We start from the raw sequence: 90501 nt of genomic DNA on the forward strand, positions 1-90501 counted from the left end.
CCGGCACTACCGGGTGGCCGTTACCCCGGTACCGGGCAGTTGCCGGCCTCCAGCACGCCCTGCAGCCGTTCGCGTTCACCGCGCGCGGTATCGCGGTTCTCCGGCGCGGCGAAGCGCTCACGGCCGCGGGCATCGCGGAAGCGCTGCTGCCAACCACCGCAGCGCTGCGCTTCGGGAAGCGCTTCGCAGTGGTCGCGCACCACTTCACAGCTGGCGGCATTCACCGGCGTCACTCCGCCAAGGCCCTGTACCGTCATCAGCTCGCAGCGGCCGGGCGCGGCTTCGTACTCGTACAGGTAGCCGCCGCCCTGGCTGTCGGTGCACTGGAAGATCGGAGGAAGCGGCGGCTTCGGTGGACCGTCACCTGCGGCGGCGCGGGCCTCGGCATCGCGGCGCAGCGTCGCGCTGTCGAGGATCTGGTCGTCTCCTGCGTGTTCGACCATGCCTGCTTCCATGATCGTGCGTCCTTCGTCCGCGCGTCGTGGTTTTGCTGGGGCCGCAGGGGCAACGGCCGGTCCGGACGGCACCGGCGCGGGTGTTTCAACGGGCGCGGATGCAGGTTCGGCGGCTACAGGCGCAGCGGCGGCCGCCTGCGAGTTGGCGGGGGCGGGGATGCGCAGCACCTGCTGCTTGCTGCCGGTGGCGCACGGCGTGCGCTGCAGGGTAGGGACGTCACTGCTGCTGGAGGTACAGCGGTAGATCACGCCCTCTTCGGCCAACGCGCTTCCGGGCAGCAGGACCAGGAGCAGCCAGATCACTCGGTTCATGCGCACAGCGTACAGGCTGCGACGGCGTGCTGCGCTCAGCGTCCGCAATCGCGCGACAGGCGCGCATCGATACCGCGCTGTTCGTTGCTGATGGCGGTGCGTTCACTCTGCAGCGCGCTGTTGTAACGGCGATCCAGCTCCCAGCGGCGGTCACTCAGCCGTGCGCAGACTTCCTGTGGTGGCAACGCATGGCAGCTGTCGCGGACCAGCACGCTGCCGGCCGGCACCTGCACGTCCATGCCGATCGAGGGGCGGCGATAACCCGTGCCTTCGCCGATCGGCGTGCCGATGGCCGGGCGTGGTCCGGGATAGGCTGGACCACGATGGCCGTGCGGCAGCCAGACACTGGTCCACAGCGGCACCCAGCGCGGATTGCCTTCGTTGTTGTCGCTGGTATAGCGCCGTCCGTCCTCGCTCACGCACTCGTACATCGGCTGCGGCGGCTGGATGTAGACGTGGCGGACTTCGCGCTCGCGGATGACCGGGGTTTCGCTGGGCGGCGGAGGCGTGGCATCACTGCGCACCACCCGTGGAGCGGGATCGCGCGGGCGCTGCAGGTCGCGCACCTGCTGGCGGCCGCTGTTGCACGGCCTGTCCTGCAGGGCGACGGCACCGTTGCTGGCAACGCAGCGGTAGACACGCACGTCCTCGGCCGCGGGTGCCGTCCACGGCAGCAGCAGACACAGGCTCAAGGTGGCGCGCAGCAGGGTCATGGCGGCAGGGTGCGTGATTGTCCGCAGCAGCGCAATCGCCGGCTCAGGAGCGCAGCACGTTGCCGCTGAGCGCGTCGCGGATCGGGGTGGGCTGGGCCAGGCCGCCGGTCTGTCCATCGAGGATGCCATCGAGCAGGCGCAGCAGGCGCGGATCCAGCTCTTCGCGGCTGCGGGCTGGTGGCTCGCCGGCCAGGTTGGCGCTGGTGGAGACCAGCGGGCCGCCCCAGGCGCGGCAGAGTTCGGCCACCAGCGGGTGCGCGCTGATGCGCACCGCGATACCGCTGTGTTCGCCGGTGACCCATGGCTGCGCGCGCGGGCCGGCAGGCAGGATCCAGGTGTTGGCACCGGGCCAGCTGGCCAGCACCGCGCGCTGGCGGGCGTCGGGCAGCGCCTGCAGGCGCACCCAGCCTTCCAGCTGCGCCAACTCGGCGGCGACCAGGATCATGCCCTTCTCGATCGGGCGCTGCTTCAGCCGCAGCACCATGTGCACGGCGGCTTCGTGCGAAGGATCGCAGCCCAGGCCCCAGACCGCTTCGGTGGGGTAGGCGATCACGCCGCCCGCGCGGAGCGTGGCGACAGCAGAGTCGAGGGTGAGTTCTTTCATGGCGGCGACCGGCCCGGCGTGGGCCTTCATTATCCCCCCGCTGCGTGCAGATGGGGTGGACCCTGGCACCCGGTAGTGCCGGCCGCTGGCCGGCATCAGCGGTAGGTAATGACTGCTTATGGTGGGTGCGGACCGTTGGTCCGCACACCTTGACCCTCATCCACGCATGGCGTGGATCTACTTCTTTGCAGCGGCCTTCTTCGCCGGGGCTTTCTTCGCGGCAGCCTTCTTCACCGCTTTCTTTGCCGCGGCCTTCTTGGCAGGCGCTTTCTTTGCAGCGGCCTTCTTCGGCGCCGCTTCCTTCTTCACCGCGGCCTTCTTTGCCGGGGCCTTCTTCGCGGCAGCCTTCTTGGCGCCGAAGCCCTTGCGCACCGGCTTGCCGGTTTCTTCCATCAGCTGCTGCACTTCGGCCAGGGTCAGCGATGCCGGCTCGCGATCCTTGGGGATCTTGCCGTTCATCTTGCCGTCGCTGATGTAAGGGCCGAAACGGCCGTTCAGCACCTGGATGTCGCTGCCCTCGAACTCCTTGATGATCCGGTTGCGCGCGATCTCTTCCTTCTCTTCGACCAGGAACACGGCGCGGGCCAGGTCGATGGTGTACGGGTCGTCTTCCTTCTTCAGCGAGGCATAGGTGCTGCCGCGCTTGGCGAACGGACCGAAGCGGCCGATGCCGACGCTGACCGGCTCGCCCTTGTCCTCACCCAGCGCGCGCGGCATCAGGAAGAGTTCCAGCGCGTCTTCCAGGGAGATGGTGTGCATCGACTGGCCGGGGCGCAGCGAGGCGAACTTCGGCTTCTCCTCGGCGTCCTCGGCGGTGCTGCCGATGGCCGCATAGGGCCCGAAGCGGCCCAGGCGCACGCTGACCGGCTTGCCGGTCTTGGGGTCGGTGCCGAGCTCGCGCGCGCCACTGGCCTCGGCACGGTCGACCGATTCCTTCTTGTCTTCCACCAGCTCCTTGAACGGCTCCCAGAAGCGGGCCATCAGCGGGATCCACTCTTCTTCGCCACGCGAGACGGCGTCGAGCTCGTCTTCCAGCTTGGCGGTGAAGTCGTAGTCCACGTACCGGGTGAAGTGGCTGGACAGGAACTTGGACACCGCGCGGCCGACGTCGGACGGGCGGAAGCTGCGGCCTTCCATTTCCACGTACTTGCGGAACAGCAGGGTCTGGATGATCGAGGCGTAGGTCGAGGGACGGCCGATGCCGTACTCTTCCAGCGCCTTCACCAGCGCCGCTTCGGTGTAGCGCGGCGGCGGCTGGGTGAAATGCTGTTCGGCCTGGATGCGTTCCAGCGGCACGCGGTCGCCGGGCTTCATCGCCGGCAGCTTGCGGCCTTCGTCCTCGTCTTCGGCGCTCTTGTTGTCCTTGCCTTCTTCGTACACGGCCAGGAAGCCGGGCACCACCACGGTGGTGCCGCTGGCGCGGAACACGTGTTCGCTGCCGGCGGACAGATCGACGCTGACGGTGTTGAGGGTGGCCGGAATCATCTGGCAGGCCACCGCACGCTTCCAGATCAGCTCGTACAGCTTGCGCTCGTCATCGGTCAGGTAGCGCGCCACCTGCGCAGGCGTGCGCAGCGCCGAGGTCGGGCGCACCGCTTCGTGCGCTTCCTGGGCGTTCTTCGACTTGGTCTGGTAGGTGTTCGGCTGGTCCGGCAGCGAGGCGATGCCGTAGTCGCGGGCGATCACGTCGCGGATCTCGGCCAGCGCGTCCTGCGACAGGTTCACCGAGTCGGTACGCATGTACGAGATCAGGCCGACGGTGCCTTCGTCACCGATCGCCACGCCTTCATACAGCTTCTGCGCCACCTGCATGGTCTTGCGGGTGGTGAAGCCGAGCTTGCGCGAGGCTTCCTGCTGCAGGGTGGAGGTGGTGAACGGCGGCGCCGGGCGGCGCTTGCGCTCCTTGCTGGCCACATCGGTGACATGCAGCGAGCCCTGCGCGGCCTGCTGGATGCGCAGGCGGGCGGCCTCGGCGGTGTCGCCGTCGGTGATGGTGAACTGTTCGAACTTCTGCCCGTCCAGCTTGATCAGCTTGGCGTTGAAGTGCTGCGACGGGTGCGCGCACTCGGCGGCGATCGACCAGTATTCGCGGGCGATGAAGGCTTCGATCTCTTCCTCGCGCTCGACGATCATGCGCAGCGCCGGGCTCTGCACGCGGCCGGCGGACAGGCCGCGCTGGACCTTGCGCCACAGCACCGGCGACAGGTTGAAACCGACCAGGTAATCCAGCGCGCGGCGCGCCTGCTGGGCGTCGACCAGGTCGCTGGCGATCGCGCGCGGCTGGCTGATCGCTTCCTTGATGGCGCGCGGGGTGATCTCGGTGAACACCACGCGCTGCATCGGCTTGTCCTTGACCAGCCCGCGTTCCTTCAGGATCTCGGCGATGTGCCAGCTGATCGCTTCACCCTCGCGATCCGGGTCGGTCGCCAGCAGGATGTCGTCGGCGCCCTTGGCGGCCTTGGCGATCGCATCGACATGCTTTTCGTTCTTGTCGATCACGTCGTAGTGCATGGCGAACCCGTTGTCCGGGTCGACTGCGCCTTCCTTCGGGATCAGGTCGCGCACGTGCCCATACGAGGCCAGGACCGTGTAGTCCTTGCCGAGGTATTTGTTGATCGTCTTGGCCTTGGCCGGCGATTCGACGATGAGCAGGTGCTTGGGCATGTCAGGAGAGGTCTGTGGGCGGACCGGGGGAGAGGGGCCGCTAGGGTGGAGCAAACGGCCGCATTAGTGAAGCGGCCACGGGCAAATCCATAAACTGAACGCCCGGTAATGTGCCGGGCGTTCAGGTTTCACCTTATTAGAGGAATCACGCCCGGCCAGCCCATGTCAAGCAGCCAGGCGTGAGGATGGCCGTTCATGAGGCCATCTTGGCGATGAAGCCAACCGCGAACACCATGAGCGCCAGGCCCACCAGCGACAGCAGGCCGGTCAGTACGAGCACCAGCACGGTCACCGTGCCCAGCTCCCGGCGCTGCAGCTGCGGCTGGTCGGTGTAGGCCCAGCGGTCGACCACCAGGGTGTCGCAGATCATGTCGTGCAGGCCCTGCTTGCGCTCGGTGAAGGCGGCCATCAGGAAACCGATGCCGAGGGTGAAGGTGCTGAGCACCGCGGCCCAGTAGCGACCAAATGCGCGGGCCTTGGTCAGGCGCTCGCCATTGCTGCGCACGACCTTGATGCCGACCGCCATCTTGCCCAGCGTGGCACCGCCCTGCGAGGCATGGAACCAGGTGTAGTACGCCATGCCGATGGCCAGGTTGATCAGGGCACTGGCCAGCTGGGCCACGATTTCGATGGCCGATTCGCCGCTGCCCACCGCACCCATGCTGGCACCAAGCGCCACACCGAGGATGGCGCCGATGATGCCGCCGGGGATGGCCAGCACGAAGTAGTCGATCATGTAGGCCGCCACGCGCTTCCAGAAGCCCGCGTAGACCACTTCGCCGCCCATCACCGGCTGGGCATGGCCGCCGCCGCCGAGCGCCGCAGGGGCGCTGTAGGGCGAACTGCTGAGCGCGCCGGTGCCAGGCAGTGGCGCCGTACCGTTGTCGATCGCGGCATAGTCGCCACGCAGGTCGAAGCCGCCACTGCCGGTGGCCGTGCTGGCGTCGGCCAGTGTCTGCAGTCCCAGTTCGTCGACCACCTGGCGCAGCGCAGCCCACTGCGCCATGCCTTCGCGCCAGACCAGGGTGTCCAGGTTCAGCTGGCCGCGCTGGAAGCGCTGGCGGATCTCCTGGACCGGCAGCGGGCCCTGGCGTTGCTGTCCTTCGGCGTAGTACCACTCAGTCATTGCATGTTCCCTGTTGAATCATCCTTGGAGGTGCTGGCGTGCGCGTGGTTCAGCCGCGGCACGTCGGCGGCAGGTACTTGTCGTTGCTTTCGCCACTGCATTCCCAGCGGCCGCTGTCGCGATCGTATTCCAGCCACAGCAGGTCGCCATCAAGGCTCTTGCCGGGCAACGCCAGGGTGGCTTCGATGCCGCAGTGGCCATTGTTGAAGCGACCGATGTTCACCGCCGACAGCCCTGCATGGGCGAAGTCACCCGGGGCCGGGAAGCCGGCGTCGTTGGCACCGGGGCAACGGCCTTCGTCATCGGCGAAATGCTGCACCTGGTCCTTCAACGGCTGCAGCGCGGTCACTGCGCCGGCGACCTTGGCGCGCACGGTGTAGTCGTTGTAGGCGGGCAGCGCGATGGCAGCCAGGATGGCCACGATCGGGACCAGCACCAGCAGCAGGCCGCCGCCGATGATGGCGGTCAGGGCGCAGCCGGACAGCTTCTTCTTCGGCGCCGGCAGGGCGGTGGCCGATGCACTGGTGGTGTAGGGCGTGGACGGCGGCAGTACCGGCGGCTGCGGCGGAGGCGGTGCCACCGGTTCCGGATCGGGCTCGGGTTCCACCGGCGGTGCGGCAGCGTCCAGCGCCGGCACGATCAGGCCGAGTTCGTCGACCACGGTGCGCAACGGCTGCCATTGCGGCAGGCCGTCGCGCCAGACCAGGGTGTCCAGGGAGATCTGGTTGTTGCGGAACAACTCGACCAACTGTTCCGCCGGCAGCGGACCCTGCTGCCGGTTGCCTTCTGCATGGAACCACTCGCTCACGGGGACGCTCCTGAATGCGCTATGCCCCCAAGTGTACGGTCAGTGCAGGGGTTCTGGCTCGTCCATGAACATCTGCGTCTCCATCCAGGCGTACGCCGCCTCGGAGCCGGGCTGGTTGAACAGCACCATCAGCACGACCCACTTCAGGTCGTCCAGGTCCAGTTCGTCCTGGTCCAGGGCCATGGCCCGGTCCAGCACCAGCTCGCGCTGGTCGGCGTCGAGGATGCCGTGCTGTTCCAGGTACAGCAGGAAACCACGGCATTCCACGTCCAGCTTGTCCAGTTCGGGGCCGTGGTAGACGCGCACGGGGCCATCGACCCGTGCCTGGGCCACGCTCGGCCGCTGCGCGGCCAGGGCATCGAGCCAGTCGAATGCCTTGTTGATCTCGGTTGGGCTGAAACCGGCCTGGATCAGGCCGTTCTGGAGCGAATCGCGGTCACGGATCAGGTCCGCATCTTCGCTGAAATAGTGTTCAAACAGGTACAGCAGTACGTCCAGGATGCTCTCTTTCATTGCCCCTCGGCCTGCGTCGCGCGACGCTGTGGAGGTGAAGAAACTAGGGAGTTCGACAGTAGCGGCCGTGTACGCACACCACGATTCCCGCCAGTTCCATGGCCAGCAGCATGGAGGACACCTGGGGCGCCGTCAATCCACAGCGCGTGATCAGTGAATCCATACCGCTTGGGTTGTGGTCCAGGGCCCGCCACAAGCACTGGTAGTCAGGGTCGTCGGCCCAGCGCGCCGGCAGGAGTACCGGCGGTGCCTGTTCAGTGGGGGTGGCGAGCCGTGATTGCAAGCCCGGCAGCTGCTGGCGAAGGGCGGGCGCCAGCAGTTCAAGGACCTCCTCCGGGCGCTCGACCAGTGCGGCACCCTCGCGGATCAACCGGTGGCAGCCCGCGGCGCGTGGGTTGAGTACCGAACCGGGCAGGGCACAGACCTCGCGGCCGGCCTCGGCGGCCAGGCGTGCGGTGATCAATGCGCCGGAGCGCTGGGCGGCCTCGACCACCACCGTCGCCAGCGCCAGCCCGGCCACCAGGCGGTTGCGGGCTGGAAAGTGACCGGGGCGTGCCGGTGTGCCCGGCAGGTACTCGCTGAGCACCGCGCCTTCGGTGGCGATCCGGGCCTGCAGCCTGGCGTGGCTGTCCGGGTAAGCCCGGTCCGGGCCGGTGCCGATCACCGCCACGGTGCAGCCCCCGGCGTCCAGCGTGGCCTGGTGGGCGGCCGCGTCGATGCCTGCCGCCAGGCCGCTGGTCACCGCCAGCCCGGCTTCGACGAAGCAGCCGGCAAACCGGGCGGCCAGGGCGCGTCCGCCCGGCGTCGGCGAGCGGCTGCCGACCAGCGCCACCGACGGGCGCCAGGCCAGGCTGGGGTCGCCGGCGATGAACAGCGCCAGGGGTGGGTTCGGGACATCCAGCAGGGGCGGGGGGAATGCCGGATCGGTGAAGGCCAGCAGGTGCTGGTTGTCGTCTTCCAGCCAGCGCCGTGCCGCGGCCCAGGCCCGGGTGTCCGGGCGTTCCAGCGCGGCGCACTGCTCGGGCGTGCAGCCGTGCGCGCGCCAGTTCGCGGCGCCCTGCGCGATCGCAATCTCCGCGCTGCCTGCGGCCTGCAGCAGTGCCCGCCGTGGCGCCAGCGCGCCGCCTGCCATCAACAGGCGCAGCAGCGCCTCGTCAGCTTGGTTGGTCATCCCCCACTATCGAGCGCATACAACAAAGGCGCCCTAGGGCGCCTTCGCATGTGGCTGTCAGGTTTTGCCGGAGGTGCCTGCCGGCCAGCGGCCGGCACTACCTGCAGTGGCCGGGCAACCCGGGACTGGTTACTTCGCGTCCGGGTGCAGTGCGTTGAACCCCACGCGTACCGGCTTCACGCCCTGCATCACCAGCGCGTAGCTGACGTTGTCGAAGGTACGGAACACCATGGCGTGCGCGGCGTATTCGTCCGGCAGCGAAACCCGGCCGGCGCCGGTGCTGAGCGAATCGTCCATGCGCGACGAGGTGGGGTACTTCATGCGGTGCGCCACGTGGCGGCCCGGGCGCCACAGCGAGAACACGGTGCCGTTGTCCACGCCCTGTGCGCGACCTGCGGAAATCGCGATCACATCGCGCGGGCCAGCGGCGGTGAACATGTCGGTAACGGCCAGCACGCGCACATCGACGCCCTCGACACCGGCGGCCGGGACATGGGGGACGAACTGCAGGTCGTACGGCTTGGCCTCGACCGGGACCAGGCGGTCGCCGGCACGCACCTCGCGGCCGCCTTCGTTCTTGTCCAGCACCAGGGTGGACGCCTCGACCTTGCCGCCGGCGACATGGGTGATGGTGCCGGTGGCGACCTGGGCCAGCTCATAGCCGAGTATGCCGCGGCGGTGGTTGGGGGCGTTGTAGGCCCGCCACAGGTTGCCGCTGCCGGGGGTGACGTCGCCGTTGGCGGTCAGGTCCTCGGTCGGCTTGGGCTGGGCGTAGCGCACGGTCGGGCGGACCACGGCCCAGCGCTGGCCCAGCTGGGCGTCGGCCAGGCGCACGTAGACCGCACTGCCGCTGGTGACGCGCAGGCGTTCTTCTTCCAGGCCGGCCACGTAGGGTAGCTGCTCGATGCTGTCGACCACGCTCAGCTGCTTCAGGAACGGCTCGACCTGGGCCAGCGGAATGGCATCGATCGGGGCTTCCTGGCGCGGGCCGGGCTTGGCAGCGACGGTCACCCGGTCCAGATAGGCCAGGCTGAGCACGTCACCGGGATAGATCAGGTGCGGATTGGCGATCTGCGGATTGGCCTGCCAGATCTCCGGCCACAGCCACGGCTTCTGCAGGAAACGTGCGGCGATATCCCACAACGTATCCCCTTTTCGGACCACATAGGTGTCCGGGTGCCCGCCATTCACTTCCACGGCGGTAGCATAGGCAGCCACGGTCAGCATCGCCGCGGCGACGACCGTACGAAAACGAAGCAACATAGGTGTGAAGCCCTGATTCCCCAACAGGTCCGCGCACTATAGTCCAGAAACCGGGGCGCAAGGCAAGCGTTGGAGCTAGAATCTGCGACGTATGCCGGCGTGCCGGCCCCCTATCCGGAAACAGCCATGGCCCTTCTCCCCATTCTCGAGTTCCCCGATCCGCGCCTGCGTACCAAGGCTGCGTTGATCGAAGCCGCCGAAGTCACCACGCCGGCCTTCCAGGAACTGATCGACAACATGTTCCTGACCATGTACGACGCCCCGGGCATTGGCCTGGCCGCCACCCAGGTGGACGTGCACAAGCGCTTCATGGTCATCGACGTCAGCGAAGAAAAGAATGAACCGCATGTGTTCATCAACCCGGAAATCGTCGCCAAGGACGGAGGCCGGGTGTACCAGGAGGGCTGCCTGTCGGTTCCGGGCATCTTCGCCGACGTGACCCGCGCCGATACCATCACCGTGAAGTACCTGGACCGCAACGGCCAGGAACAGCAGCTGGAAGCCGGCGAAGTGCTGGCCACCTGCATCCAGCACGAGATGGATCACCTGGACGGCAAGCTGTTCATCGACTATCTGTCGCCGCTCAAGCGCGAGATGGTGCGCAAGAAGCTGGCCAAGCAGCGCAAGCACGTGGCGTGATCGCCAATCCGGGCCGCCCTTCGGGTGGCCCGTGCCTGCGCGACGCGCGCGGGCTGTACGGCGCCGGCCGACGGCGCCGTTTTCTTTCCTGCACGAATCCATCCTGCAAGTGGGGTAGCCATGAGGATTGTCTTTGCCGGTACGCCGGAATTCGCGGTGTCGTCGCTGCGCGCGGCTGCGCGCCACCATGAGGTCGTGGCCGTCTACACCCAGCCTGATCGTCCGGCCGGCCGTGGCCGTGGCCTGGCGCCGTCGCCGGTCAAGCTTGAAGCCGTGGCCCGTGGCATTCCGGTCTACCAGCCCGAATCGCTGAAGGATGAAGCCGCCCAGCAGCAGCTGCGCGACCTGCAGCCGGACCTGATGGTGGTGGTGGCCTATGGCCTGATCCTGCCCAAGGCGGTGCTGGCCATTCCGACCCACGGCTGCTGGAACGTGCATGCCTCGCTGCTGCCGCGCTGGCGCGGTGCCGCGCCGATCCAGCGCGCGATCCAGGCCGGCGATGCGAAGACCGGCGTCTGCCTGATGCAGATGGAGGCCGGCCTGGATACCGGCCCGGTGCTGCTGCACCAGGAGCTGCCGATCGCGGCCACCGATACCGGTGGCCAGCTGCATGACAAGCTGGCGGAACTGGGCGCGCAGGTGCTGTCCGACGGCCTGGGCCTGCTGCGGGCCGGCATCAAGCCGATCGCGCGGCCGCAGCCGGAGCAGGGCGTGACCTACGCGCACAAGCTGGACAAGGCCGAGGCCCGTCTGGACTGGGCGCTGGATGCAGAGGCGCTGGCACGCACCGTGCGCGCCTTCAATCCGTGGCCGATCGCCGAGGCGACGCTGGCTGGCGAGCGGGTGCGCATCCATGGCGCGGTGGCGCTGGATGAGGCCCACGGCCAGGCGCCGGGCACGGTGCTGGCGGCCAGCCGCGATGGCATCGACATCGCCTGTGGCCAGGGCGCACTGCGCCTGCGTGTACTGCAGCGGGAAGGTGGCAAGGCGATTACTGCGGCCGACTACCTCAACGCCCGCCGCGATCTGCGCGTGGGGGCATAAGCGGTGTCGAAGCAGAACGATTTCTCCGTCGCCAAGGCGGCGCCGGGCGCGGCCACGCGCATGCTGGCCGCACGTGTGCTGGCACAGGTGTTCACCCGTGGCCGTTCGCTGAAGGCCGAACTGGCCTGGGCGCTGCCGAAGCTGGCCGACAGCCGCGACCGTGCGCTGCTGGAAGCCCTGTGTTTCGCCGTCCTGCGCCGCCGCAGCACCTATGACGCGGCGCTGCAGTCGTGGATGCAGAAGCCGCTGTCGGCGCGTGATGCCGATCTGCGCACGCTGCTGATGGTCGGGTTCGCCCAGCTGGACGTGCTGGAGCTGCCGGCGCACGCGGCGCTGTCGGCCACCGTCGATGCCGCGCGTGCACTGGGCCGTGAGCGCCAGGCGGGCCTGGTCAATGCGATCCTGCGCCGCGCGCAGCGCGAAGGTTTCCCGGAGCAGCCAGCGCGCGATGCCTTCCCGGAATGGCTGGCCGATGCGGTGCAACGCGATTGGCCGGCACAGGCCGACGCGATCTTCAGCGCCAGCCTGCAACCGGCGCCCCTGTGGCTGCGCGCCAACCGCCAGCAGGGCGGTCGTGACAAGGCACTGGCCGCGCTGGCCGAAGCCGGCATTGCCGCAGAAGCCAGTCCGCTCAGTGCCGACGCGTTGCGCCTGGCCTCTCCGGTTGCCGTGAATCAACTGCCCGGCTTCGCCGAGGGCGCGATCTCGGTGCAGGACCTGTCGGCGCAGTGTGCCGCCGATGCGCTGGCCCCGGTGGCCGGTGCCCGCGTGCTGGACGCTTGTGCGGCACCCGGCGGCAAGTCGGCGCATCTGCTCGAGCGCGACCCCAGCCTGCGCCTGCTGGCGCTGGATATCGACGCGCGCCGCCTGGCCCGTGCACGCGATACCTACACCCGTACCGGCGTGGGCGAGCATGCGCAGACCCTGGCGGCAGATGCCAGTGATCCGGGCGCCTGGTGGGATGGCGTGCCGTTCGACGCGATCCTGCTTGATGCGCCGTGCTCGGCGACCGGCGTGATCCGCCGCCAGCCGGATGTGATGTTCCACCGTCGCGCCGAAGACATCGATGCACTGGTCGGCGTGCAGGCGCGCCTGCTGGAAGCCTGCTGGTCGATGCTGCGCCCGGGCGGCGTTCTGTTGTATGCCACCTGTTCGATCCTGCGCGCCGAGAACATCGATCAGGTGCGCGCGTTCCTGAAGTGGCATCCGGATGCCGTGGCGCAGCCGCTGGGCGATGCATTCGGCGTGGATTGCGAAGGGGTGGCGCGCCAGCGGCTGCCGGGTGAAAACGATGCTGACGGTTTCTTCTACGCGCGTCTGTTAAAAGCAGCCTGACCCCCGCTGCCGTTTCGAGTCCCATGCTGAAAGCCCACGCGTCGCGCCAGACGTGGTTGTTGGTGGTGATGGCCCTGCTGGTGCTGGGGGCCGGCCTGGGCCTCCGTGATCCATGGCCCTCGGATGAGCCACGTTTCGCGCTGGTGGCCAAGCAGATGGTCGACAGTGGCTACTGGTTGTTCCCGCATCGCGGCCCCGAGCTGTATTCGGACAAGCCGCCGATGCTGATGTGGTTGCAGGCGGCGATGTACAGCCTGGTCGGCCACTGGCGGGTGGCGTTCCTGCTGCCCTCGCTGCTGGCCGCGCTGGGCACGCTGTGGTGCGTGGTCGATCTCGGCCGCCGCCTGTGGACGCGGCAGGTGGGGCTGTACGCGGGCTGGGCACTGCTGTTCGCGCTGCACTTCACCTTCCAGGCGAAGAAGGCGCAGATCGATCCGCTGGTGGTGCTGTTCATCACCCTGGCCAACTACGGCCTGCTGCGCCATCTGCTGCTGGGTCCGGCCTGGCGCTGGTGGTGGCTGGGCTGGTTCTTTGCCGGCGTCGGTGTGATCACCAAGGGCGTAGGCGTGCTGGCGCTGATGATGATCGCGCCGGCGGCAGTCGCATCCGTGCTGCACTGGCCACGGGTACGCCTGCACGTGCGCGACCTGCGTTTCTGGCTGGCACCGTTGGCCTTCCTGCTGGCGGTGTCGTTGTGGCTGGCGCCGATGCTGCTGGCAGGCTTCGCCACCGGTTCGGAGCCGTACCGCGCCTACATGGACGACATCCTGTTCCGGCAGACCGCGCGGCGCTATACGCAGTCCTGGGACCATCACCAGCCGTGGTGGTACTTCCTGGCGATCATGCCGTCGATGTGGATTCCCGCGTTCCTGCTGCTGCCCTGGGCGCTTCCGGCCTGGTTCCGGCGGCTGCGCCGGCGCGATGCGCGCTACCTGCTGCCGTTGGCCTGGTGGCTGCTGGTCGTGCTGTTCTTCTCCCTTCCGCACGGCAAGCGCGACGTCTACATCCTGCCGGCATTGCCGATGTTCTGCCTGGCGTTGGCGCCGTTGCTGCCCGGGTTGCTGAGGCGGCGCGATGTGCAGCGCGTGCTGGGCGCATTCACCGCGTTGCTGGCACTGGCGCTGGGGCTGGTGGGTGCGCTGGCGCTGCTGGGTGATCCGGATTTCGAAGTGCGCCTTACCCATGGCCGCGGGTTGCTTCCCGGTGCCACCGATGCGCTGGCCTGGGCGGCGCTGGCGATGGCGGTCTGGTCGGCCTTGAGCCTGTGGGTGTGCGGGCGCCAGCGTCGGCACGTTGCCCTGGTCTCTACCCTGGCAGGAGTCTGGGTGCTGTACAGCCTGGTCGGTTATCCGGTATTGAACGACTCCAGCTCGGCCCGTGGCCTGATGCGTGAAGTGAGTGTACGCATCGGCCCGCAGGCCGAGCTGGGACTGGTGGCATGGAAAGAGCAGAACCTGCTGATGGCCGATCGCCCGGCGGCCACCTTTGGATTCGAAGCACGTTGGCATCAACAGCTGCAGGCGGCCGTGCGCTGGCAGCGGCTGGTTCCGCAGCAACGCTGGCTGCTGGTGAACGAGGATGCGATGCAGGCCTGCATCGATCGTGCGCGGGCCGAGATGGCGGGCATTTCCAATCGTCGCCGCTGGTGGCTGGTGCCTGCCGATGCGGTCGCCGGCGACTGCCGGCCGTCAGTGGCGGAACTCGAGCACGAGCGCCGCCTGCAGGGGCCCGGCATCACCGATTGAGCGTTCGGGGAGCGTGGCTCAGGTGCTGGCCAGGGCGGCGTGGTAGCTGGCCAGCGTGGCGTCGGCGAATGTCTGCAGGCCGAACTCCCGCTGTGCATGGCGGCGTGCTGCGCGGCCCTGTTCCGGCAGCGCATCGCGCTGTGCGTACAGCGCCTGTACCTGGGCGGCGATGGCGTCGATGTCGCGTGTGGCAACCACCCAGCCATCGACGCCTTGTTCGATGTTCTCCGGCAGGCCTGCGTAGTCGCTGACCAGCATCGGCTTGGCGCTGGCCATCATCTCGCGGCAGGCGAAGGAGATCGTCTCGACGTCATGGGACAGTACGAAACCAGCATCGCCGGCCGCGATCAGGACGCGGGTATCGGCCAGCAGGCCGGTGAAGTGCACCTGCGCGGCCACCTCGCCCAGCGCCTGCACCTGTTCGCGCTGCTGCGCGCTGGGCAGGTGGCCGGCCACGGCCATGTGCACATGCGGACGCACCGCATCGGGCAGCCGTGCGATGGCCCGGGCCAGGTCGATCCAGCCCTTGTAATCGTCGGTGCCGGCGTTGCTGACCAGCACCAGCGCCTGTGGATCCTGCGTCCACTGCTGGCGCAGCGCGCTGCCGGTGCCGGCCGGCTGCGGTGAGTAGCGCTCCAGGTCAACGCCATTGCGGACCACGTCGATCGGGCAGCGACGGTACGGGCCCTGTTCCAGCAGGCGCTTGGTGTCGGCCGAGACCGCGATCAGTCGATCGGTGGCCCAGCGTGCGCGCAGCGCATTGCCAAAGGTATTGGTGGGTTTGCTGTTGTGCTTGGTCAGCACGATCGGCGGGCGGCGCATGCCCAGCAGCCCCTGCATCACGAAGCGGTGGTCGCGTGCACCGTTGACATGGATCAGGTCGATGCCTTCATCGTGGACCAGCCTGCGCAGCGCGCGCTGTTCGGCCAGCTGTCGGGGCAGCGTTGGCAGGCCGCTGCCGAACGCAATCGGCAGTGTGCGGGCAATGCCTTCATCGGCCATGGTCCGCAGCAGGCGGCTGTCGGCCGGCGCGGCGACGTGGAGCGTGTGCTGGCCGTGCAGCGCACGCGCCAGCGAGACGATGTACGTGGTGTGGCCGCCACCGTCGCCGTAGTGGAAGTTGGTGTACAGGATTTTCATGGGGGGTCTTCAGGCAACGCCCACGCAGTGTGACACAGCGTGGTCAAGGCCGGTCCGCGGAAGGTGCCGGGTCGGCCACCGCCTGTCCATTTCCCAGCATCCACAGCATGATGGTCTTCTGCCGCACGTAGTTGGCGCGGACGTAGGCGTAGACCAGGCCGTGCCAGCCGTCGCGGAAGCCGCCACGGAACAGGAAGCCGCGCCAGAACCGCCAGGCCGGCGCCAGCACCAGCTTGCCCAGCGTGGCCCGCTTGCCGCGTGCGAACTCGTGCTCGGCCATCATCCGCGCGTACTTCTCGGTCTTGGCCAGCTGCTGCTGCAATGACCGGTACGGATAGTGGATCAGGTCGCCGCGCAGGGTGCCCACACTGCCGTCGACACTGGCCGCCTCGTGGATCTCGCGCTTGCCGCGCCAGCCGCCGCGGCGGCGGTCGAACAGGCGCATCACCCGGTCCGGGTAGGCATTGCCATGGCGCAGGAACTTCCCGAAGTACTCCGAGAGGCGGGCGAAGCGGTAGCCGGCCTGGCCGGCGAAGCCACCGTCGCGGGCCTGCTCGATGGCGGTGCGCAGCTCGGGGCTGATGCGCTCGTCGGCGTCCAGGCACAGCACCCAGTCGTGGCTGGCCTGCTCGACGCAGAACGCCTTCTGGCTGCGGAAGCCCTCGAACCGGCGCTGCAGCACGCGGGCACCGGCGGACTCGGCGATGGCTACGGTGGCATCGGTGGACTGCGAGTCCACCACCACGATCTCATCGCAGAAGGCCAGCGAGGCCAGGCAGTCGCCGATGCGCCCGGCCTCGTTGAACGCGATAATGCACGCCGAGATGCGAGGCCGTTCGATGGGAGCGGTCGTGGAGGACATGATGGCCGGGTACCTGTTGTTTGCGACGGAGCGCTATGCGCTGCCTATTCTCGCCCCGTTGGCGCAGGCCTTGCACGCGTCCGGGCAGGAGGTGGCGGCCTGGTTCGAGGACGGCGCGGCCGGCAGCAGCCTGCCGGGGGTGCCCAACGTGGGCCTGAAGCAGGCCCTGGCAATGCGTCCGCGGGCGGTGTTCAGCGCGGCCAACTGGGTGCCGACCTTCCTTTCGGGGGCCAAGGTGCAGCTGTTCCATGGCTTCAACGTGGAGAAGCGGGACAGTGCGCGCGGCCACTTCCGGGTGCGCGGCATGTTCGACCTGTACTGCACGCAGGGGCCGGCCACGACCGCACCGTTCCGCGAGATCGCCAGCCTGCAGGGCCACTTCGCCGTGGCCGAGACTGGCTGGCCGAAGCTGGACCCGCTGTTCCGCGATGACGGAGGCGAGAGTTCCGCGCTGCGCGCACCGGCCGGTGACCGCCCGGTGATCCTGTTCGGTTCAACCTTCACCGAGCGGCTCAGCGCGGCTCCGCACCTGCATGCGCAGATCGCCGCTGATATCGCCGCCGGTGACCACTACTGGCTGCTGACCCTGCACCCGAAGTGCCCACCGGAACTGTTCGAACGCTACCGCGCGCTGGCCGGTGCCAATGCCCGCTTCATCGAGCCGGAGCAGGTGATGGCCGCGCAGCGCGCCGCCGATGTGCTGGTGTCGGACACCTCATCGATCGTTTCGGAGTTCATCGTGCAGCACAAGCCGGTGGTGACCTTCCGCAACCGCGTGCCGAAGCCGCACATGATCGACTTCGATGATCCTGCGCAGCTGCAGGCGATGCTGCAGCGCGCGCTGCACCCGGACGCCGCGCTGCAGGCGGAAATCGTGCGCTACGCCGATGCCATCCACCCTTACCGCGATGGCCGCTCCAGTGAACGGGTGATCGCGGCCACCGAGGATTTCCTGTCCGGTGAAATGGGTGCGTTGCGGCGCAAGCCATTCGGCAGCTGGGTGCGCGATCTGCAGATCCGCAAGGACCTGGGGTATTGGGGCCCGTCGCAGCGCTGATGCCTCGCTGACCCCGCTCGCGGTAGTGCCGGCCGCTGGCCGGCAACCTCGGGAATGGCGGCAGTTGCCGGCCAGCGACCGGCACGACCTGTAGTGCTTACCAGCGCAGCTTGCGCCGCGCCAGCGCCGCCGCCAGTTGCTCCATCACGTGTTGCGCCTGCGCCTGCGGCAGATGATGCAGCGTCAGCGCCACATCACCATGTGCACCGGCGGTGTCCAGCTGCAGGCTGCTGGTGCCCAGCAGTTTGTCCAGCGGCGAGCGTTGCAGGCGCAGGCCCTGCACCTTGTCCAGCTCGGCCCAGCGCCACCAGCGCTTCCACCAGCCGCCGCGCACCGCCACATAGTGTTCGTCCAGGTACCAGCCCATGCGTGCCATCTGCCGGTGCGCGACCAGCAGCGCCACCGGTAGCCACGCCAGCACCAGCAGGCCCCATGGGCCCCAGCGCCAGTACGCGGCCGCAGCCAGCAGCGGCACCAGCACCAGTGCGCCCAGGCACAGCCGCCACCAGCCGCGCTGCGGAATGGACTGCCATTGCAGCGGAGGCCACTGCAGCTGCGGCAGCAGGTGCTGCACCAGCTGCTCACAACGTGTACTGGACGCCAGCGGCGCGAGTTCGCGCAGGGCGCGGTCCTCATCGCGCGCGGGGCCACCGGCGGCACTGTCGATGCGCAGCTGACGCAGCCCGAACCAGCGCTGCAAAGTACCTTCGCGCAGCGTCCAGGCCTGGATGCGCCGGCGCGCCACGCTGCTGCGGGTGCGGCTGAGCAGACCGGCCGATACGGTCAGGCGTCGGTCCTGCTCGCTGAGGGTGAAGCCGTGGTAGCGCAGCAGCGTCAGCACCACCGACAGCACGCGCAGCGCAAGCCAGCCCAGCAGCAGCGCGGCAGCCAGCAGCAGAAACGCACCGGTCACGCCGGGGTGCAGATGGCTGGCGTAGCCAAAGGCTTCGCGTCCACCGCGCTGGAGGGCATCGTCCATCACCGGCCGTGGCACGGTCTGGAACAGCACGCCGAACGCGGCGATCGCCAGCGCCCAGCCGCGGTTGGAGAGCAGGCCCATGCGTACCACGTCCCAGCTCGACAGGCGCAGCAGTACCTGCTCGTTCTCAGTCGCGGTGCTGGCAACCGGGTCGGGCTCGGTGATGCCGGCGGCCTGCGGCGCCTGCCCGCGCTGGCGGACCAGCCGTTCCAGCGCCAGCGCCTGGTCCAGCTTCAGCACCCGCATCTCCGCTTCCGGGCGCACGCCACCGGCCGATTCCAGGCGCAGCTCGGCCACACCAAACAGACGGTGCAGCGGGTTCTGTCGCACCTCCACGTTGTGGATGCGCGCGAACGGAATCTCACGCCGGTTGCGCGCGAGCAGACCGCTGCGCACGGTGATCGCATCACTGCCGATACGGTAGCGGTAGCTGAGGTACTGCAGCACCGACACCAGTACCAGTGCGGCAATTGCCGTCAGCGGAATCAGCTGCGCCCACATCGGGTCGCGGTCGCCGCGCTGGCCGAACACCAGCAGTGCGACCAGCGGCAGGAAGTAATGGCGCAACTGCATCAACAGTACGAACAACCACGACCACGGATGCAGGCGATGGTCCTCGCCACCGGCAGGCAGCGATGCGGGCAGGGGCGGCGGCAGGCTCACAGGGCGTCGGCGTCCTGGTCGAGCTGATGGGACAGGGTGTCACGCAGGCGCTCGGCGTCGGCCTCGTCCAGGCCGCTCACGGTCACTGCGCTCATGCGGGTCCCGGCGGTGTGCACGATCAGCGTGGCCAGGCCGGCACGGCGTTCCAGCGGGCCGCGGCGCAGGTCCAGGTGCTGCACGCGCGAAATGGGGATGCGCGTTTCCAGCTGCCACATCAGGTCGCGGCGCAGGCCCAGCCCTTGGGCATCCAGCCGCCAGCGGGTGCGGGTCAAGCGCCGGCGGCCGAGCCAGGCGCCGAAGACGATGCCGATCAGCAGCCCAAGGGCGGCCGTCCACAGGCCGCCGGGCAGGTCGAAGAACCACGCGGCTGCGGCCAGCGGCAGGCCCGGCACAAACAGGCCGCCGAAGGCACCTTCCAGTGCGGCCAGCCGCGCGGCGCGGCGCGGCAGCGACTGCCAGGCATCGGTGGTCGGAGCAGTAAGGGGAACGTCGGTCACGCGGGCTCCGTCAGGTGGCAGGGCGGGCGGTGGCGGCCGTGGCCGCACCGCGCAGACGGTAGCAGGTCGGCTGCGTTACTGGGCAGCCTGGATCAGCGCGTCCACATCCAGCATGTGGCCGGCACGATCAGCCTTGGTGCGCAGGTAGTGCTCGTTCTCGGCGGTGATCTCGCCGGTGACCGGAATGCAGTCCAGCACCTCGATGCCAGCGTTGCGCAGGCGCTGCGCCTTGGTCGGGTTGTTGCTGAGTAGGGCCACGCGCGAAATGCCCAGGCCGCGCAGCATCGCCACCGCGCTGCCGTAGCGCCGTTCGTCGGCGCCGAAGCCGAGCTGTGCATCGGCATCGATGGTGTCCAGGCCGTCATGCTGGTAGCCATAGGCGCGCATCTTGGCGGCGATGCCGGTGCCGCGGCCTTCCTGGTCCAGGTACAGCAGCACGCCGCCGCCCAGTTCCTTCAGCTTGCGCAGGCCGCGCCGCAGCTGGTCGCCGCAGTCGCACTTGAGCGAACCGAACAGGTCGCCGGTCAGGCACGAGGAGTGCACGCGTACCGGTACCACCGCCGACAGATCCGGTTCGCCGACGATGATCGCGACCTGGTCACGCTGGGCGACGCCACCACGGAACACCGCGAACGTGGTCATGCCGACATCGCGCAGCGGTACCGGCGAACGCGCCACCAGTTCGTAGTCATGCGCGGCATGTGCTGCGCCCTCGGCCAGGTCGCACAGCGCAACCTCGGCCGCGCCATCGAAGGTGTGGTCTTTGGCGTCCAGGCGCACCGCCACCATCGCCGGCAGCAACAGGCCGAGGCGGGCCAGTTCCACCGCGCCTGCATCGAAGGCGTCACCGGCGCTCCAGCCGTCCGGCATCGGGCCCGGTTCACGCAGGTAGCCCAGCGAGGGCAGGGCATCGAAGGCAACACCGGCCAGCGGCAGGCGCGCACCCTGCGGGGCCTCCACGCCAAGCACGCGGGCGCGGGTGGCGGTCAGGAACAGGTAGTGCCGCTCGCGGGCGGCATTGGCGAAGGCAGCGAAGCTGCTGGCCGTGGCGCTGTCCAGCGCGATCACCGCCAGGCGCTGGCCCTGGCCATCGTGGAGAAGCACCGGGCGACCGGCACGCAGTTCGGCCACCGCGCGCTCGCAGCGGATCGCGGCCGGATCGCCGAACAGGGAAGAAGCAGCAGACATGGCAGGACCGGGGGAGTCGGACATCGCAGTCTCTATGGGGGCGCCGGCGTCGTATTCAACGTGGTGCGGCCGCCGGTCGCAGGGGCCGGATGGGCCTGGGTGCGGCGGCCGTCAGTGCGGATGCTCTTCGGTCGCGTACGGGTCTTCTTCGCCGCTGCCCGGTGGCCGCAGCGTATAGCGCTTGTAGGTCCACTGGTACTGCGCCGGATCGCGGCGGGCAATGCGCTCGATGCCGGCATTGAGCGCGGTGGCGGCCACCTGCGGGTCGGGGTCGGCCACGGCGGCGTCGGTCGGTTCGATGTGCAGGGCGAATTCCATGTCCGGGCCGATGCGCTCGCACCAGCCATACAGCACGGTGGCGCCGGTGCGCTCGGCCAGCCGGTTGACCAGGGTCATGGTCAGCGCCTGCACGCCGAAGAACGGCACGAACACGCCATCGCCGGCCTTGGGCTGCTGGTCGGGCAGGATGCCGGTGGCACCGCCGTCCTTGAGCACCTTGAACAGCTGGCGCACGGCCGGGCCTTCGGCGCGCACCTGCTGTACGTTCTGGCCGCCCCGCACCAGCTGCAGGAAGGCATCGCTGGCCTCGTCCTCCGGTGGCTTGTAGACGATGGCGATCTGCCCGCGCGAGGCCAGCCACTGGTTCAGCAGCTCCCAGTTGCCGAAGTGCGGTGCGGCCACGATCACGCCCTTGCCGCTGGCCAGGGCCGCGTCGTACAGGGCCTCGCCGTGGCGCTGCTTCAGGTGCAGGCGCAGGTTGTCGGCCGGCGCCTGGCTCCACAGGCGCAGGGTCTCGATGGCCTGCAGGGCGGTGGAGCGCAGCAGCTCCCGGTGCAGGCGGTCGCGCGTGGCGCGGTCCAGGTCCGGGTAGGCCAGCTCCAGGTTGCGTCGGGTGACGCGGCTCTCACGGGCATTGAGACTGATCCAGGTCCAGGACAGGGCACGGGCGATTCCCCGCAGCAGCGGCCAGGGCAGGCGGGCGAACAGGGTGGTGGCGCGGTAGACCAGCCGGGCTTTGCGTTGCGGATTCATCTGCGCCAGTTTAGCCAAGGGCGCTGCTATCGTGGCCGGCCCCGTTCATTGGAGCCCACGATGCTCGTCCTTATCCAGCGTGTCAGCCAGGCTGCCGTCCACGTCGATGACGAAGCGGTCGGCCAGATTGGTCCGGGCCTGCTGGCGCTGGTGGGCATGGAACCGGGCGATACCGAGGCCCAGCTGCGGCGCATGGCCGAGCGCCTGCTGGGCTACCGGGTGTTCGCCGACGAGGCCGGGAAGATGAACCGGTCGCTGCGCGATACCGGCGGCGGCCTGCTGCTGGTCAGCCAGTTCACCCTGGCGGCCGATACCCGTTCGGGCATGCGGCCCAGCTTCACCAGCGCCGCACCGCCGGACGAGGCTGAACGCGGGTTCAATCGATTTGTCGAGATCTGTCGTGAAAATCACGCACCAGGGGTGGAAACGGGCCGATTTGGTGCCCATATGGTCGTCAGCCTGGTCAATGACGGTCCCGTGACCTTCCTTCTCAGGCCCTGAGCCTGCGGGACCACCGCCCGGCAGGCGGGGCCCCGGGCTGGTATAATGCTACGTTCCCTATTTCTCCCTAGCCGGTGGCGCGAGCACTACATGGCCAACGAACGTCCTGCCCAATCCGAAATCAAGCAACTGATCAGCAAGGGCCTGGAACAGGGCTACCTGACCTACGCCGAAGTCAATGACCATCTGCCGGACGACATGGTCGACCCGGAACAGATCGAAGACATCATCGGCATGATCAACGGCATGGGCATCGATGTCCATGAAGTTGCGCCGGATGTGGAAACCCTGCTTCTCAACGATGGCAACACCGGTAACCGCGAAGTCGATGACACCGCGGCCGAAGAAGCCGCCGCCGCGCTGAGCGCGCTCGATACCGAAGGTGGCCGTACCACCGACCCGGTGCGCATGTACATGCGCGAAATGGGCACCGTCGAGCTGCTGACCCGCGAAGGCGAAATCGCCATTGCCAAGCGCATCGAGGAAGGCCTTTCGCAGGTCCAGGCCGCCCTGGGCCAGTTCCCGGTCTCGGTCGAGTCGCTGCTGACCGACTACGAAGCCCACAAGGAAGGCAAGAAGCGCCTGGCCGAAGTGATCGTTGGTTTCAACGACCTGGCCGACGAAGAGCCGGCGCCGCCGGCGGCTGCTGCCGATGACAGCAGCGATGCCGACGCCGAAGGCGACGAGGACGAGGACGATGATGTCGAGGGTGGCGAGGAAGAAGCCGCACCGACCGGTCCGGATCCGGAGGAAGTCGCTGCGCGCATGCAGGCGCTGAGCGATGCCTTCAACGCCTTCAAGAAGGCCGCCACCAAGGGCGACAAGAAGAACCTGCCGCGCCTGCGCGAAGAGATGTCGGCGGTGTTCGTCACCCTGAAGCTGCCGCTGCCGCTGACCGACGTGCTGACCAAGCAGCTGCGCGACACCATGGCGTCGATCAAGGCCCATGAGCGCCGTGTGCTGAATCTGGCGACCGTCACCGCCCGCATGCCGCGCAAGGACTTCATCCGTTCCTGGGAAGGCAACCAGACCAATCTGGAGTGGGTGGAAGACGCGCTGAAGCGCAAGCAGAAGTGGTCTTCGGCCCTGCGCGAAGTAAAGGACCAGATCATCGCCGAACAGCAGGCGACGATCGACATCGAGAAGCTGACCCAGCTGGACCTGGAAGAGCTGAAGGAAATCAGCCGTGCCATGGCCTACGGTGAAGCCAAGGCGCGCAAGGCCAAGAAGGAAATGGTCGAGGCCAACCTGCGCCTGGTGATCTCGATCGCCAAGAAGTACACCAATCGCGGCCTGCAGTTCCTCGACCTGATCCAGGAAGGCAACATCGGCCTGATGAAGGCCGTGGACAAGTTCGAGTACCGCCGCGGTTACAAGTTCTCGACCTACGCCACCTGGTGGATCCGCCAGGCGATCACCCGCTCGATCGCCGACCAGGCGCGCACCATCCGTATTCCGGTGCACATGATCGAGACGATCAACAAGTTGAACCGCATTTCCCGCCAGATGCTCCAGCAGTACGGCCGCGAGGCTACGCCGGAGGAGCTGGCCAAGGAAATGGACATGCCGGAAGACAAGATCCGCAAGGTGATGAAGATCGCCAAGGAGCCGATCTCGATGGAAACCCCGATCGGCGACGACGAGGATTCCCATCTGGGCGACTTCATCGAGGACACCAACGTGGAGTCCCCGATCGAGAACACCACCAACATCAATCTGTCTGAAACCGTGCGCGACGTGCTGGCCGGCCTCACCCCGAGGGAAGCCAAGGTGCTGCGCATGCGCTTCGGTATCGACATGAACACCGACCACACCCTTGAGGAAGTCGGCAAGCAGTTCGACGTGACCCGCGAGCGCATCCGCCAGATCGAAGCGAAGGCCCTGCGCAAGCTGCGTCACCCGAGCCGCTCGGAGCAGCTGCGCAGCTTCCTGGATATCGATTGATTTCCAGCGGCTGTTGAAGCGTTGAGAGAAACCCCGCTTCGGCGGGGTTTTTCTTTGCCCACCATATCCCTGTAAAGCCGAGCCTTTGCTCGACTGAGGCTTATGATTACGTAACAAATAATGTAACGGAAGACCCGCGTCGAAGCTGGCTCTTCGTGAAGATGCCCATTATTTTCAAGCTCATAGGTGCACGGCCGCGCTTGCAGTCCCGCTTTTTTGATGCTAATTACGTAACAAATTTCGTATTACGTAATGCACATGCCACGCGCTCAACGCCCACAGGTACTGGATCTGATCGCTCAGCTGGCCCCCGGCCAGCCGCTACCTGCCGCGGCGCTGGCCGAGCGTCTGGGGGTGGACCGGATGGCGCTCAGCCGGCTGGTGGCCGCCAGTGGCCCGCAGGTGGTGCGCATGGGCAGCACCCGGGCAACCGCCTATGCACTGCGGCGGCCCACCCGGGCCGGCAGCGAATGGCCGCTGTACCGGCTGCGCGAAGATGCGACGCTGGAGGAGCTGGGGCGGGTAATTGCGCTGGTAGGAGGCGGCTTCCACGTCGATGCCGGGCCTGACTGCCCGAACCTGCGACGCGCGCCCGAAGGTGACGTTGCCGCCTTCTTTCCTGACTTGCCGTGGTACCTGGATGACCTGCGACCGCAGGGATTTCTTGGTCGCAGCTTCGCCCATGGCCGTGCGCAGGCGCTCGGCCTGCCGAAGGACCTCAAGAGCTGGCAACCGGACGATGTGTTGATGGCCCTGGTAACCGCTGGCGGGACTGAAGCGGGCGATCTGCTGCTCGGTACCGCCGCCGTGGAGGCGGCGATGGAGACGTTGCAGGTGCCGATCGATCGGGTTGCGGCCGACGATCGTCTTGCACAGTATCGCGAGCGTGCGCGTGCTGCGCTGGACGGAGAGGACGTGGGCTCCTCGCCGGGTGGCGAGCAACCCAAGTTCACCGCCACCGTAGAGGCCTACGGCAGGCGCCGCTCGGTCCTGGTCAAGTTCGCGCAGCCCGATGAAGGCGCCGCCGCCCAGCGCTGGAGCGATCTGCTGGTCTGCGAACATCTGGCGCTTGAGGCCCTGCGCGAGTCCGGACAAGCCGCGGCGTCCAGCGAACTGCTGCAGTCGCCCACGCACACCTTCCTGGAAATCGAGCGCTTCGACCGCACGCCCGATCTGCTGGGGCGGCGAGGCCAGGTCTCGCTGCTGTCGCTATCGTCTGCGTTCACCGGCGAGGTCACCCCAGCGTGGCCGGTTGCAGGCGCCGAACTGCGTGATCAAGGCTGGCTGACGGCCGACACCGTGCAGGCGATGGGCCGACGCCATGCGTTCGGGCGGCTGATCGGCAACAGCGACATGCACCACGGCAACATCGCCTTCCACTTCATTGATCGCGGCCCGCTGCCGCTGGCGCCGGTCTACGACATGCTGCCGATGTCGCTGGCGCCGTCAAAGCTGGGCGTGTTGCGCGCGGACGAGCCGCTGTCGCCGGTCGCGCCGCTGGGCAGTGGTGATCTGCAGCATCTGCGCTGGGCGGCACCGGTGGCTGAAGCATTCTGGCAGTGCGTGGCTGTTGACGGGCGGATCCAGTCGCCGGCAATGCGGTCGTTGGCGGGGGCGAACGCCGAGCGGGTGCGGGAGATGGGCGCGCGGTTTGGGTGAGCCAGCTGTTGCGCAAGCCTGGGCGCGTGGCGTTGCGCAGCGATGGCTGAGGGTTTTTCAGTGTGTCTTGGCGCCGGCGGGTAGCCGGTTGAGCGCAGGCTCCACTACACTGTAAAGCTGCGCAGGGCCTATAGCTCAACGGTTAGAGCAGGGGACTCATAATCCCTTGGTTCCAGGTTCGAATCCTGGTGGGCCCACCACATTGACGTCCAGCGAAGTCCAGAGACGTCCGCAAAACCCTTGAGTTGCTTGATTTAAGCCCTGCGAGGCATCCAGCGCCGTCCAGCGGCATCCACTTGCATCCACAAAAAAAGTGAGTCAGGCTGTGTGTCAGCGGGCTAGACGCCCCTAAACGACTCACAGGCGCTCGACTCACATGCTGACCGACACCAAGTTGCGCTCGCTCAAGCCGAAGGCCAGTCCCTTCCGTGTGGCTGATGCCAACGGCTTGTGCATTGAAGTGCGCCCCTCGGGAGCCAAAGTGTGGCGCTACCGCTACCGCTATCTGGGAAAGGCCAGCATCGTTACGCTCGACGAGTACCCGTCGATGTCGCTGCAGGCTGCCCGCGTCGAACGCGACCGTCTGCGCTCGCTCCTGCGCGGCGGGGCTAATCCCGCTCAAGTGGCCAGGGTTGAAAAGGCAGTCCAAGGAGAACGGGCTGCGAACACCTTCGGAGCCATCGGCTTGGAGTTGCTCGCCAAGCGAACGAAGGAGGGCCTTTCCCCTGGATCGGTTGTGCGTGAGCGTCGGCTGATCGAGAAGGATCTGGCTGGACTGGCGGATTTGCCCATTGGGGACATCACCGCCCCCGTACTGCTGGCTGCGCTGCGGAAGTTGGAACAGCGCGGTGTTGTAGAAACCGCGCATCGCGCCCGGGCACATGCTGGGCGGGTCTTCCGCTACGCCATCGCGACGGGGCGTGCTGACAAAAATCCCGCTCAGGACCTCACAGGGGCGCTTGAACAGCCTCAGACCAAGCACTTTGCCAGCGTGACTGATCCTGCCGTTATAGGAGGCCTCCTGCGCGCGCTGTGGGGCTACCAGGGGGCACTGGTCACGCAAGCCGCTCTAAAGCTGGCCCCAATGGTGTTTGTTCGCCCTGGGGAGCTTAGGCAGGCGAAGTGGGCTGACATCGACCTTGATGCTGCAGAGTGGCGCTACGTCACCAGCAAGACCAAAACGCCGCACATCGTCCCTCTGTCCGACCAGGCTGTCGAGGTTCTCCGGGAGCTGTACCCGTACACGAAGCGGAGCGAATTTGTCTTCCCTGGCGTCCGCAGCTCGCTGAAGCCAATGAGCGAGAACACGATGAACGCGGCGCTCCGAAACCTTGGCTTCGACTCAGATACGATGGTTGGCCATGGCTTCCGAGCGATGGCAAGAACCGTGCTGGACGAAGTGCTTGGCTATCGCCCGGACTACATCGAGCACCAGCTGGCGCATGCTGTAAAGGATCCGCTTGGGCGGGCCTACAACCGGGCAACCCACCTGCCGGAACGCCGGAAGATGATGCAGGCCTGGTCTGACTATCTCGACCAGCTGCGCGTTACAGAACCGAACGTGCTGGTGTTCAAAGCCAAGCGCGCCTAATCACCGGAGATAGGCCTTTGAGGAGGGCCGAACAAAGAAGCACAGCCGCATAAACAAAGCGGCCGAGAAAGGGGCGGGAACCCCTAGCTCGGCCTACCACAACCGACTATTGGAGAGTCGATCATGGATTGCAGCATTGTACCTGTTGCGCCTGAACGGGCGCGCTCGGCCGAAATCCGGCCCGCACTTTCGGACGTACTGGCCAGCAGCAGGATCGTCCGCGCTTGCCACAGTTGGCTTAGCGCCAACGATGACCTCAATACCTACCGGGTCTGCCTCGCACTTTTTGCCACCGCGTTGGCCCTCGAATTTTGGGAGCGCGCCAATGGCTAAGCGCAATCAAGGCGAGTCGACGGCCCTGAGCAGGGAAGATGCCCTTTTCCAGGCACTGAACTCAGCAAGCCTTGCCATGGGTGACATTGAGGGAATCTGCCAACTGCTCTTCAACGAGCAATCGATGTTCGAGGCAGATTTCCCGGCTCCGATAGCTGCTGCCATCAGTATGATCCGCGAGCGGGCTTCCACTGCAGGAAACGCGATGCAGGAGGTGCTGTAATGCTCAGCTCGACTGTAGCGAAGGCAAGGCAGGAAAAGGATGTACTCGAAGTCCGTATTGAGGCGCTGCTCGAAGCTGGCGTGCCGATCCGAACTTTGATCGGACATCAGCTCTGCAGCATAGACTGGCTTGCTGCTCGAATCGACCACAAGTTCCGGCTTTGCTATCACGGCGAGCGCGGTGAAGTGATTGTTGAGTCCGTTTCTGCAGCCAGGCTCCTCACGCGTGGCAGGGAGCTAGGTTGGCATCCGCTGGATGAAGAACCGTTTGAGCTCGGATGGCCAGACCTCTTCAAGGAACCGCTTTATCACTACCGACACGGCGTGCATTGGTACGCGACCGCTATCTCGGATACGGACCGGATGCTCCCACTCGCGTTTCCTAAGTCTGTCCTGGAGAGAGACAGACTAGCCACGGAAGCAGCGGCTAAGAGGGCTGAAAGTCGATTGCGCCACCAGCAGAAGGCGAGGGACATAGCCTTGGCTGCCAAAGACCGCCAAGCTGATCTGGACAACTTGACGCGTATCTCAGGACGGATGCTGCAGGAGGCTGCACAGGCCGGACGCCCTATTTCAGTTTCGACCGCGCGGCGAAGGGCAAAGGCATGGATGCACCAATGGGAGAAGGACGTTGCCACCGTCATGAAGCGCTTCACAGATAGCCAGGAGGGCAACCATGGCCAGTAATGCAAGTAGGTTCAGGCGGCCGGTCCGATTCAATCGGACCCGTGCAAACCCCATCCACCGCTTGCCCTTCTACCGCCAGAGCCATGCCAAGGTTGGGGACTACTGGCGGATGCCGGAAGCCCGTGGGCATCTGATGGGCCGGGAGGTGGGGCGGGTCTGTTGCATCGCGTTCCTCCAAGCTCTCCAGGAGGCTGCAGCAGACCCACGCACTAGCAAGAGTGCCCACCTGGCCGATATTGTCTGCTCGGCAGTTGAGGCCTACGGGGGGAGTCTGGACAGCGCTCAGCGAGGCGTTGTCGATGGATTCTTTGGGTCTGGATCACCGCTGAGGGAGGTTCTGATGCGAGGCCTTGAATCCAAGAGGGGGGCTGACTACACCATGGAGCAATTGGAGGGTGCTCTCAGCGACTTGGCATCGGTCACCGTTGAGGAGTACGCCGGTAGACGCATGGTTCCAGTGCAATGTCTGATCCCTGATAGGTCCGACCATCCTGCTTTCGAATTGTCATCCCTGGACGCAAGGCCTCAGTAAGAGGCAGCTTGAATTGAGGAACAACTACATGGCCCGTCCCAAACCCGCCAGTCGAATTCCCGACTGGTTCAATCTTGATGCATACGACCGCTTGTCTGGTTTGGACGCCAATGGCTGGCTCACGGTAGTCAGTGGACTTCGCCAGCTGCTTGATGAAACTCCAGAGTTCTATCGAATTGACGATGAAGACGCCGGGGTTAGTCTGGGGGAGCTTGAGGCGACCTTCATAAGCTTCCAAGAGGACGAGGGCATGGGATGGGCCGATTGGAAGAAGCAGGACTATGCCGTCGACAAGGATGCCTTTAACTTTGGCAGCGTACAGTCATTGAGCAACTGGACAGTTGCGCATATGGGTGCAACGCTCGAACACATCAGGAATGGCCCTGAATTGTTGGCCGGCATTAGGACGGCGGTTGAGCTTGAATCAAAGAGGGAATTCAAAGAAGCGAGGAAAGCACTTAAGGCAATGGAATCTCTAGATGAATTTGCCAACACGCCTTTCTTCGTTTCGTTGCGAGATTCAAGGGAAGCTTCAGGTTCTGGGGTCGGGCTGCCCAGGCGTAGAACGCTCTCTGTCAACATGCGAGCTCCTGACGAAATACTCCGAAAGGACTTCGACCGGTGGCTTCAGGCGATGCGCGCTCTTCAGGGGCATCAGGCTGCGAAGAAGTCATTTACGGACACTGATTTCAAAAGGTGGGTGCGCAACGCGTACGTCCCGCTGCTCGTGCTGAACAAGTGGAAGGAACTCACCGGTGCGAGGATCACCTACGGGGACCTTTGTGAAGCGGCGTTCCCACCGATGAGACGAGTGGAAGTAGATGACGTCCGCAAGACTTTCCTGCCAAACGCCAAGGCTTGGGCGTCGCTGGAGACAATTGATGCTCTTGCTGCGCAGGCGGCCCGGGAAGACGAAAAGGCGGAAGATTTTAGCTACTGAGTTTTTCCGGAAATTTCGGTAATCATCGATGACCCGGACAAGAATGAGGGCCTTATTTGGCCCTTCTAGTGCAAGCGCTATGTGCATAGTTTTACATCCGCCCGGACACAGCCGGGCGGGTGCGGACGCCGGTTCGTACCCATCTAACAGGTACGGACAATGGTCATTTCCACGAACGCGCTCGACCCCCTGCTTCACCGAATCCCCGACGCGTGCCGCCGGCTCAGCGTCAGCCGGACGACCCTCTACGAGTTGATCAAAGCGGGCGAGATCCGCTCGGTCAAAATTGGAACTCGATCCCTGATCCCTGAGGTCGATCTCCAGCGAGTGCTGTCCTCCAGACTGGAGGCCGTGCGATGAGCGGATTCGATTTCTCCGATCTGAGCCCAGATCAGCGACGTCTGCTGGACCTCGGTGGCTGGACCGCAGATCACCCCCATGCCGAGACCAAGCCCGGCCGTAAGGATGCCTGGGGCTTGATCGAGCGCGGGCTCCTTCTCGCTGTCAGCGTTCGGAGGCGTGACAGCTACGGCGCTTACTCCCTCACCGAGTACCGGGTGCCGGACACGGCTCGCCGGGCGTGGGCTCAGCACAAGGAGACCTCGGTATGACCTCCGATGCTATCCGGCTTGGGCGCGTGGCCGCTCAGGGCCGAACCCTAATGCGCCTGCCAGAGGTGATCGCCGCTTGCGGCATGTCCCGCTCTCTCATCTACAAGATGGTGAAGGAAGGCCGGTTTCCCCGCCCGATTCGAGTGGCTGCCCGCTTGTCTGCCTGGGACTCGGAGGCGGTGCGGTGCTGGATCGACTCCCGTTGTGAAGAGGGGAGGGCAGCCTAATGGCCACTGGAATCGTGCACGTCGATTTCCACGGTGCCGAACTCATCGGCCGTCTCCATCAGGGACAACCCTTTGTGGCCATGCGGCCCATCGTGGAAGGCATGGGGCTGGATTGGTCCAAGCAGCTCGAGAAGCTGAAATCTCACCCCGTGTTGGCCCGGCAACTGTCTGCCTTAAGGGGGATGGTTGCCGGTGATGGCAAAGGTCGCCAGATGTAGGCGTTGCCCTTGTCTAGGCTCCCGTTCTGGCTGGCCACAGTGAACCCTAACAAGGTGAAGGCTGCCATCAGGGAGCGAGTGATTCTGTTCCAGGAGCAGGCGGCCGACGTTCTCGCGGCGGCATTCCTCTCGAATGGCACTAGGCAGGATGCGGCAATGGCAAAGCGCGTTGCAGGCACCGTGATGTGCCGGATCCTGCACGACACGCTAGTTGGGCTGGGCCGGGACCCGAAGGGTTACGACTACGCCACCGAGCATCGACTCGTGAATCACTGCATCACTGGGGTCTTTGGCGGCGTCTGTGAGGACTCGCTTTCCACAGACCAGCTCAAGCTGCAGCAAGAGCTCAGGATGCAGAACGCGGTGTGGATCGGGCAGGGCAGGCCATATCGTGAGCGCAAGCCTCTCCTTGAGCAGCATGCAGCCATTTGGTGCAGCTCTCAGCAGATCGTTTGGGAGGCCTCAAATGCTTCCTAGCGCGACTGACAGGCTATTGCATTGCGCCAGCGGTCTCCTCGTCTCGCCGAGTACTGGGGAGCTATGGAGCGCCTGCGGGCGGACAGTAGGCCGGAGATACCGTGACGGGTACATCAGGGTCATTCACCGCCGGGCAGGTGGTTCCTGCACAACCTGGTATGCCCACAGGCTCGTGTGGGAGGCCGTCCACGGTCCTGTACCCAAGAGGATGGAGGTGGACCACCTCGACGGTGATGCGTCGAACAACAGGCTGGACAACCTGCAATTGGTGACTGGTTCGGAGAATCGCCGACTTCAACGCGCACGGAACATAGCCAAGTTCGGCAGCCCCTCCTCCCAGTGCAAGCTCAGCGTTGCAGAGGTGGAAGCTGTCCTGCGCACGGTGGGAATCGTTCCAACCAAGGTTTGGGCGCGCCGCTACGGCGTGAATAGTTCAACTATCAGGTGCATCCGCAAGAAGAAGACTTGGCGTCACGTGGTGGCAGGGACGACCTGTAGAGCCAAACGTCCTAAGCGCGGCTGAGGCCGTGTTCCTTGCCCTTGGGGGGCACATGCACAGTACAAGCCAAGACCGCGCCCAGCGGTCTCCAGAGGGCGGCGCAAGCTATGGCCAGGCGCAACCCAAGAAGAACACTGACAGGCGGCGCCAGAAGCTCGTAGGGCGGTCGAAGGGCGCGCCGTTCCTGATGCTTGAGCACAGGATTTCCGACTCGCCGGAGTTCGGCCAGCTATCTGGTAACGCCGTAAAGCTGCTGCTGGAACTGGCCCGGCAGTACAGGCCTGGCAAAAACGGCGATTTGAGCATCCCCTGGTCGATGCTCTCGACCCGTGGTTGGAGGAGCAAGGCGACCGTGCACGGCGCCAAGCTTGAGCTCCTCGCCGCAGGCTGGATCATCGAGACGCGCAAAGGTGGCAAGAACATGTGCAGCCTGTATGCGCTGACCTATTACGCCGTCGATGAGTCCGAAAAGCACCTTGAGCCACCGACCGTAACTCCACTGAACCTGTGGAGGAATCGAAATGGGTAGTCGCTATGTAGGCCAACTAGGTCGCTATGCAGGCCAATCCCGCTATGAGTTGGCCCGCATAGAGACCTACGAGGTCGCAATGCAGGCCAGTCAGGCGGTTATCCACACCCATTCGAGGTCGCTATGTGTACACCCTTCTAGATATATACCAAGCGGAGCGTGCTCTTCCTGCTTCAAAGCATTGGCTTTAGGGCTTCAAGCCACGGCGGTCGTTTCTGGACGCCTCCAAGGAGAAGCGCGAACCGGTTCGCGAGGCGGAGTAGTCCGTCTGGCGGACGGGTCGCGCTGGGAGGCCGACCATGGCATCTCAAGAACATGAGCGGTACTTGGAGATGGTGCTGCTGGAGAACGAGGCAGTCGATTTGGTTGTGAGGAGCGTCGCTCGTGCGTTTGGCTTCGGGGCGCCAACACGGCCCGCAATCCGGCATGCGACGAGGCGGAGCCCCAGCGAGGAGTGCTGCCCGGATGACGGTGCGTACCTGCCTATCCATCGGGTGCACTCGATTGAGCAGGCCGCATCCAAGTACCTACCAACGCAGGCCGCGGCCCGTAAGCAGGCGCTGGATAGGTTTAGCCCGAAGGATCGCCAAGCAGTGCTGGATTTTGACCAGATGGCGGTGATGCGCGCGCCGACCGCGACTGATCGTACTCGCCAGCTACGGAGCTGGAAGACACAGGGATCGCTTACGGCCGCGCCTGTCGGGGGGCCGAGCAGGCTGGTGCTGCACGCTCTGGCGGATGCCCAGCTGGACGGTCCACTTGGCGCATGGCTGATGCTGTACGCCATCGGTGACGAGAGAAGCTGGCCGTTGGTCTGTCGGCACATGACTGCGTGCGGACACCCAGACTGGGCTTCGCTGGAAGCGGTCCGGAGATTGCTGGCCGGCCGCCAGCAGCAGTCTTATCGGGAGTCGGCCAAGGGCCAAGCCCGCCAAGAGCAGCGGTTTCGTGTCGAGGTGCAGTCGGCTGAGAGGCGCCTGCTTGAATGGCTGGGCCGCGCCAGCCGGAGAGTTGCCGCCGCAATGGGTGCTTCCTGCGAGTAGTAGACCCATGTGGACGCCAGTGGACGCGGGAGCCAGAAACACCCAAATCCCGACCTATCTAGTAGGACCCCATGTCCCCCCAAGGGCGGGTCCAGGCGGCAGCCCCCGAGAGCTGCCGCCTTCTTTTTTTGCCGATGAAGGCGCGCCAGGCGCCCCTTCCCACTCGCAGCCAAGCGACTACAGACGGAGCTCCCGAATCTAATGGCCACCTTCTATGAATCTTTTGCTCAAGGCATGCAGAACGGTCTTGAGCGCCAAAAGGCAGTCACGCAGCGCAACATGCTGGCAGAGTTGCAGCAGCTGGCACCCAAGGTCATCGCGGGAGATTTGCCCGCTACCGATCGGGCGTTTGCCCTTGATCCGAAGACCGCGCAGTCCTATCAGGCCGAAGGAGATCGACAGCAAAACAAGCTCGTTGGCTTGGCGAAGTCGCTCACCAAGTTCGCTGGCAATCCGCAGATGCAAGCTGGTATCTACCGCAGCGCCGTTCCGTACTTGAAGCGAAATTTTGGCGCTGAGATCCCGGACGAATTCGACGCCGCCTCGGTCATGCCGATTGTCGATCAGGTACTGGCTGTCGCTGCTGGTCAACCAACAGCCCAGGGCGAGCAGTTCACCCTTTCGCCGGGATCCAAGCGCTTCGATGCAACGGGCAAGGTGTTGGCTGAAGTGCCGTTTGCGCCGGCCAACGCCAACATGGTCGATATGCCTGATGGAATGGGCGGGAGCGTGAAGATGATTTGGGACCCTCGCGAGCGAAAGCTGAGCGATCTCCCTGGCTCGGGGCAGCAGCCGGTGATGTCGCCCACTGGAGTAGGCCCAGCAGGCAACCGCTACAGTCTCGGGTCGGATTTGAATCCGGACGAGCTCGCCGCTGCACAGGCGGATATCGCCGCTGGCGGAACGTTGGACAACGTAACTCTGCCTGACAGGCAAGTGGCCACCGCCGGGAGGATGGGGTACACCCCGCCCAAGCAGCGTGAGGCGCCTCAAGGGTACGTCTATCAGGGGAATGCGTTGGCGCCCATCCCCGGAGGTCCGGCCGACAACTCATCCCCGCAGGCCATTGCTACGGGCGAGCAGAGCCTCCGCAAAGAGGTGACCCAGAACCTCAAGGAGGATCAGGGCGTCCTGTCAATGTATCGAAACGTCCAGGCGGCTGCCGGCCAGCCAAGTGCAGCAGGCGACCTGAGCCTGATCTTTGCGTTCATGAAGATGCTGGATCCAGGCTCAGTAGTCCGCGAGCAGGAATTTGCCAACGCGCAGAACGCTGCAGGCGTCCCAGATCAGGTGCGCAATGCCTACAACAAGGCCATCAGTGGCCAGCGGTTGAATCCCACGCAGCGCCAGGACTTCCTCAACCAAGCCGCTCAGCTCGCGACCAATGCGGAAGGGCGGATCACCGGGACAACCCGAAAGTACCAGGAGATCGCACGCCAGTATGGGTACGACCCGGTACGCGGCACGGGCATGGCTGATTTCTCCGGGGTCACTGGCAGCGTCAGTAGCGGTCCCGAGCAGCCTGTTGGCCCTGCGCGCCCTCAGACGGATGCGGACTTCAAGGCTCTTCCCAGCGGCTCTCTCTACATCGACCCGGACGATGGTCGAACCTACCGAAAGAGGTAAGCAATGGCTCGTTTCGATGGAATCCCGGTAGATTCGCCGGTTAAGAGCAAACCACGATTCTCTGGTGAGCTGGTGGAACCTGCGGGCTCCACTGCAGGTGCGACGTCCACCGGTCAGCGCGGCCAAGTTGCGCCGGACGGATGGCGATACGGCCCTAGTCGCGACCTTGCCTATGGCGCCAGGTCGGTTCTGCAGGGTGCTGGCGGCTTGCTCGGCGCTGTCGGTGGCGATGCTTTCAACAACTACGTGGCCAATCCCCTCGCGCGCGCTGTGGGAATGCAGGAGGCTCGTCCCTACCGTGAGGAAGCCTCAGCTTTGGCTGACCGTCTCGGCCTTCCGAGGGCTCAGACTTCTGGCGACCGCGTGTTGGGCGACGTGGGCGAGGCGCTGACCGGAACCGGATTGACCCTTGGTATCGGCGGCGGAATCAACGCGCTGGCAAACCTAGGCCGTAGCGCAGCGGCCCCGGTCACGAACCAGCTTGCCAGCTTCCTATCTGCTCAGCCGGCCCTGCAGGCCGTGTCTGCTGCTACTGGCTCAGGAGCCTCTTCTGTTGCGCGAGAGGCGGGCGGCACTCAAGGCAATCAGCTGTTGGCCGGTCTGGCCGGTGGATTTGCACCTGGCACCTTGAGCGGACTTGCCAGTCTCGCCACAGCTGGTCGTGTCAGCGCCACTGGCACAGTGCCAACGGCGGCGGCTGGTGTCGCGCGCCGGGCGGCGAGGGGGAATGACGCCTCGGGCGTGCAGAGCATGATTGACGACTTCGCTGCTTCTGGCACCTCGCCGAGTGTCGGGCAAGCCACTGGTAATCGTAGTGCTAGCGCCCTTGAAACCTACCTCGGCAATACTCCGGGTGGCTCGGGCCAGATTGCCCAGCGCGCGGCCGATCAGGCGGCCGCTGCACGTAACGCCACAGATGACCTGTCCAACAGGATATCGGCCGGTGGCGCGGACCTGACTCCAACTCAGGTCGGAACGAACGTGCAACAGGGAATCTACGGGCCTGGTGGCTTTGTTGATCGAACCCAGTCGGTTTCGGATCGGTTGTATAGCGAACTGGATCGCCATCTCCCTGCCGGTGAAATGGTTCCCGTCTCCAATGCCCGAGGCGCGCTCCAGGAAATCAACGCTGCGATCAATGGAGCACCCGAGCTTTCCCACCTGTTCGATCAGGCGGCTCTCAAGCAGATTGAGCGCGCGCTGGTCAGCGATACCACCGGTGGTGCATCAGTCCTCAGCCGCCCAGGGATGCGTGAGAATGCGGCCGCCTACAGACAGTACTTAGAGCGACAAGCTCAGGAGGCTGCGGAGAGGAATGCGCGCAGGCAGTCGTTGGGAATGACTGTGATGGAGCCGGTGCCGAGCCGAGCTGACATTGAGCAGAACCTGAGCACCACCTTGGGCAACATGGCAGACGGGACGCTGCCTTATCAGGCCCTTAAGGAACTGCGCTCGAAGGTTGGCAAGCAAGTCGGGGCGACGTACCTGACCCGTGACGCGGCCCATGCTGAGTGGAAAAAGCTGTATGGGGCTCTCTCCCGAGATATGGAGGCTGCCGCCACGACGCCGGAGGCCAAGAAGGCGTTTGCCAGAGCCAACAACTATTACCGGCTCAGGGAGCAGCGTTTGGACGCTATCGGCAAGATCGTCCAGAAGGAAGGGGGCCCGGAGGCTGCCTACCAAGCCATGTTCACTGGTGCGCGGAATGGCGCCACTCCCCTGAAGCGTGTGATGGACTCGCTCCCTGCACAGGTGCGCGCTGACGTCAGTGCATCCTTCTTGCAGCGGATGGGACGTGCTAGCAAGGCCAACCAGAACGCTGCCGGCGATGCCTTCTCGATGGAGACGTTCTTGAGCAACTGGGCGGACATCAGTCCCGAAGCTAAGAAACAGCTATTCAGCAATGCGCGGTTCGGGACGGACTACGTCCAGAACGTAAATAAGCTGGCTAGGATGGCCGACTCCATTCGCAGCGGCAGCAAGGTGTTCGCTAACCCGCCGGGCACAGCCAAACAGACCGCCCTCGGCGTGACACTTGGCGGCACAGGACTTATCGCTGGACAGAATGCGTTGCAGGGAAATCTGGGCCAGGCCGCAATCACCGTCGCGTCGACTCTAGCCCTGGCAGGTGCCAACAACCTTCTCGCCAGAATGATGACCAACCCCAAGGCGGTCCGCTGGCTTGCTCGGAACACCGAGCGGGACAGCGGCGACATTGCCGGTCAGATCAATGCGCTGCTGCAGATTGGCAGGGAAGAGGACGACGACGAGGTGGTGGAGCTGGCACAGCGTCTGAAGGCTGAGACGGCCGGAGGCCGTTAGCCGCCGAAGAAGGTCAGAACCGAGTACACCAGCCCAGCGACTGCAGCGAGACCCAGGGGGACGGCAACGATGGCCAAGGCGATGGATCTGCCGCCAGCCTTCCCCTCTGGGTAGCGCTGGTTGAAAGCCTCGCTCTTCATGGCGTCCCAGCTCTTCTGGGGATCGTAGTTGTTGGTCTTCCAGTCCATAGCGATGCCTCAGTTGGTCTTGGCGCCGTTGCGCTTGGTCTCGGATGTCACATAGGCCATGCAACCTTCCACGAACGACTTGGAGCTCCCTCGACAGTTCTGCACCGAGGATGTGCCTTGCTCTGAGGCCCAAGCATAGCCCGCCCTGTGCCCGCTGCAGTCTGAGGAGCACTTGTAGCCCATAAAGGTGCCAGGCGGATCAGGCTGTACAGAGCGCTTGTCTACCCAGCGGTACTTGATGGTCCGGCATGCACTATCAGTGGGCAGGGGCGTAGCAGTGTACGTCCGTAACCCATCTCGAACGCAGGCATACAGGACTCCCTCCTTTCCCTCATACGTCTGGGCGAAGGTGACACAGGACATCGTTAAGAGGGCCATAAAGGCGAGCGCGGTCGGGAACAGTCTGTCCATGAGTCCTCCCCCTGTTTGGGCGGATCGTACACCAGGGGGCTGGTGCGGGCCGTAGGCCGACTACCACCGATTTTGAGACCAGTACGCGCGCGTTGGACCGTCCAGCGGCGTCCACATAGTTCCAGCAGTCTGGACCAGACAACTGAGGGGGAAGTATCCGATGGACCCAAGCATCGCCGAGCTGAAGATCACCCGCCGCCCTGGCCAATCGGACGAGGAGCTCCATGCAGAGCAACTGGCTGAAGGGGTCAACAGCAACGCGTTCTTGGCCCTCCTGTTTGCTCAGCATTCCGGATTCGCCAAGGGCTCGGAGATAGGCGAACTGGTTGGGGCTACCCAACAGGCCGTGGAGCGAGCTAAGCGGGGAGGAACCGAGCAGGCCGACTCCCTCCTTACCAGTCAGGCTATAGCCCTCAACGCGGTGTTTCTGGAGATGAGTCGGCGAGCGGCTCTCAACATGGGTAGCCATCTCAGGGCCACCGAGACGTACATGCGGCTTGCCTTGAAGGCTCAGTCCCAGTGCCGCTCGACCCTTGAGTCCCTTGCGGAGATCCGGAACCCCAGAACGGTGGCCTTCGTGAAGCAGGCCAATATCGCCAATGGGCACCAGCAGGTAAACAACGGCCCGGAAAGTCCGGGGCAAGTCTCGGAAAGGTCGGGTCAGGCCCGGCCGCGCGGGAGAGAAAACGTGCAGAACGTACTATTGGAGGAGAAAGCGAATGGCTAATGGTTGGACCCTCGAACGTCGACAGCGCCAAGCGCAGGCAATCCGGACTTGGCGTCCGTGGGAGTACTCGACAGGACCAAGGACCGAGGCCGGGAAGGCGGTGACGAGTAGGAACGCCTGGAAAGGAGGGGAGCGTCCGGCTTTGCGTCTGCTGACAGCGATCCTGAGAGGGGTCGAATCGTGAGCAGTCCATTTCTGGAGCCCTTAAAGGAGCGGTCCCATGTTGCTATGTGACGTCGCCCAAGTCCTTCCAGCAGAGGGCGAGCTGGACTACGTTGACCTGATTACGCGCGCTGGGCTGGCCAAGGACCTCATCCGTAGGATTGATCGGCACTACCTCCTCCATGAGGATGGGTGTCCCGGGGAGGTCGGCGAGGCGTGTTCCTGCGGCCTGGTAGTCGCCTTTGTAGGCCCCACGGCGGTGCTCATGGTGGACAGTCACTATGCCTACCGAACTGACCCCATCAACTGAGTTTTGTCAGGTCATAAAAGGGTGCTTGGCGTTGAATGCGCCAGATGGTATGGCGACGGTTCGGGTGAGGTGATTGGGTACATGGCTGGCACAGACAGGACTAGATGTCGTGGTAGAGCTGATCCCCCCCTGTTCTAAGGAGAGGGGCAGTTCGAATTGCATGGATGCTAATAAATTCAATCCCTTACGGAATTCTTACTTCTGTGAACTGCTGTGTGTTGGTTAGATTACGGCTTGGCGATTGACACATGTGGTACAGATCAAGACTGCCACGCGGCAGCGTGACGACCACGAAGCGGGGGCTTGTCTGTCTCTCTCTTCGTCCCTTTACCAGCTATCATCATGTTCTGACAAGGATGCGCAGGGGGCGCTATGACGGCAAAGATTCCGCTTCTCAAGGTTCGGCAGTGGGTGAATACGTGGGACCAGGCCGATTGGACCGACCACCTTCCTAAGCCTGAAGATCATTTCTTCATGGGTTCTGTGTCGCTGTCCGAACTTCGCAAGCTGGCGGGCGTGAGCCGTCGTCGAGTGGAGGAACGCGCCATGAAGGATGCGCCTGCAGGCTATCAGCGCGGGCATGACCGAGATAGATCTGACAAGATCGCTCGATATATCCAGTACGGCTATCCAGCGTCATCCACACGGGGCGATGTGCCCTTGACCACGCCGGATCTCATCCACCCTGGCTGGCTGCCCACGGCAATCTTGGTCAACATCTTGAAGCCTGGCGATGTCCGCTATCGAGGTGGCGTGGCAGTGGAGCTCGCTAGGAACGCGGCGATCAACGTCGTTGAAACGGATGGCCTATACCATCTCGAATTACCGAGCGTTGCTTCAACGGACATCGAGCCTCTTGAGATCATCGACGGCCAGCATCGAGTCTTTTCTGCCGATGGCCTTGATAGTCTTCTTTCTGACTACGATGTGCCCGTCGTCTTCTTCTCTGGTTTGACCACATCTTGGCAAGCCTACCTCTTCTGGGTAATCAACGTCGAACCCAAGAAGATCAATCCGAGTCTCGCGTTCGACTTGTATCCGGAGCTTCGGAATCAGCTTTGGCTGGACCGAGGGGAGGGGCTAAAGATCTATCAAGAACACCGCGCCCAGGAGCTTACAGAAGCACTTTGGAGGCATGCGAAGAGTCCGTGGAAGGGCAGAATTGAGCTGCTCGGAAATCGCGTGGAAGGGCACGTTTCAAACGCTGCGTTCATTCGATCACTGATCGCGACATTTATCAGAAGATGGGGTAACGATCACAAGGTCGGGGGACTTTTTGGTGCTGTCGACAAGGCGGGCGACGAGCGCATATTGCGATGGAATAGGTCCCAGCAAGCTGCCTTTTTGATTCATATCTGGTCAGATGTCGCTGCAGCAGCTAAAGGCAGTCAGAATGAATGGGCTGTTGCGTGCCGAGAAGCTTATGCATTACTACCTGATGCAGCTCGACAACGGACCAATCCGGAAGGATTGGATGCAGCCTTTGCCGGTCCACACTCATTGCTAGGTACAGACCAAGGCGTTCGCGCGATCCTGCACGTGTTCAATGCCATGTTCCAAGTGCGTTACGACGAAATTGGGCTGGACTCTTGGGTGCTGGACGACGTTGAGTCGCTGATGACCGATGATGGTGTGTCCCATGCGCTGGATTCATTGAAGAAGCACACCCGAATCACTCAGTACAGCGCAACGCTCGCCCGTGAATTGACTTGGACTGGGTTTGATTGGCGTACCTCCACTGGACCGGGTCTGACGAGTGATCAAAAGCCGCTGCAGGCATCTTATCGTGGTAGTAGCGGCTACACTGCACTGTTCGGCAACGTCATTGAGCATCTGACTAAGGCAGATAACCGCGAGATTAGCGAGACGGCCGCATCAGTCCAGCAGATGACAGGGAGGTCGAAATGAGTTCCGGTCGGCGGAGCCGTGGAGCCCCTGGTGGACGCAATCGGGGAGCTGGCGCGCCGCGCAGGTCCTCGCCGCCCAATCCTCATTCGGCCAGTCCGAGTATCGCCTCTATAGTCTGTGCATCGGCCTCCCCCTCCTCGCTGGCGCTTGCATATCCTGCGCTTGCGCCTGGGGCGGACGCGCACCAGCCGCTTGTTGCGGGTGGTGGGGATGCCGTACAGCTCGCCGGTGCCCACGTGTCGCACATGCTAGAGGCTTGGCGGTACTTCGGCGCGTCCGTTAATGCTCTGCTCGTCAATTCACCATACAACGCAATTCATTTCGCCTATTACGCCCAGCTACGCGCGGCAATGGCAGTGTTCTCGGGTGAAGGCGTGTTCGTACAGCAGGGGGCATATTTCTACCTCGACTCATCTGGCACGAGGCATAATTTCTCAGCGGCTGGCACGCACACCTTCGTATGGGAGCTTTGGCGGGAGTGGATTAAGGGCAGCCGGGCTGAGGATCTGATCGGTGACCAGATCAAGCTTATGCCCTTGGTCAGCCTTTCTGACATTGTTCCCTCGCCGCGTCCAGGTGGGGTGCTGGAACGCTGGGGCTTTGACCTCGCGGTTGGCGCGACGGAGAAAACTGCGAGAAATGCCGCTAGCTATGATTCAAAAGCGCCGTTCCCAATTCCTGTTCTGACTTCTGACCACGTATCAATTGTGCGCTCAATCTGGCGGCTGCTGCTCAGTGATGACTCCGCAATCGCGTTCGATGCTGCCTTCGTTAGATACTTGGTTGACCTTGCCGTCACTGACGCTATTGCATCTGGCGGAGCGGATGACGAGATCATTTCTCGCGAGCAGCAGCTTGAGGAAATTGCTACTAAGGTGGCGGGTGCGACTGGTCAGGACGCGACGGCTCTGTTAAGACGCTTGTCAGACCCTGGTGCTGACGACCGTCTCTTTGCCGCTGCCTCAGAGCCGCAGCAGGATGTTGTAAATGTGCTTGCACGAGCGCTTTTTTTGGTCCGAATTGCGTCTCTTAGCGTGGCGCGCGCTCTTGGTAATGATGAAAGCTCGGCGCGCAGCTGCAAGAGTTGGATCAAGTGTTGGTTGTCCGCAATTGGCGTGATTCCCGCTGGAGAATTTGAAGTCCAAGATCTGGTGGTGGACTTTGAGGATGCTATTGCCGAGCTCGACTTCTCCGCAGGTGCGGAGCTGCCAAGCACCTTGTGGCTGGGTGAGGCGGCTGAATACTCTGCGCGTCTTTCCAAAGTCGAAAGCGTTTGTGCGTGGGGTCTTCCGCTCTAGCTGACAAAAAACTAGTCCTTGATCACTATTTCTTCGTACTGTTTTCGAGATGCGCCGTTTCCCGAGATAGAACTAAATCGGGAGAGCGGCGTAGTCTTGAAGCCGTGATCGTTGAAAAGCTTCACAACTGATGAGTGGTTCGCATTTGTGGCAACGACGTGAGCGCCTCTCTCGCGAGCTTGGCGCAGGCTGAGGGCAAGTCGCTCTTGATCACTCCAAGAGAAGAGTTTTTCGTTGTATTTGACAAAGCCGTTATTGTTATGTTGAACCGTATAAGGTGGATCGGCGAAGATCAAATCGCCCTCCGCTGCTTCAGCAATGATTTTTTCGAAATCAGCACGCACGACTTTCGCTGCACGCAAAGCTTGGGCAATTGCGGAGAAATCGTCTGTTTCGAGAAGCACGCTCTCCTTTGAGCCTTTGGGTACATTGAACTCACCCTGCATGTTCACACGGTAGATACCGTTGAAGCATGACCTGTTAAGGTAAAGAGTTCGGGCAGCTCTGCTTAGGGCATCGGTGGGGACAGTACTTCGAACCAAGTAATAGTGCAGTTCAGAGTGGGCCTTGGCATGATCGCTAAGCGCCTTGTACAGTTGCTTGTGCCTCGTTTTCATTTGGTTGAAGAGGTTAACGAGCTCTGCATTCTGATCGCTGAGAATTGCTTCTTGAGGCTGAAGTGCGAAGAAAACCGACGCCGAACCCATGAATGGTTCGAAATAGCGGTTAAAACTTGTGGGAAGCTCAGATAAGTGGTTACGTATAAACCAGCGTTTGCCCCCGGGCCATTTCAGAAACGGCACGAGGGGCTTGCGGTCGCTGTTGGCGCTGGAGGTGTGGAGTGCTGACATCTTGGACGCCGATTCTTCTTGTGCAGCAATGATAACCTAGCGCCTCCTTGGGAGAGGCGATCTCTAGCGTCCCCGCGATAGCTCAACCGGCTTTTAATAGCGGAGTTGGTTAAAGGCTCCAACGCCTGCTGCAGTCGCATCATCCCTGAACCAGTCGCTCACGGTGTCCTTGTGGACGCTCGCCAGTGAGTCGGGCAGGGCTAGAGCTGCGGTGGCATGGGTGTCCAATGGCACCTCACGCCATTTCCCCAACTTTGGTCGCCCATCATCCCCCTCGTCGGGGGGCTCTCGACCAGCAGGCGCCATGGCCCCGTCAGAAGTCATCAGGATCGTAGGGCTCAAGATGTGGCGTTGCTCCGGCTAGGCCGAGCGCTTCATTGAGCGCGTCCATAGTCGTCCAGATCCCCCCCGCTTCCGTCATACCGGAAGCGGATACCACACCCGTTAGCCCATCGAGCCACAGTGGCAAGCCTAGGCTTCTTGCCTGGCTGGCAGAGTTCCTGCAGGTCGCGGAACTGAAGGATCGGCTTGTTCAAGGGGATAGCTCACCTGGCGGGGAACGTGCGCCCTTCCTTCAGGCATTGGGACAGTCTCCTCTCAAGCGCGTAGGAGTCGTTCTGAAGTGCCTCGAGCCCTGTGCAAGCGCGTTGATCGTGAAGCTCAAGCTGTGCATGGAGGTACATCCCTCCGACGAGAACGGAGGAGAGCAGCGACAGGGAAATGGGCAGCCATACAGGCGCTTCTAAGTCAAATAAGTCAAAGATGTTCAGGATGTTCAGTACGGCTCCGAACGCATCGTTGTCCGAGTGTGCCTAACCCTCTCAGAGCCCGTGTGTGGCTGCCAGTCAGGGCAATCCTGACACTCTCGCGGACTGATGGCCGATGCCGAGCTGAGGCTGGAAGCAGATGAAGAAGGAGTTGATCTGAATCTGGCCTTACAAAACAATGGCTTGCGCCTATATGTAGCCCTGACTGGTGGATTTTTCTGATGCGGTGAATTGTCTGAAGATTCGCCAAGTCCTGTTGCTCCCACTTCTTGCCGAAGGGATGGGATTAGCGCCTAATCCGCTAACCAAATGAGCTAGGAGATATCGATGAACGCAGTATCTGAGGATGCACAAATGGTTGGGGAGGAAGAGAATCCAAAAGGGCTTGGGATTGAGCAAGATGTCACGCCATTGAATACGTGTTCGCAGAACACTGGCGACACGGACACGGACACGGACACGGACACGGACACGGACACGGACACCGACACCGATACCGATACGGATGCCGATACTAGCTCTGATACTGGTAGCCCAGGAAACGCCAACACAACCGAGGTCGATTCGTCTGTTGAAGAGTCGGAGATTAAGGCCATCGATGGGACGGAAGGCGTCACTGACCAGGCTGTCGGACAGAATCCTAAGGCGGAGCCCGAGGAGAGCGAAGTTCAGAAGACTGTTAATCAGAACACCGGGGCGGGTGTTCAGAGGAGCGGGGTGACCGTTCAGTACGCCATTGAGGAAGTGATTGGCGATGCTTATGAGAATGCTCCTGATGCTCCTAACGGCGGAAGGCGGTTGCTCTAGAGCAAGTAGAAGCGAAGTTGCTTTTCTGCACAGGTGGTCTAGGTCGATTCCCATCGCTGAGGAGTGATGGGCGGTGTCTCTCCGAGACTTGGAAGCCATGCGGCGTTCGCCTAGACAGCCTTTTATTGACATCCGGAGGCCATGATTAAGGTCGAACCCGGCTCGCTGTTGCGGCGGAGCCTGCTTTTTGTAGAGGCTTTCTCTGTGTGGTAAAAAAGTGCTCGCAGGCGGTGCAACGCCGTCTGTTTCCACAGGGGGATCATATGAAGCTACCAGGCTTGATAGTGGTTGCCGTGGCTCTATGCGCGGGTTGCGCGACCACTGAAGGTGTTCAGTTCCGTTCTTTGGGTGTGCCGAGGGACAAGTCCATCACGCAGGAAGATCGTGCGAAGCTCTTGGATGAAGCCACCGCAGATGTGCTCAAGCACTGCAAGGCGCAGTTGGAGACAATGGAAGCTCGGGCGGTCCGGCAGCGCAGAACGTCGCTCTGGGTCTACGGTGCTGGTCTAATCGCTGGTTCTGTCATAGCGCCCGCACTCACCGCCGCAAACGCGGCTAAGCATGCAGGTGCAATCGCGGGCCTAAGTGGGATGGCTGGGGCGGCTGGATTGGCGGGAAAGGCCTTGGAGGACACGGGATTCAGCGGTAGCTCTACAGTCTCGGAGAGGGCCAAGATCGCTGAGACCATCCGCATACAGCTTCCTACAGCGTCCAACATCACTGAGCCTGACGAAAAGAGGTACGCAGCGTTGGGAATCATGCAAGCCGCGTGCATTGCTTACGACCTTACGGTGCCTAAGGGGCCTGGTACTAAGACGGAGTAGGATCACTAGCGATTAGGAACTAGATCAGCTGCGGTCAAGATTCCTCGATGCTTCATCGATTTGCTCGGTCAACAACATCAATGCCTGTGCGATGGCGGCTGCGAATACCGGGCCGCCATCATCGGTGTGCTTCTCCGCAATTCCTGGAAGCAACGCGCCCCAGGTGCGAGACAACTCGCTTGGATCGGGATGGGAGATCACAGTTGCTCGAAGGCCATATTCCAGCGCTTTCAAATAGCCACGCTGTGCCTCAAGTTGTGCCTCGCACGCCAGCAGGCGCTCAAGGATGTTCTCTGTTGTTGTCGTCATAGTGGATGATGGACAGGTGCGAAGGAGCAATCCATAGTCTGCGCAGGCCAACGGACTTGTCCAATGAGCATCCTCAACGTCCTCCTTACTCGTGACCATCTCGTCGTTGCGGTGGATACCTTGGCCGAGGATGCCCGCACGGGTGCTCATTCGGCAGGCGCAAAATTGCTGCTGATCCCTCAGCACAACCTGGTGCTGGCCACGCGTGGCTCCGCCCAGTTCTTCCTCCGCATCTACGAGTTGGCCCTGCAGGCCAGCTTCCGCTCGGACTTCACGATGGAGCAACTCACCGCCGAGCTGGGTCTAGTCGTTGACCAGTTGTGGCCGAACTACGAGAAGGCGGCAGTCGAGGCGGGTCTTCCGCTCGAACAGCTCGGGACCGAGTTGGTGCTTGGGGGCTGGTCGCCGAAGGACGGCAGGATGGTGGCCACGGCGTATGCCAAGAACGACAGTCAGAGCCCGACCCGGGTGCAGCCGATCGGGGGGCAGCTCGCGTCGCCAGGCGAACCGCTCAAGGCTGTGACTCCGAGCATGGTCCAAGCCGACCTGGTATCCCATGCACGGCTGCAAGCCAGCTACCTCAACGAACAGATGGGCCGGCAGGTGGCGGGCGGCCGACTGCTGGCTGGCTTCCTGCAGAAGGGGCAGGCCGTAGTCAAAGACCTAGGGGCGATCTGATCTGGGGCGGAGTGCTGGAAGAATCGGCCGCACATGGCCGGAGGGTAGCCCTGCCGGCCGTGGCCGGAGCGTGATCCCGAACGGTTCAGCCGGTGAGCGATCCCTTGTCGCAGCCTTTGCGACCGCCGGCCGTATCCTTCCGGCCATGCAGTACTCCCACGGCTTCCGCACCACTCCGATCCCTTCTGGCTGGGTCCAGACCGGTGAGCGCTGGGCGCTTTGGTACAACGGCCGCGAGACGGCTAGCGTCACGCCCGACGGGGGTCCCGGGGTCCGGCTATGGATGGAAGGCCAGAAGATGTGGGAGGTGAAGGAAGTGCGCGCGGCCAACGTTCGGCAGGCGAAGCGGTACGCCGAGCGCTGGTGTGCGGCCAGGCTCTACCCCGATCTGCCCCTGCGCCAAGCGGTTGCCCGGCTGACCGACAGCACCCCGATCCAGCCGGAGCCCCCGCTGCCCGGCCTGCCGCCGACCCGTGAGCAGCAGCAACAGGCTCGGCGCCTGGCCGAGGCAGGAGCGAAGGAGGTCGAGCGGATCAAGGAAGCGCTGGAACCACGTCGACCGCCGAAGGAGACCAAGCCAAGGGCGAGGGATCCCATGAAGGCCTGGGTCAGGGCAGGTAAAGAGCAGCTGTCCCGAGCTCGAATCTGATCCCCCGTTCACGCGGGGGGCGATTGCCGGACCTCCCTGGCGTTGCAGCCCCTCTTTGCTTAGCGTCGGCGGGGGGCCATCTTGCCGTTAGCACCGATTCCCAGCCTCTTCTCGAGTCTCGCCTCCGCCGTATCGAGTGGTGGCGGGGGAATATCACGCATAGATATTCTTGGAGCTGCTACAGGTCGCAGGCGGCATTGGTTCCACCAAGCCTCCAAGTCTTCTCTATGGATGCGATCCGACTTGGCGCTTTGCCCGAGTCTCACAGCGGCGAGCTGCCCGCCATCAATGGCTCTGCGTATCGTCTTGGCAGAGCACGCGCTTTGCTCAGCCGCTTCTGCAACGGTCATCAGCTTGCCGGGAGGTTGCACTAGCGTTTCCCCTTGCGATCGTCATAGCGCCGTAGCCGGGCAAGCGCCTCCTTCATCTCAGGGGAGGTCGCAGCTAGGGTTGGTGCGGAGGTTGTGGATGGACGCGTCCAAGCCTTCGCGCCGTAGATTGCCTGATAGAGGGCAGACTTCTCGTAGAGCTTCTTGCCCATGAATTTGCGTGGATGGAGGTCGTATTCATGCGCCCTCGCATTGAACTGGCTAACTGATACGCCGCAGTAGTGCGCCGCCTCTTCCGCCGTCAGCCAGTCCTTGCCAGAAAGGTCGATCCGGAGGGTGGTCAGCTGCTGCCTCAGTAGGGCGATCTCCTGCTCAAGCGGCAGTGCGGCTGGTAACTCGTCCATGGCTTCTCCTTGGTCTGTAGCCGAGAGTAGCGCCCTGGGGCATGATCGGCACTGGCCATTTGGGGGCATTCGATGACTGGGGATGTGCTGTCGCGCGCTGAAGTCGAAGAGATCACTCGGACCCCGCTCAGGGCTAGGCAATTGGCCTTTTTCTGCCAGAACCGAATTCCCCATCAGGTCGACCAATACAACCGGGTGATAGTGCTTCGTAAGGCAGTGGGGGCGCCAGAACGACTCGACGCGCCTAGGCCTGCTTGGCATTCCAGCAAGGATGTCTGAAATGTCTGAAAAGCTCTGCCTCACCAAGGATGAGATCAAGGCGCTGACGCGGACGCCCCAGAAAGCTCGTCAGCTGCAGTTCCTGCGCCAGAACGGTATCCGGCACTACATCGATGGGCACGGATGGCCGGTGGTACTGCGGGCCGCAGTGGGCATTGTCGAGCCGACGCCGGCCGTCAAAGCCGTCCCCTGGTGGCCGAACAAGGCCGGACCACGTCCTGGCTGATCGGCCAAGCAAACGAATTTCAAACCCATAACACGATAGGGAGGGGCATCAGCCTCTCCTCTATGCCGGCGCAATGCCGGCACCCTACTGACTAGGAGCCTATCGTGTTCATCGAACGATCCAATTCCCCCCTTGAGTACCTGGCCGCCTTCGCCGTCGTCTTCATGGCAGGCGTGCTTAGCGCCCATTTGCCGCGCTGACCACTGTTCCCAGGACGCCTGCACCGCCTCGGGAGCAGGCGTCCCACCGAAGCCCAATCGTTCCAACGGAACCAACTTCCCCTGCAGGCAGAACCAACTCGGACGCAGGCCGCACGAGTTGGGGTACGTAGTCATTGGATAGTTAACGTACCTAGGTAGCTTAAGTAATCGACACTTGCTGAAACCGTTCATACCTTGGGTGTCCCTTCCGCAACGAGGTGACAACCACATGGACTCTGCTCAGAACATCCGCTTCATTCGCCGGCAGGAGGTGGAGCGCCGGACCGGTAAAGGTCGTTCCACGATCTATGCGTCGCTGCAGCACTCCAACAAGCGCTTCGACCCGAGCTTCCCGCGACCCGTTCGCATCGGCCCGGGCTCGGTGGCCTGGGTCGAAAGTGAGATCGAAGACTGGATCAAGCTCCGCATTGCTGAGCGCGGCGCGAGCCCCGTCTAGTCACCAACTCGACAGGACTCAATCGCCGTCCTACCCCAGGAAACCTTGGGGGTAGGAGGCGCACCGACCCATCAATTAAAGGGTGGGAAGGGCAGGGGCAGTTCCGGAACTTATATCTTTGCCATTGGACGCGAGTCTCCAATGCATGAGTGGAGTCGGTCCGCTCCTACCTCTCTCCCTATCTGGGCGGCCATTCGGCCGCGACGGAGAGATATGTACAAGAAGGAAGAGAACATCGTCGGCCAATGGGCTGACCGGATGATTGAGCACGAGGGTAGTGCCTGGATCGTCCGTCCCTCGAAAGACTACCCAGCACAGATCGTGCAGGTTGATCGAGTGATGCGCGCTCTTGTGAAGTCAAAGGCTGAAATGTTCTGGAGCCGCCGTGTTGTTGGACTGACACGGACGGCTGTACACCCGGTCGCGCGGGCTCTCCGCCAGTGCGTCAACATGGACTATGGAGGCATAAAGAGTCATTTCTCCAAGCAGAAGCTGAGCCCCTACTTTGAGCTGCTGGCGGAAGAATTCCTTAGCCACCGAGCGGATGCTATCGAAGGCGTGAGCCCGGACGTGGCAGAGGCAAACGCATGGGTCGAACGCATCCGAGCGATCGCGCGGAGCAGCGAATTCACTCAATTGGTGGCCACACAGGAGCGCAGTGCCCGGAAGAATGCCAAGGCAGCCTTGGACTACCTGCAGGCCCTGTATCGGCAGCACTCTCGTCTCTGCGTCGTTCGTTTGGACGTAGGTTACAGCGCAGCCCATCGCGAACTGCTGTCAGGTCGTAACGTGGATCCCGTGCGTATCAAGCGCGACTTGGCCACTTGCTTGCGCAAGCTGCGCCGAAGCTACCCAGCCTTGGTAGGGTACGTCTGGAAGTTGGAGTTCGGACCGAGCAAGTCCTACCACGTTCACCTGATGGCATTCCTCAATGGGCATCTGGTTCGCCAGGATGTGCGGATTGCGCAGGCGATTGGTGAGTTCTGGCAGGACGAAGTGACGCATTCCGATGGGAGCTATTGGAACTGCAATGCCCGGAAGGAGTTCTATGAACGAACCAATTCCCTAGGCATAGGGATGGTTGAGTACGATGATGAGGCCAAGCGGCGGCGGCTTGAGTACAGCCTGCTCTACCTGACCAAGGCGGATTACTACGTCCGCCTAAGCGAGCCTGGCTTGGGCCGGACCTTTGGCAAGGGACAGGCTGGGGGCGACTCGCTCAAAAAGCTCGGGAGGCCCAGGATATAGTCGAAATGAGGGGGAGGGGGGATATTCCCCTCCCTTTCTGCTCTTAACGAACCTTGCGACGGGCCCGAGTGTTGAGGCTTCCCTCTACTACTCGCGCGAACTGGGGATGGACCGCCGGGTCATGGTTGGTCCAACGCTGCAGTAGCTGGCGCGGGTTGGTGCTTCTAGCCTGATGATCCTTCCCGAACTTCTGCATGGCCGGCAGGATCTCCGCCCACAGATCTTGCTTTGTGGCACGGGAGTTGTCGGGCATCGCCTTCAGCATCTCCACTACCATGTTCCTCAATGGCACGATTCGACTGCCAGTGATCCGCCCGCCCAGAGCAGTCAGCTCAAGCTGGGTCGCGTGCGAGCTGCAGGTCCCGAGGTAGTAGTTACACCTCACAAGCGCGGCCCAAGCGCGGCCAGCATCGTGGGCATCGTGAGCAATCTGGGCCTCGAGAAGGAACAGCATCGCCGCTTCAATCAGCTCGTGAACCTCAGGCACCACATTCATGGATCTCAGCAGTTGGATCTCGTTGTCCAACTTCGTCGCAAGGTGTCGATCCTCCTCAACCCGGTCGAGCAGATCGTTCCAGACTTCTGCGTAGGTGCCTACCCGATTCAGTGGCAGCACCCGAAGGCTGAACTCAACCTCCATGTCAAAGCCAGCCCTCCTGATACAGTCATACAGCCAAGGCCGCTCTCTGTCAGTTGCGAACGTTCCTGCCGAGCTCCAGGGCGGAGGCGCTTCCGGGTCAAAATCTGGCAAGTCCACAAATGATCCTAGGTGAGTAGGCACTATCTGGAGGGGGATCCGAGGAGGCGGCCTGTAGGCGGACCGGGGAGCATACCAGTTGCTTTAGTGAGTCGCTTTGTGAGTCTAAAGTAGATAAAAGTAGATTGAATAATAATCAAATCAATCACTTGTACTTTCTTTGTGGTTGCTGGTGGGCCACCAACCCAGCATGCATGAACAGCTGCTGGTCTGCCTTCAAGGCAACATCTGATCCACACGCAAGGATCGAACATGCCCGACACCCGCGCCCCGGTGGAAGACTTCACCACTGAAATCGAAGACAGCCGGCATCTGTTCGCCTGGTGCCTGGCGCGCTACGGCCAGATTCCCGAAGCGCTGGCAATCGAACAGGCACGCGAACGCTATCCGGACCAGACCGCCGGCCACGAATACGAGCACGAACTGCTCTTCCACGACGAGCCCTGGCATTGGGCGATGCTGCATGTGCTGGGCGAAGGGTACTGGCACCAGAACCCGGAACTGTTGCAGCCGTCGCTGGAGTACGACACCGAATCGGACGCGCTGTGCCTGGCGCGCGGCGAGCCGATTCCCTTGCTGGATGAGGATGAGTATCTCGGTGCGCTTGCGCACGCGCGCCATATGCATGCGTGGACGTTGATCCATCAGGCAGGGATTGACGAAGAGCAGGCACAGCGGCAGGCGCTTGAGTACTACGCGTACTTTCCGCCGCATCATCGCTGGCGCATGTGCGTCCACGATGCGCGCGCTGCATGGGTCGACGTGATGAGCGTGCTGCACATCAATGACTACTGGAGCCGGCCCGAACTGCAGAGGCCGCCTGAGGCGTACTGGCGCGCGTCACGTGCATTCGCCCTGGCACAGGGGCTCCAGCTGCCGGAAAATCCGCCTCCCTCATGAGAGGGCGCTGCAAGGGTGGCATGATGCGGCTTCCGCCGATCCGTACGACAAGGAGCCCGCATGAAGCGCAGTGCCCGTATGTTCGTCGCCCTGACTACCCTTGCGGCACTGCCTGCCGCTGCCGAGCCATCCGACTCACCCAAGCGCCCGTCGGTTGACACCCTGCAACGCCTGATCGTCGACAAGGCACCGCAGACGCGCGTAGCAACACCGGACCACGAGCGAATCACCGCACGGCGCATCGATATCGTCGATGACACGGGGGTGATCCGCATGACGCTGTCCGGAAAGACACCGGCACCGATCATCGATGGCCTGCAGTACAAGCGCGCCTTCAATGTGGCCGGCATGGTGCTGTACGACGACCAAGGCAGCGAACGCGGTGGCTTCGGCACCGCCGAAGTCGACGGCGGCATGGCGGTGCTTGCGCTGGACCATCCGGCGATGGATGCGATCGGCTGGCGGGTATCACCCGATGGTGCGGTGAGTTTTTCGATCAACCAGGCGCCGAAGCTGATCCGCGAGCCTGCGCTGGGCAACAAGCTGATTCCTGGGGTGCAAGCACCGACCCGCATCGGTCTGGTGGTCGGGCCTGACGGCACGCCGGCCATCGCCTTGAACGACAAGGCAGACCGCACGCGACTGCGCCTGACTGTCACTGCGGAAGGCTACGGTGCGATCGAGTTCCTCGATGCGCAGGGCAAGGTGATCCACACATTGGCGCCGGAGGCTGAGCTTCGGCGCTAGCGCGTGGGGGGCGCCGATCGGCGCTTACCCGCGCCGCCCCCTGCCATCAATGCTGTACCGCCCGGCCCCGGTGCAGGCCAGCAGCAGGAAGCCACCGGCCAGCCCCAGGTTCTTCAGGAACATGATCTGTTGGGTCTGGTCGGCGAAGTTGTGATGGAAGATGAAAGCGGTGACCAGGCTGAAACCCACCAGCACGATCGACACCAGCCGGGTCTGGAAGCCGAACAGGATGCACAGTCCGCTGCCGATCTCGAAGGCGATGGTGGGCCAGAGCAGGATGCCGGGCACGCCCATCGCTTCCATGTAGCCCTGGGTGCCGCTGAGATCACCGAGCTTGCCCAGGCCGGAGATGAGGAACAGCGCCATCAGCAGGATGCGTGCAAGCAGGTAAGCGAGCGAATGGGATGAGTGGCTCACGTCGGTGTCCTCGGAGATGGCCGGCGAAGGCGATCGGAGCCCACCGGCAGTGAAGCCCGTGTCTACGCCAAGGGCAAGGCGCCTTGACAGCTGGCCGTCCGCAGGAGACCTTTCTCCCATGACGATTGATATTGAATCGCTCAGCCTTCGGGAGCTGGGCGCCTTGGTGGTTGCCGCTGAACAGCGGAAACAGCTGATTTCCAGCCGCCGTCCGGCCAGTGCGGTACGGCGGATGTTGAAGGCCGCAGCAGCAGAAGCGGGGTATACCCTCGAAGAGCTGTTCGGCGGAGAGGTGAACGAAGAGGCCGCTCCCCGCCGGAAACCGGCACGGCGCAGAACCGGGAAAGTGGCTGCCAAGTACCGTGACCCGGAGTACAAGCGCCTGACCTGGTCCGGCCGCGGGCGCATGCCGCGCTGGCTGGCGTCCAAGGTGCAGAAGGGCCACAAGGTGACCGACTTCCTGATTCCCGGCCTGGCCCGGCCGACGGCGCGCAAGAGCAGCCCGATCGGCAAGCGCACGGTTTTCAAGAAGGATTGAACCTGCCGCGCTGCTACCCTGCCGGGGTCTTTGAACGAAGGAACACGGGATGGCGCACGATGGCAGCATGACGATCTCATCCAGAGCCCTCTACATCGCGGCAGGCGCGGCGGTGCTGGTCAGCCTGCTGGCCTGGGCGGTGGAATGGAGCGGGATGGCCTATGTCTGCCCGTACTGCCGCGTGCAGCGCACGGTCATCGGCGTGCTGGGTGTGCTGACGCTGTTTGCACGACCGGGCGGTCTCATCGTGCCCTGGTTGTCGTACACCGCAGGCGGCTTCGCGTTCGTGGTCGCGGCGATGCAGCACTTCAACGGCTGGAAGCGCATTTCCGCCGGAGATTTCGGCTTCAACGCGCAGTGGTATATCGACCCGTGGCTGCTGTCAGGTTGCGCGATGCTGATCCTGGTGGCGCAGCTGATGCTGGTGCAGGCCGCATGTCGGCGCAGTCTGCACTGAAGCCTGCCCACGGGCGTAGCGTCAGGCGTTCTGGAACACCGCCAGCTGCGCAGCAAACGCACGCTGGTAGGCGGGGCGCTGCGTTGCACGGCCCACATAGGCGACCACCTGCGGGTACTCATCGAGGAGGCCGCTGCTCTTCAGGCGCAGCAGCACCGAAACCATCATCAGGTCGCCGGCGCTGAACTCGCCCTCCAGCCACAACGCCGATCCCAACCAGGCGGACAGCTGCGCCAGCCGCATACGCACGCGCTCATCGAGCATTGGCAGACGCTGCGCATACCAGGGCTGCTCGTGCTCCAGCACCCAGGCCATCGAGCGCTCGACGATGGGCGGCTCCACCGTATTCAATGCAGCGAACACCCACATGATCGCGCGCATGCGTGCATCTGGATCAGCAGGAAGCAGGCCGGCATGCTGCTCGGCCAGGTGCAGCACGATCGCGCCGGATTCGAACAGGACCTGGCCGCCGTCCTGCCAGGTGGGGATCTGCCCGAAGGGGTTGCGGGCCAGGTGCGCGGGCTGCTTCAGCTCGGCAAAGCCGAGCAGCTGCACGTCATAGGGCACGCCCAGCTCCTCCAGCGCCCAGCGCACGCGCATGTCACGGGCCAGGCCCTGGCCGCGGTCCGGGGAAGTGGCGAAGGCGGTGAGGATCGGGCACATCGTGGCACTCCTGCAGGTCGAAGGGCCTGCCTTTCCTGTTCCGACGAACGACGGGGCGGGAAATCGACACCCTTCCCGGGACGGCGGGCGATACACTGCCCGCCACCCACCACACCTGTGCCTCCTCATGTGGCAGCGCCGCACTTCCCTGGCCGAACTGCAGCAGCAACGCGATGTGCTGCAGGCTGAGATGGATGCGGACGCCCAGCGATGGGTCTCACAGCTTCCGCCGGATGATCTCGTGGCAGCGCTGATGCCGCAGGCGCGCCGGCTTCAGGAGCTCAATCAGCTGATCCTGCGGGCTACACCGCCGCGTGAGCTGATGAAGCGCCTGAAGGCGCTTGAGCGCCAGCTGCTCGAACCCGGTACACAGAACGCAGGCGTGCGGAGGGGACTGGAAGATGAACTGCGCGATCTGCACCTCTATTTCAGCAATCCCCGCCGTCGCCCATTGACGGCAAAGGTCATTCTCATCCTGTTCGCCTGCGTTCTGGCCGCCTTGTTCCTGCCGAGGCTGCTTGCGGACCTGCTGATCGCTCTCTAGGCCGCCCTCACCCCACCCGATGCAGCTTCCGGTACTGATCCGGCGTGCACTGCGCGTGCCGCTTGAACATCTCGGCGAAGGCGCTGACGCCGGAATAGCCCAGCTCCTCGGCGATCCGGCTGATCGGCCGGCGGGTGCACAGCGCCTCGGTGGCGCGCACGAACTTCACCCGTCCACGCCAGTCGCCGAGCGACATGCCCAGCTCGCTGCGTGCCATGCGCTCCAGCTTGCGCACGCTCATATGGTGCCGCTGCGCGATTTCGGCAATCGATTCGGCCACCGACAGGTGTTTCTCCATGTACGCCATCACCTGCTTCAGTGCATCGCTGCTGGCGATCGGCAGGAAGCTGGGCAGAACGGCCGCATTGACGATCTGGTCGATGACCGCGGCGGCCATACGCCGCTGGGCCGGGGTCTGCGGATCGGTCACACCCTGCCGTGCCAGTTCGTGCAGCAGCTCGCGCAGCAGCGGGCTGACTTCCAGTGCACGGCAGCGATCAGGCAAGCGGCGTGACAAGGCCGGCGACAGATAGGCCGAGCGGTAGGCCAGCTGCGAGCGGTTGCGCGAGTAGTGGGCCATTCCCGGTGGAATCCAGATCGCGTAGTGCGGCGGGGACACCATCCATTCGCCGTCGATCTTCATCTCCATCACACCCTGCGCGACGAAGTTGAACTGGCCCCACGGATGGCTGTGCGTGCCCCAGTCCGTGGGCTCCATCGCACCCTGCCGGAAGTAGATCGGACCGGGCAGCTGGCGGAAGGTGGGGATTGGCTCCATCGGTTGCCGCAAGCCGGGGTCGGTGTGGCGCATTTTCGGGATGTCCTCGATATGCGCCAAGCGTACGCTGGGCAATCCCCCACGTACACCCGCGTTCCGTGAACTATCTTTTCCCGATCCTCGCCTGCCTGCTGTGGGGCGCGAACACCATCGTTACCAAGCTTGCTTCGGGCTCGGTCGGTCCCATCGACATCGGCTTCTTCCGCTGGCTGGTCGCGGCGGTGGTCCTGCTGCCGTTGGCGCTGCCACGTCTGCGCGAAAACCTGCCGACCGTGCGCGCCAATCTCGGGCGCTTCCTGGTGCTGGGCTGCCTGGGTGGGGTGATGTACCAGTGCCTGGCCTACTATGCGGCGCACTTCACCTCGGCCACCAACATGGGGGTGATCCAGGCGCTGATTCCGTTGATCGCGCTGGCGCTGTCGCGCGTGTTCATGGGCCATCCGGTGCGAGGCACTTCCATTCTTGGCGCGGTGATCTCCACCGTCGGCGTGGTGGCGGTGGTCTCGCAGGGCGACCTGGCACGGCTGGCGGCGCAGGGCCTGAACCGAGGAGACGCGATCATGCTGATCGGCGCATTGGCCTTCGCCGCCTACAACGTGCTGATGCAGCGCTGGAAGATTCCGCTGTCGGTGCTGGAGTCGCTGTTCCTGCAGGCCACCGCTGCATCGCTGATCCTGTTGCCGGTACAGCTGCTGGTCGGCACCGGGGTGAATAACCTCACGGCGGTCGGCTGCATCGGCTTCGCCGCCGTGTGCGCTTCGATCCTGGCGCCGCTGACCTGGATGACCGGACTGTCACGCCTGGGCGCTGCGCGCGTCTCTGGCTTCTTCAACCTGGTGCCGATCGTGACCGCCGCGCTGGCTGTACTGCTGCTGGGAGAATCGCTCAGTGGCTGGGTACTGGGCGGTGGCCTGCTGGCGGTGTCCGGCGTGGTGTTCGCTGAGTACAGCGCCAGGCGCGCCGCCGCAGTGCCGAGCGAGCAGCCCGCATAGGGCTTCGGTCATGCGGGATACGTGTCTCCGCTCAGCGCCTGTTCCACCCGCTGTTGCAGCGCGTCTGCATCATGGCCGCGTTTGCCCTGCAGACTGAGATACAGCGAAAGCGGGTCCACCACATCGCCAATACTGGTGAATGCCGGCGGATAGGCCCAGATCTGCAGCCGTGCGCTCTGGAGGCAGTCCGGGCCGGGCATGGGAAGTGCGCCCAGCAACCGCCACGCATCGATGTGCAGTGCGCGGGTGCCACCGATCGGGGGCGGTGACGTTTCAGCAAGCGCATCGAGGCCGGCCGTCGGCGCCGGATGCCCCGCATCGCGGAGTGCCTCGGCGGTCGGGCCCCAGCAGACATCCACTTCCTTCAGGATGGGGGAACGCAGGAACGGCTGTGCCCTGGCCCAGACCTCGTCGCGGTTGCCGGCCAGCTTCAGGAAGCGCTCGCGGCCCCCGGTGGAGCGTTCAACCAGGCCGCGACCGACCAGTTCGGCAGACAGGCGCGACGCCGTCATCGAGGTGTAGCCGGCGACGGCACTGATCTCGCGCGGCGACCACCAGCGCGACTGGCCGCTCAGCAGTACGTGGATCAGTACGGCCTGCGCCGAAGGCAGCAGCGAGATGGCTTTCTTCTCATGATCGGGGTCGTCGCGGAACTCAATGGCCAGGCTCGGCGCGAACAACTGGGTGTGCGGGACCACGAAGTCGATGTGGTTCTCGACCAGGAAGCGGCGCTGGGTCGGCGTGAGATAGGGCGAGACGTACAGCACCAGTGCATTCGCTGCAGAGCGCAGGCAGCGCACATCCTGGATCACGCGGGTGCTGGATTCGCTCGGCTCGCGGGCCACGGCGAGCATGGCGGGGGTTTCCCCGTACAGCATCAGCCCGGCGAGGTGGTAGCGCGATGCCATCGCGTGGGGAATGGCATGCAATGAAGCAAGTGGATGCACTGCCGAGGCGAGCCCGGGGAGAATCCTGCGCAGGTACCGCTGCGCGTCAGCGACCAGGTCGGTCAGGCCGGTGCGAACTGCCGTCGTCATCTCGTACTTCCCTTGCGGCGGCATGTCCGGAAGATCGGAACCCGGCCACACCGTCACATTCAGTGGTGAACCTGGAGACGGGTGTGCAGTGTCGGGGCGCGTGGCGATCCATGCGGTCCTGCTCCTTAGCCGTCATGACATCAAGTGTTGCCGGGAACCTTGGAGATTCCGTCGAAAAACGATGGAGATTGGGTGGAGGCGGTGTGCATCGTGGCCGGCGGACTCCCCTTCCGCCGGCCACGAGCACGGACCTGCCCGTCAGAAGCGCTGCGAGTACTTCACGTACACGGTGCGGCCGATATCGAAGCCGCCGTAATAGGGGAAGGAGCTGGACGGCTTGGAGAACATGATCGGGCCCTGGTGGTTGAACACGTTGTTCGAACCCAGCGCCACGGTGCCGTCCCACGGCAGCTTGTAGCTGACCTGGATATCGTGGAAGGCATTGGAACCGACCTTGCGCAGGGCATCCGGCTCACCGTAGGCGTAGCGGTCGGGCAGGGTGCACGGACGGTTCGGTACGCAGTTTTCAACCATGCCGGAGTAGTAGCGCACGGTGTACTGCGTACTGAAGTTGCCGAGCTGCCAGTTCACACCCAGGTTCGAGCGCAGGCGGGAAATTCCCGGCTGGCCGATCCGGCCCATCATGATCGTATCGCCGGCCGAGTTCTGGTTCTCCTCGTCGTACTTGGAGACATAGCTGTTCTGCAGGTCGATGGTGAAGCGGCCGAACGAGAACTCGGGCAGGCGGTAGCGGATACCCAGGTCCCAGCCTTCGGTTTCCATAGAGCCCAGATTGGCCAGACCGTAGAACATGCTGGTGATGTGGCCATCGCCAGCGCGCTTGACGCTGCCACAACGCGAAGCGTTGCCGAGCACGTAGCAGTCACGCAGGATGCGATCGACGCTGTCCTGGATGATCATGTTGGTGATCTTGTAGCTGTACCAGTCGAGGTTGATGTCCAGCCCGTCCACCCAGCGCGGGCTCCAGACCACGCCCACGGTCTTGCTCTTGGACTCTTCCGGGCGCAGCTTCGGATCGGAGCCGGTGGTGAACTCGTCAGGCGTGGCGCACGGATAGCTGGCGCAGGGCTTCAGGCTCTGGTTCAGCTGCTGGTAGCCCAGCGGGACGCCGGCGGCGTTGCAGGCGGCATTGCCGTTGACGCTGTTGGTGGCGCCGATGCCGCACGGGTCGACATAGGTTTCGAAGCTGGTGCCCAGGCCGCCATACAGATCGGAGATGCTCGGTGCGCGGAAGCCTTCGGCGAAGGTGCCACGGATCATGAGCTCTTCGATCGGACGCCAGGCGAAGCTCGCCTTGGAATTGGTGGTGCTGCCGAAGTTGCTGTAGTCGGAGTAGCGCGTAGCCAGGTTCACGGTCAGTTCCTTGGCGAACGGCAGGTCGCGCAGGATCGGCACGTTCACTTCGGCGAAGAACTCGTTGAGGCTGTAGTCACCGGCGGTGGTGGATGCGCCCAGTGCAGTGCTCTGGCGCGACTGGGCGAAGGCATCGGGCACGAAGCGGCCTTCTTCCTTGCGGTACTGATACCCCAGGGCGACGGACAGGTCACCGGCAGGCAGTTCGATCACCGGGCCGGAGATGTTGGCGAAGTAACTGCGGGTCTTGGTGATGCCGGTATCGTTGAACGTCGGGAACAAGAAGCGCTGCAGTTCGGGATCGGAGAGAGAGCCAGCCCCCGCGACCCCGAACGGCAGCAAAGGATTCCAGGCCAGGCAACCCGAGACCGGCGATGCCGCCGTGCCACACCGGGCCACACCGTTGGCATCGAGGTAGGAGGGCCCCAATGCCTGCCGGGAAGCGATCAGGCTCATGTCGCCACGGCCCGTTTTTGTAACTTCATTGCGGTTGAACAACGCGCCGACTTCCCAGTCGTACGTCTTGGTCCCCAGCTCGAAGTAGCCGGACAGACTGGGTGCAACCCGCAGCGACTTCAGCTTGCTTTCGGTCGTGCGCGGCACTTCCCACAGGCGGCGATTGAACGCGATGCCGTGGTCGAGCGGGTTGAATACGCTGGCCGCGTCCAGCGGCGTGCCGAACTTGGTCGACTGGTACGGGTAGCCCGCGATCTGCTGGTCGGTGGTGCGCTCGTTGTAGCCGATGTCGGCAGTGAACTTGATCTGGTCGGTCAGCGCATAGTCCGTGCTCAGGAACAGCGAGCGGCGCTCGATGCCGGTCTGCAGGTGCATCTGGTCGTTGCCGTTGGCGAACTCGGCCGGCGTGATCGGGTGGTAGTCGTTCGGGTTCTTCGGATCGCCGCCACGATTGAGGGTCTTGAATACGGCATCACCGGTATTGCACTTGTAGAGCGCCGGGTCGCACCAGGAACCGTTCTGGCTGATGTTGCTCCAGTCCGCGCCCGGGTAGTTGGGGCCGGCGCCGCCGTACCGGGAGAACTCGCGGTCGCGGGCAAACACCGGGTCTGACTTCTGATATTCCAGTGCGAGCGTGTAACCGCCGCGCTCGCCGCGTGCGCCGGTGACCAGCGAGAACGTGCTGTCCTTGCCATCGCCCTGGCTGAACTGCCCGTGCTGCATGGACACTTCCAGGCCTTCGTAGTTCTTGCGGGTGATGATGTTGACCACGCCAGCGATTGCATCCGAGCCGTACAGCGAGGAGGCGCCGTCCTTCAGCACGTCGATGCGTTCCACCGCGCTCATCGGAATCTGGCTGAGATCCTGCAGGCCGCTGGTGGTGGCGCCGAGCCGCTTGCCGTTGACCAGAACCAGGGTGCGCGTGGCACCCAGATTGCGGATGTTGACGTAGTAGCCGCCAACGTTCTCGCCGGACGCCAACGCGCGCGCACGCGAAATGGTCGGCGCGCCGGTGGAGGTCAGGTTCTGCAGCAGGTCGGCGATGGTGGTGAAGCCCTGCTGCTCGATCATCGCGCGGGTGATGGCGATGATCGGCTGCTGCGTTTCGATATCCACGCTGCGGATGGCCGAACCGGTAACCTGGATGCGATCGAGGTTCTTCGGTGTTTTATCGCTGTCATCCTGCGCATGCGCGGCCGGTGACCAGGCAGCGGCCAAGGCCGTGCCCACTGCCAGGGAAAGCAGGGTGTACTTGTAGTGCATTTGGCTCTCTCCAAATCCAGTTGAATGGGTTTCCGCATCGCTGCGTGGAAACCGATCTGAAATCCCGCTGTGCGGAATCGGAAGGAACCTAACACTCCGTTTACAACTCGATTACGTTATGGACGCGTTATCGTCGCGCGCCGGATACAGCGTTCATGCACAGGCCATGCACGAAACCGCGACGCGCACCAAGGGTGCTCTGCTTCAGTCTGGCTGCGGGCTGATGACAGACTCCAGGAGACATCCGATGAATATCCCCGGCAAACCAAGACCCACGTGGAAGCAGTGGCATGTGCTGTTGCTGGTGCTTGCCATCGCACTGTTGGTGACGCTGATCATCGTCATCGCGCCATGGTGAATCGTCGGCGTTCTGCTCAGGTACCGTGAACGCGGAAATGCGACGGGATGAAGGAGTCAGGGCGCGTTGAGGGTGGTGATGCATGCATCAATTCGTACTCACCCAATCGGCACATTCAAACCTCCACAGTGGTCCCGAAGGCAACGCACTCGCGCTGTCATTCTCCATAGACCATCGAGCACACAGGAGCGATTCCATGAGCACCCAGTCCACCATCGAACACCGCCTCAACGACCTGATCGAGATCGCCCGCGACGGAAAGTCGTTCTACGAGGAAGCTGCGACCAAGGTGAAGGATGCCGAACTGTCGGCCCTGTTTACTCGTATTGCCGGCGTCAAGGGCCGCATCGTCGCCGCACTGAGTGGCTCCGTTGCTGCCAGCGGTGGCAAGCCGGCCGAGCACGGCACTGTGGTCGGTTCGATGCAGCAGTTCTATGGCAAGGTCCGCGCTGCATTCGGCGACACCAACTATGGTTACGTGGCCGAGCTGGAAGAGTCCGAAGACCGGCTGCTTGGCGCGTTCAAGGACGTGCTGAAGGACAACGAACTGCCGCCGGCCGTGCGCCAGGAAGTCACCCAGCTTCTGCCTGAAGTGCAGGAGTGCCATAACGTGATGCGTGCTCGCAAGCACGCCATGAAGGCGGCCTGACGATCATCGGCGGCCTTCTCCCCGGGGCCGCCACGGTCGGGGCAGCGTGGCTGCCCCGGCCATCTCAGCAACCAACGCCGCAGCATCATTGCTGCATGGGGCTACGGCCCAGCAGCAACACCGCAAGGCTGGCCAGCAGCGCGGCGATGGCCGACGTCCACAGTGCACTGGAAAACCCATGGCTGTAGATCGCCTGTGCGAAGGCGGCGGTGCGCGCATCGGCGAAGGTGCCGGTAGCGATCGCATCGGCCATGGGCAGTACGTTGCGGGCGGGAACCGCCGCGGACAGTGCGCTGCGGATGCCCAGGCTCAAGGCACTGGACAGTACGGTGAATCCGAGCAGGATGCCGACAAAGCGCGTGGTCGCGCTGATGCCGGAGGCCATGCCGGCGCGCTCGCGCGGTGCCGCGCCGATGATGGCTTTGGATGTCTCGCCATTGAGGATGCCGCCGCCGGCACCGATCACCACCATTGCGACGAGTGCCAGCCACGGCAGGTGCTGCCACGCGGCCAGTCCGGCCACGGCATTGCCCGCGGCGGTGACCGACAGCCCGATCGCCAGCACCGCCGGACTGGTCAGATGGCGACCGAGCCGCCGGCCCACGCTGGGAAACAGCAGCATCGCCGCAGCGAACGGCAGCATGCCAGCACCGGCAGCCAGTACGCTCAGGCCGATGCCGTTCTGCAGGTACTGCGGCAGCATTGATGCCATCACCTGTGCGCTGACCGAATAGCCGACCATGGCAATGAGTGCGCCGACGAAACGCGGACTGGCCAGCAGCCCGAGATCGACCATGGGATGTGACCGTGCCCGTTCAACGATGACGAAGGCAACAGCCATGATGACGGCCAGGCCCAGCCCAATCAGCGCCGGAGCCGATGTCCATCCTTCTGCCAGTCCTTCCACCAGGAAGAACACGATGCCGAAGATGGCAACGCTGAACGTGATGATGCCGGGCGGATCGAGCGGGCGGACCACGCTGTCGGACGACTCGGGTATCCAGCGCAGCGTGCCGTAGCCGAGCAGGGCCAGGAACGGCAGGATCGCGATGAACACCGCGCGCCAGCCCCAGAGCGCGGACAACAGGCCGCCGATCAGCGGTGAGAGCACCATCATCACGCCCATGGCTGTGCCCCAGAACGCCCATGCGGTGTCTTTGGCAGCCCCCTCGTGGTACGTGTGGCCGATGATCGACAGCGAGGGTGCCAGCAGAAAGGCAGCACCAATGCCCTGCAGTGCCCGCGCCAGGTAGAGCAGGGTGGCACCTGGCGCCAGTGCACAGAGCAGAGAGGTGAGGGCGAACAGGCTGATGCCGATCAGCAGCACCCGGCGGCGGCCGTAGCGGTCGGCGACAGCGCCGGCGGGCAGCAGCAGTGAGGTGAAGGACAGGATGTAGGCACTGATCACCCACTCGATATCGGCGAATCCGGCGTGCAGGTCACGCGCGATGCTGGGCAGTGCGACCGCGACGGCATTGGTCTCCAGCACGGTCATCGTGCAGCCCAGCGAGGCCACCAGCAGGACCGCGTCAGGCAGCGTGTGCCGTGCAGGCGAAGGGGAATGAGAGGGCGGCACCGGTCACTCGCAGGAAGGGGAGGACGGCCATTCCATCAATGATCGGTGTTTGTTTCATTCTCGGCGTTTTCTGGTTACGTTAGCTTGAGCCTAACGAAATGCCGCCCATGGAACGCCGTCACCTGGAGTACTTCGTCACCCTGGCCGAGGAGCTGCACTTCGGTCGTGCGGCCCTGCGCTTGGGAATTGCCACTCCCACGCTGAGCGTGCAGATCCAGGACATCGAGCGTCGGCTCGGCACGCGCCTGTTCGACCGCGGCCGGCGCGAGGTGCTGCTGACCTCGGCAGGCGAGGTGTTCTTGGCCGAAGCCCGTGATGTGCTGCGCCGGTTCGAACAGGCCGAAACCATGGGCCGGCGCGCCGGGCGGGGGGAGATCGGCAAGATCGAGATTGGCTACGTCGGCTCGGCGCTGTATGCCGGAGCATTGCAGGATCAGCTCAGGCGGTTCCGCAGCCGCTACCCGGGCGTGGAACTGCAGGTGAGCGAATGGCCGATGGGCGAGCTCCCGCAGCTGCTGCAGGAAGGACGGGTGGATGTGGTGTTCTGCCGGCCTCCGATGGATGTACCCGACAGTTTCGGCGAACACACCCTGGTCGAAGACCAGTTCTGCGTGGCGCTGCCGGAAACCCATCCGCTGGCGCAGGCCCGGTCGCCGGTGCAGCCGGCGTCATTGGCCCGGGAGGGTTTCGTCATGCCGGAGCAGCCGGTGGGCGCAATGGAAGTCGGGCGCCGCGGCGGGTTCATTCCACGTATCCGTTCCCAGCCCGGGCATCTGGCGGCGGTGTTGGCCGAGGTGTCGGTCGGCGTTGGTTCGGTGGCGATCGTGCCATCGGTACTGCAACGCACGCTGGTGCTGCCCGGAATGATCTATCTGCCACTGGCGGGCCCCACCATCGTCTCGACCATCGCTGTGCAGTACCGACGGGCAGAGACTTCGCCAGTGGTGCGGCGGCTGATCGAGCAGGTGAAGGAGACACCGTGCAGGCGCATCGACATGTTGCCCCTGGCCTGAGCGCCGCGCGGCAGGTGGACGATTGCTACACTGGTGCCACCTGCAGTCGCATTCGATGGACACCATGAACAACGGGAACGGTCCGCAGACAGTTCGCTGAGCCGCAACAACGATGCAGACGTTGTTGCGGTGATCATCCCTGCGATGCACGCGAATTGGATGGATCACCGCCGGATTCACTCTGGGCGGAGACTCCCCATGTTCAATCGACAGGCCCCGCGTTGGGCCCACCCGCTGCCATCGGCCATTGTGCTGATGGCGCCGTTCGACCTCCTGGCCTCGCTGGCCATGGACATCTATCTTCCTGTGGTGCCGGTGATGCCGCAGGCATTGCAGACATCACCGACGCTGGTGCAGCTCACATTGAGCATCTACCTGCTGGTACTTGGCCTCGGCCAGTTGCTGTTCGGCCCGTTGTCCGACCGCATCGGGCGGCGGCCGGTCCTGTTGCTGGGGGCGTTGCTGTTCGCGCTTTCGTCGTTCGCGCTGGCCATGTCCAGCAGTGGCGCGGCATTCCTGGCCTGGCGAACCGTACAGGCGGTGGGGGCGTCGGCGGCACTGGTGGCGACCTTTGCCACGGTGCGTGATGTGTATGCTGATACAGCCGAAGGCGCGTCGCTGTACGGGCTGTTTGCCTCGATGCTGGCCTTCGTGCCGGCGCTGGGACCGATCCTCGGCGCGCTGCTGGCAGGCGCCTTCGGCTGGCGCGCGATCTTCGTTCTGCTCGGGGTACTGGGCATGATCGCCGGCATGCGCGCGGTACGGCATTGGCAGGAAACCCGCCCGCAGTGCCGGGACGCGTCGCGACCCGCGCTACGACGCATCCTCGGCAGCGGCGCGTTCTGGGTCTATACGCTGGGCTTCAGTGCGGGCATGGGCACGTTCTTCGTGTTCTTCTCGGTCGCGCCCCGGCTGCTGGTCGGGCGCATGCAGTACTCGCCGCTGTCGTTCAGCCTGGCCTTCGCCACGGTGGCGCTGGTGATGATCGTCACGGCGCGGATGGCGAACGTGTGCATTGCCCGCTGGAACGCGCGCGGTACCTTCCTGCGTGGCCTGTGGGTGATGGTGGCCGGCGTACTGCTGATGGCGTTGGCCGCAGCGTGGCCTCCCTCGTTCGTCGGAGTGGTGCTGCCCATGTGGGGCATCGCGGTGGGGCTGGTGATGGTGGTTTCGGTGGCTGCAAGCGGCGCGCTGCGTGATTTCGCCGATGCGTCAGGTACGGCGGTGGCCCTGTACTACGCCGTGCAGAGCCTGATCGTGGCAGGCATCGGCACGCTGGTTACCCTCGTGCTGCCCGGCGATACCGTGTGGCCGCTGGTGGCCTATGGGTTGCTGTTGCCACTTGCCAGCCTGGCAGGTGCCGCCGCGCTGCGGCATCGCGCATAACGCTGGGTGGCGGGCAAAAAAGGGGGCGGCCGCAAGGCCGCCCCAACCCGTCAAGAGAGCACGTGTTTAGAAGCGCACAGACCAGCGTGCGGTGGCGCCATGGTCGCGGCTTTCACTGCCGAACTGGCCGCTGTAGCCCAGCTCCAGCTGCTGCCGCGGGGTCAGCCACGCTGCCAGGCCCAGCTCGGCCACGACGGCGTTGTCGGCAATCGGTGCGCCCTCGACTGCAAAGGTGGTGCTGCTGTTGGCGAAGGCCAGGTTGGCCACCTGGCTGCGGTCACCGAAGGCGCGGCGATAGCCCACGCCACCGCGCAGGTGCAGCCAGCTGTCCTGCTGGAACGATGCCTTCAGGCCCTTGTCGAAGCGCACGCCCGCCGTGGCGATCGTGGTGCCGGTGTCGTCCACCTTGCCGTGCAGGGCAGCCGCACCGCCGCGTTCGTTGATCTGCTTCAGGTCGACCTCCACGCGGGCGACCTGCAGGTACGGCTCCAGCCCACCTTCCGCATTGCCGAAGCGGTAGCCCGCTTCGATGAAGGCCTGGCGCGTACGTGCGTTGTAGCGCGCGCTGAGGCTGTCGCTGAAGCCGGCGAAGGCAACATCACGCGTGCTCTTCACTTCGTTGCGGCTCCATGCCACGCCACCACGCAGGCCGAAGCCGCCCCAGGTGTGGCTGGCATAGGCGCCGAAGTGCGTGTTGTCGATCTTCGACTTGGCACGACGCTCCTGCTGCTTCACGTCGGTGCGGCCGGTACCGGCCAGCACGCCGATCTGCCAGCCACCGAACTCGCGGTCGATGCCGACCAGCAGGCCGTTGCTGTTGGCGTCGGTGCGCGCGGTGTTGCTGTTGCCATCCAGCTTGCTGTTGCCGCCCAGTGCCTGCACCCAGGCGCCGGTGGCATCACCCGCATCGGCACCGGGTGCGGTGGCACCGGCACGACGTGACAGTGCGGCATCGCGCACATAGCGGCTGCCCTCGACCAGGGCCAGCGCCGTGGCCGGATGCAGCTCGCCGCTGAGGCCATCGAGCACGCCACCCACCTGTTGCGGGAACAGTTGGGTCAGCGGCTTGGGCAGGCCCTGGTTGATCGCCAGTCCATCGGCCACCGCCGCGGCCGCACGCTGGTTCGGCGTGGTGGCGGCGCTGGCGAGCGAGGCACCCCGGGTCACGTCGATGCGGGTGCCATTGGCGCCGTAGGCCAGGCTGAACTGCAGGAACGGCGAGAACGCGCTGAAGTCGGTTTTCGCGAACTGGCCGCTGACACCGCCGTCGGCGCGGATGAAATTGAACTGCTCGCCGAGGTAGTAGGTACCCGGCTCCGGCAGTGCGACCAGGGTGCCGCCGAGAGTGGCGGTGCCGGTTACGTGCAACTGGTCACTGCGGCCGCCCGGGGCAAGTTCGGCGGCATAGACGCCGGTTGCGCCCTGCACGTAGTTGCCGTTGATGGTCAGCGTGCCGATCGAATTGCCGGGCGCGATGATGCCGTCCACACGGGTGTTGCCCAGCGTGCCGATGCCCTTCAGCAGGCCGTTGGCACCGACCGTGGTGGTGCCGCCGGTCTGCGTGCCGTTGAAGGACACCACGCCACCGTTGACCGTCAGGTTGCTGTCCTTCAGCAGGCCGCTGCTGCTGACCGTGCTCACGCCTCCGGTGGTGTTCAGGGCGGTGGAGACCAGCGAGCCGTTGAGCAGGAACTGGCCACCCTGGACTTCGACCGCTGACGTGAGTGTGTTGGTGCCGTTCAATTCCAGCGTGCCGTCCTGCAGTACTGCGCCGTTGAAGGTGTTGCCACCACTCAGGCGCAGCCAGCCGATGCCGGACTTGGTCAGCTTGCCGGGGCCGCCGATGTCGTTGGTCCAGTCATCCCAGGCATCGCCTTCCCACACCTTCAGGCCACCGGCCTTCTGGTTCATCACCACGTTGGTGTCCACGCGCAGCGAGCCGTAGCCTTCGATGGCCTTGCGCAGGTCGACCATGCCCCAGCCGTAGATCGGATCGATGCCTGCTGCACCCAGGTCGCGTGCGGTGGTCAGCAACACGTCGCGGACCTGGGCGTTGTCCAGATAGGGGAAGCGCTCCATCAGCAGGCCGAGCGCGCCGGTGATGTGTGGCGCCGCCATCGACGTGCCCGTCTTGGTGCCATAGACGTACTGGGTGCTCTCGCTGTCGATGATCAGGCGGACATAGGCGGAAGTGTTCTCGACGCGACCCTGGATATCACCGGACACAATGGTGCTCAGGATGTCGGTGCCCGGTGCCGAGATGCACCAGTTGGCGGCAACGCCGCAGATGCTGGAACTGCCATCGATCACGTAGTCGGTTTCGCCCGCAGCAGCGTTGGGCCGGCGGACGTTGGCCACGGCCAGCCAGTACGGTTCAAGTTCCGGCTTCCAGCGCGGCATGGCGGCCGTGATTCCGGCGACGGCGCCACTGCCGTTACCAGCCGACCACACCTGGATGAGGGTGGAGGAGGGGGCATCGCCATCGTTGGCGTAGATGCTGCCATACACGCCGTAGCCGTCACCGATCGCTGCATACTGTGCATCCAGCGCGGCAGCAGTCATGTTGCGGGTAGAGATACCCCAGCTGTGGTTGATGGCGCGCACGCCCTGCGCCTGGATCTGCGCATACATATCCAAGGTAGCGGTGTCATCGGGATCGGTGCGATATAGCGCGCGCGGACGATAGAAGTTGTCCGGATCCAGGCGCCACTCATAGTAGGTATCACCAAACACACGGGCTGCGGTCAGGTTCGAACCGAATGCTACGCCATGCATGCCTTTGCCATCGCGGTTGGCACCGATGGTACCCAGCACGTGGGTGCCGTGGTCGGCGTAGCTGAAGCCATAGGGCTGGCCTGCCGCGATCAGGCGTGCGGCCAGTGCGGCGGGAACGCCGGGGCCAAGGCCGTAGTAGTTGTAGCCTGGCTGCTCGCCACGGGTTTGTTCGCAGGCACCGGTACCGGCCACCACGCCTGGCGTGGCGCAGTCCGCGCCGATGGTGATGCTGGACGTATTGCGCCCCGCAAATTCCTGATGGGCCAGTGCCGAGCCCGAATCGAACAGGGCAAGACGTACGCCCTGGCCGGTCAGTCCACGTGCATAGGCGTAATCGGCCCCCATCGCACCCAGCCCCCAGTCAGCGTTGAATTCATCGCTGCGCCAACTGGCTGCATCGCCGGGGTTGCCGAGAACGGACGTGTTGGCCGCCGCTGGCGTGGTGGCCGTCGGTGCTGCGGACGCGCCGACGCCTGGTTGCGCCCAGGCCGCCTGCAACTGGCGCTGTTGTTGCCAGACCTCGAATGAGTCGTTGGCCATGGCGGGCAACGTGCTGGCAAGCAGCAATGTGCTGGTGACCGCCAGCGCGAGGCGGCTGTGCAGGGGAGAACGGGAGTGGGAGGAACGGCCGTGCAGCGGGTGATTCATCGGACAACTTCCTTGATTGACGGACAACAAGGCCGTTAACCCCGCAGCGCGCCGATCCCCCCCAGTGGTGTGAAGGAAATTTAATGAACAGGTTAATGTTCCGTGACACGGGCGTTCACTCCATCTCCCGGAGGCCTCGCTACCGTGGCCCGGCCTGGGCTCACCAGGCTTATCAAGGAGTGATGTCGATGCGTACTTTCAGGAAAATGATCGCGGGTGCGGTGTTCGCCTTGGCCTGCAGCGGTTCGGTTGCTGTGGCTGGGCCGATTCCGCCATGCGATCTTCCCTGTTGGAAGGCTTACCAGGCGTGTCTGTCCGGTGGCGGTGATGCGATGGAATGCCAGTACGAATACGATCGTTGCATCATGGATCGCTGCGGCGCTGTGTAAGCAGTGGCAATGCAGGATTGATGACGAGCCCCGTCCCCGACGGGGCTCTTCTGTTTCAGCGCCGCCCGCTTGCAGGCCATGCACGCAGCAGCGAGGATGGGGAATCGCATCGGAGCCGCCGCACATGGCCGTCAAACGTGTCGTCGCCAACATCGCCACGCCTGACCCTGCGCGTGCCGCAGCGTTTTATGGCGAGCTGCTGGGCATGCCGGTGGTGATGGACCACGGCTGGATCGTCACCCATGGCGGCGAGGGCAGCGCGCTGGCGCAGGTCAGCTTTGCCACTGAAGGGGGATCCGGCACGGCGGTGCCGGATCTGTCGATAGAAGTCGACAATCTGCAACAGGTACTGGAGCGCATGCGCGCGGCCGGCATCCCGCTGGAATATGGCCCCGCCGATGAGCCCTGGGGTGTGCGCCGCTTCTTCGTCCGTGACCCGTTCGGGCGGCTGTTGAACATCCTCGCCCACATCTGAGCAGCAGAAAGCCCGTCAGCGACGTTTGGCACCGGTTGGTGGCACGCCGACCATGCGCAGGCAATCATCCACCACGGCGGCGATGAAGGCATCGGCATCCTGTGCGGGTGTGGCGATCAGGTCGTCGGTGGCGCCGTGCACGCCGGCATAGATCAACGAGGCGGTGACTTTGGGCGCTGGAAGCTGCCACAGAGCTGCGGCATTGCCTGCTTCGAGGATGCCCAGCAGTTGCTGCTGGATCGCATTGCGTTCGGCGTTGCCACGCTGGTGGTGATGATGGTTGGCGTACACCACGTCGTGCAGTGCATGGGTGCGCACATAAAGTTCGATGTTGGCGCGGATCCAGGCGCGCAGGCGCGCTACGCCATCGTTGGCCGGGTAATGCTGCACGGCGCGGTCGACGTCTTCCATGAAACGCCGGGTATAGCGCTGCGCCAGCGCCTGCAGAATCTCGGTGCGCGAGGCGAAATAGGTATAGAAGGTGCCCTTGGCAACGTCGGCTGCGGCGACGATGTCGCTGATGGTGGTGGCATCCACTCCCTTTGACAGGAACAGCGCCTGCGCGGCGTCCATCAGTTCTTCCTGGCGGGTTTCCGCAGGTTTGGTGCGTGGCCTGGCGACAGCTGGGGTCTGCATGTGGGAGGGATCCGGGTGCGACGGGAACCATTCTAGCTGGCCTGTGGCAACGACTGACCGTCAGTCATTGACCGACGGTCAGTCAGTGGCTAGGATGCGCACACATCCTTCCCCCGGGAGCCGTACATGCGACGTTTCCAGCGGCCGGCCCTGGTGCTGGCGGCCTACCTCGGCACATTCCTCGCCTCGCTGGACATCAGCATCGTCAACGTCGCCCTGCCGACCCTGCAGCAGGCGTTGAATACCGACATGGCCGGCCTGCAGTGGGTGATCAATGCGTATGCAATCGCGCTGTCGGCGTTGATGCTGTCGGCGGGGCCGCTTGGGGACCGTTACGGTCATCGGCGGATGTGGCTGCTCAGCGTCGCCACCTTCACGCTGGGGTCGCTGCTGTGCGCCTGTGCCGGCAATCTTGCGACCCTGGTAGCCGGGCGTGCAGTGCAGGGCATCGCGGGCGCCTTGTTGATTCCCGCCGCAATGCCGATCCTCAGCCACGCGTTTCCCGACGCGCGCCAACGTGCACGTGCGATCGGTGGCTGGTCGGCGTTCAGTGCGCTGGCCCTGGTGCTTGGCCCGCTGCTGGGCGGCGTGCTGGTACAGCGCGTCGGATGGCCCAGCATCTTCCTGATCAACCTGCCGCTGGGCCTGCTCGCGCTGGCGCTGGGCGCCTGGGGAATTCTGGAGCGGCGGCATCCGCAGCACGCTGCGCTGGACCCTGCCGGGCAGCTGCTCAGCATCGTCGCGCTGGGTGCGCTGAGCTATGGCCTGATCGCGATCGGCGCGCATGGCCTGCTTGCCCCGGTGACGCTGCTGGCGCTGGGCGTGGCAGCTGCCGGGTTGATCCTGTTCGGCATCGTCGAACGCCGGGTGGCACGCCCATTGCTGCCGCTGGACCTGTTTGCCGACCGCCGCTTCGGCATGTTCAACCTGGCCTCGTTCGTGCTGGGCTTCACTGCCTATGCCAGCCTGTTCTTCCTGTCGCTGTTCTTCCAGCAGGCGCAGGGGCACAACGCTGCGCTGGCAGGCTCCCAGTTGGCCCCGCAGTTCCTGTTGATGGGTGCCGTCTCGCTGTTGTTCGGGCGTCTGGTCGCCCACCTCGGGCTGCACGCCGCGCTGGTGCTGGGCTACGCCCTGGCTGGGGTGGCGCTGTGCGCGATGGCCACGTTCGAACCGGCTACTTCGCACGCTTGTTCCAGTGCTGTGCTGGTGCTGCTTGGCATTGGAATGGGGCTGGCAGTACCGGCGACCGGCATGGCGGTCATGACCAGCGCGCCGGTCGAGCGCGCGGGTATCGCCTCAGCCACGATGAACGCGTTACGTCAGGCAGGCATGAGCCTGGGCATCGCGCTGCTGGGCAGCCTGATGGGCCAACGCGCCGTGCAGCAGTTCGCCGCGTCCGCGCAGGCGGCCGGGCAGCGGGAGCTGGCGGCACAGGCGCGCGAACTGATCCTGCAACCGGGCTCGATGCACGCCACGCCGCAGATGCTGACGTGGTATCGCAGTGCGATGGCCAGTGGTTTCGGATGGGCGATGGCTGTGGCCGGTGCGCTGGCCCTGCTTGCGGCGCTCGGGCTGTATCGGCAGCGCGCACCGGCCTGACGCGCTGCATTCAGCCCTGCTGGCGTTGCGGACCCGCTGCCGTGCGTTCGATCTCCTGAGGCTGTTGTTGCTGCTGGCGCGCATTGGCGTGGCGAGCGTGTCCACCTTCACGACCGATCTCGGCCATGTGCTGGCGGTTGCGGCTGATCGCCTCGCCGCCTTTGCGGCCTGCGACACGTGCCTCGGCCGGACTGAATTCATGCGCGTTGCCGGAGGCATGTGCGGCGCGCCCGCCCTTGGCAGCGATCGCGCGCTGCTTTTCCTGGTCCATTGATGCGAAACCCCGGTTGGAGCTGCGCGGGTTCTGCTCAGTCATGTGAAATCTCCTGCGGTGTGGGCGTCGCCTTCGTAGACGACGGCATCCATGCTTGGCCATCGCACGCTAAGTCCAGGTCGCCATCTTCGCCCCGGTTTTCACGCGCCCTGCGCACGGGGCTGATCAGGCAGCCATTCAGGCGGGCGCTGCCTTCGCTGCCGCCAGTGCCATGCCACTGACCACCGACCCGATCGTCTCTACGTCTGCCAAGGGAGCTCCCTGGTTCAGTCGCGCCTGCAGAGCTCCGTGGGAGACGGCGAAGACGATCGCTTGGCCGAGCAGGGCGTGGGTACGCAGCACCGTCTCGGCGCTGGATGGTTCGCTGCCGCGCAGGCACGCTACGCACGCGGCCAACGTGGAGTGCAGGGGTTCGAACAGCGTACGGTGGGCACTGGCGAACGCCGCCGTCGGTTGGATCTGTTCGCGCGCCAACAGCAGCGTGCGTGGACCTGCATCCGGCGCCGAAAGCAAGGCATGGACGAATGCCCGCATCAACTGCTGCAGCTGCTGCGCGGCCTGCCGCGCGCCGTTGGGTGGCGTTGCCGGCAGCGGCAATCGCTCGGCAATGGCTTGAGCGCAGCGCTGCAGTACGGCGGCATACAGTTCCTGCTTGCCACCGAAGTGATAGGGAATGGCTGACTGGCTGCAGCCGGCCATGTCCACCAGCTGGCGGGTACGCACACCCTCCACGCCGAACGCGCTGAACAGCTGCAGCCCTGCGTGCAGCAGTCGGGCTCGGGTCTGCCCGCTGCGCGTCTCGGCCGCGCGCCGCCGTGCCGGTGTCTGCAGATGGGCGATGAACTCAGGCATCGGCCAGCATCAGCCGTGTCGAGTTTTCATTGAGCGCGGTACCCGCGTCCGCGCCGACGATGACCGTACCGCCGATGTTGGCCATGTGCCGGCCGAATGCACAGTTCGGTTCGAAGGCGAAGCACATGCCGGCCTGGAGGGGCAGTTCGCGCCCGACAGTCGGCAGCGGCGCGATGTGCGCATAGCGCGCGGCCTCCGGCAGCGCTTCGATGCCCGGTGCACGGCCGAAGCCAATCGGTCCATAGGGGTTGAGGCTGTGGACCAACGGATGCACGTGCCAGCCGCCCGCCTCCAGCAGGGGCGCTTCCATCGCGTCGACGACATCGCCGAAGGTATTGCCCACGCGCAGTGCGGACAGGCCTGCTTCGTAGCTGCTGCGGGCGACGGCAGCGGCGCGATGGATGTCGTCGTGCACCTCGCCAATGGCAACCGCGGCCTGATGCTGGGTTTCCATCAGCCCGTACAGTGCGAAGATCTCCGACAGCACCAGGTCACCATCGCGCAGAATGCGCGGCGGCTGCGCACGATACTGCCAGGCGGGTGGTCCCCAGCCCACATACTCGGGACCCGAGCCGAGCAACACCTCGGCGGTATAGCCCCCCAGCGAGAAACAGGCGGCGGTCACTGCGGCAACCAGTTCGGCTTCCGAAACACCGGGGCGAGCAGTGGCACGCAGCGCCTCGCTCATGGATTCACCGATCCAGGCGGCATGCGCAATCAGCGCCAGTTCCTCCTGGCTCTTTACCGAGGCGCGCTGGAAGAACGCACGATATACCGGTACGAATTCCGCGTTCGGCACCGCCGCCTGCATGCCCTGCAGGGTGCGCGCGGGCATCGCGCCGTCGAAGTAGAACGGTGGATAGGGCTCCAGCCCCAGCACGCCGATACGTGCCGTGTGCAGGCCACATTGCTGCAGCCAGCGGCCAACCTCCAGACCGGATTTTCCAACCCACAGCTGTTCGGGTGCGATCCACTGCAGGTCGCCGCGCAGGCAGGCCTGCAGGTGGTCGGCAATCATCAGCGAGGCAAAGGTGAACACCCGTGGCGGCTGGTCGCCGACGAACACCACGATCGAGCCTGGCCGGTCATTGGTGAAGTAGCAGTCCGGCGAGAACCCGGCCGGTGCGGCGGCTTCCCGGTCGCCATGCACAACCAGGGCATCGAGGCGTTCACTGGCCATGAGGTCGCGGGCCAGGGCCCAGCGGCGGTCGCGTTCCATCAGGCTGAGCGGTGCGGGCGGCGTGCGCATGAGGAGTATTCCAGGGGAAGGAGCGCGCAGGCTCGATCACGCAGTTGAATGAATCAACCGCTTGAATCGGCATTGCACGTGCGCTGCTGCGGGGGCAGCTGAAGTCGGCGATTGCGCAGCGTTGTCGATGATCGTGATGGGGCCACCGTTGCTGTTGATAGGATGCGCAACAACGCCACTCGCCTGGCCACGACAGGGACGTAGAACATGAACAGGATTGGACTGATCGCAGTGCTGGCCTGTACCGCTCCCGTCCACGCAGCCAGCCCTCTGTTGTCCGGCAGCTTCGTCCACGTTGGCTACTCGGGCAGCGACGAACAACTGCCGGCCGCGCAGTTGCCGCTGTTCCTGGATGAACTGCAGGACCTGGGCAACGACACGATCATCCTCGGTCAGGTGCGTGCCATCCGTGCCGGCGTGGGCTGCGCCAGCGGCGTGCAGGATTTCGAATGGATTGCCGGCTTTCCCGGCAAGCTCGGCACCGTGCTCGATGCGGCGGCCGCGCGCGGCATGAAGGTCGTGGTCGGCACCACCTACAGCTCGGGGCAGTGCGCCACCTTCTGGCAGGGGCAGAACGCAACGGCCGTGGCACAGGATGCGGCGCAGTCGCTGGCCCAGCTGGGCCAACAGTACGGATCGCATCCGGCGTTCGCGGGCTGGTACATCACCGACGAGCCAGCACAGGTGCCGGCTGATCGCGCGCCGTTCTACCGTGCGATCGTGACGGCGCTCAAAGGCAGTACACCCGCGCGGCCGGTGATGGTGGCCCCCTACCTGGCGTCATCCAGCGTGGGTCCGGCCAGTGTGGGCCGGGCTGCTGCACAGTTCCGTACGGCCACCGGCGTGGATGTGCAGATCTGGCAGGACGGCATCGGCGCCGCCTCGCATGCACGCCTGTTCCAGTGGGATCGCCCAGGTCATTCCACCGAGGCGTATTACGAGGCGCTGTCGGCGGCGCTGGGGGCCAGCGGCCTGTGGGCCGACATCGAACTGTTCAACCATGGCAGTCCCTTGTTCCTGGGAACCGGCAACGGATTGTCCGGTGCCTATCGCTCCGCGTCAGTGCAGCGCATCAACCAGCAGTTGTGGAGCGCGCGTTCGGCCGGCAAGCGCGTTGCCTGGCTCAACCAGTACCACATGTCCGAGGTGGTCGGCCCCGGCCAGGGCTATGCCGAATCTCCGCGGTTGATGAACACCTATCGCGGGCTGTATGGGCTCGGTGCGTCCTACAGTGTCGATCCGGTGCAGACCACCTACAGCTACAGCGTGGCGCCGGATGCAAACTATCCCGACAGCACCGGGCATGAACTGTTCGATCGCCGGGTGGGGGATCCGCGCAACCCGATGGATGCCGGCTGGGTAGGCGTGCATGGCAACGCCAGCATCACCATCGACCTGGGCCAGCGCCGGCGGGTGGACTGGATCGGCCTGCATACGATGACCCGCCCGGCGTGGGGCATCGTCACGCCGACAGCTGTGGAGGTGATGTGTGCCGAGCCGGGCGCCGCTGCGGTGAAGATCGGTGTGCTGTCGGCGCCATTCCCCCAGGCCGGACTGAGCGGTTCGACCGAAGAGGAATACGTGCTGGGCAACGCCGCGCCGCTGGCCGCGCAGTGCCGTACGCTGGAGCTGCGGTTGGCCAATGGCAGCTGGACGTTCCTCAGTGAAATCGAGATGGCGGCCGAGCAGTAAGCGCCTCAGCGTTGGGGCGTGCCACGCAGTCGCTGCGCGAACGGCCGCTGTTCAAGCGCCTGCAGTGCCTCGCGCAGCACCTGCTCCAATGACTGTCCAAGATCGGCATCGAGGCTGCGCGCCGCGCGTGCCGTGGCCTGCCACTGCGCCTGCAGCGCCGGCAACGCCTGCAACGCGCGCGGGCTCAGCTGCAGGATGCGCTCGCGGCTGTCTTCACCGACCGCAGCGTGCAGCCAGCCGTCGCGCACCATTGCTGAAACCGTCTGGCTGAGCGCCGAATGGCTGAGCCCGCAGGCCAGTGCGAGATCCTTGATGCGGCAGGGTCCCTGCGCCATCAGCGTGCGCAGCACCGGGGTGTAGCGCGGCCGGTAGTCCAGCTTCAGGTCGCGGTAGGCCTGCTCGACCGCCGGGTCCAGCTGGTCGAGCAGGGCCCGCAGCAGTGTTCCCAGGGTGGCATGTTGGAGATCCATGGTGGCGATGATATATAAGAGCTTACATATCATCAACGTGGGGTGCGGTCATGGCAGTTTCGTGGATGCTGGGCGCGCTGCTGGCGGCGTCCTGCCCGGCCCAGGACGCGGTGCTGCAGGCGGCGGCCACGGCGATACAGGCGCAGTACCTGGACGTGGCCGAAGGCGCGCACATTGCTGAGGCCGTTCGCGGCTGGTCCACCCAGCAGCGCTATGTGGACAGCTGCGCGGACCCCAAGGCGTTCAGCGCACGCTTGAACCAGGATCTGGACGTGTTCGATGGCCACTTCCATGTCGAGCGGGTGGATGCCCGCGCCGGCCAGGACGACTGGCTGATGGCCTGGCGCGCGGATGCGCGCAGCAATGGTGCGGGCGTGCGCGAGGTGCGGGTGCTGGAAGGCAACATCGGTTACCTGCGCCTGAGCACCTTCTATCCGCTCGATCTGGCCCGGCCGAAGCTGGCTGCTGCCTTCACCCTGCTGGCCGACACCGATGGCCTGGTGCTGGACCTGCGCCAGAACGGTGGTGGCGATGACGGCAGTGCGGACCTGCTGGTGCGGACCCTGCTGGCGGCGGAGATCACCCAGGTGCAGTCACTGCAACGCCGTGGCCAGCGCAGTCCGGTACCGTTGCCACCGGCGAGCCTGGGGCTGTACCTGAAGCCGCTGGTGGTTCTGATCGACCGCCGCACCGGGTCGGCCGCCGAATTCGTCGCGTACTCGCTGCAGGCGCAGGGGCGGGCACGTGTCGTTGGTAGTCGAAGTGGCGGTGCGGCACATATGTTCGATGATCCTGTGCTGCTGCCGGATGGCTATCAGATCAGCATTCCCGACCGGCAGCCGATCAACCTCCGTACCGGAACCAACTGGGAACGCACCGGCGTCACGCCTGATGCAGCAGGCGGTGACGATCCGCTGTTCGTCGCCCGCCAGCTGCTGGCCCGATCGGCATCGCCAGAATGAACGCACAATTGCAACCGCGCCCTATCGCAGACGACATGCAGCGTGCCTAGAATCGATGCATCCCGGTAGTTCCCGGGCGCTTCGAGTGAATGGACTCAATGAAGATTCTGTTGACCGGCAGTTCCGGGCGGATCGGGCGTGCGATCTTCGGCGCGCTGGCGGCGGCCCACGAAGTGGTGGGGCTGGATCGCAGCCCATTCGCCACCACCCGCATCATTGCCGATGTCACCGATCGTCAGGCCGTGAAGCGGGCAGTGCAGGGCGTCGACGCGGTGATCCATACCGCCGCCCTGCACGCACCCCATGTCGGCCTGGTGCCGGATGCGGTATTCCAGCAGATCAATGTGGAGGCGACCGCACACCTGTTGCAGGCTGCCCGCGAGGCCGGTGCACGCCGCTTCGTGCTGACCAGCACCACGGCGCTGTATGGCCATGCGGTGGTGGCGGGCGGTTGCCGCTGGATCGATGAAGATACCGAGCCGCTGCCACGCACCATCTACCATCGCAGCAAGCTGCAGGCCGAGGCGTTGGCTGAAGCCGCTGCGGCGCCGGGCTTCAGCGTGCGCGTGCTGCGCATGGCCCGCTGTTTCCCCGAGCCACCGGAGCGGATGGCGATGTTCCGCCTGCACCGCGGCATCGACGCGCGCGACGTGGCCAGCGCACATGCCGCGCTGCTGCACGATGAGGGCGCTGCCTTCGCACGCTACATTGCCTGCGCACCGACGCCGTTCCTGCGCGAGGATTGCCTGGAACTGGCGACCCAGCCGTGCAGGGTGCTGGCCCGCCGCGCCCCGCAGTTGCTGGCCGAGTTCGAGCGCCGTGGCTGGCCGCTGCCGCTGAGCATTGACCGCGTCTACGACAGTGCACTGATGCGCCGCACATTGGGCTGGCAGCCGCGCTTCGGCCCGGACGACGTGCTGCAGCAGTACGCGGTTGGCAGCATCGAGGTGCTGCCGCGGGCGGAATGGATCAAGGACCGCGTGGCCGAATAGGGCGGCAGCCGGGCGGGTTCCTGACCCGACCCTGAGCAGGTTCAGGAATGTGCAGATGGACCGCCTCAACCTCGTTCGCAGGCGGCCGCTAACCCGGTGCGCTTCCAGCGCCGGGCGTGTCCCGGCGGCCGGTGGCCTGCGCGACGGATCGCGCACCTGCGCGGTGCCCTCGCGGTGCCGGTCGTCCTGAACTGCCTTGCGGATCCTTCCATGCCTTCTCCCCGTTCCGCCGCTGCCCGCCGCCCGGGCAGCATCGCCCACAAGCTGATGCTGGGCACCGCTGCGATCGCGCTGCTGTGCTTCGGCCTGACTGCGTTCCTGATCTACCGCCAGGCCAGCGCCAGCCTGATCGACGCCTCGCGCCAGACCATGGCCAGCGAAGCCACCGCCGAAGCCCGCCAGGTCGCGGCCGATCTGGGCACCGCCTTTGCCAGCAACGACGCCATGGTCGAGGCCGTGCTCGCCCAGCGCGCGCGCGGCGATGTTCCGGACCGTGCCAGCCTGGCTGCCGTGCTGGGCGAGCAGCTGCGCACCCACCCCGAGTGGCTGGGCAAGAGCACCATGTGGGAGGCCGACGCCTTCGATGGCAAGGATGCCGAGTTCGTCAACACTGAAGCGCACGATGCCACCGGTCGTTACATGAGCTACTGGGCCTGGCACGATGGCAAGCCGCAGCAGTCGACGATGACCGACTACACCGAGACGGCCAGTGGCTCCGGTGACTGGTACATGGTGCCCAGCCGCGACAAGCTGGCGAAGGTAAGCGAGCCCTACGCCTACGACATCGGTGGCCAGCAGGTGCTGATGAGCACGCTGAGCACGCCGATCATCGAAAACGGCCGGTTCCTCGGTGTATTTACTGTGGACTTCTCGCTGGCGGCGCTGCAGAAGCACCTGGCCACGCTCAAGCCGATGGGCGCCGGGCGCGTCGAACTGCTCTCGCCGAATGGCGTGGTGCTGGCCTCGGCCAATGCCGCCGAAATCGGCAAGCCACGAGGCGACGCATTGACCCGCAGCATGCTGGCAGACATCGCCGCCGACCGCCGGTTCGAAGCCTTCACTCCGGATGCCGCCGGCAACGTGCGCGTATACGTGCCGCTGCGTGTGGGCGATGCGCCGCAGCGCTTTGCACTGGGTGTGGTGATGCCGCACGCGGTGATCGTGGCCGAGGCGCGCCAGCTGCTGTGGCTGACCCTGCTGGTTGGTGTGGTGGCCGCGCTGACGCTGAGTGCCGGTGTCTATGTGCTGCTGCGCCGGTTGGCGATCCGCCCACTGGCCGAAGCCGTGCGCGTGGCCGGCGATGTCGCCGCGGGCAAGCTGGACAGCACCCTGCCGGCACGCAGCAACGACGAAGTGGGCCGCCTGCTGGACGCGATGCAGGGCATGCGGGGGCAGCTGCAGTCGGTGATGGCGGCGCAGGCGGAAATGGCGCGTCGCCATGACGCCGGTGAAATCAGCTACCGCATGGACGCCTCGGCGTTCCCGGGTGAGTACGGCCGGATGGTGGCTGACAGCAACCAGCTGGTGGCCTCCAGCAACGCCGTCACCCAGCGCCTGGTCGACGTGATGCAGCGCTATGCGGTGGGTGACCTGAGCGTGGACATGGAAGCGCTGCCGGGCGAGAAGGCGGTGTTCACCGCTGCAATGGCCACCACCAAGAGCAACCTGGCGGCGATCAACGATCAGATCCAGCAGCTGGCCGCTGCCGCCGCCGCCGGCGATTTTGCGGTGCGCGGCGACACGCTGCGTTTCGACCACGACTTCCGCCGCATGGTGGAAACCCTCAACACCATGATGCAGGTCAGCGACCACAACCTGGCCGAGCTGTCGACGCTGCTGCGCGCGATTGCCGCAGGCGACCTCAGCGCGCGCATGCAGGGCGACTTCCACGGCGTGTTCGCGGTGATGCGCGACGATGCCAACAGCACCGTGCAGCAGCTGACCCAGATCGTTGGCCAGATCCAGCAGTCGGCGGCCAGCATCCGCCTGGCGGCGGGTGAGATTGCCGCCGGCAACAGTGACCTGTCGCGCCGCACCGAGCAGCAGGCGGCGAACCTGGAAGAGACCGCGGCCTCGATGGAAGAGCTGACCTCCACGGTGCGCCAGAATGCCGACCACGCGCTGCAGGCCAACACCCTGGCCGGCTCCGCAGCGGGCGTGGCCAGCGAAGGCGGGCAGGTGGTCAGCCAGGTGGTGCAGACCATGGAACAGATCGAGGCCTCCTCGCAGCGCATTGCCGAGATCATTTCGGTAATCGATGGCATCGCGTTCCAGACCAACATCCTGGCGTTGAACGCGGCGGTGGAAGCGGCGCGTGCCGGCGAACAGGGCCGCGGATTCGCCGTGGTCGCCAGCGAAGTGCGTGCGCTGGCCCAGCGCTCGGCAGGCGCGGCCAAGGAGATCAAGGAGCTGATCGACGCCTCGGTGGCGCAGGTCGGTGCCGGTGCGCAGCTGGTGCACGGCGCGGGCCGCACCATGCAGGAAATCGTCGGCCAGGTCGGCCGAGTGAACGAGATCATGGCCGAGATCTCGGCAGCCTCGCGCGAGCAGTCGGCGGGCATCGAGCAGGTCAACCAGACCGTGGTGCAGATGGACGAGACCACCCAGCAGAACGCCGCGCTGGTGGAAGAGGCCAGTGCCGCTGCGCGCGCAATGGAAGAACAGGCCGAGCAGCTGGCGGTGGCGGTCTCGCGCTTCCGCCTGCAGGCCGAGCCGGTGGCTACGGTCCGCCGCGCGGCCTGATCCTGTTGCGCGCACATGAAGACGCCCGGCCAAGGCCGGGCGTCTTCATTTCTGCTTGATGCTATGCCAGGCCGGAGTGCGGCGGCAGCATCGCGTCAGAACATGCCTTCGAAGGGATTCCAGCTGGCTTTGCCCTTCACCTGCTCCAGGTAGTAGCTGTAGTTGGTGCTGGCGGCAACCAGGAAGTTCATGGCGATGAACAGCGGGCGCGCGATGATGTCCGGCAGGAACAGGGACACGATGCCCAGCACGAGGCCGATGCCGATCACCACCAGCGCCTTGCGCCACATGCCCAGAATGAACAGGTAGATGAAGCCGAAGAAGAAGGCGAAGAAGTTGATGTTGATCTTGAGGCGGTCGCCGAAGGACAGCGCCTTCCAGGCTTCCTTGAAGCGCGGCTCCTTCGGAGCGCCGTGCTGCTGGAAGAAATTGAAGCGGAACTGCCACTTCGGGCTGAAGCGGGAGAGGTCGACGGTGTTCATTGACGATTACGTCCTTGTAGGAAAACGGTTACATGATACGGGGCCGACGGTTCAGGAAACTACCCTCAACCGTCAAAAATGTGACGCGCCCGGCATGTGCAGGCCTGCGGCGGGGCGCCGCACCGTCACCCATCCGCCTTGTTTTTAGGATAGGGTGCGCAGTTCCGCTGCCGCCCCAGCTGAACCCGGGCGGCGGCGGGATGTCCATGGAGGTTGCATGACCACACCTGCTATACCGGAAAACGCACCGGGACCGGTGCTCCTGCCGACACCTGAAGTGGTGCAGGCACAACAACTGCTCGCACGCCAGCAACTGGCGGTAGCGATGGACCGTGCACGCACGGCCGCTACGCAGAACGCGGCCGCGGCCGCGCTGGAAAGCGAGTAATCCGCAACACCGCCGATCGCGCTGGCGTGCTGCCAGCGCGATCGCGGCGCGCGCCGCCGGTCAGAACCGCGCGGTCATGCTCATGAAGTAGCTGCGCCCGGCCACGAAGTAGTCGGTGGAGCCCTCCGCATACAGCTTCTTGTCGGCCAGGTTGCTGACGCCGCCGCGCAGGGTCAGTACCTCGTTGACGTTCCAGGCTGCGGTCAGGTCATACAGGGTGTAGGCCTTGAGGAAGGTCGTGGCGGTACCGGTCTGCTTGCCGGTGTACTGCGCCGACAGGCTGCTGGAAAACACCGTATTGGGCGTCCAGTCCAGCGACGAATAGCCGGAAAACTCCGGCGTATCGATCAGATTCCTGCCGGTGGTCAGGTTCTTGGCTTCCTTCATCCAGGTGGCCGAGGTGCGCCAGCGCCACTGCTCGCCGAAGCGGACATTGAAGTTGCCTTCCATGCCACTGGTGCGCGCGCGCTGCACGTTGCTCATGCGCGTCCACCAGATGCCGTTGAACTTGCCCAGGGGCGCGTACTCGATCTTGTTCTTGAAGTCGGTATGGAAGTAGGTCAGGCCGGCATCGAACAGGTCATTGTCGAAGCTGATGCCGATCTCTCGGTTGGTGCTGGTTTCCGGGTCCAGGTCCGGGTTGCCGGCCATGTAGCAGCCACCGCGGGTATAGCCCAGCGGGATCAGCGAGGTGCAGCCGCGGCCGCCGGACTGGGTGGCCGCGCTGGGCGAATTCTCGGTCAGGCTGGGCGCGCGGAAGCCCTTGGAGACGCCACCGCGGATCGTCCACTGTTCGGCCGGGTGCCAGACTAGGTACGCACGCGGGCTGACGTGGCTGCCGAACTTCTCATGGTGATCCAGGCGTGCGCCCACGGTCAGCGCCAGCGTGCGGTGCAGCTTCAGTTCGTCCTCGACAAACAATGCCCAGGTAACCACTTCCAGGTTGGAGCCGCTGACGGCATTGCCGGCATAGTCGATCGGCGCGCGGCCGATGGTATCGGTATTGGTCAGTTCCTGGCGCTTCCACTGGCCACCGACGGCGAACTGGTGTTCAACGCCCAGGGTGAACGGCGTGGTCAGGCTGCCTTCGATGATGGTATCGGTGGCCTCGGAGCGGCCGGTGGCACCGATGTCGTTCTTGTACTCGGTCCAGTACGCGCTGAGCTTCGAGTTGCCGAAGCTCCACTTGCCATCGTGGTTGAGTGCCAGCGAGCTGCGCTTGAGTTCGCTGGCACCCCAGGCGCCTTCGTCCTGCTTTTCCAGCGAGGCGTCGATGAAGGCCTGCTGCACGCCGTGGCCGGCTTCCAGCGACAGTTCCTGCGCATCGCTGAGCTTCCACTGCAGCAGCGCGTCGACATTGCGGTCCTTCTCGCCGGCGTAGGCATTGCCATAGACACCACCGTTGGAGCGGTCCGAGTCGCGGCGCATGCTGTTGGCACCGATGCGCAGGCCGAAGCGCTCGCCGAGCGGGCCGGAGAACGTCGCACCGATCTGCTGGGTATCACCGCACTTGCCATCACCCGGGCGGGTATAGCTGTGGGTGGCGCTGCCGTTCCAGTCATCACCGATGCGCTTGGTGATGATGTTGATCACGCCGCCCATGGCGTCGGAGCCGTACAGTGACGACATTGGTCCGCGCACCACCTCGATCCGTTCGATCTGGTCGGGCGAGATCCAGTTCAGATCCTGGCGGCCGAGGTCGGGACGGTAGTTGGTCGAGGCCGAGCTGCCCATGCGCTTGCCGTCCACCAGCACCAGCGTGTAATTGGACGGCATGCCACGCAGCTTGATCTTGGACTGCTCGCCGACCGCGCTGAGGCCACCGGTCACGCCCGGCACGCGGCTGAGCAGGGTGGCCAGGTCGTGCACCGGCTGGCGCTCGATGTCCTCACGGCTGATCACGCTGATGCTGGCCGGTGCATCCTTGATCCATTGCTGGTTGCCCGAGGCGGTGACCACCACGGTATCCAGATCCTTGGTGGAGGCATCGGCGCTGGCCTCTGCGGCGGCCAGGCCGGGCAGGGCCAGCAGGCAGGCGGTGGCCAGAGCGCAGGCCAGGCGGGTGCGCGGCAGGCGCGCGGAAGGGGTACGGAACGACAGGGACATGACGGCTTCCATCGGAGGAGGGGGACCCGGTGGAAGCAGCAGGCGCACGCAGACAGCAGGCAGCCCCCTTCCATGGGTCGTTGGGCGCTGGGTGGGAACCGGCGCAGCTGGGTGGGTCTCGGCCGTGCGGAAGACGGTGACCTGCCTGGTTAATGAAATGATAACCGTTCGCGTTTGTTACGATCCAGTACCTGGGGCGACCAAGTGACATCCGTTCCCCTGCCCCGGCACTCGCCTGCTGTTTGCTGAATGGGGATAAATCCCGGCGTAGACCTTCGCACTCGGCTTACATCCGGCGCCCTAGACTGAGCCGCATTTTCGATTCCGCCCCGTTGGAGATCGTGTGGGTTCCGGTAGTGACAGACAGCGACTGCGTGGCGTGACGCCGACGCAGCCAGGACAAGTGCGGGCGCCGGGAAAGCGCGCCGGGAACCTTGGTGCATGCAGCCCGGCCGGGATGGCCGGCCGTGCCGACTGCGCGGAGTAGGCGGCAATGGAGGTGCAGACCATCCATGCGGAAGCAGATACGTCCCGGCTTGATGCCGGCTGGACGCTGCTGCCGGCCGAATCGCCGTTGCAGATGCCCGAGCAGACCCTGCGCGAAGGCCAACTGAAGGTTCGCCGCCACCGCACCTCGCCGCGGCTGATCGGCCTGCGCCGGTTCTATATCTTCGGCGGCACGCTGGCGATGACCGCCATCGCTACCCGGATGATGTGGCGGGTGCTGTCGGCCAATGGCATCAGCGTGCTCGAGGCCTGCCTGCTGGTGCTGTTTGTCGGCCTGTTCGCCTGGATCGCGCTGTCTTTCGCCAGCGCCGTGGCCGGCTTCCTGACTGCCGTGTTCGACCGGGGGTATCGCCTCGGCATCGACCCGGACAAGCCACTGCCGACCGTGCACAGTCGCACCGCGCTGCTGATGCCGACCTACAACGAAGATCCGCGCCGGCTGCTGGCCGGCCTGCAGGCGATCTACGAGTCGGTGGCCGCCACCGGCCAGCTCGACCGGTTCGACTTCTTCGTGCTCAGTGATACCCGGCGCGAAGACATCGCGCGGGCCGAGGAGCAGGTGTTCGCCGAACTGCGCGAGCGCGTGCCCGATGGCCAGGCGCGGCTGTTCTACCGCCGCCGTGGCGACAACAGCGGGCGCAAGGCCGGCAACATCGCCGACTGGGTCCGCCGCTTCGGCGGTGCCTACCCGCAGATGCTGATCCTGGACGCCGACAGCCTGATGACCGGCGACAGTATCGTGCGCCTGGTCGCGGGCATGGAGCACAACGCCGACGTCGGCCTGATCCAGACCCTGCCGTCGGTGATCGGCGGGCGCACCCTGTTCGCGCGCATGCAGCAGTTCGGCGGCCGTGTGTACGGTCCGGTGATCGCCCGTGGCGTGGCCTGGTGGCACGGTGCCGAGAGCAATTACTGGGGCCACAACGCCATCATCCGCACCCGCGCCTTCGCCGATCAGGCCGGGCTGCCGGCGCTGCCGGGGCGCAAGCCGTTCGGTGGCCACGTGCTCAGCCATGACTTCGTCGAAGCGGCGCTGATGCGTCGTGGCGGCTGGGCCGCGCACATGGTGCCGTACCTGGGCGGCAGCTATGAAGAAGGTCCGCCGACCCTGACCGACCTGCTGGTGCGCGACCGCCGCTGGTGCCAGGGCAACCTGCAGCACGGCAAGGTGGTCGGCAGCCGTGGCCTGCACTGGATCAGCCGCATGCACATGCTGATCGGCATCGGTCATTACTTCACCGCGCCGATGTGGGCGATGCTGATGCTGATCGGCATCGCCATCCCGCTGTTCCAGGAAGGCATCGATTTCAACGCGCTGCTGCACCTGTCGCCCAGCGTGTACTGGCGGGCCCAGGACGAGGAACAGGTGGTGCGCCTGTTCGCGGCGACCATGGCGGTGCTGCTGCTGCCCAAGGTGCTGGGTTACCTGGCGATGCTGCTGGACCCGGTCGACCGCCGCGGGTGTGGCGGTGCCCTGCGCGCGTTCGTCTCGATGCTGGTGGAAACCGTATTGGCCGCGCTGATGGCGCCGGTGGTGATGTACGTGCAGTCGCGCGGCGTGGCCGAAGTGCTGTCCGGCCGCGATTCGGGGTGGGACGCGCAGCAGCGTGACGATGGTGGCATTTCGTGGCTGGCGCTGATCCGTGGCTACGGTGGGCTGGGGGTGTTCGGCGCCTTCATGGGCATGCTGGCCTGGGCGGTGTCGCCATCGCTGGCCGCGTGGATGGCGCCGGTGGTGATCGGCATGGTGCTGGCGGTACCGGTGGTGGCACTGACGTCTTCGCGTGGCCCCGGCGCCTTCCTGCACCGTCTTGGCCTGCTTGATATCCCCGAGGAGAACATCCCGCCGCCGGTGCTGGTACGCGCCGCGCAGCTGCGCCGGGAAGCGGCCGAACAACCGCCGCTGTACTGATCGTCCCGCGGCAGCGGCATAATGCGGCTCGAACTTGAAGGAGCCGCATCATGCTGCAAACGGTGGAACAGGAGACCGGCGCCTCGCCGCAGTGGTCGGTGATCTGGCTGCACGGCCTCGGTGCCGATGGCCACGACTTCGCGCCGATCGTGCCGGAGCTGGTGCGTCCGCATTGGCCGGCGCTGCGCTTCGTGTTCCCGCATGCACCGGTGCGGCCGATCACGATCAACAACGGCGTGCCGATGCGCGGCTGGTACGACATCGTCGGCATGGATTTCCGTTCGCGCGCCGACATGGTGGGCGTGCAGGAATCGGTGGTACAGCTGGATGCGCTGATCGCGCGCGAGATCGAGCGTGGCATCGCGCCGGAGAAGATCTTCCTGGCCGGTTTCTCGCAGGGGGGCGCGATCATCCTGACCGCCGCGCTGTCACGCACTGCGCCGCTGGCCGGCCTGATCGCGCTGTCCACCTACCTGCCCGAAGCCGACGGCGCAAAGCGCGCTGAAGGCGCCGTGCAGGTGCCGGTGTTCATGGCCCATGGCAGCAGCGATCCGGTGATTCCGCAGGCGGTGGCCGCACACAGTGCGCAGGCACTGCAGGCGCTGGGCCTGGAGGTGGAATGGCACAGTTACCCGATGGCCCACCAGGTCTGCGCCGAAGAGATCCAGGCGCTGGGTGACTGGTTGCAGGAACGCCTGGGCGCTGCCTGACCCATGCCGCCGGCCAGCGCCCCGCCCTGGATGCCGGAACTGTGCCGCCTGCCGCGGCTGGCGGCGATGCTCGGCCTGGCCGAACTGGTGGTGGTGGTGCTGGCCCTGGCTCCGGATGGCAGCCGCCACTGGACTGTGGGCGAACTGCTGTCGGCCAGTGGTTTCGCGTTGTGGCTGGCGCTGGCTGTAACGGCCAGCCTGTGCCTGCTGCGGAACGCGTTGTCGAGGTTGCCACAGGTTCTGGGGGCGGTCTCGGCCATCGCACTGGCGACGCTGATCGCGGTGGTCTGCGCGGGCATCGTGCATGCCCTGTACGCGGTGCTTGGCGACAGCTTCGCCCGCGGCATCAGCTTCTGGCGCTTCACGCTGGGCAGCGCGGCGACGACGGCGCTGATCACTGCCTTGGCTCTGCGCTACTTCTATGTGAGTGATCGCTGGGCCGCGCAGGTACAGGCCAACGCACGCGCACAGGCCGATGCCCTGCAGGCGCGGATCCGCCCGCATTTCCTGTTCAACAGCATGAACCTGATCGCCAGCCTGCTGCATCGCGACCCGGTCGTGGCCGAGCGTGCGGTGCTGGACCTGTCCGATCTGTTCCGTGCCGCGCTGGGGGCGGGCGAGGGTGATTCCACCCTGCGTGACGAATGCGAGCTGGCCGAGCGCTACCTGTCGATCGAATCACTGCGCCTGGGCGAGCGCCTGCAGGTGCGCTGGCAGCGCGACGAACCGCTGCCCTGGGATCTTCCCCTACCTCGCCTGGTACTGCAGCCGCTGGTGGAGAACGCCGTGCTGCATGGCATCTCGCGGCTGCCCGAGGGTGGCACCATCGAGCTGCAGCTGATGCGCGAGGGTAATGAACTGCAGATCTGCGTGCGCAATCCGGCGCCCGACCCGCAGGCCCCCGGGCTGGCCCTGGCGCGCGGTGCCGGCCATGCCCAGCACAGCATCGGCCATCGGCTGGCCTGGCGCTTCGGCAGCGCCGCGCGGATGACGGCTGGCTGGAGCGAGGGCTACTATGCCTGCCAGGTGACAGTGCCGATCCAGTGAGGGAGCGATCGTGAGGGTAGTCATCGCCGATGACGAACCGCTGGCGCGTGAGCGCCTGCGCAGCCTGTTGGCCGCGCAGGACGGCGTGGATGTGGTGGCCGAGGCCGGCAACGGCGAGCAGGCCCTGCACGCGTGCGCGGAGCTGCAGCCGGACCTGGTCCTGCTGGATATCGCCATGCCCGGGCTGGATGGCCTGGAAGCCGCCCGCCACCTGGCCAGCTTCGAGCCACGGCCGGCGGTGGTGTTCTGCACCGCTTACGATGCGCATGCGCTGTCGGCGTTCGAGGCGGCCGCGATTGATTACCTGATGAAGCCGGTACGTGCCGAGCGTCTGGCCGCGGCCATCGCGCGCGCGCGCACGTTCCTGGCTGGCCGCGATGGCCAGCCACAGGACCACCGCGGGCAGCAGGCGCGCAGCATGCTGTGCGCGCGCCTGCGCGGCAGCCTGCGCTTGATTCCGCTGGACGACATCCATTACCTGCAGGCCGAAGAGAAGTACGTGGTGGTGCACCACGCGCGCGGAGAAGACCTGATCGAAGAGTCGCTGAAGTCGCTGGAAGAAGAGTTCGCCAGCCGCTTCATCCGCATCCATCGCAACTGCCTGGTGGCACGCCATGAGCTGGTGGAGCTGCGTCGTGGCACGGGTGGGCAGGTGCAGGCGATGTTGCGCCATGGCAAGCAACCGCTGGAAGTCAGCCGCCGCTGCGTGGCGACGCTGAAGCAGGAGTTGCGGCACCTGTGAGGTGTCCGCGCGGCCTGCGGCCGCGACTGCTTACGAGCAACGTCTGAAGCAACAGCAACAGCAACAGCAACAGCGGGTCATGGCTCGGTGTTTCTACGTGCTGGGTGAGGCGGGATGGGCGGGCGGGACACGCCGTGAACCCAT

The 90501-nt window shown here is 64.8% G+C and carries 85 protein-coding genes, 1 tRNA gene and 1 pseudogene; 52 read left to right on the forward strand and 35 right to left on the reverse strand.

Annotation, left to right across the window (positions count from 1 at the left end; all coding sequences use genetic code 11):
• Positions 1-20: 20 nt before the first annotated feature.
• The 9 genes from ACMZ91_RS04880 to ACMZ91_RS04920 all read right to left on the reverse strand — a co-directional run bounded on the left by ACMZ91_RS04880 (position 21) and on the right by ACMZ91_RS04920 (position 9629).
• Entirely contained in the window at positions 21-767 is a 747-nt protein-coding gene (locus tag ACMZ91_RS04880) for a hypothetical protein (protein ID WP_495497657.1), read from the reverse strand.
• A gap of 35 nt (positions 768-802) precedes the next feature.
• Positions 803-1480, reverse strand: a complete 678-nt coding sequence (locus tag ACMZ91_RS04885) for a DUF4124 domain-containing protein (protein WP_414576827.1) — start codon at positions 1478-1480, stop codon at positions 803-805.
• Positions 1481-1523: 43 nt separating this feature from the next.
• Positions 1524-2114, reverse strand: coding sequence for an L-threonylcarbamoyladenylate synthase type 1 TsaC (gene tsaC, locus ACMZ91_RS04890; protein WP_019338925.1), 591 nt, complete (start codon positions 2112-2114; stop codon positions 1524-1526).
• A gap of 147 nt (positions 2115-2261) precedes the next feature.
• A complete protein-coding gene (locus ACMZ91_RS04895; RefSeq protein WP_414576828.1) occupies positions 2262-4748 on the reverse strand; it encodes a DNA topoisomerase I in 2487 nt (828 codons plus the stop codon).
• A gap of 193 nt (positions 4749-4941) precedes the next feature.
• Entirely contained in the window at positions 4942-5874 is a 933-nt protein-coding gene (locus ACMZ91_RS04900; protein ID WP_049461963.1) for an RDD family protein, read from the reverse strand.
• 49 nt (positions 5875-5923) lie between these two features.
• Positions 5924-6682 (reverse strand): pilin, encoded by a 759-nt coding sequence (locus tag ACMZ91_RS04905; RefSeq protein WP_049423390.1) that lies wholly within the window; start codon positions 6680-6682, stop codon positions 5924-5926.
• Between the two features lie 39 nt (positions 6683-6721).
• Positions 6722-7195, reverse strand: coding sequence for a DUF494 family protein (locus ACMZ91_RS04910; protein WP_005411195.1), 474 nt, complete (start codon positions 7193-7195; stop codon positions 6722-6724).
• Between the two features lie 43 nt (positions 7196-7238).
• A complete protein-coding gene (dprA, locus tag ACMZ91_RS04915) occupies positions 7239-8366 on the reverse strand; it encodes a DNA-processing protein DprA (RefSeq protein ID WP_277778276.1) in 1128 nt (375 codons plus the stop codon).
• Between the two features lie 129 nt (positions 8367-8495).
• Positions 8496-9629, reverse strand: a complete 1134-nt coding sequence (locus ACMZ91_RS04920) for a LysM peptidoglycan-binding domain-containing protein (RefSeq protein ID WP_032128553.1) — start codon at positions 9627-9629, stop codon at positions 8496-8498.
• 126 nt (positions 9630-9755) lie between these two features.
• Between ACMZ91_RS04920 and def the strand changes: the two genes are divergently transcribed.
• The 4 genes from def to ACMZ91_RS04940 all read left to right on the forward strand — a co-directional run bounded on the left by def (position 9756) and on the right by ACMZ91_RS04940 (position 14392).
• Positions 9756-10268, forward strand: a complete 513-nt coding sequence (def, locus tag ACMZ91_RS04925) for a peptide deformylase (RefSeq protein ID WP_008267110.1) — start codon at positions 9756-9758, stop codon at positions 10266-10268.
• A gap of 120 nt (positions 10269-10388) precedes the next feature.
• Entirely contained in the window at positions 10389-11312 is a 924-nt protein-coding gene (gene fmt, locus ACMZ91_RS04930) for a methionyl-tRNA formyltransferase (protein WP_049461966.1), read from the forward strand.
• Between the two features lie 3 nt (positions 11313-11315).
• Positions 11316-12647 (forward strand): 16S rRNA (cytosine(967)-C(5))-methyltransferase RsmB, encoded by a 1332-nt coding sequence (gene rsmB, locus ACMZ91_RS04935; RefSeq protein WP_032128556.1) that lies wholly within the window; start codon positions 11316-11318, stop codon positions 12645-12647.
• Between the two features lie 23 nt (positions 12648-12670).
• Positions 12671-14392: an ArnT family glycosyltransferase gene (locus ACMZ91_RS04940; protein WP_049461967.1), complete on the forward strand. Its 1722-nt coding sequence runs from the start codon at positions 12671-12673 to the stop codon at positions 14390-14392.
• An 18-nt stretch (positions 14393-14410) separates the two neighbouring features.
• On the opposite strand, the gene ACMZ91_RS04945 is transcribed toward ACMZ91_RS04940, so the two are convergent.
• The gene (locus ACMZ91_RS04945; RefSeq protein WP_125892196.1) at positions 14411-15532 is read right to left on the reverse strand and encodes a glycosyltransferase family 4 protein; all 1122 of its coding nucleotides are present in this window, start codon (positions 15530-15532) and stop codon (positions 14411-14413) included.
• 43 nt (positions 15533-15575) lie between these two features.
• Positions 15576-16394, reverse strand: a complete 819-nt coding sequence (locus tag ACMZ91_RS04950) for a glycosyltransferase family 2 protein (protein WP_049461969.1) — start codon at positions 16392-16394, stop codon at positions 15576-15578.
• On the opposite strand from ACMZ91_RS04950, the gene ACMZ91_RS04955 reads away from it, so the two are divergent.
• Positions 16393-17451 carry a CDP-glycerol glycerophosphotransferase family protein gene (locus ACMZ91_RS04955; protein ID WP_049461970.1) on the forward strand — a complete coding sequence of 353 codons (1059 nt, stop codon included), beginning with the start codon at positions 16393-16395 and terminating at the stop codon, positions 17449-17451. The genes ACMZ91_RS04950 and ACMZ91_RS04955 overlap by 2 nt on opposite strands.
• Positions 17452-17548: 97 nt before the next feature.
• On the opposite strand, the gene ACMZ91_RS04960 is transcribed toward ACMZ91_RS04955, so the two are convergent.
• The 4 genes from ACMZ91_RS04960 to ACMZ91_RS04975 all read right to left on the reverse strand — a co-directional run bounded on the left by ACMZ91_RS04960 (position 17549) and on the right by ACMZ91_RS04975 (position 21810).
• The gene (locus ACMZ91_RS04960; protein ID WP_049461971.1) at positions 17549-19093 is read right to left on the reverse strand and encodes a PH domain-containing protein; all 1545 of its coding nucleotides are present in this window, start codon (positions 19091-19093) and stop codon (positions 17549-17551) included.
• Positions 19090-19590 carry a PH domain-containing protein gene (locus ACMZ91_RS04965; RefSeq protein WP_032128561.1) on the reverse strand — a complete coding sequence of 167 codons (501 nt, stop codon included), beginning with the start codon at positions 19588-19590 and terminating at the stop codon, positions 19090-19092. The genes ACMZ91_RS04960 and ACMZ91_RS04965 overlap by 4 nt, the downstream gene beginning before the upstream one ends.
• 75 nt (positions 19591-19665) lie before the next feature.
• Positions 19666-20802, reverse strand: a complete 1137-nt coding sequence (gene ribA / locus ACMZ91_RS04970) for a GTP cyclohydrolase II RibA (RefSeq protein ID WP_049461973.1) — start codon at positions 20800-20802, stop codon at positions 19666-19668.
• An 87-nt stretch (positions 20803-20889) separates the two neighbouring features.
• Entirely contained in the window at positions 20890-21810 is a 921-nt protein-coding gene (locus ACMZ91_RS04975; protein WP_049461974.1) for a lauroyl acyltransferase, read from the reverse strand.
• A 60-nt stretch (positions 21811-21870) separates the two neighbouring features.
• On the opposite strand from ACMZ91_RS04975, the gene dtd reads away from it, so the two are divergent.
• The 17 genes and pseudogenes from dtd (at position 21871) to ACMZ91_RS05060 (ending at position 37771) form a co-directional block, all read left to right on the forward strand.
• The gene (gene dtd / locus ACMZ91_RS04980; RefSeq protein ID WP_049401012.1) at positions 21871-22311 is read left to right on the forward strand and encodes a D-aminoacyl-tRNA deacylase; all 441 of its coding nucleotides are present in this window, start codon (positions 21871-21873) and stop codon (positions 22309-22311) included.
• A gap of 90 nt (positions 22312-22401) precedes the next feature.
• Positions 22402-24255 (forward strand): RNA polymerase sigma factor RpoD, encoded by a 1854-nt coding sequence (gene rpoD / locus ACMZ91_RS04985; RefSeq protein WP_014038623.1) that lies wholly within the window; start codon positions 22402-22404, stop codon positions 24253-24255.
• A gap of 258 nt (positions 24256-24513) precedes the next feature.
• Complete coding sequence (yjjJ, locus tag ACMZ91_RS04990) at positions 24514-25914, forward strand: type II toxin-antitoxin system HipA family toxin YjjJ (protein WP_414576832.1); 1401 nt, start codon at positions 24514-24516, stop codon at positions 25912-25914.
• Positions 25915-26038: 124 nt separating this feature from the next.
• Positions 26039-26114, forward strand: a tRNA-Ile gene (locus ACMZ91_RS04995).
• 176 nt (positions 26115-26290) lie between these two features.
• Positions 26291-27505: a tyrosine-type recombinase/integrase gene (locus tag ACMZ91_RS05000; protein ID WP_414576834.1), complete on the forward strand. Its 1215-nt coding sequence runs from the start codon at positions 26291-26293 to the stop codon at positions 27503-27505.
• A 123-nt stretch (positions 27506-27628) separates the two neighbouring features.
• The gene (locus ACMZ91_RS05005; protein WP_414576835.1) at positions 27629-27838 is read left to right on the forward strand and encodes a hypothetical protein; all 210 of its coding nucleotides are present in this window, start codon (positions 27629-27631) and stop codon (positions 27836-27838) included.
• Positions 27831-28061 (forward strand): hypothetical protein, encoded by a 231-nt coding sequence (locus tag ACMZ91_RS05010; RefSeq protein ID WP_074899926.1) that lies wholly within the window; start codon positions 27831-27833, stop codon positions 28059-28061. The genes ACMZ91_RS05005 and ACMZ91_RS05010 overlap by 8 nt, the downstream gene beginning before the upstream one ends.
• On the forward strand, positions 28061-28747 hold the full coding sequence (locus ACMZ91_RS05015) for a hypothetical protein (RefSeq protein ID WP_414576837.1): 687 nt from the start codon (positions 28061-28063) through the stop codon (positions 28745-28747). Before ACMZ91_RS05010 ends, ACMZ91_RS05015 begins: the two co-directional genes overlap by 1 nt.
• A gap of 560 nt (positions 28748-29307) precedes the next feature.
• On the forward strand, positions 29308-30219 hold the full coding sequence (locus ACMZ91_RS05020) for a DUF6387 family protein (RefSeq protein ID WP_414576839.1): 912 nt from the start codon (positions 29308-29310) through the stop codon (positions 30217-30219).
• A gap of 159 nt (positions 30220-30378) precedes the next feature.
• Positions 30379-30579 (forward strand): helix-turn-helix transcriptional regulator, encoded by a 201-nt coding sequence (locus ACMZ91_RS05025; RefSeq protein ID WP_019338908.1) that lies wholly within the window; start codon positions 30379-30381, stop codon positions 30577-30579.
• Entirely contained in the window at positions 30576-30830 is a 255-nt protein-coding gene (locus ACMZ91_RS05030; protein WP_154264540.1) for a hypothetical protein, read from the forward strand. Before ACMZ91_RS05025 ends, ACMZ91_RS05030 begins: the two co-directional genes overlap by 4 nt.
• Positions 30831-30880: 50 nt before the next feature.
• Positions 30881-31057: a helix-turn-helix transcriptional regulator gene (locus ACMZ91_RS05035; RefSeq protein ID WP_414576899.1), complete on the forward strand. Its 177-nt coding sequence runs from the start codon at positions 30881-30883 to the stop codon at positions 31055-31057.
• A pseudogene (locus tag ACMZ91_RS05040) lies at positions 31057-31752 on the forward strand (phage antirepressor N-terminal domain-containing protein). Before ACMZ91_RS05035 ends, ACMZ91_RS05040 begins: the two are co-directional and overlap by 1 nt.
• Entirely contained in the window at positions 31742-32275 is a 534-nt protein-coding gene (locus ACMZ91_RS05045) for an HNH endonuclease signature motif containing protein (RefSeq protein ID WP_414576842.1), read from the forward strand. Before ACMZ91_RS05040 ends, ACMZ91_RS05045 begins: the two are co-directional and overlap by 11 nt.
• Positions 32276-32303: 28 nt before the next feature.
• Entirely contained in the window at positions 32304-32780 is a 477-nt protein-coding gene (locus tag ACMZ91_RS05050) for a hypothetical protein (protein ID WP_051007174.1), read from the forward strand.
• 1244 nt (positions 32781-34024) lie between these two features.
• Entirely contained in the window at positions 34025-35449 is a 1425-nt protein-coding gene (locus ACMZ91_RS05055; protein WP_414576844.1) for a hypothetical protein, read from the forward strand.
• A gap of 3 nt (positions 35450-35452) precedes the next feature.
• Positions 35453-37771: a hypothetical protein gene (locus tag ACMZ91_RS05060; protein ID WP_414576846.1), complete on the forward strand. Its 2319-nt coding sequence runs from the start codon at positions 35453-35455 to the stop codon at positions 37769-37771.
• On the opposite strand, the gene ACMZ91_RS05065 is transcribed toward ACMZ91_RS05060, so the two are convergent.
• Positions 37768-37959 carry a hypothetical protein gene (locus tag ACMZ91_RS05065; protein WP_139727760.1) on the reverse strand — a complete coding sequence of 64 codons (192 nt, stop codon included), beginning with the start codon at positions 37957-37959 and terminating at the stop codon, positions 37768-37770. The two genes, ACMZ91_RS05060 and ACMZ91_RS05065, sit on opposite strands and share 4 nt — an antisense overlap.
• Positions 37960-38530: 571 nt before the next feature.
• On the opposite strand from ACMZ91_RS05065, the gene ACMZ91_RS05070 reads away from it, so the two are divergent.
• From ACMZ91_RS05070 to ACMZ91_RS05080, 3 genes are all read left to right on the forward strand, one after another.
• A complete protein-coding gene (locus ACMZ91_RS05070) occupies positions 38531-39097 on the forward strand; it encodes a hypothetical protein (RefSeq protein WP_414576848.1) in 567 nt (188 codons plus the stop codon).
• 844 nt (positions 39098-39941) lie between these two features.
• Positions 39942-41477 (forward strand): DGQHR domain-containing protein, encoded by a 1536-nt coding sequence (locus ACMZ91_RS05075; protein WP_414576850.1) that lies wholly within the window; start codon positions 39942-39944, stop codon positions 41475-41477.
• Positions 41478-41722: 245 nt separating this feature from the next.
• On the forward strand, positions 41723-42775 hold the full coding sequence (locus ACMZ91_RS05080) for a hypothetical protein (protein ID WP_157804494.1): 1053 nt from the start codon (positions 41723-41725) through the stop codon (positions 42773-42775).
• A gap of 11 nt (positions 42776-42786) precedes the next feature.
• Here ACMZ91_RS05080 and ACMZ91_RS05085 read toward each other — a convergent pair whose 3' ends face one another.
• On the reverse strand, positions 42787-43626 hold the full coding sequence (locus ACMZ91_RS05085) for a DNA adenine methylase (protein ID WP_414576853.1): 840 nt from the start codon (positions 43624-43626) through the stop codon (positions 42787-42789).
• A gap of 1094 nt (positions 43627-44720) precedes the next feature.
• Here ACMZ91_RS05085 and ACMZ91_RS05090 point away from each other — a divergent pair.
• Positions 44721-45200 (forward strand): hypothetical protein, encoded by a 480-nt coding sequence (locus ACMZ91_RS05090; RefSeq protein ID WP_414576855.1) that lies wholly within the window; start codon positions 44721-44723, stop codon positions 45198-45200.
• An 848-nt stretch (positions 45201-46048) separates the two neighbouring features.
• Here ACMZ91_RS05090 and ACMZ91_RS05095 read toward each other — a convergent pair.
• Entirely contained in the window at positions 46049-46333 is a 285-nt protein-coding gene (locus tag ACMZ91_RS05095) for a hypothetical protein (RefSeq protein ID WP_414576857.1), read from the reverse strand.
• A gap of 63 nt (positions 46334-46396) precedes the next feature.
• Between ACMZ91_RS05095 and ACMZ91_RS05100 the strand changes: the two genes are divergently transcribed.
• On the forward strand, positions 46397-47011 hold the full coding sequence (locus tag ACMZ91_RS05100) for a hypothetical protein (RefSeq protein ID WP_414576859.1): 615 nt from the start codon (positions 46397-46399) through the stop codon (positions 47009-47011).
• Positions 47012-47156: 145 nt separating this feature from the next.
• Entirely contained in the window at positions 47157-47660 is a 504-nt protein-coding gene (locus ACMZ91_RS05105) for a hypothetical protein (RefSeq protein WP_414576861.1), read from the forward strand.
• 59 nt (positions 47661-47719) lie between these two features.
• Here ACMZ91_RS05105 and ACMZ91_RS05110 read toward each other — a convergent pair whose 3' ends face one another.
• Positions 47720-48010 (reverse strand): excisionase family DNA-binding protein, encoded by a 291-nt coding sequence (locus ACMZ91_RS05110; RefSeq protein ID WP_414576862.1) that lies wholly within the window; start codon positions 48008-48010, stop codon positions 47720-47722.
• Between the two features lie 20 nt (positions 48011-48030).
• Positions 48031-48393, reverse strand: a complete 363-nt coding sequence (locus ACMZ91_RS05115) for a hypothetical protein (RefSeq protein ID WP_414576864.1) — start codon at positions 48391-48393, stop codon at positions 48031-48033.
• 280 nt (positions 48394-48673) lie between these two features.
• Between ACMZ91_RS05115 and ACMZ91_RS05120 the strand changes: the two genes are divergently transcribed.
• The 3 genes from ACMZ91_RS05120 (at position 48674) to ACMZ91_RS05130 (ending at position 50803) form a co-directional block, all read left to right on the forward strand.
• Positions 48674-48898: a DUF4224 domain-containing protein gene (locus ACMZ91_RS05120; protein ID WP_049423717.1), complete on the forward strand. Its 225-nt coding sequence runs from the start codon at positions 48674-48676 to the stop codon at positions 48896-48898.
• 429 nt (positions 48899-49327) lie between these two features.
• Positions 49328-49555 (forward strand): helix-turn-helix transcriptional regulator, encoded by a 228-nt coding sequence (locus tag ACMZ91_RS05125; RefSeq protein WP_139727734.1) that lies wholly within the window; start codon positions 49328-49330, stop codon positions 49553-49555.
• A gap of 213 nt (positions 49556-49768) precedes the next feature.
• Positions 49769-50803, forward strand: a complete 1035-nt coding sequence (locus ACMZ91_RS05130; protein ID WP_414576869.1) for a YagK/YfjJ domain-containing protein — start codon at positions 49769-49771, stop codon at positions 50801-50803.
• A gap of 43 nt (positions 50804-50846) precedes the next feature.
• On the opposite strand, the gene ACMZ91_RS05135 is transcribed toward ACMZ91_RS05130, so the two are convergent.
• Positions 50847-51443, reverse strand: coding sequence for a hypothetical protein (locus tag ACMZ91_RS05135; RefSeq protein ID WP_139727731.1), 597 nt, complete (start codon positions 51441-51443; stop codon positions 50847-50849).
• 369 nt (positions 51444-51812) lie between these two features.
• Here ACMZ91_RS05135 and ACMZ91_RS05140 point away from each other — a divergent pair, with 369 nt between their 5' ends.
• Together ACMZ91_RS05140 and ACMZ91_RS05145 are read left to right on the forward strand one after the other, a co-directional pair.
• Positions 51813-52460, forward strand: coding sequence for a hypothetical protein (locus tag ACMZ91_RS05140; protein ID WP_414576871.1), 648 nt, complete (start codon positions 51813-51815; stop codon positions 52458-52460).
• A 60-nt stretch (positions 52461-52520) separates the two neighbouring features.
• On the forward strand, positions 52521-53207 hold the full coding sequence (locus ACMZ91_RS05145) for a hypothetical protein (protein ID WP_414576873.1): 687 nt from the start codon (positions 52521-52523) through the stop codon (positions 53205-53207).
• Positions 53208-53231: 24 nt separating this feature from the next.
• Here ACMZ91_RS05145 and ACMZ91_RS05150 read toward each other — a convergent pair whose 3' ends face one another.
• Positions 53232-53624, reverse strand: coding sequence for a DoxX family protein (locus ACMZ91_RS05150; RefSeq protein ID WP_032128569.1), 393 nt, complete (start codon positions 53622-53624; stop codon positions 53232-53234).
• Positions 53625-53742: 118 nt separating this feature from the next.
• Between ACMZ91_RS05150 and ACMZ91_RS05155 the strand changes: the two genes are divergently transcribed.
• On the forward strand, positions 53743-54162 hold the full coding sequence (locus tag ACMZ91_RS05155; RefSeq protein WP_049423730.1) for an H-NS histone family protein: 420 nt from the start codon (positions 53743-53745) through the stop codon (positions 54160-54162).
• Between the two features lie 49 nt (positions 54163-54211).
• Positions 54212-54619, forward strand: a complete 408-nt coding sequence (locus ACMZ91_RS05160) for a hypothetical protein (RefSeq protein ID WP_414576875.1) — start codon at positions 54212-54214, stop codon at positions 54617-54619.
• Positions 54620-54640: 21 nt separating this feature from the next.
• Here ACMZ91_RS05160 and ACMZ91_RS05165 read toward each other — a convergent pair whose 3' ends face one another.
• Positions 54641-55282 carry a glutathione S-transferase family protein gene (locus tag ACMZ91_RS05165; RefSeq protein WP_414576877.1) on the reverse strand — a complete coding sequence of 214 codons (642 nt, stop codon included), beginning with the start codon at positions 55280-55282 and terminating at the stop codon, positions 54641-54643.
• A gap of 127 nt (positions 55283-55409) precedes the next feature.
• On the opposite strand from ACMZ91_RS05165, the gene ACMZ91_RS05170 reads away from it, so the two are divergent.
• Positions 55410-55826, forward strand: coding sequence for a hypothetical protein (locus ACMZ91_RS05170; RefSeq protein WP_049423734.1), 417 nt, complete (start codon positions 55410-55412; stop codon positions 55824-55826).
• A gap of 7 nt (positions 55827-55833) precedes the next feature.
• On the opposite strand, the gene ACMZ91_RS05175 is transcribed toward ACMZ91_RS05170, so the two are convergent.
• Positions 55834-56637 carry an AraC family transcriptional regulator gene (locus ACMZ91_RS05175; protein ID WP_414576878.1) on the reverse strand — a complete coding sequence of 268 codons (804 nt, stop codon included), beginning with the start codon at positions 56635-56637 and terminating at the stop codon, positions 55834-55836.
• 65 nt (positions 56638-56702) lie between these two features.
• On the opposite strand from ACMZ91_RS05175, the gene ACMZ91_RS05180 reads away from it, so the two are divergent.
• Positions 56703-57596 (forward strand): DMT family transporter, encoded by an 894-nt coding sequence (locus ACMZ91_RS05180; protein WP_121504315.1) that lies wholly within the window; start codon positions 56703-56705, stop codon positions 57594-57596.
• Between the two features lie 8 nt (positions 57597-57604).
• On the opposite strand, the gene ACMZ91_RS05185 is transcribed toward ACMZ91_RS05180, so the two are convergent.
• Both ACMZ91_RS05185 and ACMZ91_RS05190 read right to left on the reverse strand, forming a co-directional pair.
• A complete protein-coding gene (locus tag ACMZ91_RS05185) occupies positions 57605-58633 on the reverse strand; it encodes an IclR family transcriptional regulator (RefSeq protein ID WP_414576880.1) in 1029 nt (342 codons plus the stop codon).
• 258 nt (positions 58634-58891) lie between these two features.
• Positions 58892-61726 (reverse strand): TonB-dependent receptor, encoded by a 2835-nt coding sequence (locus ACMZ91_RS05190; RefSeq protein ID WP_032128574.1) that lies wholly within the window; start codon positions 61724-61726, stop codon positions 58892-58894.
• Positions 61727-62280: 554 nt separating this feature from the next.
• On the opposite strand from ACMZ91_RS05190, the gene ACMZ91_RS05195 reads away from it, so the two are divergent.
• Entirely contained in the window at positions 62281-62733 is a 453-nt protein-coding gene (locus ACMZ91_RS05195; RefSeq protein ID WP_005419568.1) for a PA2169 family four-helix-bundle protein, read from the forward strand.
• A gap of 85 nt (positions 62734-62818) precedes the next feature.
• Here ACMZ91_RS05195 and ACMZ91_RS05200 read toward each other — a convergent pair whose 3' ends face one another.
• Positions 62819-64309 (reverse strand): MFS transporter, encoded by a 1491-nt coding sequence (locus ACMZ91_RS05200; RefSeq protein WP_414576883.1) that lies wholly within the window; start codon positions 64307-64309, stop codon positions 62819-62821.
• Positions 64310-64416: 107 nt separating this feature from the next.
• Between ACMZ91_RS05200 and ACMZ91_RS05205 the strand changes: the two genes are divergently transcribed.
• Positions 64417-65322 carry a LysR family transcriptional regulator gene (locus ACMZ91_RS05205; protein WP_414576885.1) on the forward strand — a complete coding sequence of 302 codons (906 nt, stop codon included), beginning with the start codon at positions 64417-64419 and terminating at the stop codon, positions 65320-65322.
• 198 nt (positions 65323-65520) lie between these two features.
• Positions 65521-66708 (forward strand): CmlA/FloR family chloramphenicol efflux MFS transporter, encoded by a 1188-nt coding sequence (gene cml / locus ACMZ91_RS05210; protein WP_414576887.1) that lies wholly within the window; start codon positions 65521-65523, stop codon positions 66706-66708.
• Positions 66709-66774: 66 nt separating this feature from the next.
• Here the strand turns inward: cml and ACMZ91_RS05215 are convergent, their stop codons facing one another.
• The gene (locus tag ACMZ91_RS05215; RefSeq protein WP_414576889.1) at positions 66775-70131 is read right to left on the reverse strand and encodes an autotransporter domain-containing protein; all 3357 of its coding nucleotides are present in this window, start codon (positions 70129-70131) and stop codon (positions 66775-66777) included.
• A 188-nt stretch (positions 70132-70319) separates the two neighbouring features.
• On the opposite strand from ACMZ91_RS05215, the gene ACMZ91_RS05220 reads away from it, so the two are divergent.
• Together ACMZ91_RS05220 and ACMZ91_RS05225 are read left to right on the forward strand one after the other, a co-directional pair.
• Positions 70320-70520: a hypothetical protein gene (locus ACMZ91_RS05220; protein WP_049462007.1), complete on the forward strand. Its 201-nt coding sequence runs from the start codon at positions 70320-70322 to the stop codon at positions 70518-70520.
• Positions 70521-70644: 124 nt separating this feature from the next.
• Positions 70645-70995 (forward strand): VOC family protein, encoded by a 351-nt coding sequence (locus ACMZ91_RS05225; protein WP_049423747.1) that lies wholly within the window; start codon positions 70645-70647, stop codon positions 70993-70995.
• 15 nt (positions 70996-71010) lie between these two features.
• Here the strand turns inward: ACMZ91_RS05225 and ACMZ91_RS05230 are convergent, their stop codons facing one another.
• Complete coding sequence (locus ACMZ91_RS05230; RefSeq protein ID WP_277778285.1) at positions 71011-71631, reverse strand: TetR/AcrR family transcriptional regulator; 621 nt, start codon at positions 71629-71631, stop codon at positions 71011-71013.
• A 126-nt stretch (positions 71632-71757) separates the two neighbouring features.
• Here ACMZ91_RS05230 and ACMZ91_RS05235 point away from each other — a divergent pair, with 126 nt between their 5' ends.
• Positions 71758-73230, forward strand: coding sequence for an MFS transporter (locus tag ACMZ91_RS05235; RefSeq protein WP_414576891.1), 1473 nt, complete (start codon positions 71758-71760; stop codon positions 73228-73230).
• 10 nt (positions 73231-73240) lie between these two features.
• Here the strand turns inward: ACMZ91_RS05235 and ACMZ91_RS05240 are convergent, their stop codons facing one another.
• The 3 genes from ACMZ91_RS05240 to ACMZ91_RS05250 all read right to left on the reverse strand — a co-directional run bounded on the left by ACMZ91_RS05240 (position 73241) and on the right by ACMZ91_RS05250 (position 75605).
• Positions 73241-73546: a KGG domain-containing protein gene (locus ACMZ91_RS05240; protein ID WP_032128582.1), complete on the reverse strand. Its 306-nt coding sequence runs from the start codon at positions 73544-73546 to the stop codon at positions 73241-73243.
• 135 nt (positions 73547-73681) lie between these two features.
• The gene (locus tag ACMZ91_RS05245; protein ID WP_049401068.1) at positions 73682-74356 is read right to left on the reverse strand and encodes a CerR family C-terminal domain-containing protein; all 675 of its coding nucleotides are present in this window, start codon (positions 74354-74356) and stop codon (positions 73682-73684) included.
• On the reverse strand, positions 74349-75605 hold the full coding sequence (locus tag ACMZ91_RS05250) for a M24 family metallopeptidase (RefSeq protein WP_049401069.1): 1257 nt from the start codon (positions 75603-75605) through the stop codon (positions 74349-74351). The genes ACMZ91_RS05245 and ACMZ91_RS05250 overlap by 8 nt, the downstream gene beginning before the upstream one ends.
• Before the next feature lie 207 nt (positions 75606-75812).
• Between ACMZ91_RS05250 and ACMZ91_RS05255 the strand changes: the two genes are divergently transcribed.
• Complete coding sequence (locus ACMZ91_RS05255) at positions 75813-77297, forward strand: DUF4434 domain-containing protein (RefSeq protein WP_049461999.1); 1485 nt, start codon at positions 75813-75815, stop codon at positions 77295-77297.
• A 5-nt stretch (positions 77298-77302) separates the two neighbouring features.
• Here the strand turns inward: ACMZ91_RS05255 and ACMZ91_RS05260 are convergent, their stop codons facing one another.
• Entirely contained in the window at positions 77303-77767 is a 465-nt protein-coding gene (locus ACMZ91_RS05260) for a MarR family winged helix-turn-helix transcriptional regulator (RefSeq protein ID WP_049423760.1), read from the reverse strand.
• A 50-nt stretch (positions 77768-77817) separates the two neighbouring features.
• On the opposite strand from ACMZ91_RS05260, the gene ACMZ91_RS05265 reads away from it, so the two are divergent.
• The 3 genes from ACMZ91_RS05265 (at position 77818) to ACMZ91_RS05275 (ending at position 82463) form a co-directional block, all read left to right on the forward strand.
• A complete protein-coding gene (locus tag ACMZ91_RS05265; protein ID WP_049462000.1) occupies positions 77818-78729 on the forward strand; it encodes a S41 family peptidase in 912 nt (303 codons plus the stop codon).
• Positions 78730-78827: 98 nt separating this feature from the next.
• Positions 78828-79721: an NAD-dependent epimerase/dehydratase family protein gene (locus ACMZ91_RS05270; RefSeq protein WP_049462001.1), complete on the forward strand. Its 894-nt coding sequence runs from the start codon at positions 78828-78830 to the stop codon at positions 79719-79721.
• A 210-nt stretch (positions 79722-79931) separates the two neighbouring features.
• Positions 79932-82463, forward strand: coding sequence for a methyl-accepting chemotaxis protein (locus ACMZ91_RS05275; protein ID WP_032128587.1), 2532 nt, complete (start codon positions 79932-79934; stop codon positions 82461-82463).
• A 95-nt stretch (positions 82464-82558) separates the two neighbouring features.
• On the opposite strand, the gene ACMZ91_RS05280 is transcribed toward ACMZ91_RS05275, so the two are convergent.
• On the reverse strand, positions 82559-82945 hold the full coding sequence (locus ACMZ91_RS05280; protein ID WP_049423770.1) for a DUF2628 domain-containing protein: 387 nt from the start codon (positions 82943-82945) through the stop codon (positions 82559-82561).
• A 217-nt stretch (positions 82946-83162) separates the two neighbouring features.
• On the opposite strand from ACMZ91_RS05280, the gene ACMZ91_RS05285 reads away from it, so the two are divergent.
• Positions 83163-83333, forward strand: a complete 171-nt coding sequence (locus ACMZ91_RS05285; RefSeq protein WP_165929944.1) for a hypothetical protein — start codon at positions 83163-83165, stop codon at positions 83331-83333.
• A gap of 60 nt (positions 83334-83393) precedes the next feature.
• Here the strand turns inward: ACMZ91_RS05285 and ACMZ91_RS05290 are convergent, their stop codons facing one another.
• A complete protein-coding gene (locus tag ACMZ91_RS05290; RefSeq protein ID WP_414576896.1) occupies positions 83394-85439 on the reverse strand; it encodes a TonB-dependent receptor domain-containing protein in 2046 nt (681 codons plus the stop codon).
• A 493-nt stretch (positions 85440-85932) separates the two neighbouring features.
• Between ACMZ91_RS05290 and mdoH the strand changes: the two genes are divergently transcribed.
• The 4 genes from mdoH to ACMZ91_RS05310 are packed head-to-tail and all read left to right on the forward strand — an operon-like array spanning position 85933 to position 90357.
• The gene (gene mdoH, locus ACMZ91_RS05295) at positions 85933-87858 is read left to right on the forward strand and encodes a glucans biosynthesis glucosyltransferase MdoH (RefSeq protein ID WP_032128590.1); all 1926 of its coding nucleotides are present in this window, start codon (positions 85933-85935) and stop codon (positions 87856-87858) included.
• A gap of 50 nt (positions 87859-87908) precedes the next feature.
• On the forward strand, positions 87909-88568 hold the full coding sequence (locus ACMZ91_RS05300) for an alpha/beta hydrolase (protein ID WP_080291776.1): 660 nt from the start codon (positions 87909-87911) through the stop codon (positions 88566-88568).
• Positions 88569-88571: 3 nt separating this feature from the next.
• A complete protein-coding gene (locus ACMZ91_RS05305) occupies positions 88572-89615 on the forward strand; it encodes a sensor histidine kinase (RefSeq protein WP_177179491.1) in 1044 nt (347 codons plus the stop codon).
• Positions 89616-89625: 10 nt separating this feature from the next.
• Entirely contained in the window at positions 89626-90357 is a 732-nt protein-coding gene (locus tag ACMZ91_RS05310) for a LytR/AlgR family response regulator transcription factor (RefSeq protein ID WP_010481294.1), read from the forward strand.
• Positions 90358-90501 lie beyond the last annotated feature (144 nt).

The sequence above is a fragment of the Stenotrophomonas sp. FR024 genome, assembly GCF_047500745.2.
GTDB lineage: Bacteria > Pseudomonadota > Gammaproteobacteria > Xanthomonadales > Xanthomonadaceae > Stenotrophomonas > Stenotrophomonas maltophilia_A.

Excerpts from the sequence above, each read along its gene's own strand:
- ACMZ91_RS05145 (WP_414576873.1), top strand. The coding sequence starts at position 52,521 with ATGAAGCGCAGTGCCCGTATGTTCGTCGCCCTGACTACCCTTGCGGCA.
- ACMZ91_RS05075 (WP_414576850.1), top strand. The coding sequence starts at position 39,942 with ATGACGGCAAAGATTCCGCTTCTCAAGGTTCGGCAGTGGGTGAATACG.
- ACMZ91_RS05290 (WP_414576896.1), bottom strand. The coding sequence starts at position 85,439 with ATGTCCCTGTCGTTCCGTACCCCTTCCGCGCGCCTGCCGCGCACCCGC.
- ACMZ91_RS05050 (WP_051007174.1), top strand. The coding sequence starts at position 32,304 with ATGCACAGTACAAGCCAAGACCGCGCCCAGCGGTCTCCAGAGGGCGGC.
- ACMZ91_RS05070 (WP_414576848.1), top strand. The coding sequence starts at position 38,531 with ATGGACCCAAGCATCGCCGAGCTGAAGATCACCCGCCGCCCTGGCCAA.
- ACMZ91_RS05110 (WP_414576862.1), bottom strand. The coding sequence starts at position 48,010 with ATGACCGTTGCAGAAGCGGCTGAGCAAAGCGCGTGCTCTGCCAAGACG.
- rpoD (WP_014038623.1), top strand. The coding sequence starts at position 22,402 with ATGGCCAACGAACGTCCTGCCCAATCCGAAATCAAGCAACTGATCAGC.
- ACMZ91_RS05195 (WP_005419568.1), top strand. The coding sequence starts at position 62,281 with ATGAGCACCCAGTCCACCATCGAACACCGCCTCAACGACCTGATCGAG.
- ribA (WP_049461973.1), bottom strand. The coding sequence starts at position 20,802 with ATGTCCGACTCCCCCGGTCCTGCCATGTCTGCTGCTTCTTCCCTGTTC.
- cml (WP_414576887.1), top strand. The coding sequence starts at position 65,521 with ATGTTCAATCGACAGGCCCCGCGTTGGGCCCACCCGCTGCCATCGGCC.
- ACMZ91_RS05255 (WP_049461999.1), top strand. The coding sequence starts at position 75,813 with ATGAACAGGATTGGACTGATCGCAGTGCTGGCCTGTACCGCTCCCGTC.
- ACMZ91_RS05135 (WP_139727731.1), bottom strand. The coding sequence starts at position 51,443 with ATGGAGGTTGAGTTCAGCCTTCGGGTGCTGCCACTGAATCGGGTAGGC.
- ACMZ91_RS05225 (WP_049423747.1), top strand. The coding sequence starts at position 70,645 with ATGGCCGTCAAACGTGTCGTCGCCAACATCGCCACGCCTGACCCTGCG.
- ACMZ91_RS05260 (WP_049423760.1), bottom strand. The coding sequence starts at position 77,767 with ATGGATCTCCAACATGCCACCCTGGGAACACTGCTGCGGGCCCTGCTC.
- ACMZ91_RS05170 (WP_049423734.1), top strand. The coding sequence starts at position 55,410 with ATGTGGCAGCGCCGCACTTCCCTGGCCGAACTGCAGCAGCAACGCGAT.
- ACMZ91_RS05010 (WP_074899926.1), top strand. The coding sequence starts at position 27,831 with ATGGCTAAGCGCAATCAAGGCGAGTCGACGGCCCTGAGCAGGGAAGAT.
- ACMZ91_RS04955 (WP_049461970.1), top strand. The coding sequence starts at position 16,393 with ATGATGGCCGGGTACCTGTTGTTTGCGACGGAGCGCTATGCGCTGCCT.
- ACMZ91_RS04940 (WP_049461967.1), top strand. The coding sequence starts at position 12,671 with ATGCTGAAAGCCCACGCGTCGCGCCAGACGTGGTTGTTGGTGGTGATG.
- def (WP_008267110.1), top strand. The coding sequence starts at position 9,756 with ATGGCCCTTCTCCCCATTCTCGAGTTCCCCGATCCGCGCCTGCGTACC.
- ACMZ91_RS05140 (WP_414576871.1), top strand. The coding sequence starts at position 51,813 with ATGCCCGACACCCGCGCCCCGGTGGAAGACTTCACCACTGAAATCGAA.
- ACMZ91_RS05105 (WP_414576861.1), top strand. The coding sequence starts at position 47,157 with ATGCAGTACTCCCACGGCTTCCGCACCACTCCGATCCCTTCTGGCTGG.
- ACMZ91_RS05275 (WP_032128587.1), top strand. The coding sequence starts at position 79,932 with ATGCCTTCTCCCCGTTCCGCCGCTGCCCGCCGCCCGGGCAGCATCGCC.
- ACMZ91_RS05300 (WP_080291776.1), top strand. The coding sequence starts at position 87,909 with ATGCTGCAAACGGTGGAACAGGAGACCGGCGCCTCGCCGCAGTGGTCG.
- ACMZ91_RS05025 (WP_019338908.1), top strand. The coding sequence starts at position 30,379 with ATGGTCATTTCCACGAACGCGCTCGACCCCCTGCTTCACCGAATCCCC.
- yjjJ (WP_414576832.1), top strand. The coding sequence starts at position 24,514 with ATGCCACGCGCTCAACGCCCACAGGTACTGGATCTGATCGCTCAGCTG.
- ACMZ91_RS05065 (WP_139727760.1), bottom strand. The coding sequence starts at position 37,959 with ATGGACTGGAAGACCAACAACTACGATCCCCAGAAGAGCTGGGACGCC.
- ACMZ91_RS05265 (WP_049462000.1), top strand. The coding sequence starts at position 77,818 with ATGGCAGTTTCGTGGATGCTGGGCGCGCTGCTGGCGGCGTCCTGCCCG.
- ACMZ91_RS05100 (WP_414576859.1), top strand. The coding sequence starts at position 46,397 with ATGAGCATCCTCAACGTCCTCCTTACTCGTGACCATCTCGTCGTTGCG.
- ACMZ91_RS05130 (WP_414576869.1), top strand. The coding sequence starts at position 49,769 with ATGTACAAGAAGGAAGAGAACATCGTCGGCCAATGGGCTGACCGGATG.
- ACMZ91_RS05165 (WP_414576877.1), bottom strand. The coding sequence starts at position 55,282 with ATGTGCCCGATCCTCACCGCCTTCGCCACTTCCCCGGACCGCGGCCAG.
- ACMZ91_RS05085 (WP_414576853.1), bottom strand. The coding sequence starts at position 43,626 with ATGTCAGCACTCCACACCTCCAGCGCCAACAGCGACCGCAAGCCCCTC.
- ACMZ91_RS05190 (WP_032128574.1), bottom strand. The coding sequence starts at position 61,726 with ATGCACTACAAGTACACCCTGCTTTCCCTGGCAGTGGGCACGGCCTTG.
- ACMZ91_RS05175 (WP_414576878.1), bottom strand. The coding sequence starts at position 56,637 with ATGCGCCACACCGACCCCGGCTTGCGGCAACCGATGGAGCCAATCCCC.
- ACMZ91_RS05095 (WP_414576857.1), bottom strand. The coding sequence starts at position 46,333 with ATGACGACAACAACAGAGAACATCCTTGAGCGCCTGCTGGCGTGCGAG.
- ACMZ91_RS05205 (WP_414576885.1), top strand. The coding sequence starts at position 64,417 with ATGGAACGCCGTCACCTGGAGTACTTCGTCACCCTGGCCGAGGAGCTG.
- ACMZ91_RS05115 (WP_414576864.1), bottom strand. The coding sequence starts at position 48,393 with ATGGACGAGTTACCAGCCGCACTGCCGCTTGAGCAGGAGATCGCCCTA.
- ACMZ91_RS04950 (WP_049461969.1), bottom strand. The coding sequence starts at position 16,394 with ATGTCCTCCACGACCGCTCCCATCGAACGGCCTCGCATCTCGGCGTGC.
- ACMZ91_RS05250 (WP_049401069.1), bottom strand. The coding sequence starts at position 75,605 with ATGCGCACGCCGCCCGCACCGCTCAGCCTGATGGAACGCGACCGCCGC.
- ACMZ91_RS05020 (WP_414576839.1), top strand. The coding sequence starts at position 29,308 with ATGGCCCGTCCCAAACCCGCCAGTCGAATTCCCGACTGGTTCAATCTT.
- ACMZ91_RS05090 (WP_414576855.1), top strand. The coding sequence starts at position 44,721 with ATGAACGCAGTATCTGAGGATGCACAAATGGTTGGGGAGGAAGAGAAT.
- ACMZ91_RS05080 (WP_157804494.1), top strand. The coding sequence starts at position 41,723 with ATGCTAGAGGCTTGGCGGTACTTCGGCGCGTCCGTTAATGCTCTGCTC.
- tsaC (WP_019338925.1), bottom strand. The coding sequence starts at position 2,114 with ATGAAGGCCCACGCCGGGCCGGTCGCCGCCATGAAAGAACTCACCCTC.
- mdoH (WP_032128590.1), top strand. The coding sequence starts at position 85,933 with ATGGAGGTGCAGACCATCCATGCGGAAGCAGATACGTCCCGGCTTGAT.
- ACMZ91_RS04885 (WP_414576827.1), bottom strand. The coding sequence starts at position 1,480 with ATGACCCTGCTGCGCGCCACCTTGAGCCTGTGTCTGCTGCTGCCGTGG.
- ACMZ91_RS05270 (WP_049462001.1), top strand. The coding sequence starts at position 78,828 with ATGAAGATTCTGTTGACCGGCAGTTCCGGGCGGATCGGGCGTGCGATC.
- ACMZ91_RS05060 (WP_414576846.1), top strand. The coding sequence starts at position 35,453 with ATGGCTCGTTTCGATGGAATCCCGGTAGATTCGCCGGTTAAGAGCAAA.
- ACMZ91_RS05185 (WP_414576880.1), bottom strand. The coding sequence starts at position 58,633 with ATGACGACGGCAGTTCGCACCGGCCTGACCGACCTGGTCGCTGACGCG.
- dtd (WP_049401012.1), top strand. The coding sequence starts at position 21,871 with ATGCTCGTCCTTATCCAGCGTGTCAGCCAGGCTGCCGTCCACGTCGAT.
- ACMZ91_RS04910 (WP_005411195.1), bottom strand. The coding sequence starts at position 7,195 with ATGAAAGAGAGCATCCTGGACGTACTGCTGTACCTGTTTGAACACTAT.
- ACMZ91_RS05005 (WP_414576835.1), top strand. The coding sequence starts at position 27,629 with ATGGATTGCAGCATTGTACCTGTTGCGCCTGAACGGGCGCGCTCGGCC.
- ACMZ91_RS05280 (WP_049423770.1), bottom strand. The coding sequence starts at position 82,945 with ATGAACACCGTCGACCTCTCCCGCTTCAGCCCGAAGTGGCAGTTCCGC.
- ACMZ91_RS05285 (WP_165929944.1), top strand. The coding sequence starts at position 83,163 with ATGACCACACCTGCTATACCGGAAAACGCACCGGGACCGGTGCTCCTG.
- ACMZ91_RS04880 (WP_495497657.1), bottom strand. The coding sequence starts at position 767 with ATGAACCGAGTGATCTGGCTGCTCCTGGTCCTGCTGCCCGGAAGCGCG.
- ACMZ91_RS05125 (WP_139727734.1), top strand. The coding sequence starts at position 49,328 with ATGGACTCTGCTCAGAACATCCGCTTCATTCGCCGGCAGGAGGTGGAG.
- ACMZ91_RS04920 (WP_032128553.1), bottom strand. The coding sequence starts at position 9,629 with ATGTTGCTTCGTTTTCGTACGGTCGTCGCCGCGGCGATGCTGACCGTG.
- ACMZ91_RS04945 (WP_125892196.1), bottom strand. The coding sequence starts at position 15,532 with ATGAAAATCCTGTACACCAACTTCCACTACGGCGACGGTGGCGGCCAC.
- ACMZ91_RS04975 (WP_049461974.1), bottom strand. The coding sequence starts at position 21,810 with ATGAATCCGCAACGCAAAGCCCGGCTGGTCTACCGCGCCACCACCCTG.
- ACMZ91_RS05220 (WP_049462007.1), top strand. The coding sequence starts at position 70,320 with ATGCGTACTTTCAGGAAAATGATCGCGGGTGCGGTGTTCGCCTTGGCC.
- ACMZ91_RS05030 (WP_154264540.1), top strand. The coding sequence starts at position 30,576 with ATGAGCGGATTCGATTTCTCCGATCTGAGCCCAGATCAGCGACGTCTG.
- ACMZ91_RS05245 (WP_049401068.1), bottom strand. The coding sequence starts at position 74,356 with ATGCCTGAGTTCATCGCCCATCTGCAGACACCGGCACGGCGGCGCGCG.
- ACMZ91_RS05160 (WP_414576875.1), top strand. The coding sequence starts at position 54,212 with ATGGCGCACGATGGCAGCATGACGATCTCATCCAGAGCCCTCTACATC.
- ACMZ91_RS05305 (WP_177179491.1), top strand. The coding sequence starts at position 88,572 with ATGCCGCCGGCCAGCGCCCCGCCCTGGATGCCGGAACTGTGCCGCCTG.
- fmt (WP_049461966.1), top strand. The coding sequence starts at position 10,389 with ATGAGGATTGTCTTTGCCGGTACGCCGGAATTCGCGGTGTCGTCGCTG.
- ACMZ91_RS05230 (WP_277778285.1), bottom strand. The coding sequence starts at position 71,631 with ATGCAGACCCCAGCTGTCGCCAGGCCACGCACCAAACCTGCGGAAACC.
- ACMZ91_RS04895 (WP_414576828.1), bottom strand. The coding sequence starts at position 4,748 with ATGCCCAAGCACCTGCTCATCGTCGAATCGCCGGCCAAGGCCAAGACG.
- ACMZ91_RS05215 (WP_414576889.1), bottom strand. The coding sequence starts at position 70,131 with ATGAATCACCCGCTGCACGGCCGTTCCTCCCACTCCCGTTCTCCCCTG.
- ACMZ91_RS05055 (WP_414576844.1), top strand. The coding sequence starts at position 34,025 with ATGGCCACCTTCTATGAATCTTTTGCTCAAGGCATGCAGAACGGTCTT.
- ACMZ91_RS05035 (WP_414576899.1), top strand. The coding sequence starts at position 30,881 with ATGCGCCTGCCAGAGGTGATCGCCGCTTGCGGCATGTCCCGCTCTCTC.
- ACMZ91_RS05000 (WP_414576834.1), top strand. The coding sequence starts at position 26,291 with ATGCTGACCGACACCAAGTTGCGCTCGCTCAAGCCGAAGGCCAGTCCC.
- ACMZ91_RS05015 (WP_414576837.1), top strand. The coding sequence starts at position 28,061 with ATGCTCAGCTCGACTGTAGCGAAGGCAAGGCAGGAAAAGGATGTACTC.
- ACMZ91_RS05155 (WP_049423730.1), top strand. The coding sequence starts at position 53,743 with ATGACGATTGATATTGAATCGCTCAGCCTTCGGGAGCTGGGCGCCTTG.
- ACMZ91_RS05045 (WP_414576842.1), top strand. The coding sequence starts at position 31,742 with ATGCTTCCTAGCGCGACTGACAGGCTATTGCATTGCGCCAGCGGTCTC.
- dprA (WP_277778276.1), bottom strand. The coding sequence starts at position 8,366 with ATGACCAACCAAGCTGACGAGGCGCTGCTGCGCCTGTTGATGGCAGGC.
- ACMZ91_RS05240 (WP_032128582.1), bottom strand. The coding sequence starts at position 73,546 with ATGACTGAGCAGAACCCGCGCAGCTCCAACCGGGGTTTCGCATCAATG.
- ACMZ91_RS05120 (WP_049423717.1), top strand. The coding sequence starts at position 48,674 with ATGTCTGAAAAGCTCTGCCTCACCAAGGATGAGATCAAGGCGCTGACG.
- ACMZ91_RS05235 (WP_414576891.1), top strand. The coding sequence starts at position 71,758 with ATGCGACGTTTCCAGCGGCCGGCCCTGGTGCTGGCGGCCTACCTCGGC.
- ACMZ91_RS04900 (WP_049461963.1), bottom strand. The coding sequence starts at position 5,874 with ATGACTGAGTGGTACTACGCCGAAGGACAGCAACGCCAGGGCCCGCTG.